This is a genomic window from Streptomyces sp. NPDC001450 (assembly GCF_053597295.1).
Window position 1 is genome coordinate 262,278 of sequence record NZ_JBSFHY010000002.1, and the last position, 81,066, is coordinate 343,343.

The 81,066-nt window shown below is 70.0% G+C and carries 74 protein-coding genes and 6 pseudogenes; 40 read left to right on the plus strand and 40 right to left on the minus strand.

Features of this window, described 5'->3' with window-relative positions; all coding sequences use genetic code 11:
• Positions 1–221, minus strand: a 221-nt coding sequence (locus tag ACWC5O_RS03120; RefSeq protein WP_450780902.1) for a PAS domain S-box protein, incomplete at its 3' end; no start/stop codon positions are given.
• A 225-nt stretch (positions 222–446) separates the two neighbouring features.
• Here ACWC5O_RS03120 and ACWC5O_RS03125 point away from each other — a divergent pair.
• Positions 447–623, plus strand: a pseudogene (locus ACWC5O_RS03125) (maleylpyruvate isomerase family mycothiol-dependent enzyme); the annotation flags it as partial.
• A gap of 64 nt (positions 624–687) precedes the next feature.
• On the opposite strand, the gene ACWC5O_RS03130 reads toward ACWC5O_RS03125, so the two are convergent.
• Positions 688–1,647 (minus strand): GlxA family transcriptional regulator, encoded by a 960-nt coding sequence (locus ACWC5O_RS03130; RefSeq protein ID WP_450581741.1) that lies wholly within the window; start codon positions 1,645–1,647, stop codon positions 688–690.
• A gap of 115 nt (positions 1,648–1,762) precedes the next feature.
• Between ACWC5O_RS03130 and ACWC5O_RS03135 the strand changes: the two genes are divergently transcribed.
• From ACWC5O_RS03135 to ACWC5O_RS03145, 3 genes are all read left to right on the plus strand, one after another.
• On the plus strand, positions 1,763–2,062 hold the full coding sequence (locus tag ACWC5O_RS03135) for a putative quinol monooxygenase (protein WP_450581740.1): 300 nt from the start codon (positions 1,763–1,765) through the stop codon (positions 2,060–2,062).
• 58 nt (positions 2,063–2,120) lie between these two features.
• A complete protein-coding gene (locus ACWC5O_RS03140; RefSeq protein ID WP_450581739.1) occupies positions 2,121–2,294 on the plus strand; it encodes a hypothetical protein in 174 nt (57 codons plus the stop codon).
• A 345-nt stretch (positions 2,295–2,639) separates the two neighbouring features.
• The gene (locus tag ACWC5O_RS03145; protein WP_450581737.1) at positions 2,640–3,851 is read left to right on the plus strand and encodes a S8 family serine peptidase; all 1,212 of its coding nucleotides are present in this window, start codon (positions 2,640–2,642) and stop codon (positions 3,849–3,851) included.
• 112 nt (positions 3,852–3,963) lie between these two features.
• Here the strand turns inward: ACWC5O_RS03145 and ACWC5O_RS03150 are convergent, their stop codons facing one another.
• Complete coding sequence (locus tag ACWC5O_RS03150) at positions 3,964–5,982, minus strand: discoidin domain-containing protein (RefSeq protein WP_450582218.1); 2,019 nt, start codon at positions 5,980–5,982, stop codon at positions 3,964–3,966.
• A gap of 325 nt (positions 5,983–6,307) precedes the next feature.
• A complete protein-coding gene (locus tag ACWC5O_RS03155) occupies positions 6,308–7,588 on the minus strand; it encodes a PP2C family protein-serine/threonine phosphatase (protein WP_450581736.1) in 1,281 nt (426 codons plus the stop codon).
• A gap of 154 nt (positions 7,589–7,742) precedes the next feature.
• On the opposite strand from ACWC5O_RS03155, the gene ACWC5O_RS03160 reads away from it, so the two are divergent.
• Positions 7,743–9,932: an FUSC family protein gene (locus tag ACWC5O_RS03160; protein ID WP_450581734.1), complete on the plus strand. Its 2,190-nt coding sequence runs from the start codon at positions 7,743–7,745 to the stop codon at positions 9,930–9,932.
• On the opposite strand, the gene ACWC5O_RS03165 is transcribed toward ACWC5O_RS03160, so the two are convergent.
• On the minus strand, positions 9,927–10,052 hold the full coding sequence (locus ACWC5O_RS03165) for a hypothetical protein (RefSeq protein ID WP_450581732.1): 126 nt from the start codon (positions 10,050–10,052) through the stop codon (positions 9,927–9,929). The two genes, ACWC5O_RS03160 and ACWC5O_RS03165, sit on opposite strands and share 6 nt — an antisense overlap.
• Positions 10,053–10,239: 187 nt before the next feature.
• Here ACWC5O_RS03165 and ACWC5O_RS03170 point away from each other — a divergent pair, with 187 nt between their 5' ends.
• The 3 genes from ACWC5O_RS03170 to argF all read left to right on the plus strand — a co-directional run bounded on the left by ACWC5O_RS03170 (position 10,240) and on the right by argF (position 13,314).
• Entirely contained in the window at positions 10,240–11,205 is a 966-nt protein-coding gene (locus ACWC5O_RS03170; RefSeq protein WP_450581730.1) for an NAD(P)H-dependent flavin oxidoreductase, read from the plus strand.
• 137 nt (positions 11,206–11,342) lie between these two features.
• Positions 11,343–11,864, plus strand: coding sequence for a peptide-methionine (S)-S-oxide reductase MsrA (msrA, locus tag ACWC5O_RS03175; RefSeq protein WP_450581729.1), 522 nt, complete (start codon positions 11,343–11,345; stop codon positions 11,862–11,864).
• Between the two features lie 451 nt (positions 11,865–12,315).
• Positions 12,316–13,314 (plus strand): ornithine carbamoyltransferase, encoded by a 999-nt coding sequence (gene argF / locus ACWC5O_RS03180; RefSeq protein ID WP_450581727.1) that lies wholly within the window; start codon positions 12,316–12,318, stop codon positions 13,312–13,314.
• Positions 13,315–13,364: 50 nt separating this feature from the next.
• Here the strand turns inward: argF and ACWC5O_RS03185 are convergent, their stop codons facing one another.
• Positions 13,365–13,682 (minus strand): tetratricopeptide repeat protein, encoded by a 318-nt coding sequence (locus ACWC5O_RS03185; protein WP_450581725.1) that lies wholly within the window; start codon positions 13,680–13,682, stop codon positions 13,365–13,367.
• 125 nt (positions 13,683–13,807) lie between these two features.
• Between ACWC5O_RS03185 and ACWC5O_RS03190 the strand changes: the two are divergent.
• Together ACWC5O_RS03190 and ACWC5O_RS03195 are read left to right on the plus strand one after the other, a co-directional pair.
• Positions 13,808–13,993 (plus strand): annotated as a pseudogene (locus ACWC5O_RS03190) (carboxymuconolactone decarboxylase family protein); the annotation flags it as partial.
• 217 nt (positions 13,994–14,210) lie between these two features.
• Complete coding sequence (locus ACWC5O_RS03195; RefSeq protein ID WP_450581724.1) at positions 14,211–14,606, plus strand: iron chaperone; 396 nt, start codon at positions 14,211–14,213, stop codon at positions 14,604–14,606.
• 82 nt (positions 14,607–14,688) lie between these two features.
• Here the strand turns inward: ACWC5O_RS03195 and ACWC5O_RS03200 are convergent, their stop codons facing one another.
• Positions 14,689–15,672 carry an asparaginase gene (locus ACWC5O_RS03200; protein WP_450581722.1) on the minus strand — a complete coding sequence of 328 codons (984 nt, stop codon included), beginning with the start codon at positions 15,670–15,672 and terminating at the stop codon, positions 14,689–14,691.
• A gap of 256 nt (positions 15,673–15,928) precedes the next feature.
• Positions 15,929–16,219, minus strand: coding sequence for a hypothetical protein (locus tag ACWC5O_RS03205; protein WP_450581720.1), 291 nt, complete (start codon positions 16,217–16,219; stop codon positions 15,929–15,931).
• A gap of 198 nt (positions 16,220–16,417) precedes the next feature.
• Between ACWC5O_RS03205 and denD the strand changes: the two genes are divergently transcribed.
• Positions 16,418–17,428, plus strand: a complete 1,011-nt coding sequence (gene denD / locus ACWC5O_RS03210) for a D-erythronate dehydrogenase (protein WP_450581718.1) — start codon at positions 16,418–16,420, stop codon at positions 17,426–17,428.
• A gap of 74 nt (positions 17,429–17,502) precedes the next feature.
• Here denD and ACWC5O_RS03215 read toward each other — a convergent pair whose 3' ends face one another.
• The gene (locus tag ACWC5O_RS03215; protein WP_450581716.1) at positions 17,503–17,697 is read right to left on the minus strand and encodes a hypothetical protein; all 195 of its coding nucleotides are present in this window, start codon (positions 17,695–17,697) and stop codon (positions 17,503–17,505) included.
• Between the two features lie 194 nt (positions 17,698–17,891).
• Here ACWC5O_RS03215 and ACWC5O_RS03220 point away from each other — a divergent pair, with 194 nt between their 5' ends.
• From ACWC5O_RS03220 to ACWC5O_RS03230, 3 genes are all read left to right on the plus strand, one after another.
• Positions 17,892–18,503 (plus strand): hypothetical protein, encoded by a 612-nt coding sequence (locus tag ACWC5O_RS03220; protein ID WP_450581714.1) that lies wholly within the window; start codon positions 17,892–17,894, stop codon positions 18,501–18,503.
• 1,061 nt (positions 18,504–19,564) lie between these two features.
• Positions 19,565–19,924, plus strand: a complete 360-nt coding sequence (locus ACWC5O_RS03225) for a hypothetical protein (RefSeq protein WP_450581712.1) — start codon at positions 19,565–19,567, stop codon at positions 19,922–19,924.
• Positions 19,925–20,517: 593 nt separating this feature from the next.
• On the plus strand, positions 20,518–21,426 hold the full coding sequence (locus ACWC5O_RS03230; RefSeq protein WP_450581710.1) for a hypothetical protein: 909 nt from the start codon (positions 20,518–20,520) through the stop codon (positions 21,424–21,426).
• Between the two features lie 578 nt (positions 21,427–22,004).
• Here the strand turns inward: ACWC5O_RS03230 and ACWC5O_RS03235 are convergent.
• The 4 genes from ACWC5O_RS03235 to ACWC5O_RS03250 form a co-directional block, all read right to left on the minus strand.
• Complete coding sequence (locus tag ACWC5O_RS03235; protein WP_450581708.1) at positions 22,005–23,114, minus strand: enolase C-terminal domain-like protein; 1,110 nt, start codon at positions 23,112–23,114, stop codon at positions 22,005–22,007.
• Positions 23,111–24,916 carry a thiamine pyrophosphate-requiring protein gene (locus ACWC5O_RS03240; protein WP_450581706.1) on the minus strand — a complete coding sequence of 602 codons (1,806 nt, stop codon included), beginning with the start codon at positions 24,914–24,916 and terminating at the stop codon, positions 23,111–23,113. The genes ACWC5O_RS03235 and ACWC5O_RS03240 overlap by 4 nt, the downstream gene beginning before the upstream one ends.
• A gap of 42 nt (positions 24,917–24,958) precedes the next feature.
• Positions 24,959–28,009 carry an FAD-binding and (Fe-S)-binding domain-containing protein gene (locus ACWC5O_RS03245; protein ID WP_450581704.1) on the minus strand — a complete coding sequence of 1,017 codons (3,051 nt, stop codon included), beginning with the start codon at positions 28,007–28,009 and terminating at the stop codon, positions 24,959–24,961.
• 228 nt (positions 28,010–28,237) lie between these two features.
• Positions 28,238–28,411: a CsbD family protein gene (locus tag ACWC5O_RS03250; protein WP_450581703.1), complete on the minus strand. Its 174-nt coding sequence runs from the start codon at positions 28,409–28,411 to the stop codon at positions 28,238–28,240.
• Between the two features lie 257 nt (positions 28,412–28,668).
• On the opposite strand from ACWC5O_RS03250, the gene ACWC5O_RS03255 reads away from it, so the two are divergent.
• Both ACWC5O_RS03255 and ACWC5O_RS03260 read left to right on the plus strand, forming a co-directional pair.
• Entirely contained in the window at positions 28,669–29,457 is a 789-nt protein-coding gene (locus ACWC5O_RS03255) for a SigB/SigF/SigG family RNA polymerase sigma factor (RefSeq protein ID WP_450581701.1), read from the plus strand.
• A gap of 1 nt (position 29,458) precedes the next feature.
• Positions 29,459–30,034, plus strand: coding sequence for a DUF6328 family protein (locus tag ACWC5O_RS03260; protein WP_450581699.1), 576 nt, complete (start codon positions 29,459–29,461; stop codon positions 30,032–30,034).
• Here ACWC5O_RS03260 and ACWC5O_RS03265 read toward each other — a convergent pair.
• Complete coding sequence (locus tag ACWC5O_RS03265; RefSeq protein WP_450581697.1) at positions 29,954–30,979, minus strand: cation diffusion facilitator family transporter; 1,026 nt, start codon at positions 30,977–30,979, stop codon at positions 29,954–29,956. The two genes, ACWC5O_RS03260 and ACWC5O_RS03265, sit on opposite strands and share 81 nt — an antisense overlap.
• A 272-nt stretch (positions 30,980–31,251) precedes the next feature.
• Between ACWC5O_RS03265 and ACWC5O_RS03270 the strand changes: the two genes are divergently transcribed.
• Entirely contained in the window at positions 31,252–33,528 is a 2,277-nt protein-coding gene (locus ACWC5O_RS03270; RefSeq protein ID WP_450581695.1) for a PP2C family protein-serine/threonine phosphatase, read from the plus strand.
• A 78-nt stretch (positions 33,529–33,606) separates the two neighbouring features.
• Here the strand turns inward: ACWC5O_RS03270 and ACWC5O_RS03275 are convergent, their stop codons facing one another.
• Both ACWC5O_RS03275 and ACWC5O_RS03280 read right to left on the minus strand, forming a co-directional pair.
• Positions 33,607–36,567, minus strand: a complete 2,961-nt coding sequence (locus ACWC5O_RS03275; RefSeq protein WP_450581693.1) for a HAMP domain-containing protein — start codon at positions 36,565–36,567, stop codon at positions 33,607–33,609.
• Positions 36,568–36,644: 77 nt separating this feature from the next.
• Positions 36,645–37,097 carry an ATP-binding protein gene (locus tag ACWC5O_RS03280; protein WP_450581691.1) on the minus strand — a complete coding sequence of 151 codons (453 nt, stop codon included), beginning with the start codon at positions 37,095–37,097 and terminating at the stop codon, positions 36,645–36,647.
• Positions 37,098–37,227: 130 nt separating this feature from the next.
• Here ACWC5O_RS03280 and ACWC5O_RS03285 point away from each other — a divergent pair, with 130 nt between their 5' ends.
• The gene (locus ACWC5O_RS03285) at positions 37,228–38,142 is read left to right on the plus strand and encodes a SigB/SigF/SigG family RNA polymerase sigma factor (RefSeq protein WP_450581689.1); all 915 of its coding nucleotides are present in this window, start codon (positions 37,228–37,230) and stop codon (positions 38,140–38,142) included.
• On the opposite strand, the gene ACWC5O_RS03290 is transcribed toward ACWC5O_RS03285, so the two are convergent.
• The 3 genes and pseudogenes from ACWC5O_RS03290 to ACWC5O_RS03300 form a co-directional block, all read right to left on the minus strand.
• Positions 38,075–38,560, minus strand: a complete 486-nt coding sequence (locus ACWC5O_RS03290) for an ATP-binding protein (RefSeq protein ID WP_450581687.1) — start codon at positions 38,558–38,560, stop codon at positions 38,075–38,077. The genes ACWC5O_RS03285 and ACWC5O_RS03290 overlap by 68 nt on opposite strands.
• A gap of 30 nt (positions 38,561–38,590) precedes the next feature.
• Positions 38,591–38,959 carry an STAS domain-containing protein gene (locus ACWC5O_RS03295; RefSeq protein WP_450581685.1) on the minus strand — a complete coding sequence of 123 codons (369 nt, stop codon included), beginning with the start codon at positions 38,957–38,959 and terminating at the stop codon, positions 38,591–38,593.
• A gap of 151 nt (positions 38,960–39,110) precedes the next feature.
• Positions 39,111–39,221: pseudogene (locus tag ACWC5O_RS03300) on the minus strand (LLM class F420-dependent oxidoreductase); the annotation flags it as partial.
• Positions 39,222–39,421: 200 nt separating this feature from the next.
• Between ACWC5O_RS03300 and ACWC5O_RS03305 the strand changes: the two are divergent.
• From ACWC5O_RS03305 to ACWC5O_RS03325, 5 genes are all read left to right on the plus strand, one after another.
• Positions 39,422–39,853: a CBS domain-containing protein gene (locus ACWC5O_RS03305; RefSeq protein ID WP_450581683.1), complete on the plus strand. Its 432-nt coding sequence runs from the start codon at positions 39,422–39,424 to the stop codon at positions 39,851–39,853.
• A 39-nt stretch (positions 39,854–39,892) separates the two neighbouring features.
• Positions 39,893–40,441, plus strand: a complete 549-nt coding sequence (locus ACWC5O_RS03310; protein ID WP_450581682.1) for a type 1 glutamine amidotransferase domain-containing protein — start codon at positions 39,893–39,895, stop codon at positions 40,439–40,441.
• Between the two features lie 320 nt (positions 40,442–40,761).
• The gene (locus ACWC5O_RS03315; protein WP_450581680.1) at positions 40,762–41,478 is read left to right on the plus strand and encodes a UdgX family uracil-DNA binding protein; all 717 of its coding nucleotides are present in this window, start codon (positions 40,762–40,764) and stop codon (positions 41,476–41,478) included.
• Positions 41,475–41,843, plus strand: coding sequence for a low affinity iron permease family protein (locus ACWC5O_RS03320; RefSeq protein WP_450581678.1), 369 nt, complete (start codon positions 41,475–41,477; stop codon positions 41,841–41,843). Before ACWC5O_RS03315 ends, ACWC5O_RS03320 begins: the two co-directional genes overlap by 4 nt.
• 17 nt (positions 41,844–41,860) lie before the next feature.
• A complete protein-coding gene (locus ACWC5O_RS03325; protein ID WP_450581676.1) occupies positions 41,861–42,682 on the plus strand; it encodes an Fpg/Nei family DNA glycosylase in 822 nt (273 codons plus the stop codon).
• An 89-nt stretch (positions 42,683–42,771) separates the two neighbouring features.
• Here ACWC5O_RS03325 and ACWC5O_RS03330 read toward each other — a convergent pair whose 3' ends face one another.
• The 4 genes from ACWC5O_RS03330 to ACWC5O_RS03345 all read right to left on the minus strand — a co-directional run bounded on the left by ACWC5O_RS03330 (position 42,772) and on the right by ACWC5O_RS03345 (position 45,684).
• A complete protein-coding gene (locus tag ACWC5O_RS03330) occupies positions 42,772–43,860 on the minus strand; it encodes a glutamate--cysteine ligase 2 (RefSeq protein ID WP_450581674.1) in 1,089 nt (362 codons plus the stop codon).
• A 21-nt stretch (positions 43,861–43,881) separates the two neighbouring features.
• Entirely contained in the window at positions 43,882–44,244 is a 363-nt protein-coding gene (locus ACWC5O_RS03335) for an ANTAR domain-containing protein (RefSeq protein ID WP_450581672.1), read from the minus strand.
• 331 nt (positions 44,245–44,575) lie between these two features.
• Entirely contained in the window at positions 44,576–45,436 is an 861-nt protein-coding gene (locus ACWC5O_RS03340) for a hypothetical protein (RefSeq protein ID WP_450581670.1), read from the minus strand.
• Positions 45,433–45,684 carry a hypothetical protein gene (locus ACWC5O_RS03345; protein WP_450581668.1) on the minus strand — a complete coding sequence of 84 codons (252 nt, stop codon included), beginning with the start codon at positions 45,682–45,684 and terminating at the stop codon, positions 45,433–45,435. The genes ACWC5O_RS03340 and ACWC5O_RS03345 overlap by 4 nt, the downstream gene beginning before the upstream one ends.
• Positions 45,685–45,891: 207 nt before the next feature.
• Here ACWC5O_RS03345 and ACWC5O_RS03350 point away from each other — a divergent pair, with 207 nt between their 5' ends.
• The gene (locus ACWC5O_RS03350) at positions 45,892–50,187 is read left to right on the plus strand and encodes a CHAT domain-containing protein (RefSeq protein ID WP_450581666.1); all 4,296 of its coding nucleotides are present in this window, start codon (positions 45,892–45,894) and stop codon (positions 50,185–50,187) included.
• 74 nt (positions 50,188–50,261) lie between these two features.
• Here the strand turns inward: ACWC5O_RS03350 and ACWC5O_RS03355 are convergent, their stop codons facing one another.
• Entirely contained in the window at positions 50,262–50,477 is a 216-nt protein-coding gene (locus ACWC5O_RS03355) for a hypothetical protein (RefSeq protein WP_450581664.1), read from the minus strand.
• A gap of 488 nt (positions 50,478–50,965) precedes the next feature.
• Positions 50,966–51,474 (minus strand): annotated as a pseudogene (locus ACWC5O_RS03360) (hypothetical protein); the annotation flags it as partial.
• Positions 51,475–51,583: 109 nt separating this feature from the next.
• Between ACWC5O_RS03360 and ACWC5O_RS03365 the strand changes: the two are divergent.
• Positions 51,584–51,838 (plus strand): DUF4331 family protein, encoded by a 255-nt coding sequence (locus ACWC5O_RS03365; RefSeq protein WP_450582216.1) that lies wholly within the window; start codon positions 51,584–51,586, stop codon positions 51,836–51,838.
• Positions 51,839–52,137: 299 nt separating this feature from the next.
• On the opposite strand, the gene ACWC5O_RS03370 is transcribed toward ACWC5O_RS03365, so the two are convergent.
• Positions 52,138–53,061, minus strand: a complete 924-nt coding sequence (locus ACWC5O_RS03370) for a DUF2867 domain-containing protein (RefSeq protein WP_450581662.1) — start codon at positions 53,059–53,061, stop codon at positions 52,138–52,140.
• A 47-nt stretch (positions 53,062–53,108) separates the two neighbouring features.
• On the opposite strand from ACWC5O_RS03370, the gene ACWC5O_RS03375 reads away from it, so the two are divergent.
• The gene (locus ACWC5O_RS03375; RefSeq protein WP_450581660.1) at positions 53,109–53,723 is read left to right on the plus strand and encodes a TetR/AcrR family transcriptional regulator; all 615 of its coding nucleotides are present in this window, start codon (positions 53,109–53,111) and stop codon (positions 53,721–53,723) included.
• A 219-nt stretch (positions 53,724–53,942) separates the two neighbouring features.
• On the opposite strand, the gene ACWC5O_RS03380 is transcribed toward ACWC5O_RS03375, so the two are convergent.
• Positions 53,943–54,518 carry a helix-turn-helix domain-containing protein gene (locus ACWC5O_RS03380; protein ID WP_450581658.1) on the minus strand — a complete coding sequence of 192 codons (576 nt, stop codon included), beginning with the start codon at positions 54,516–54,518 and terminating at the stop codon, positions 53,943–53,945.
• Positions 54,519–54,581: 63 nt separating this feature from the next.
• On the opposite strand from ACWC5O_RS03380, the gene ACWC5O_RS03385 reads away from it, so the two are divergent.
• The 3 genes from ACWC5O_RS03385 (at position 54,582) to ACWC5O_RS03395 (ending at position 57,794) form a co-directional block, all read left to right on the plus strand.
• Positions 54,582–55,490, plus strand: coding sequence for an ornithine cyclodeaminase family protein (locus ACWC5O_RS03385; RefSeq protein ID WP_450581657.1), 909 nt, complete (start codon positions 54,582–54,584; stop codon positions 55,488–55,490).
• On the plus strand, positions 55,490–56,617 hold the full coding sequence (locus ACWC5O_RS03390) for an aminotransferase (protein ID WP_450581655.1): 1,128 nt from the start codon (positions 55,490–55,492) through the stop codon (positions 56,615–56,617). Before ACWC5O_RS03385 ends, ACWC5O_RS03390 begins: the two co-directional genes overlap by 1 nt.
• A gap of 376 nt (positions 56,618–56,993) precedes the next feature.
• Positions 56,994–57,794, plus strand: coding sequence for a thioesterase family protein (locus ACWC5O_RS03395; RefSeq protein WP_450581653.1), 801 nt, complete (start codon positions 56,994–56,996; stop codon positions 57,792–57,794).
• A gap of 270 nt (positions 57,795–58,064) precedes the next feature.
• On the opposite strand, the gene ACWC5O_RS03400 is transcribed toward ACWC5O_RS03395, so the two are convergent.
• A complete protein-coding gene (locus ACWC5O_RS03400; RefSeq protein WP_450581651.1) occupies positions 58,065–58,223 on the minus strand; it encodes a hypothetical protein in 159 nt (52 codons plus the stop codon).
• 177 nt (positions 58,224–58,400) lie between these two features.
• Here ACWC5O_RS03400 and ACWC5O_RS03405 point away from each other — a divergent pair.
• A pseudogene (locus ACWC5O_RS03405) lies at positions 58,401–58,502 on the plus strand (hypothetical protein); the annotation flags it as partial.
• 20 nt (positions 58,503–58,522) lie between these two features.
• Here the strand turns inward: ACWC5O_RS03405 and ACWC5O_RS03410 are convergent.
• From ACWC5O_RS03410 to ACWC5O_RS03425, 4 genes and pseudogenes are all read right to left on the minus strand, one after another.
• On the minus strand, positions 58,523–59,902 hold the full coding sequence (locus tag ACWC5O_RS03410) for a sensor histidine kinase (protein WP_450581649.1): 1,380 nt from the start codon (positions 59,900–59,902) through the stop codon (positions 58,523–58,525).
• A complete protein-coding gene (locus ACWC5O_RS03415; protein WP_450581648.1) occupies positions 59,899–60,561 on the minus strand; it encodes a response regulator transcription factor in 663 nt (220 codons plus the stop codon). The genes ACWC5O_RS03410 and ACWC5O_RS03415 overlap by 4 nt, the downstream gene beginning before the upstream one ends.
• A 584-nt stretch (positions 60,562–61,145) precedes the next feature.
• Positions 61,146–61,472 (minus strand): annotated as a pseudogene (locus ACWC5O_RS03420) (VOC family protein).
• A gap of 258 nt (positions 61,473–61,730) precedes the next feature.
• On the minus strand, positions 61,731–61,853 hold the full coding sequence (locus ACWC5O_RS03425; protein ID WP_450581646.1) for a hypothetical protein: 123 nt from the start codon (positions 61,851–61,853) through the stop codon (positions 61,731–61,733).
• A gap of 202 nt (positions 61,854–62,055) precedes the next feature.
• On the opposite strand from ACWC5O_RS03425, the gene ACWC5O_RS03430 reads away from it, so the two are divergent.
• Positions 62,056–62,997, plus strand: coding sequence for a DUF6924 domain-containing protein (locus tag ACWC5O_RS03430; protein WP_450581644.1), 942 nt, complete (start codon positions 62,056–62,058; stop codon positions 62,995–62,997).
• A 114-nt stretch (positions 62,998–63,111) separates the two neighbouring features.
• Here the strand turns inward: ACWC5O_RS03430 and ACWC5O_RS03435 are convergent, their stop codons facing one another.
• Positions 63,112–65,283 (minus strand): trehalose-6-phosphate synthase, encoded by a 2,172-nt coding sequence (locus ACWC5O_RS03435; RefSeq protein WP_450581642.1) that lies wholly within the window; start codon positions 65,281–65,283, stop codon positions 63,112–63,114.
• Positions 65,284–65,453: 170 nt separating this feature from the next.
• On the opposite strand from ACWC5O_RS03435, the gene ACWC5O_RS03440 reads away from it, so the two are divergent.
• Positions 65,454–65,672, plus strand: a complete 219-nt coding sequence (locus tag ACWC5O_RS03440) for a hypothetical protein (RefSeq protein ID WP_450581640.1) — start codon at positions 65,454–65,456, stop codon at positions 65,670–65,672.
• A 169-nt stretch (positions 65,673–65,841) separates the two neighbouring features.
• Here the strand turns inward: ACWC5O_RS03440 and ACWC5O_RS03445 are convergent, their stop codons facing one another.
• On the minus strand, positions 65,842–66,444 hold the full coding sequence (locus tag ACWC5O_RS03445) for a hypothetical protein (RefSeq protein WP_450581638.1): 603 nt from the start codon (positions 66,442–66,444) through the stop codon (positions 65,842–65,844).
• A gap of 303 nt (positions 66,445–66,747) precedes the next feature.
• On the opposite strand from ACWC5O_RS03445, the gene ACWC5O_RS03450 reads away from it, so the two are divergent.
• Positions 66,748–67,782: a sulfotransferase family protein gene (locus ACWC5O_RS03450; RefSeq protein WP_450581636.1), complete on the plus strand. Its 1,035-nt coding sequence runs from the start codon at positions 66,748–66,750 to the stop codon at positions 67,780–67,782.
• 177 nt (positions 67,783–67,959) lie between these two features.
• Complete coding sequence (locus tag ACWC5O_RS03455) at positions 67,960–68,628, plus strand: HAD family hydrolase (protein WP_450581634.1); 669 nt, start codon at positions 67,960–67,962, stop codon at positions 68,626–68,628.
• Positions 68,629–68,734: 106 nt separating this feature from the next.
• On the opposite strand, the gene ACWC5O_RS03460 is transcribed toward ACWC5O_RS03455, so the two are convergent.
• A complete protein-coding gene (locus ACWC5O_RS03460; RefSeq protein ID WP_450581632.1) occupies positions 68,735–69,463 on the minus strand; it encodes a class I SAM-dependent methyltransferase in 729 nt (242 codons plus the stop codon).
• A gap of 91 nt (positions 69,464–69,554) precedes the next feature.
• Entirely contained in the window at positions 69,555–70,283 is a 729-nt protein-coding gene (locus tag ACWC5O_RS03465; protein ID WP_450581630.1) for an AraC family transcriptional regulator, read from the minus strand.
• Positions 70,284–70,583: 300 nt separating this feature from the next.
• On the opposite strand from ACWC5O_RS03465, the gene ACWC5O_RS03470 reads away from it, so the two are divergent.
• From ACWC5O_RS03470 to ACWC5O_RS03480, 3 genes are all read left to right on the plus strand, one after another.
• Positions 70,584–71,294, plus strand: coding sequence for an alpha/beta fold hydrolase (locus ACWC5O_RS03470; RefSeq protein WP_450581628.1), 711 nt, complete (start codon positions 70,584–70,586; stop codon positions 71,292–71,294).
• 331 nt (positions 71,295–71,625) lie between these two features.
• Positions 71,626–71,940 (plus strand): thioredoxin family protein, encoded by a 315-nt coding sequence (locus ACWC5O_RS03475; RefSeq protein WP_450581626.1) that lies wholly within the window; start codon positions 71,626–71,628, stop codon positions 71,938–71,940.
• Between the two features lie 254 nt (positions 71,941–72,194).
• Positions 72,195–72,356, plus strand: coding sequence for a hypothetical protein (locus tag ACWC5O_RS03480; protein ID WP_450780906.1), 162 nt, complete (start codon positions 72,195–72,197; stop codon positions 72,354–72,356).
• A 192-nt stretch (positions 72,357–72,548) separates the two neighbouring features.
• Here ACWC5O_RS03480 and ACWC5O_RS03485 read toward each other — a convergent pair whose 3' ends face one another.
• The 3 genes from ACWC5O_RS03485 to ACWC5O_RS03495 form a co-directional block, all read right to left on the minus strand.
• Positions 72,549–73,433, minus strand: a complete 885-nt coding sequence (locus ACWC5O_RS03485) for a histidine phosphatase family protein (RefSeq protein ID WP_450780908.1) — start codon at positions 73,431–73,433, stop codon at positions 72,549–72,551.
• 443 nt (positions 73,434–73,876) lie between these two features.
• Complete coding sequence (locus ACWC5O_RS03490) at positions 73,877–74,989, minus strand: sensor histidine kinase (protein WP_450581622.1); 1,113 nt, start codon at positions 74,987–74,989, stop codon at positions 73,877–73,879.
• On the minus strand, positions 74,986–75,654 hold the full coding sequence (locus tag ACWC5O_RS03495; protein WP_450581620.1) for a response regulator: 669 nt from the start codon (positions 75,652–75,654) through the stop codon (positions 74,986–74,988). The genes ACWC5O_RS03490 and ACWC5O_RS03495 overlap by 4 nt, the downstream gene beginning before the upstream one ends.
• Positions 75,655–76,011: 357 nt before the next feature.
• On the opposite strand from ACWC5O_RS03495, the gene ACWC5O_RS03500 reads away from it, so the two are divergent.
• On the plus strand, positions 76,012–77,133 hold the full coding sequence (locus tag ACWC5O_RS03500) for a DUF418 domain-containing protein (RefSeq protein WP_450582212.1): 1,122 nt from the start codon (positions 76,012–76,014) through the stop codon (positions 77,131–77,133).
• 189 nt (positions 77,134–77,322) lie between these two features.
• Here ACWC5O_RS03500 and ACWC5O_RS03505 read toward each other — a convergent pair whose 3' ends face one another.
• On the minus strand, positions 77,323–78,243 hold the full coding sequence (locus tag ACWC5O_RS03505; RefSeq protein ID WP_450581618.1) for a LysR substrate-binding domain-containing protein: 921 nt from the start codon (positions 78,241–78,243) through the stop codon (positions 77,323–77,325).
• A gap of 114 nt (positions 78,244–78,357) precedes the next feature.
• Between ACWC5O_RS03505 and ACWC5O_RS03510 the strand changes: the two genes are divergently transcribed.
• Together ACWC5O_RS03510 and ACWC5O_RS03515 are read left to right on the plus strand one after the other, a co-directional pair.
• Positions 78,358–79,494, plus strand: coding sequence for a diaminopropionate ammonia-lyase (locus ACWC5O_RS03510; RefSeq protein ID WP_450581616.1), 1,137 nt, complete (start codon positions 78,358–78,360; stop codon positions 79,492–79,494).
• A 590-nt stretch (positions 79,495–80,084) separates the two neighbouring features.
• Positions 80,085–80,810, plus strand: a complete 726-nt coding sequence (locus tag ACWC5O_RS03515; RefSeq protein WP_450581614.1) for a M20/M25/M40 family metallo-hydrolase — start codon at positions 80,085–80,087, stop codon at positions 80,808–80,810.
• Positions 80,811–81,066: the final 256 nt, after the last annotated feature.

An 81,066-nucleotide genomic window follows, 5' to 3' on the forward strand; every position in this document is an offset into this window, starting at 1 on the left:
CGTCCGTAGCCGAAGAGGGCTTCGGTCTGGGCGTTGACGAGCCTGATGGTGCCGGTGTCGTCGACGATGACCATCGCGTCCGGCGCCGCCTCCAGCAGCCCCCGGAACCGGTCCTCCTCGTCCCGGGGCCTGCCCACGGGTATGCCGTCACCGCATCCGCACGTCGCCTGCTCCGCCATGTGCGTGGAACCGGACGGCACCGCCTCGGCCAAGTCGCTCATGTCCATCCCCGATCCGCGGCTCACGATGAGTCGGCCATCCCAGCGCAATCCGGAGACATCCGTACGGACATGTCGCCAAGTGGCCCACAGCGGTTGAACATTGACGCCCGATTTTCCTCGGTGACTGATTGTGGTTCACGAGGCTCCGCCTGGGTGGACTGCTCCGGAAGGCGGTGAGCGGGTCAGGACACCTGGGCAGGGCCTTGCGGCGATGGTGGATCACGAGGCGGGAGCACGGACGGTGCCCGGCACTCATGCGGCGCGCGGTCGATGACGGTGCGGGCCCGGGCGGCCGACCTCCTGTTCCTGCTCTACGGACGTCGGTCGCACCAGGACGCCGCCTTCGACGTGACGGGAGAAGCCGAGACGCTGGACCGCTGGTTCGCGCACACGGCCTTCTGAGTCCGAGCTGCTTGCACCCGCGCGGCCCACCCCTGCGCCGGCGCCAGGGGACGTCCGGGACCGCTCAGCGCGTGCGCAGCCCCGTCGTGGTGGAGCCGGTACGATCGCGCAGCAGCGCGCGCAGGGTGGCGGCGTGCTCGTAGCCGACCTTGCGGGCGATGGTCTCCAGGGACAGACCGGTGGTCCGCAGCAGATGCGTCGCCTGCTCGACGCGCAGGTCCTGGACGAACCGCACCGGCGTGGTGTTCAGGATCCGGCGGACGGTGCGCTGGAGAGTGCGCTCACTGACACCCAGGGCGCGTGCCGCCTCGGCCAGGCTGTTCGGCGTGTCGAGGTGCCGGCGCGCCCACCGCTCGAACGCGGCGATCAGCGGATCGCTCTGCGCGAGGGCGCTCGGGATCGTGTACGCGGACTGCGAGGGGCGCTCGTCGACGACCAGGTAGCGGGCGACGAGGTCGGCCAGGGCCGGACTGGCCATCCGTACGACGGCGAGGGCGAGATCGACGTGCCCGAAGGCGGCCCCCGCCGTGGTCACCCCCTGCGATGTGGTGACCATGCTGGTCTCGTCGAGCGTGACGGCCGGATAGCGACGGCGGAAGACGGGCGCCAGCCACCATGTGGTCGTCGCCCGGTGGCCGTCCAGGATGCCCGACTCGGCCAGCAGGAAGGTGCCCGTACAGGCCGAGGCGACCGGTGCGCCCCGGCCCCGGTGGCCGGCGATCAGCTCCCGTACGTCGGCCAGGCCGGGGCCCGCGACCCGCTCCAGGAGGGCGTCGGGCCGGCGCTCGGCGAGTGCGGGAACGAGCAGTAGAGCCGCGGTACCCGCGCCGGCCGCGGGCTCGGTCGTGACGATGTGCCCGGCACCGGTGCGCACCTGCGGACTGAAGCCGATCGTCGTGACGTTCCAGGCCGGTGGCGGCTGGGGGAGTTCGCCGCGCATCGCGTTGGCCGCCTCCAGGACGTCCAGCGCCGCACAGAGCCCCGAGTCGAACACGCCGTCGTACACCAGCACCGAGACATCCATGTCGGAAACGCTACCAGGGAAGTCGTTTCCGACACTGGGGCCGGGCGGCTCACGGACCTAGCGTGAATGGTGTGCCCCGGTGAAGGGGCGCACGACCGAGCCGAAGGAGCCCACCATGAACAAGATCGGCCTGCTGGCCCGCATCGAGGCCAAGCCGGAGCACGCCGACGAGATCGCCCGGCTGCTGACCGAGGCCGTGAAGCTCGCCGAGGAGGAGCAGCGGACCCTCACCTGGTTCGCCTTCCGGGAGGACGCCACGACCTTCGGTGTCTTCGACACCTTCGAGAACGACGAGGACCGCGCCGAGCACCTGCGCGGACGGATCGCCGCCGCGCTCATGGGCGCCGCGGAGACCATGCTCGCCTCGGCGCCCGACATCCGGCCCGTCGACCTGCTCGCGGTCAAGCTGCCCTGAGCGGCCCCGCACGCCACACACCGCGCGCGCCAGACCCCGCACAGGAGATCCACCGACCATGACATCCATGCCCCCCGCGCCGGCGACGGACACCGAGGCCCGTCGCGGCGCGGGGGCCACCGTCCGCACCCGCACCCACACGTGGGCACCGCCCACCAGCTACACCGACGGCAGGCTCTACGCGCACGCCACCACCACCTGCGCGGTCTTCGCGCTGCCCGAGGGGGCCTGACCGGACCGGCGGAGGGCGGGCCCGCGCGTTTTTCACAGGCCGGGGCGACGGCGGATACCCATCGCTCCGGCCTCCTCCTGCCACCCCGCGTGAACGGCTGGTGAAGAGATCGGCACGGATAATTCTTGACCGGTCCTTGGTGATTCAACCAGCGCAAAGGGCTGCACGTTTGCATTCGGGTTGCTTCGAACCTGCGTAAGCCCTGTGAAGATCGACCGTTGGAGGACCTCGGAGCTGCGACCAGGGGATTGATCTGGCCGCGTCAAGTCGGCACGCTCGCTGAGCACGAGCAGAACTCTGCCGCCTGAACGCAAATCCCCCCACACGCAAACGAGGAGACCCCTCTTGACGGCGCATCACAAACGCATAGGCAAGGCCAAGACCGTCACCGCGATCGCGGCCGTTGCTACCGTCGTAGGCACGGCCCTGTACGTGTCCCCTGCAGCCCGGGCCGGACAGCCCGCGGAGGGCAAGGTCTACGGCCTGCACGCCGAGGGAGCCGTGGCCGGCAGCTATGTCGTCCTTCTGGACCAGAAGGCTTCTGCTGCCGAGAAGAAGGAGTTGGCCACGGAGTACGGCGGCCAGATCAGCCGCACCTTCGGCTCGGCGGTGAACGGTTTCTCCGCCGACAGCCTCACCGAGACGGAGGCCAAGCGCCTCGCCGCCGACCCCGCGGTCGCCACGGTGGTGCAGAACAAGAAGTTCCACATCGACGCCACCCAGGACAACCCGCCGTCCTGGGGCCTGGACCGCATCGACCAGACGGACACCGCCGGCGACCACAAGTACACCTACCCGGACAAGGCCGGGGAGGGTGTGACCGCGTACGTCATCGACACCGGCGTACGCATCAGCCACAAGGACTTCGGCGGCCGCGCCAGTTCCGGGTTCGACGCCGTCGACAACGACGACACCGCCGACGACGGCAACGGCCACGGCACTCACGTGGCCGGAACCATCGCCGGAACCGCCCACGGTGTCGCCAAGAAGGCCAAGATCGTCGCGGTCAGGGTGCTCGACAACAACGGCTCCGGAACCACCGAGCAGGTCGTCGCCGGCATCGACTGGGTGACCAAGAACCACCAGGGACCCTCGGTCGCCAACATGAGCCTCGGCGGAGGCGCCGACCCCGCACTCGACGAGGCGGTCAAGAAGGCCATCGCCTCGGGCGTCACGTTCGCCGTCGCCGCCGGCAACGAGTCGGCGGACGCGGGGCAGGGTTCACCCGCCCGGGTCCCCGAGGCCATCACGGTCGCCTCCAGCACGAAGGACGACGCCCAGTCGGACTTCTCGAACTTCGGCAAGGTCGTGGACCTGTACGCGCCGGGCTCGGACATCACCTCCGACTGGAACGACAGCGACGAGGGGACCAAGACGATCTCCGGCACCTCCATGGCCACCCCGCACGTCACCGGAGCCGCCGCTGTCTACCTGGCCGGACACCCCGACGCCACGCCGGCTCAGGTCGCCTCCGCACTGGTCGGCGCGGCGACCAGTGACAAGATCACCAACGCGGGCAGCGGAACGCCCAACAAGCTGCTGAAGGTGACCGAGTAGGAACTGCTGTGCTGCGTCCTCGTGGACGACACGAGGACGCAGCCGCCCGGCGGTCCGCCGGCTCGTACAGCGGCGGCACCGCCGGGCGGTGGTCGGACTGCCGGAGCCGTCGTCAGCCGCTGTGCACGCCGACCTCGTACAGCGAGTACCCCCAGCTGGTCCCGCGTTCCGTGCCCACGACGCGGACGTAGCGGGCCGGTGTGCCGGTGAAGCGTGCGGTGTCGAGGCCGCCGTCGCCGGAGGTGGTCGACCAGACGGTCTTCCAGTTCACGCCGTCCGTCGAGAGCTCGATCCGGTACGACTTCCCGTACGCGCGCTCCCAGTCGAGCGTGACCCGCCCGACCAGGTGGGTCGAACCCAGATCGATCCGCAGCCACTGGTCGTCGCTCCAGCCGCCGGCCCAGCGGGTGTCCCGTGTACCGTCCACGGCGCGGCTCGGCGCATAACTGGTGAACGGGTTCCACTCGGTCGAACTGGCCGTGGCCGAGGCCCCGTTGGCGAGGTTGACTCCCGCCTGGTGCCGCTCGGTCGCTCCCCAGGTGTCGAGGTAGGACTCGGCGCCCCGGAAGAGGTCGTTCACCACGCTCTGGCCGCCGACGAGCCTGATGTCCTCGATCCAGTCCGGGACGAGGCCGTAGTGCGCGGCCCCGTCGGTGTTCAGGTCCCAGGTGCGCTCACCGGTGGTCTGCCGGTCGATGAGGGAGCCGCCGTCGACGCTGCGGAAGGGGTACGTCACCTTGTTGGGCGCGTCGGCGCCCCGCGGTCCGGGCCAGCCGCCGACACCGTTCATGTCGGTGCCGTAGCCGTAGCCGACGCCGTACTTGTCCCGCAGCGCCTTGGTGCGGTTCGCCTCGGCCACGAATCCCTCGGAGCCGTGCATGTACTGGGCGATGAAGCCGCCGAGGCCGTAGACCCGTTCGGTCCAGTTCAGGTCCATCCAGCTGTGCGAGGAGATCACGCCGGGGTAGGACTCGGACTCGAAGATGTCGAGCGCGCGGCCGACGGCCTTGACGCTCATGTGGTCGATCTCCAGCATCATCTTGCGCTTCATCATGCCGCGTACGGCGTACTCACCGAGGTCGGTCAGTCCACGTGTGTTGCACTGTGCGTCCGAGGAGTACGAGGGGACACTCACGCCCGCCGGGAGTTTCGCCTCGGCCTCGGGCGCCGCGGCCGAGCCGATGGGGTTGTCGTGCTGCGGCCCCGTGCACTTCTCCGTCTTCCAGAAGGTGCCGGTCGACAGGAACTGCCCGACGTTGATGGCCGTTCCGAGCCCGCCCGAGTCGAACCGGACTCCGCACAGCGCGTTGTCGAACTTGTGGCACAGGAACATGCTGCGCACGCCGAGCGAGTACAGTTCGTCCAGGCCGGCGTCGATGTCCTTCTTGTCGCACTGCGGGACGTCCAGGATCTGCTTGCAGCCGAAGGGCTCGGAGGTCTCCACGCCCAGGATGACCGCCAACTTGCCCTGCTTGACGACGTCACGGGCCTGTGCGCTGTCGGTGACGATCCGGAACCAGCCCTTGCCCGGACCGCCGTACATCTTGTCGATGTACGCCTGCAGGTCGTACGTCATCTTCGCCTGCAGCCGGATCGACGTCATCTCGTCGCAGCTGCGGTCCTTGAAGAAGTACACCGAGCAGATCACGCCGTTGGTGACGAGGTCGTTCACCAGCACCCGCTGGCCGCCGCGCCAGGCCCGTTCCACCCACGCGTAGTAGTTCTGCTGGTGGGTCAGCGAGTCGTGCGCGGGCCAGTCCTTGAACGTGGGCCAGCCGACCGGGTCGTGTCGGCCGTCACCGCCCTTGGTGATGAAGTCGAAGACGGCCAGCGAGCCGTCGGGGTAGTGCTCGGGACAGTCCTTCAGCGCGTCCGCGATCCCGGCCTCGGAGAACGTCTTGCCGCAGATCAGGCGCCCGCCGAAGCCCTCGTTGGCGAACAGGTGGTCGTGGGCGTCGACGAAGCCGCGCACCTCGCCCTTGGCGTTGGTGCCGGTGAACGGCTCGCCGGTGACATTGATCTGGGAGTCCGGCGAAGGTCGTGCCGTCGGGACCCACCACTCGTTCCCGGCTGCCGAACTCGGGGTGGGGCCGAGGAGGACGGTCAGTACGAGAAGGAGCAGCGACGCCATGGTGACGTTCTTGCGTCTGTAGTACCGGCGTCTGGATATGGCCACGGCCCACGTCCCTCGGTAGGCGGGATGCGCGGTCGACGGACGAGGACGTCCGGGGTCCTGAGACCCTTGCGCACACCGATTTGTCATGTCCTATACAAGGTGCCGCCAAGAGGATCGCCAGTGCCGCCTGCGGAGTCAAGACTCAGCTACTGGGGAGTATTGTGCAGCCTTCAACGGCCCGCCGGATGCGGAATCGACTGAGTCGGGATTGCGGACCGAGGACGGGCCGAGGCTCACAACGCGACGACGGGCCGAGGCCCACAATGCGACGACGGGCCGCTCACAACGCGACGACGACCAGAGCGATGTCGTCCCGAGCGCCATGACTGACGCCAAGACGCGCGAGCAGGGTGTCGGCCAGACGCTCGGGGCCGAGCCCCAGGCACTGGGCCAGGCTGTCGGTCAGGCGTTGCAGCCCGGTGTCGATGTCCTCGTCGCGGCGTTCGATGAGGCCGTCGGTGTAGAGGACGAGAACGTCGCCGGGGTGATAGGCGGTACCGGCCTGGGGGCGTGGGACATGCGTCGGCCGGGTCCCCAGGGGCGGATCTGTCGCACGATCCAGCAGTTCGCAGGTCCCGTCGCGATGCATGAGCACGGGAGGCGGATGGCCCGCGCTGGAGTACACGATCAACTGTGAACGCGGGTCGACCAGGGCTGTCACGGCGGTGGCCGCCAGGGCACCGTCCACGGAGCGGGCGTACAGGCCCAGGATCTCCAGCGCCTGGGCGGGGCCCGCGACGGCCCGGCTGGCCGCGGACAGCGCGCTGCGCAGCATCCCCATGACCGTGGCGGCCTCCAGACCATGGCCGACCACGTCGCCGACGGCGACGCTGAAACGCCCGTCGGTCAGATCGGCGGTGTCGTACCAGTCGCCGCACACGTTCAGCGAGCCGATGGCGGGCAGGTAGCGCACCGCCACATTGGAGTGCCGGGCAAGGTCCGGCGAGTGCAGCATGGCCTCCTGCAGCGTGATCGCCACCTGCCGCTCGCGCGCGTGCGCACGCCGCAGTTCCCCGTTCAGCCGCTCCAGCTCCTTGGCCCGGGCGTACAGCTCGGCCTCCATGCCCTCCTCCCGTCGAGTGGGAGCGGCGGTGGTGTCCCGCTGCCGCTGCCGCTGCCGACGGTCACGGACGAAAGCGCTCACGTCCTCGACCCGGTGAATGATCCAGGCAACTTGTCCGTCCGGCCTGACAACCGGGGTGTTGACCGGCGACCACCAGCGTTCCTCGAAGGCACCCGGTTGCCCGGCGACGGGGATGTCGTACCGCTGAACAGCCATCGTGTCCGGCTCCCTCGTGGCCAACACCCGCTCCAGCGAGGCGGAGAGATTGCGGACCCCGTTGGCCTGAGGGTCGGCGGGGTTGTCGGGAAAGGCATCGAAGAGGAACTGCCCGAGCAGATCCTGGCTGGTGCGGCCGGTCGCCCGGCAGTAGGCCTGGTTGACGCCGACGATCATCAGAGAGGGGCTGAGCACCAGATACGGGCTCGGGGTGGCGGCGAACAGCGCGGCGTAGTCGACCTGATCCACGGTCGGCTGCCCGGTGATGGCAGTGACGCCCATTTGTCCAATGTACGAGGTCACCGCCGCGGCCGCCGCTCGCCAGGTGACCACGGCTCTGCGGAGTCGGCAGCGGCGGTCGTCAGCGGGTGCGGAGGCCGGGCGTCGCCTGGGTGCCGGGCGTCGCGTGGTGCGTGATCCTGTAGGGGTGTGTGGTGTGTCAGCCGGTCGGATCCCGGCGGCCTACGCCGCCTCGGGCCGCCGTGCGCTGCGCGTGACCGTGGTCGCCGCGGCCGGTTTCTACCTCTTCCGGTACGGCCTGGACAGCCCCGTAGCGGCCACCTACGCCCTCTTCGGCACCGTGGCGCTGGGCGGACTCGCCAAGATCCCCGGGACCGGGCGGCAGCGAGCCGCGGTGGTGCTGCACGTGCTGCCGGTGTGCTGGCTGCTGGTGGTGATCGGCACCTACCTGTCGGTGCGGACCTGGAGCGCCGTCGCCGGCATGTTCGTGGTCGGCTTCGCGCTGGCCTTCTCCGCCGTGGGCGGGCCGCGCATCGCGGGAGCGGCGCCGGGCCTGCAACTCCTCTACATCCTGCCGTCCTTCCCTCCGTACGATCCCGGCTCGCTGGGCGAGCGGCTGATCGGGACGACGACCGGGCTGGCCCTGTTCATCGCCGCCGAAGCGCTGATCCTCCCCGGGCCCGCCCCACCGTCGTATCAGGAGCGGGCGGCCCAGGCCGCGCACACCGCAGCACGCTGCGCGACGCTCCTCGCTGCTCCTCCGCATGCCCTGACCGGCGATGACATCCGCGCTGCCCATGAGGCCGGCCACGCACTGCGGCCCCTGTTCGTGCCGGAGGCGGAGCGCCCGGCGGGACCGGGGATGCGCGACCGCGCCCTCACCCACACCGGCCTGGCCACCCGCACCCTGCTCAACCGGCTGACGCAACTGCCCGCCACACCGGACGAACCCCCGGGCTCTGCCGTGATCGCCGTACTGCACGCGGTGGCGCGACTGGCCACGGCGACCGAAGGCTGCCTGAGGGCGGGGGCGTCGCCCGTGGCGCCGTACCAGGAGCTGGTCGCCGCCCGAGCACACCTCGCGGCCTCGTCGGCGGCCCCCGCCTCCACCGACGGCACCGGCCCCGCCCCCGCCTTCCCGCCCGCCGTACTTCGCCGGCACGCCGCCGTGCTGGAGGTCGCCGACGCCGCGCTGGCCATGGCCACGGCGGCCGATCTCGCCGTACGAGGACGGCAGGCCTCGGTGGAGGGGGCGCCAGGGCGATTCTGGTACGCCACGACCTGGGCCCCGTACCTGTGGTGGCACCGGATCCGAGGCCACGCCGAGCGCCGGTCGGTGTTCTTCCAGAACGCGGTGCGCATCGCCATGGCTCTGACGGCAGCCCGGCTGGTGGGCGGGGTGGACACGCTGCCCCACGGGTTCTGGGCCATGCTGGCGACCCTCACCCTCACCCGGACCACCATGGACGAGACCTGGAGCACGATCCGGACGGCTCTCGTCGGCACGCTGGCCGGCGCCCTGGTGACCGCCGGGACACTGGTCCTGGTGGGTGCCGACACCGCGGTGTACGCCGTCGTCCTGCCGGTGTGGATGCTGATCGCCTTCACGGTGGGGCCGGTCAAGGGCGTCGGTTGGGCGCAGGGGATGTTCACCGTGCTCGTGGCCCTCGTCTTCGCCCAGCTGGCGGCGCCGACGTGGCGGCTGGCGGAGGTCCGGATGCTGGACGTCCTGGTCGGCAGCGCCATCGGCGCGGTCTTCGGCCTGCTGGCCTGGCCCCGCGGCGCCCACGACGAACTGCGCCGCGCCGTGGCCGGGCTCCTGCGCAGGGCGGCCGAGATCGTGGTGGCGACCAGCGCCTCGGTGGCCGGAGGCGCGGCGACGGCCGCACCGCCAGCGGTGACCGGCACCCGGTCACTGCGGCACGCGGTCATCCTCGCGGAGTCCGCGTACGCGCAGTTCCAGAGCGAGCCGACACCCTTCGGAGGGCGGCGGCGCGGGGTGGCGTTGCCCGAAGTGGACTGGCAGGCGACGCTCATGGCCGGTCACCACACCCTGTGGGGCTCGGAGCGGCTGCTGGAGCCGCCGCTCGCCGGGCTGGGGCCGGCGGCGGCCGAGTCGGCCGGCGGGCTGGGCGAACGGGTGGCCGGGCGGATGCTGCTGGTCTCGGCGGCGCTGGATCCCGGGGGTGACACCCCGACCGCACCGCTGCCGCCGCTCGACCCGGCGCTCGCGGGGTTCGCCACGGAGCCGCCCGGCGCGCCGCGGCTGTACTACGCCACCGTGTCGTGGCTGGGCTCGCTGATGGTCGATCTGTCACGGATCGCACGAGGTGGGCCGGGACCGGAACACAGCGATGAACTGGATCACAACCATCGGATGTCATGAGTCAAGATCCGAGTGTGCGCCCGCGGGTGCGTACGACACCGCGTTGACCACCCGCAGCCGTGGTCCGGCGAGGGCATCCAGGCCCGCGGCGTTCCGGTCCAGGGCGACCACCTCCGCCACAGCTGCCTCCTCCAGCAACCAGCGCGCCACCGTCCCGGTCCCGGCCCCGACCTCCAGACTGCGGCTGACCGGGCCTCACTCCGGCACGGGCCCGTTACACCCCTCGACGCCATAGGAACTCCCTGATGACCTTTCCGTGAGTCGATTTCGCTGCGTCCCGCACGACAGGTGGGTGAGGATTGCCGTCATGGGGTTGTCGACGGCGTTCACGGAACTGTTCGGTGTGAAGCATCCGATTGCCCTGGCCCCGATGGGCGGGTCGGCCGGTGGTGCCCTGACCGGTGCGGTCTCCCGTGGCGGCGGGCTCGGGCTGCTGGGCAGCGGGAACGGGGACCGGGACTGGCTGACCCGCGAGCTGCCCCTCCTGGCCGACGAGAGCGCCGGGAGACCCTGGGGCATCGGCTTTCAGACGTGGGCGATCGACGACGGCGTGGTCGCGCGGGCACTGGAGCACGACCCGGCTGCGGTGATGTTGTCCTTCGGCGACCCCAGTCCGTTCGTGGAGCGCGTCCGCGGCGCGGGCACACCGCTGATCCTCCAGGTCACCGACCTCGAAGAGGCCCGCAGGGCGGTGGATCTGGGTGCCGATGTGATCGTGGCGCAGGGCACCGAAGCCGGTGGGCACGGGGCCCGGCACGGGCGGTCCACACTGCCGTTCGTGCCCGTCGTGGTGGACCTGGCGGCACCGGTGCCCGTGCTGGCGGCCGGCGGGATCGCCGACGGCCGTGGCGTGGCGGCAGCCCTGGCGCTGGGGGCTGCCGGAGCCCTGCTCGGCACTCGATTCCAAGCCACGACCGAGGCCTTGGTCGCCCCCGCGACGGCCAAGGCGATCGTCGAGGGACGCGGGGAGGACACCGAGCGCAACAGGGTGCTGGACATCGCCCGCGGCTCGCGGTGGCCGGCGCAGTACACCGCGCGCACGCTCGGCCACCCCTTCCTCGACGGATGGCGGGGCCGGGAGGAGGCGCTGGCAGCCGACCCGCATGCCCGGCAGGCGTACCAGGACGCGGTGGCAGCAGGGGAGATCCCCGCACTGCCGCAGTGGGCCGGCGAGGCCGTCGATCTCATCGACGATCTGCCGTCCGCAGCCGATCTCGTCCGGACCCTGGCCGCCCAGGCCGAGGACGCGCTGGCCCGAGCCGGCAGGCGCTGACCGCCATCGCGAGAGGGGTCGCAGGGCACCCGCCACTCCGGCAAGGCGTCAAGAAACCAGCCAGTAAGCTGGATGAACGTGAGAACCGGCACGTCAACGACCGTGCCGGAGCGCGGCTCGACACGAGGGAGCGAACGATGACAGTGGGAACCGAGCGAGCCGTACTGGCGGGCGGTTGTTTCTGGGGTATGCAGGACCTGATCCGCAAGCAGCCGGGCGTGAAGTCCACCCGCGTCGGATACAGCGGCGGTGACACGCCGAACGCCACGTACCGTAACCATGGCGACCACGCCGAGGCCATCGAGATCCTCTTCGATCCCACGGTCACGAGCTACCGCGACATCCTGGAGTTCTTCTTCCAGATCCACGACCCGACCACGAGGGACCGCCAGGGCAACGACATCGGGCGCAGCTACCGGTCCGCCATCTACTACACCGACGAGGACCAGCACCGCGTCGCCGTGGACACGATCGCGGACGTCGAGGCGAGCGGGCTGTGGCCGGGGAAGGTGGTCACGGAGGTCGAGCCCGTGGGCGACTTCTGGGAGGCCGAGCCCGAGCACCAGGACTACCTGGAGCGCTATCCGAACGGCTACACCTGCCACTTCCCGCGGCCGAACTGGAAGCTGCCGCGCCGATCCTCGTCCCAGACGAGCTGAGGCTCCGGCGCGTCGGCTGACCGGCGCCGCGGCGCGACCGCGTGGGTCATATGGGGGCGGCGGCGGGCTGACGTCGCCGTCACCCGGGCGAGTTCATCGGGCGCCGCGCAAGCGGAGTACGACCTGCCGTCACCTGCCGTACGCCCCGCTGCGGCAGTGTCGCCCCATGACGTAGGACCCCACATCCTCGACCACGGCCTCCAGGTCGCCGCCGTGCCGGCCGAGCACGCCGGGAAGACGGTCGGCCTGCGAGTGGCGGCTCTGGAGTCCTGGCGCCCCGTCGTGCAGCGCGCGTCGCCGGCTGAGCAACCGGCCCGCCGGTGTCTTCCTGGTTTCGACCGGGGCAGCTCCCCGTTCACCCGTTGGAAGGTGCCGGTGTGCGTCGGTGGCAGCCGCCGACCACACTGGCGACAAAGAGCCCCGACCGCGTGAACGGAGCGGGAGAACCGCGATGACCCAGCCGATCCCCACGTCCGAGGCCGACCGTCCGGCGGTGACTGGCAAGGTTCCCGACGATCTGCTGCGGGTGAGTGACCTGGACCCACAGACCCTGGTGGGGCTGCTGGATCTGGCCGAGGGCATGAAGCGGGAGCCGCTGGGGTGGGAGGGCGATCTGCGCGGGGGTGCCATCGGGTGCATCTTCGAGAAGCCGTCCACACGGACCCGCGCATCTCTGGCCACGGCCGCCCAACGCCTCGGCATGGCGGCCATCGTGCTGAACCGCGAGGACCTGCAGTTGGGCCACGGTGAGACGGCTGCCGACACCGCCCGTGTCCTGTCGTCCTACCTCGACGCGATCACGGTGCGCACCTTCGACCACGCCACGGTGGAGCAGATGGCCGACGCCTCGACGGTGCCGGTCATCAACGCCCTGTCCAACACCCACCACCCCTGCCAGTCCCTGGCCGACCTCCTCGCGCTGCGCGAGCACTTCGGCACCCTGGCCGGCATGACCGCTGCCTTCGTCGGGGACGGCACGAGCAATACGTGCAATTCGTTCCTCGCGGCGTGTGCGGCCTCCGGCATGCACCTCGTCGTCGCCACTCCGCCCGGCTACGAGACGGAGGAGGACATCCTCGGCGAGGCCCGGGAACTGATGGCGCAGACCGGCGGTTCCGTCACGCTCACCACCGAGCCGATCGAGGCGGTCCGCGCCGCGCAGGCCGTCTACGCCGAGGTGTGGGTGCCCATGGACAGACACCACGAACGCGCCGAACGGACCGAGCGACTGGCCGCCTACAGGGTCGACGACGCTCTGCTCTCCCACGCGCCCCGCGAGGCCGTGGCCATGCACTGCCTGCCGGCCGTCCGCGGGCAGGAGATCGCCTCCGAGGTGCTCGACGGCCCCCGGTCCCTGGTCTGGCGCCAGGCGGCCAACCGGCTTCCCACGGCCCAGGCGGTGCTGCACACCCTCATCAACACCGCCCGCCGACGCCGGCGTACAACCTGACAGAGCCGGTTCACCGGTCACCGCACAGGCGAAGGGTTTTTCTGAATCGATCAGTAAGTCCCGGGGCTGAGCTCCTGCAGGACGGTCTGCGCCGCCGCACGGTGGTCGGCGGCTTCGGCCGGAGCAGTCCTGTCGAGCACGACCGCGATGCCCTCGTGGGCCAGCGCTTCCTCGTACCGGCTTCCCAGCCTCGGCGCCAGCTCCAACGCCTGCCGGTGCAGCCGTAGGGCCTCTTGGGGGAGGCCCGCAAGCCGGCAGGTCTCGCCGTAGCCGTTGAGGAAGTGGACCTTCCAGTGCTCCTCGAACAGCTCGTCCAGCAGCGCGAACGCCTCCTGGTGGCTGGCCAGTGCCCCCTCGTACCGGCCCATCTGCCGCAGCGCGACGCCCAGGCAGTTGAGGCACCACGCCTGTTGTGCAGGTGCCCGTCCTCGCGGGCCGGCGCCAGCGCCTGGCCCGACGCGATGCAGCCCGTCCGAGCGATCCTCGAAACCGCGCCCTCGCCGAGGCCGCGACGCGACTGGCCGACCGTCCCGACCCGGTGACCGACGAGGTCTGGGACACGGCCGCCACCTAACTCGGCGAGAAGCAGCTCGCCGCGATCATCCTGATGATCGGGGTCACCAACCTGTTCAACCGGCTCAACGCCACGACCTGCCAGACCGCCGGCGCCCGGGGCTGACGGGCACAGCGGCGACTTCACGGGTGAACCCCGTGATCAGCAGCTTCGCAGAAGCCGCCCCTGCGACACCTCGCCGGCATGAAGATGTACCCATCATTCCGTAGCCCAGGAGGAACCCGCCGTGAAGGACGCACAGAAGCCCGCACGGTAGCCCGCCCAGAGCACCACCGCCACCGACAAGACGTCCGAGGGGTTCACCGACGAGGAGCGCGCCGCGATGAAGGAGCGCGCCCGGGAGCTGAAGGAGTTCGCACGCCGCGGATCGCGCGCCGACAAGGCGGCCGAGGACGAGGCCGCCGTACTCGCGAAGATCGCCGAGATGCAGGAGTCGGACCGCGTCATGGCCGAACGGATCCACGCCGTCATCAAGGCCGGCGCGCCGGAGCTCGCACCGAAGCTCTGGTACGGCATGCCCGCGTACGCCGAGGACGGCAAGGTCGTCTGCTTCTTCCAGAGCGCGCAGAAGTTCAACTCGAGGTACGCGACGCTCGGCTTCAGCGACAAGGCCAACCTCGACGAGGGCACCATGTGGCCGGCCGCCTACGCCCTGAAGGAGCTGACCGCCGCCGACGAGGCGAGGATCGCCGAGCTGGTGAAGCGCGCGGTGAACTGACCCCGTGGGGCACCGCCGCACCACGCGCCCGGAGCGGGCGCGTGGTGCGGGGCGATCAGGGGCTCATCCCTCACGCCCCTCCTCAGAACACGGCCCGAACCTCTCCCACCTCCCGCCCTCCGCCCAGCAACGGCATACGGCCCATACGCTCGATCACGGGCGCGCTCAGGCCCGCCAGGCGAAGCGCACGGGCCAGGACCGGCCCCAGGGCTCGAGCGCCACCGTCCTCGACCTTGAGGGCCAAGGCGCGGCCGTCGGGCAGGGCGACGGCCTGGACGGCCTCGGCGCCCACCTTCGACAGGGCGCCCGGTATCCCCTGCATGAGCCAGGTGTCGTGGCGGCGGGTTCCGGCGACGTACTCGGGGTGGGCGCGCATGGCGTCGGCGACCCGCCGCTCGGGCGTGCCGGGCGGCGCGAGGACGAAGGAGCGGAAGGCACGGGCAAGCCCGGTCAGGCTGATCGCCATCAGCGGTGCCCCGCAGCCGTCCGTGCCGACGGCGGCCACCGGCTCGCCGGCCGCCTCCCCCACCACTGTGCGGATGAGCAGCTGGAGCGGGTGCTCCGGGTCGAGGTACGACTCCAGCGGCCAGCCCCGCAGTGCGGCGGCCGCCAGCATCGCCGTGTGCTTCCCGGAGCAGTTCATGGCCACCCGGTCGCGGCGTGCGCCCGCTGCCAGGTAGGTCTCCTGCTCCTCCTGGTCCAGCGGGAGGGAGGGCGGGCACTGCAGGTGTTCAGGGCTCAGTCCGTGCTCGTCGAGCATCGTGCGCACCAGGTCGCGGTGGAAGGCCTCACCGGAGTGGCTCGCGGCCGCCAGCGCCAGCCGCTCGCCCGCCAGGTCCAGGCCGGCCCGCAGCACACCCGCCGCCTGCATCGGCTTGTTGGAGGAGCGCGGGAAGACGGGCGACGTCACGTCACCGAGTGCCAGTTCCACCGAGCCGTCCGCGGCGAGCAGCACCAGGCTGCCCCGGTGCCGCCCCTCGACGAATCCGGAACGGACGACCTCGGCGAGGACCGGGTTGGTGACGGCGACGGTGGCGGCTGTAGCGGCCAGGGCGGGCTGGGGCATCGGCGGTGACCTTCCGTACGCGGAGGGGGCCGACCTGTCCGACCGGAACCGGGATCGCCGGAGCCACCGGTCATATGAGCAGGTGGTCCACCTGGGTTTGCGCGTCACAGTACCGCCGGACGGACTCCGCGCCGCAGCCGTTCGCCGGACACTCGAGCCGCAGCCGTCCACCGTGCGCTGAGGCCGCTGCCGATGCCACGTGCGACTTGTCCGAGATCCCGGTTCCGTTCGACCACGGCGTCGGGCTGTCTGGTGGTCACCGCACCGGGAACGGGATGCCCCAGGATTCCTTCTCCAGGAGCAGCCCGTTGGCCAGGTGACCGATGGTTCGATACCAGCCCGCCAGCACCGGAGACTCGAGCAATCGGGCATCGTCGTAGTGCTCCCGCAAGGCATCCCGGACGGGTTGCGGGAGGTGCGCCCTGTCGTGCAGCTCGTCGACTGCGTCGAGCAGGGCCGCATGGCATGGCCGCCACGCGACGTCGGCCGGGGTGTCGACATCGGTGGTCGCCCGCAGCTGCTCCAGGCTGAGTCCGGCCGGGGACACGCTCAGTCGAAGCGGCGGCCGTGCCCGGCGGGCCGGGCGTTTGGTGGATGTGCCGGCGTGGGTAGTTCGCCGTCGCCGTCGGTGGCCCAGCCGTGGGGATCGACGGATGCCGTTGCGGCTGTTGGGAAGCGGACACACACAACGGAGACGTCGCACTGGACAGTGCCACGTCCCCGCACGGACGCGAGGAGAAGGTACGTGAGGGTCGTAGTCACGGGCGCGTTCGGCTTCCTGGGACGCAGGCTGACCGCCGCACTGCTGCAGACGCGCACGTTTCGTGGCGTACCGATCACGCGACTCGTGCTCGCCGACCGCATCGTGGACCCCGACTCCCCAGCGGCGACGGGCCCGCTCGTGGACATCGTGCGCGGCGACCTCGTCGACCGGCTCGACGACGTGTTCGCCGAGCCGGTCGATGTGCTGTTCCATCTCGCCGCCGCGGTGTCGGCCGAGTGCGAGGCCGACTTCGGCCTCGGCATGCGCGCCAACGTGGACACCACCCGCGCCCTGCTCGACGCAGCCCGCGCACAGTCGGCCGCCTCCGGGCCGACGCCCAGGGTGGTGTTCGCCAGCAGCCTCGCCGTCTATGGCTCGAGCCCTGAGCTGCCCCTGCCTCCGGTGGTCAGCGAGTCGTCCATCCCCATGCCGCGGTCGAGTTACGGAACACAGAAGCTCATCTGCGAGCATCTGATCGCGGACTACACGCGCCGCGGCTTCCTCGACGGACGCGTCGCCCGCCTGATGACCGTCGCGGTGCGGCCGGGCCGCCCGAACGCGGCCGCCTCCGGGTTCCTTTCCGGCATCGTCCGCGAGCCCCTCGCCGGACTCCCGACCACCTGCCCGGTACGGCCCGACCTGCGCGTGGCCCTGGCCTCACCGCGACGTACCGTCCAGGGCATCCTCCGCATTGCGGAGGCCGAGCGCGGCGTCGGGCCGGGGCGGCTCGAAGGCCGGGTGCCGGTCAACCTTCCCGCGCTCACGGTCTCGGTCGCCGAGATGCTCACCACGCTGCGGCAGGTGGCCGGCGATGCCGCCGCCGACCTGGTGACCATGAATCCAGACCCTGCGATCGAGGCCATCGTCGGTTCGTGGCCCGCCGTCTTCGACAACAGTCGCGCCGCCGCACTCGGCCTGGCCCCCGACCCGAGCTTTCTGTCAGTCGTGCAGGAGTACGTCGCCGATAACCCCGAGGCAGTCCAAGGCGGATGAACTCGGGCTGAGAGGTTCGCGTCCGCTCCGCAGGCACGGACCTCGGCGCCGACGCGCGTGATCCACGCGGGGGTTCACCGGGTGGTGGAGCGCAGGTCCCGGATGTACCGGTCGCGCCGGAAGCAGGCCTCGACGCCCTCGCGTGTGCCGGGACCGCCGTTGAGCCAGCGGACGAGCAGTTCGTCCTGTCCCGTGAGGTGCGCGTCTACGTCGTCGATACGCAGGGAAGACGGAGTGATGACCCCGTCGGACAGCTTCACTTCACGCATCAGGTGATTCTTGACGGCTGAGCTGTGTAATACCATCGGATTCCGCGGGACATCGCGCAGAGCCCCCACATCGTCACCGGCTCCGCGCAAGACCGAGGCCGGGAGGTATGACTCTGGTGGGGGACAGCAGATCGGCGTCGTCAACGCCTTCTGGCGCAACCAGCACACAACAAGCGTCCCGCATGGATGAACCGGTGACGGACCCCGAAGACCGAGAACAGCAAGCGGCCGTCACCCGCCTGCTGCTGTACTACCTGAACGCACCGATCGCCGAATACTGCCGCCTGCGAGGCGTCCTGCCCGCTCCCGGCGCCGTACGGATCGCCGTCCACGCCGGAGACGACGAGACCGGCATGAGGTTTCTGTACGAGATCCCCAACGACACAGTGGCGCCCGCCTATATCCCTGGCATCCTGCGCACTGTCCTGACAGGACTTCAGATCTACAGCAGCAGCGACGTCGGCGAGGCCATGGGGATGACGCTCATCCGACTCCGCCCGCAGGAGATCACCCTGGACCCGGAGCCCGAGCAGGGCGAGGCCCTCAGAGTTCTGCGCGCCCTGTACGACCCCGGCGACGACGAGAACCCCTTCCTGATCGGCTTCCTGATGCATGGTGACGGCCTGCTGCGCCTGTACGTGCAGCGCCCCGATCGCCCGGGCATCATCGGCGCCGACATCCGCCTGGCCCACGCGAGCACGGCTCTGATCGCCTCAATCCCCTCCCTGATCAGCGAAGAGCAGTACCAACAGCCGGATCCGGACGACCCGCACTGTGAGCTGGTCGTGGATCTGACCGGCTGGTAGGGCTGTTGCCCGCGTGAGGCTGCCGATCTGATTCGGTTTCTGCTGTGGCGGAAGCCGGTTCAGCCATGCCGCGGCTCCTTCACGGTCTCGTTCGTTGACCGACCGTTGCCCGGGAGGGGCACGACGCGGGAGGTCCCGAGGACCTTGCCCCGCGCATTCAGCGCTTGTACTTGGAAATACGGTCCGGGGGAGTTCGTGGTGACGGCTGTCTCGAATCCGGAGCGTGGGGCGTGTCTGACAACGACCGACAGGGAGTGGGGGTTGGATCCGGCGAGGACCCGCCATGCCCTCGTCTCCGTCGAGCCGTTCCAGGAGGCGTAGACGACGTTGCTCCCGGCAACGGCCCGTGCCGCGGCACTCGGGGGGTAGTACGGGGTGCCGGTCCATTGGTTTCGAAACGCTCGGTACGAGATGTCGGAGCCCGGCAGCTTCGCGTCGTAGAGCAGGTTCTGCGAGCCGTTGCCCTGGGTGTTTCCCTCACCCGCGTACTCCGAGTAGTACGGGCTCTGGCCCCATCCGATGAACTCGTTGCCGTTGGGCAGGGCCTGTGTGTTCCCCTGGGTGGGCGAAAAAGCGGTTCCGGAACACGTCATCCGCCAGCTTGACGCCCAACTCGCGTCGCTGGGAACCGGCGTCACCTACGAGGCCATGGACCCCGCACACGTCCGGGCTATGTTCCAGACCGCCTACGTCGTGCTGCGAGACTCCGGCCGCCGTCCCTTGGACGAGAAATGGCAGGCCCTTTCGCGACACTCTGCCTGACACCCCGAGCGTCAGCGAACCGTACCTGTTCCCGGCGATCACCTCGACCGGCGGGTCGGACCACCTGATGAGCAACAACTTCAGTGCTGGCATGCGGACTTGGGTGGACAACCTGGAAACGCCGAACAGTGACGCCATGGACGCCGAGGGCAATGTGATTCCCTGCGACCGGTCCCTGGTCTATCCGTACGCATTCCGGCACTCCTTCGCCCAGCGGCATGCCGCCGCCGGCAATCACCGACCGAAGCGGGGCAGCGACCCCTTGCTCCTCGACCGCCTACGAACAACGGTCGGTTGGAGTGCCGTTCGGCGGCTGCACCGAACCGACCAACGTCAAAGCCGGCGGACACGCCTGCCCGATCCGCTTCCAGTGCTCAGGCTGCGGATTCTCCCGTCCAGCCCCTTCCTGCCTACCCGCGATCGAGGACCATGCCAACAGCCTGCGGGCCGACCGCGAGAAGGCTCGCGCGATGGACGCAGCCAGCTTCGTCATTGACAACCTCACCGCCCAGATCACCTCCTACGAAGACGTCGCGACGAAGATGCGCGAACGTCGCAGAGCAGGGCCCGCCAGCCTCGCGCGGAACGCGATCAGCTCCGGGCCGCCATGCGGCAGCAGCTCGGACATCAGCTCGACCAGATCGGCCGAACGGTCCTGAAGGCCACGCTTGATCGTTTGAGCTCCACTGCAGCAGATGATTCGGTTGGAGCGGGACCGGCGTTCCCAGGCGCTGTTCTGGGCTGTGACGGGGCCGCTCGCGGTGGCCTGCGCGCACCCGAGGTCCGCGGGTGTGTGGTCGGGGCGCCGTCCATCGCCGGTTCGCTCTCCCTCGTACGCGGTGTTCCTGGCGGGACCTGACTGGGCCGGCAGAGCGACTGGCAGGTGCCCGTCGTCATGCTGGCGGCTCTGGGGCTGGTCTCTCTGGTGAAGATCGCCGTTCTGCTGCCGACCTCGCGTCCGGAAGAAGAACCCTCCGCCTACGCGACCGGTCCTGACGTTCCTGGGCGACGTGAGCGGGTTCTCGCCGAGCACGGTCAGCGTCCCGCTCGTGGTTTTCGGTGTCGCCTGTCTGGCCGGGGTGACCACGATCGGTCGGACAAGTCCTAGGGATGCTCACACTCGTTTGGCCTAGTTAAGAAGCAAGTTGGGAAGAGAAGCGTAATTATTTCACCATGAGCTGATCGCGCGGAATACAGGCAAGGATTTCCGTGCGGGAACCGGAGGAACCTTCCCCCCTTCTCGGGAGTAAATGTGGACCCGTCGCAGGGTGAAACGCAGCCGCCCCGACCCAATCCAGCCAATCCAGCCGAACGCCTCGGCGATGTTCGAAATCTCCTTGGATTGCTGCTTGCGGGTTTCGCAGGAGCAGTGAATTTGGTTGGCCTGCGCAACGCCGAGTTGACGACAATCCTTCGCAATCAAGGAATTATGGTCGGACTCGCGTCCGTTCAGCTGCTCGGTGCGCTAATCTGTGCCATTTCCAGCATTTTTGCAGAAAGGAGCTACCGAATACACCTCTGGATCGCTGGCTCCGCGATATCTTTCTTGATGGCCATCGCTGCATTTTCAATCTATGTAGTTAGGATACCGAAAGCGGCAGCTTGGGGGCGCGGCTGGAATTTAGGATGTGGCCTGCTCCTGGTAGTGCTCGCCATCACCGGGATAGTCGCATGGGTAATTCGCCGACCCGCGCAACCAGCAATCTCGCTGCAGTTCACGCTGTTGATCGCTTCTGCGATCTTGTTCTCCTCTGCGACCGCCACCGCAGTGCGAGTCGAAGCAAGGAACCAGGCCGTAACCTCCTTTCCTCAACTAGAAGCCAGCACGGATTTAAAAGGAGATATTGGCGAGGTGTCTGCGAAAGTATCCGCCACAAAGCTGCGCGACTACGAGCACATCACTCTTGAGGTCTGGGGAGTCCCGAGGGGAAGCTCCACGAAGAAAAGGTGGCCGTGTCCGGAAGAGTGTAAATTTATCGCGGATATAGACGTCAACCCTGACTCATTCGGAAATATCGAAAGGAGAACCTTCAAGTTCCCATTCTTGCGTTCCAGCTATCAACACCTCACGGTTGATACATACATCTGTGAAGCTGAACAGGCTAGAGAGGATTGCAAGTTTGGGGAGAAGGCCGTGGCTTTGGATCTCGTAATAGACTGAACGCTGGGCCCAACCCTGAATGCGAGGCAGTAAGAGCGGAAGGCAATGCTCGCCTTGCGAACCTAGCAGAGAGAAAGGTTAGCGGGGTGCTGACTCGTGCTTCGGTGTCTGAGCGCTTCCTCGTTCTGGTGTCCGTGGAAACGGACTCTGAGTGGTCCTTCCTCGGCACGCGGTGAGATGACTGGCATACGGCTCGTGAGAATGCCCGACGCAGCGAAGCGAGAGTCAGCACCAACTTCGGCGCCCCAACGCCGGCATTGCAGCTGGCGCCGCACTCGGGGCACTGGTGCTGCCGCTCGCCGAGGTGCGCTCCTGCGGCCGGTGATCGGTTGACGACCTGCGTTGACGAGACCGACCTTACGTTCCTTACCCAGTCACTCTCGTCTGACCTGGGAAGACAGGCGCGAGATCTGGATAAGCACCGTGACCGGCCCCAGCGTCATGACGCCGGTCCAGACAGGTCTGGCCATCACCTCGCCTCCTGTGTCGTGGCGCTCGCGTGAGCCCCCCCGACGAGGCCTCCGACCTGCTTGGTCCTTTCCTGCTGCCCGGCCCACCCGGTGGCGCTGCCGCTGCGGTCACCGTCTCCGGAAGCGTTGCCCGCGCTCGGCGTTGAACGTCAGCCCCAGTCCCGGTGGTCCGTCGGTGCTCGGGGTGATGACACCGCCGCCGGGATCGAGGGCGCCGTCGAAGAGGAGGCGCTCGATGCGGACGTGGTCGTGGAACCACTCCAGATGCCGCAGGTTGGGGACGGCGGCCGCAGCGTGGGCGTGGGCGTGCGGGGCGCAGTGTCCGGAGACGTCCAGCCCGTGCGCCTGGGCGAGGGCTGCCACGCGCAGCCATACGGTGATGCCACCACAGCGGGTGACGTCGGCCTGGAGACAGTCGACGGCGCCGGCGGCCAGCATGTGCTGGAAGTAGGGCAGGGTGTAGCCGTACTCCCCGGCGGTGACGTCGGCGGTGATCTGGCCGCGTATCGCGGCGAGCGAGCGCGGGTGGTCGGAGGAGACGGGCTCCTCGAACCACGTCACGCCGTGATCGGCGAGCCCTGCGGCCACCCGGACGGCCTGGTGGGCGCCGTAGCCGCCGTTGGCGTCCACGTACAGCTCGGCGGCCTCGCCGATGCTGGCGCGGGCCTGCGCCACCCGTCGCCGGTCGCGGGTTTCCTGCCGTCCCCAGGACTCCCCGATCTTGATCTTGACCCGGGGAATCCCCTCCTCCTCGACCCAGTCCCGCAGTTGCCTGTCCTGCTGCCGGTCGTCGTAGGTGGTGAAGCCACCGCTGCCGTAGACGGGCACGTCGACGCGGGCCGCGCCCAGAAGGCGGACGAGCGGGAGTCCGAGCAGGCGGGCCTTGGCGTCCCACAGGGCGATGTCGACGGCGGAGACGGCCTGTGCGCAGACGCCCGGCAGGCCGGCGTTGCGCACGGCGCGTTGCATGGCCTCGTTCAGACGCGGCACGTCGAAGGCCGTGGTGCCGGTGACCACGTCGGCGAGGAGGTCGTCGATGACGTGCGCCGCCGCCGCGGGAGCGTAGGTGTAGCCGAGCCCGGTGACGCCGCCGCAGTGGACGGTCGCCAGGACGAGAGTGGTGCTGTCCCAGGCAAGGGTGCCGTCCGCTTCGGGTGCGTCGGTCGCAACGGTGTAGACGGCGCTGTCCACGCGTTCCACGAGCGCCTCGTCGGTCACCGATGCTCCACGCGCTGACGGTGGCCGGGCAGGAGGTCCTGGACCTTGGCCTTGAATCCCTGCCGGACCATGGCGACGCGGTCGCTGTCGCCCTTGAGGACGCTCGCCGTGGCGGCCTCGATCTGGTCGAGGGTGGCGTGCGGCGGAATGGGGGGCACCGCCGGGTCGGTGAGGATGTCGAGCACGCAGGGCCGGTCGGCGCAGAGCGCGGTCGTCCAGGCGCCTTCCACCTCGCCGGGCTTCTCGATCCGCATACCGTGCAGACCGAGCGAGCGGGCGAAGTCGGCATAGGCGACATCGGGGATGGACTGGGAGGGCAGGAACTGCGGGGCGCCCTCCATGGCGCGCATCTCCCAGGTGACCTGGTTGAGGTCCTGGTTGTTGAAGACGGCGACCACCAGCCGCGGGTCCTCCCACTCCTGCCAGTACTTGGCGACCGTGATCAGCTCGGCCATGCCGTTCATCTGCATCGCCCCGTCGCCGACGAGCGCGATGGCCGGCCGGTCGCCATGGGCGAACTTGGCGCCGATGGCATACGGGACGCCCGGTTCCATGGTGGCGAGCGTGCCCGACAGCGAGCCGCGCATCGCGCCGCGCAGCCTGAGGTGGCGCGCGTACCAGTTGGCGGCCGAGCCGGAGTCCGAACTGAGGATCACGTTCTCGGGCAGCAGGGCGCTGAGCGTGTGGGTGACGTACTCCGGATTGATCGGGTCGGCCTCGACGGTGGCGCGTCGCTGCATGACCTCCCACCAGCGGGCGACGTTGCCCTCGATCGTCTTGCGCCAGCTGTTGTCGGTGGTCGGCTCCAGCAGCGGCAGCAGCCGGCGCAGCGTCCGGGCGGCGTCGCCGACGAGGTTGACCTCGAAGGGATAGCGCAGGCCGACCATGTGCGGGTCGACGTCGATCTGCACGGCCCGCGCCTTGCCGAACTCCGGCAGGAACTGGGTGTAGGGGAAGGACGACCCGATGACGAGGAGGGTGTCGCAGTCGCGCATCATCTCGTACGACGGCCGGGTCCCCAGCAGCCCGATGGCGCCGGTGACGTAGGGCAGGTCGTCGTCGAGCGCGTCCTTGCCCAGCAGTGCCTTGGCCACGCCGGCCCCCAGCCGGTCGGCCGTCTCCATGACCTCCGGCCGGGCCCCTCGCGCGCCCTGACCGATGAGTAGGGCGACCTTGTCCCCGGCGTTGAGGACGTCGGCCGCGCGCGCGAGGTCGTCGTCGTCCGGCACCGGCGCGTAGTGCGGCATGCCGAGGCTGGAGGGCACCATCTTGAAGGCGTGTCCGGGCGGGGAGTAGTCCAGCTCCTGGACGTCGGCGGGGATGATCACGGCGGTGACCGAGCGCCTTGCCACCGCGGTGCGCAGGGCCCGGTCGAGCACGTTCGGGAGCTGCTCGGGGACGGTGACCATCTCGCAGAAGTCCGAGGCGACGTCCTTGTACAGGCTGAGCAGGTCGACCTCTTGCTGGTAGGAGCCGCCCATGGCGCTGCGGTTGGTCTGGCCCACGATCGCCACCACGGGCACGTGGTCGAGCTTGGCGTCGTACAGCCCGTTGAGGAGGTGGATGGCGCCCGGTCCGGAGGTGGCGGCGCAGACGCCGACCCGGCCCGAGAACTTGGCGTAGCCGACCGCTTCGAAGGCGGACATCTCCTCATGGCGCGACTGGATGAACCGAGGGTCGTTCTCCGCACGGCCCCACGCGGCGAGCAGCCCGTTGATGCCATCGCCCGGGTAGGCGAAGACGTGCTCCACCTCCCACTCGCGCAGCCGCTGGAGGACGTAGTCGGAGACCTTCGTCGACATGTTCTTGGATCCTTTCCGGGTTGGCTGTCTGCCTGTGCCTGGTCAGGGATGGCGCAGGTGCCGTACGACGCCCAGGCCCGTGGCGGCCGTGAGCGCGGCGGTGCCCGCGGTGGCTGCCCATCGGGCCGTGCGGGACGGGGCTGCGGGCCGCTGGGCCAGGCGCTCGGGGTACTCGCTCGGCAGGGGGCCGTCGAGTCCGAGGGCCAGGGCTTCGGCGAGGTGCAGGGCGCGTCGTCCGGTGTCGCCCTGCTCGATCTGCGTGCGGCAGCTGAAGCCGTCGGCGAGCAGCAGGCTGTCGGGGGCGGCGGCGCGGACGGCGGGCAGGACACCTTGTTCGGCCACGGCCATGGAGACCTCGTGGTGACCGCGTTCGAAGCCGAAGTTGCCGGCGAGTCCGCAGCAGCCCTCGTCGAGGACGTTCGCGGTCAGGTGAGCGCGGCGCATGAGCTCGCGGTCCGCGTCGAACTTCATGATCGCGTGCTGGTGGCAGTGGGTCTGCACCGTCGCCTGCCGCGCCAGCTGGGGCGGCCACCAGTCGTCGGGGGCGTGATGGACGAGCTGTTCGGCGAAGGTACGCACCTGGCCGGCGAGCCGCCGCACATCCTCGTCGTCCGGAAGCAGTTCGGGTGCGTCGGCGCGGAACACGGCGGTGCAGGACGGTTCCAGGCCGACCACGGGGGTGCCCGCTTCCAAGTAGGGGCGCAGCACGCCGAGCGTATGGCGCAAGACCCGCTCGGCGATGGTCAGCTGGCCGGTGGAGATCCACGTCAGGCCGCAGCAGACCGGTGCGTCGGGTACGGCGACCCGGAAGCCGACGTCCTCCAGAACGCGCACGGCCGAGATGGCCACCGATGGGTGGAAGAAGGTGCTGAAGGTGTCCGGCCACAGCACCACCGCGGCCGGATCCACCGGGTCCGGCTGAGCGCTCCCGCGAGCGCGCCACCACTGGAGGAAGGACTCCCGGGCGAACACGGGTGCCGGCCGGGCGCCGTCCACGCCGGCCAGCCGCTTTCCCGCCTGAGCGAGTCCCGGTGCCTGCAGCACGCTGTTGACCAGCCACGGCGCCGTTCGCGACAACCGCGCCCATACCGGCAGCCAGCCCATCGAGTAGTGGGCCGCGGGCCGCAGCCGCCCCGCGTAGTGGTGGGCGAGGAACTCGGCCTTGTACGTGGCCATGTCCACCCCGGTCGGACAGTCCGACTTGCAGCCCTTGCACGCCAGGCACAGGTCGAGCGCGTCGCGCACCTCGGTCGACCGCCAGCCGTCGACGACGGTCGAGTCGGGGTGTCCGTCGAGCATCTCGAAGAGCAGCCGGGCGCGCCCGCGCGTGGAGTGCTCCTCCTCCCGCGTGGCCCGGTACGAGGGACACATCACGCCACCCCGGTGGGTGCGGCAGTTCCCGGTGCCCACACAGCGCAGCACCGCGCGCTTGAAGGAGCGGTCGTCCTCCGGGTAGCCGAAGTACGTGTCGGACGTGGTCGGCCGCCAGGCGGGGCCGAGCCGCAGTTGGCCGTCGACCGGATTCGGGTCGACGACCTTGCCGGGATTCATCCGGTCGCCCGGGTCGAACACGGCCTTCAGCTCTCCGAAGGCGGCCACGAGCCGCTCGCCGAACATACGGGTCAGCAGCTCGCCCCGGGCCTGGCCGTCCCCGTGCTCGCCCGACAGCGAACCGCCGTAGGAGGCGACGAGGTCAGCGGCCTGCTCCAGGAAGCGGCGGAAGTCCGCGAGCCCTTGCGCCGTCCTCATCTCGAACGGGATGCGCGTGTGCACACAGCCCTGACCGAAATGGCCGTACAGCGAAGGGTGGTCGTAGTCGAACTCCGCGAACAGCCGCTTCAGGTCGCGCAGATACTCGCCCAGACGCTCGGGCGGGACGGCGGAGTCCTCCCAGCCTTCCCAGGTCTCCCGGTCGTCCGGTGGACGCGCGGTCACACCCAGCCCGGCCTCGCGGGCCCTGAGCATCGTTTCCTCCCGCTCGGGATCGTCGGAGAAGGCGACCGAAGCGTCCTTCTCGCCACGGCCGATCGACTTCAGCAGCGCGTGCGCCTGCTCGTCGACGTCCTCCTGGCTGTCGCCGGCGAACTGGAGCAGCAGCCAGCTGTCGCCCTCGGGAAGGCTGTTGAGGGATTCGAGGTAGGCGTGCTCCTCGCGCATCAGCTGGGCCATCCGCCCGTCCAGAGCCTCCAACTGGCCGGGGGAGCAGTGTTCCAGCAGCCGGGGTACGTCGTCGGCGGCGCGGCAGATGTCGTCGTATCCGAGGACCAGCAGCGACTTGCTGGGCGGCACCGGAACGAGGTCGAGTTCGGCACGCAGGACCGTCACCAGGGTGCTCTCGCTGCCCACCAGGGCCTTGGCGACGTCGAGGCCGTTCTCCGGCAGCAGCGAGTCGAGATTGTAGCCGGACACCCTGCGCGGGATCCTGGGGTAGCCGCGCCGGATGTCCGCCAGATACTCGGTGACGATGCGATCCAGACCCGCGTAGATCCCGGCCCGGCGGCCGCCCTCGGCGGCGATCCTCGCACGCTCGGCCCGGGACGTCGGCCCCACCCACATGCGCAGGCCGTCATAGGTGAGGACCTCCAGTCGGCGCACGTTGTCCACCGTCTTGCCGTACGCCTGCGCGGAAGCCCCACACGAATTGTTGCCGATCATGCCGCCCAGGGCGCAGTGGCTGTGGGTCGAGGGTTTCGGACCGAACTGGAGACGGTGGTCGGACAGCCGGCGGTTGAGTTCGTCCAGGACGATGCCCGGCTCCACCACACAGGTGCGATTCTCGGGGGTGACGGAGACGAGGGCGTGGCAGTACTTGCTCCAGTCGACCACCACGGCCGCGTTCGTCGTCTGGCCGGCCAGGCTCGTGCCCCCTCCGCGGGACAGGACAGGGGCCTGGAACCGTGCACACACCTCCAGTGCGTGGGCACCGGCCTCGACATTGCGCGGAACGACGACGCCGAGCGGCACCTGCCGGTAGTTGGAGCCGTCCGTGGAGTAGGCGCCCCTCGTGCCCCGATCGAAGCGGACCTCGGCATCGGTCTCCTGTCGCAGAGCCGTGGCCAGACCAGCCGTGTCCACGCCGGCACGGTTCCTCATGATCGGTCTCCAGTCCTCTACTGGTACCCGTCCACACTCAACCCGTCCACACCCGTTCACCGGGTACCCCGGGCAGGGCGGAGGCAACGGCGATGAGTCGGTGCGCTCGAAGCGGGGCCGTGGGCAGGTCAGGACAACGGAAGTCCGCCGAAGAATTCGGTGCGTGATGGCATGCGAAGAGCGGGATCCCCATGGTTCAGAGAAGGACCCCGCTCCGAGCGCGGCACGTCAGTGCTTGAACGTGTCCTTCGCCTTCTCCTTCGCCTGGCGCGCGTCGCCCTTCGACTTCTCCATCTGTCCCTCGGCCGCCATCTGCTCATTGCCGAGCGCGCGGCCGACCGACGCCTTGGTCTTGCCCTTGATCTGCTCCGTCTTGGCCTTGGCCTTCTGGTTTCCGGCCATTGTCGTTCACTCTCCTAACCGAATGCGGCGCCTTGTTCGCCCACTCCGGGTACCCGTGTGCGGCGGGAAAACGCGCCAAGACCGTTGAGCGGCGGTCGACCGCTCCCTCCGTTTCTCCGGCGCATACGTGGGCAGTCGCCGGGTTGCCCTGCTGAGGCACCACCGCCACCTGCCCACAGCGGCCATCCGGAGGAGCTGGCCGAGGGCGCTCTCGCTTTTCGCCCGATGACGGTGTGTGACGACTACCGGAACAGGTGATGAGCGTGACCCGTGTACAGCACTCGCATGACGACACCCCCGACACCATGGCGGACTTCCGCCTACTGAGAACCCTGCCGGAGGGACCGCGACGGGACGGGCTGCGGGACGAGGTGGTGCGGGCCTGGCTGCCGATGGCTCACCGGATCGCCACGCGCTACCGCGACCGGGGCGAATCTCTCGAGGACCTGCGCCAGGTCGCCGCGCTCGCCCTGGTGAAGGCGGTGGACCGGTTCGACCCGGATCGGGGAGGGGCGTTCGCGAGCTACGCGGTACCGACGATCACGGGCGAGTTGCGCAGGCACTTCAGGGACCATACGTGGGTACTGCGAGTGCCGCGCCGCACCCAGGAACTGCGCCGCCGGGTCGCCATGGTCCACCAGGAGCTCGCCCGGTCGGACGGTGAGTTCCCGGCCGCCGAGATCGCCGCGCGTACCCACCTGGGGACGGACGAGGTACGCGAGGGGCTGTCGGCCCGGAACGCGTACGCCGTGCTGTCACTGGACGTCGAACTGACGGCGGTCGGAGCCGGTGGTGGAAAGACGCTGGCGGACACGCTCGGAGGCCCGGACCCCGGCCTCGAGACCGTGGTGGACCGTGAGACGGTGCGACCGTTGATCGGAGCGCTGCCCGAGCGGGACCGGCGCATCCTGTATCTGCGGTTCTTCCGGGGCATGACGCAGCAAGGTATCGCCGAGGAGTACGGAGTCTCGCAGATGCACATCTCCCGCGTCCTGAACCGCATCTGCTCACAGCTACGGGAGCAGGCACTGGCCGACGCCGCGTGACATGGGTGTACTACGCGGGGACTACGGAGGGAACGCGGTGGAGCAACATACGGATTCCTTTGCGCAGGGTCGCCATGAGACCGAGGAGGAGAGGGCGGACCGGCGGTGGAGCGAGCTGCTCCAGGAACTGCGAGTGGCTCAGACCGGCGTCCAGATTCTCTTCGGCTTCCTGCTCACTGTGGTCTTCCAGGCCCGTTTCACCACTCTGTCGGACACCGAACGGACCATCTACCTGGTGACGGTGGTCTTCGGAGCGGCCGCGACCGGCGCTCTGATCGGGCCGGTCGCGGTGCATCGCAGCCTGGCCGGTCGCCATCTCAAGCCGCAGACCGTGGACTGGGCCGCACGGCTGGCCATGACGGGTCTGCTCCTGCTGTTGTGCACGATGGCGAGTTCCCTCTGGCTGATCCTCCGGGTGGCACGCCTGGGCGCGGTGGCGGGCTGGATCGTCACCGCGATGGTCCTCTGGTTCGTGCTGTGCTGGTTCGCCATCCCGCTATGGGCCCGGTCTCGCGCCACCGTGACCGAGGACGCGGGAGAGCCGGCCGCCCGTGACAGGGGCGGTGACAGCCGATGAGGGTGGGCCCTGCTCGGGGCCGGGCGCCTCGGTGATGTCCAGGAACACATGCTCGGCCTGCGGCCACTCGCCGCTGATCCGCCGCTTGATCCGGACACAGACCAGTTCGACCTCCTCGCTGTCGAGCCCCGGTGCGAGATCGACGCGAGCGGCGACCAGTACGGAGTCCAGTCCCAGTCGCATCGTCAGCAGTGCCGCGACCCTGTCGATCTCGTCCTGGGACGCGAGGAAGTCACCGATCCGGTCGCGCAGTTCCGTGTCGACCGCCTCGCCGATCAGCTGGTCCCGAGTCTCCCGGGCCAACCGATAGGCCACGCATACCAGGAGGAAGCCGATCCCCATGGACGCGCCCGCCTCCCAAGCCACCTGGCCGGTAGCCAGGTGGAGGGCCATACCGCCCGCCGCGAGGAGCACACCGGCCACGGCTGTCGAGTCCTCCGCGATCACCGTGCGCAGCGCCGGGTCGGTCGCGCCCTCCCGGTGCCGACGCGCCTGGTACAGGGCGCGGACCAGGGAAGCACCTTCGGCCAGCAGCGCCACCCCGAGCACCGCCAGCCCCGCCAGGTAGCCCTTCAACGACTCCTGTTGGTCCGCTCGCAGAGCCTGGACGCCCTGGTACACCGAGAAGCATCCGCCCATGACGAAGATCCCCACCGCGGCCAGCAGCGCCCAGAAGTAACGCTCCTTGCCGTAGCCGAACGGATGACGGTCGTCGGCGGGGCGCCTGCTGCGGCGTACCGCGATGAGCAGGAACACCTCGTTCAGGCTGTCCGCGACCGAGTGCGCAGCCTCCGAGAGCAGCGCGGGGGACCCGGCGAAGAGCCCGGCGACCGCTTTGGCCGCGGCGATCACGAGGTTGGCTCCGAGGGCGACCAGGACGGTGACCCGAGTGCGTACGTCCCGGGCCGTGGAACCCCGATCGCGCTGCCCGTCCGTGCGCGTCACCAGCGTTGCCCTCCAGCCTTCCGTGCGGTCTTCACGTTCCGCGTCGCTCCAGGGACGTGACGGTGACCGTGCGGAGGTCTCGCCCTCCGCTCCGGCGAGGATCCGGCACCGGACGCCAGGGCCCCGGCGCCGGCCTCTCACCGGCGACTGCCCCGGTGAGCGGCGTTCATGCGGGGCAGCGGAAGGCCTCGGCGACATGACGGGCGGGTAAAATCCGGAGACGTACGAACGCATGTTCCGGGGCGCCGCGTGACGGCCGAACGGAGGTTGCCTTGACCATTTCTGCTTCTGCGCGGCCCGCCGGGGCGTCCGCCGACTGGGCCGATTCCGGATTCACCGGCCTGGCCGCGGAGATCGAGCGGCTCCGGGCCGACTACGCGCGCCGCCATCTGACCGATCTGGCCACGGGCGTTCTCTCCGCCCAGCTCGGGATCTCCGTCGCCGACGCGGCCGCGCACCTCGACGCCCTGGCCCAGGCGACCGGACTTTCGCCCGCGGATCTCGCCGCGGACGTCGTGAACTCGGTCTCGGCGCCGGGCGACCAGCCTGTCGTCCCCAGTCCGGTCCCGCCGCTCCAGGCTCGGCATCAGCGCCGCACCGCCGCGGCCGCCGAGGCCACGGACAGCGTCGGGGACGCGGCCCGGACGCTGCTCGAGGGCGCCCTCGGCCCGCTCGGGGCGGACAGCCTGTGGCTGTGGCGGTCGGGCGCCTCCGGCAGCCTGAGCCTCGCCGGGTACGCGGGGGTCGGAGCCTCGGAGGCCGCGGCCTGGCGCTGGATCTCGCCTGCCTGTCCCGAGCCGTTTCGCACCGCCCTTGCCGACAGCGTTCCCGTGTGGCTGGAGAGCGGTCCGGCCGAAGGCTGTCCGATGCCCGGAGTACGGGCGGACTCGGCCAGGGCACTGCTGCCCCTGCGGCGTCAGGGGGAAACGGTCGGCCTGGCGCTGATCGGCTGGCCGGGCCCCACACCGCTCGACGCCACGCTACGGCGCGCTGTCACAGACTTGATGGGTATGGCGATAACCATCCTGGACCGCCCGGACAGCCCCATGCCGGCCGTGCCCGTGATGGTCGACCTTCTCGACGCCCTCACCCAGCCGGCGGCACTGCTGCGGACGAGCGACGTGACCGGGGCCGTGATGGTCGAACACGCCAACGGGGAGGCCGTCGCCGCCCTCGGGGGAGCGCTCTCGGCAGGCGACAGGCACCTGTCACATGTCTTTCCGCTGACCCACCAGGCCCTCGGCCGGCTGCTCCGGCGGGCCCGTCACAGTCGCCGCCCGCAGCGGGCCGCCCGGCTGCCAGCGATCGCCCGCAAGGAGCCGCAAGGGGCGCCCGCCCCGCTGCTGGATGTCCGGGTCCTGCCGGCCGGGGGCGCTCGGTACGTACTCCTGTGGAACACCGTGACCGACTCCGGCCTCGCGACCGGTCGCGCCGTTTCCCGGCTGCAGAGCGTCGCCACCTTCCAGGACAGCCTGACCGGCGGCGAGACCGTGTGGTCCGAGCAGGCCTACAGCATCTTCGGGATGGGACGGGACGAAGCGCCGGTGCCCCTGCTGGCGCTGCGGGGACGGATCCACCGAGGGGACGACGGCGCCCTCACGGAACTGCTGCGATCGCTCATGGACGACAGGACGGGCGCGCAGTGCGTGCTGCGGATCGTGCGCCTGGACGGATCCGTGCGGCATGTGCGGGTGGTGGCGGAGCCGCTGCTCGACGGGGAGACGGTCACGGGATTCGTCGGGGTGTACCAGGACGAGTCGGTGATCCATCGCACGGAACTCGCGCTCAGCGCGACGTTCGACAGCCTGACCGTGGTTCGCGACCAGGCGGAGCTGCGGCATCGACTGGCTCTCCAGCTCCAGCAGGCCATCGTTCCCGAGGCCCCCGCCTCCCAGGAACTGCCCGGGGGCCTGGTGGTCGCCGCTCGATACCGTCCGGCGGCGGAGGAGTACCAGTTCGGCGGCGACTGGTACGACGTGCTGCCGCTGCCGGACGGCAAGCTGCTGGTGGCCGTCGGTGACATCGCCGGGCACGGAATCGACGCCGTCACCGGCATGGTCGCGCTGCGCAACGCCCAGCGGGCGCTCGCCTTCACCGGCGGGCCGCCCGGGCAGCTGATGGGCTGGCTCAACGAGGTCACGTTGCGCACCGGCGACGGGACCACGGCGACAGCTGTGTGCGCCCTGTACGACCCGGACGCGCGGGACCTCGTCTGGTCGAGCGCCGGGCACCTTCCCCTCCTGCTGCTCCGGGACGGCCGCGCGCGGCTGCTGGAGACCCCTGAGGACATCCTGCTCGGCGCGGTCCCGTCGTTCCGCTATCACGAGTGCCGCGCCGTGCTGCGGCCGGGGGACACGCTGCTGCTGTACACGGACGGCCTGATAGAGCGGCGGCACGACGGGCTGGGTCTGGGGCTCGCCCGCCTCGTCGCCGCGGTGGACGAACTCGCGACCGGCGGGCTTCTGGCGCCGCTGGTCGACGGACTGCTCGGCCTGGCCATGGGGGACACCGACGACGACACGTGCATCGTCGCCGTCGGGGTGCGGTGACCCGCGCACGGGAGCGAAGGCGCGACCGGTCCCGCTGATGAGCTTCGAGGGCCAGGGACCGGCCGGGCCCGGGAGCCGTCACTGCGCCAGTCGGTGATGGATCATGGCGAGCAGCTCCGCCTCGTCGATGGGCTTGGCCAGGTAGCCGTCGGCGCCGGCCGCCAGGGCCCGGACACGATCGCCGGGCATCGCCTTCGCGGTGACCACGATGACCGGGAGGTTCGCACGGCCCGGGAGCCTGCGGATCTTCTCGATCGCTTCGTACCCGTCCATCCCGGCCATCATGACGTCCATCAGCACGAGCTCGATGTCGTCGTGTTCGGTCAGCAGTTCTATGGCCCGGCGTCCGCCGTCGGCGGTGACGACCCGCAGCCCGTCGGTTTTGAGCACCTCCGTGAGAGCGAAGACGTTGCGTTGGTCGTCGTCCACGACCAGCACGGTCGCGCCGGACCCTGCCGCGAAGTCGCCGGGAGCGGCAGGCTCCGGGAGCATGCTCTCCCGGGGCTCAGGGGCCTCGCTCGTGGCAAGCGCGGCCGGTGCGGGCGGCTCCGTGTGCACGGGGAGGTACAACGTGAAGCGGCTGCCGCGACCCGGTGCGCTCTCCACCCCGATGGCGCCGCCGATGAGCGTGGCGACCTCCCGGCTGATGGAGAGCCCGAGTCCGGTGCCGCCGTAGCGGCGCGCGGTGGTGCCGTCGCCCTGCTGGAAGGCCTCGAAGATGTGCCGGAGGCGTTCCGTGGCGATGCCGATTCCGGTGTCGATGACGCGGAAGGCGAGTACCGGTGCGGCACCGCGCAGATCGGTGGGCGTCTCGGCGGGGTCGGCGGGTTCGACGCTCAGCGTGACGCTGCCTTCGTCGGTGAACTTCAGCGCGTTGGAGAGCAGGTTGCCCAGCACCTGACGCAGCCGCGCCTCGTCGGTGGTGAGGGACTCGGGCACCTCCCGCGCCACGGAGACGGTGAAGTCGAGCCCCCGTTCGTCCGCCACGGGACCGTACGCCGCCGTCAGGTGCTCCAGTAGATGCGACAGCAGGAAGGGCTCGCGCCGGACGTCCATCTTGCCCGCTTCCACCTTGGACAGATCCAGGATGTCGTTGATCAGCTGCAGCAGATCGGAACCCGCCGAGTGAATGACCTCCGCGTAGTCGACCTGCTTCTTCGTCAGGTTGCCCTCGGGGTTCTGGGCGAGGAGACGGGCCAGGGTGAGCAGACTGTTCAGCGGCGTCCGCAGTTCGTGGCTCATGTTGGCCAGGAACTCGGACTTGTACATCGAGGTACGGGACAACTGCTGGGCGCGCTCCTCCAGTTCCTGCCGGGCCTGCTCGATGACCCGGTTCTTCGACTCGATGTCCTTGTTGCGTTCGGCGAGGAGGGCGGCCTGCTCCTGCAGTTCCGCGTTGGACCGCTGGAGCTCCTGCTGCCGGGCCTGCAACTCCTCCGTCTTGGAACGGAGTTCGTCGGCGAGACTCCTCGACTGGGCGAGCAGTGCGTCGGTGCGCAGATTGGCCACCAGTGAGCTGAGCACGGCTCCGGCGCTCACGAGGAACCGGTCGAGGAAGTCGCGGTGCAGGGCGGTGAAGCTGTGGAGGGAGGCGAGTTCGACGGCGCCGAGCACCAGGTCCTCGACCACGATGGGCAGCACGATGAGCGCCGTGGGCTCCGCCGATCCGACGGCGGAGGAGATGGTGGCGTACCCCGGGGGCACCGGATCGACGAGGAGGGCTCGTCTGTCGCGGGCGGCCTGGCCCACGAGGCCCTGGCCGACGCGGAACCGGCGTGGCGTGCCGGACCCGGGCGGCTCCGCGAGCCCGTAGGCGGCTGCCATGACCAGCTCGGGGCCGTGCTCGCCCTCTTCGACGACGAAGAAGGCGCCGTACTGGGCCGAGACCAGCGGCGGCACTTCCGTCATGATCAGCTGGGCCATCTCGGGCACGCTGCGGGTGCCCTGGAGCAGCCCGGTGATCCGGGCCAGATTCGTCTGCAGCCAGTCCTGCTCCTGGTTGGCCCGTGTCGTCGCGCGCAGCGACTCGACCATCGCGTTGATGTTGTCGCGCAGTTCACCCACCTCGCCGGGGGCGTCGGCGGTGATGGAGCGGGTGAGATCGCCCTCGGCCACGGCACTCGTGACCTCTGCGATGGCCCGGACCTGCCGGGTCAGGTTACCCGCGAGTTCGTTGACGTTGTCGGTGAGGTCCTTCCAGGTCCCGGACACCCCGTGGACCGTGGCCTGGCCGCCGAGCTTCCCCTCCGTCCCCACTTCGCGTGCCACGCGTGTCACCTCGGCGGCGAACGACGACAGCCGGTCCACCATCGTGTTGATCGTGGTCTTGAGTTCGAGGATCTCGCCGCGTGCGGCGACATCGATACGGCTGGTCAGGTCGCCCTGTGCGACGGACGTGGTGACCTGGGCGATGTTACGAACCTGGTTGGTCAGGTTGTCGGCCATGAAGTTGACGTTGTCGGTGAGGTCCTTCCAGGTCCCCGACACCCCGCGGACCGTGGCCTGACCGCCCAGCTTGCCGTCCGTACCGACCTCGCGCGCCACGCGGGTGACCTCCTCCGCGAACGACGACAGCCGCTCGACCATGGTGTTGATCGTTTCCTTGAGCTCCAGGATCTCGCCGCGCGCGTCCACCCGGATCGTCTGGGTGAGATCGCCGCGGGCGACGGCTGTCGCCACATGAGCGATGGAACGCACCTGAAGAGTGAGGTTGTCGGCCATCGCGTCGACCCCGGTGGTGAGCTCCTGCCAGACCCCGCTCGCCCGCGGTTCGTGCACGCGGCTGCCGAGCAGCCCCTCGTCGCCCACTTGTCCGGCGACCCGCGTGACCTCGGAAGTGAGCAGGGAGAGCCGGTCGACCATGTCGTTGTAGACCACGGCGATGTCGCCGAGGGTTCCGGCGGCGTCCTCGGGGAGCTGGACGGAGAGATCCCCGTCCCGTACCGCGGTGAGGCCGGCGAGCAGCCGACGCAGGCCCTCCTCATCGGGGCCGGCGGCGGCCGGGGCCGCGCTGAGGCGTGCTGTGCTGCGCTTTGCCATGGGGGCACCTCGTACGAGCGGGCGACGCGTGGGCCGACAGACCAGATTCCGGGACGGCCACGCACCGCGTTTCCACTCTAGGACCGGTCCGGAGCTCCGGCTTCCGGGACGATGTCCACCTCGAACCAGACGGTCTTGCCGCCGTGCGCGCCGGGTACGCACCCCCAGCGCGCCGCGAGCCGCTGGACGAGATACAGCCCGTGCCCCGAGGTGCGAGCGGCGCTGTGCCGGCCGTGCGGATGAGGAACCACCGGGCTGGTGTCGCTGATCTGCACCCACAGTTCCCGATCGGTTGCGGTGAGTTGCAGCGCGGCCGGACCGCCCCCGTGCGTGCAGGCGTTCGTGACCACCTCCGACACCAGCAGCACGGCGTCGTCGGCGGCTTTCCGGCCGCGCTCGCCGGCGGATCCGAACCACGTGCGCAGCGCCTGCTGTGTGAGGGCACGGCAACGGGCGACCACTCCAGGTTCCGCCGGGAGTTCGTAGCGCAACGAGCGGTCGCCGGTCAGCTGCTCCGTGGTCCTGGCCACGCACTGCGGCTTTCCGGGGTGTACCGCATCAAACCATCTCAAAGGGGAAGAATGATTACAGGACGCTCGACCGGCGGACCCCGCCACGTTCACCGCGGCGCAGGCCCACCGCCACCGTCGAAGGAGCCTCATGTCCACCGTCCAGACTTCCGCAACCTCCGCCCATGACGCGGGTGCCGTCGTGCGCCGTGAGGCACTTGCCGGACTGCCCGAGATCACGCGGCCGACCGAGGTCTCGACGGATGACGCGCGGTCCCTCTCCGCGGCCCTCTTCGTCCGCCTGCGTGCACTCGAGGAGGGCACGCCCGAGTACTCCTACGTGCGCAACACCCTGGTCGAACTGAATCTCAGTCTCGTCAGGTTCGCCGCCCGGCGGTTCAGAGACCATGCCGAATCGGCCGAGGACATCATCCAGGTCGGCACGATCGGCCTGATCAAGGCGATCAACCGTTTCGACGTCGACCGCGACGTCGAGTTCTCGGCGTTCGCCCTGCCGACGATCGTCGGCGAGATGAAGCGGTTCTTCCGTGACACGACCTGGGCTGTGAGGGTTCCCCGACGGCTCCAGGAGCTGCGGATCGAGATGGCGAAGTCCGCCGACCGTCTGGAGCAGCGCCTCGGGCGCCGGCCCAGCCGCGGCGAACTCGCCGCCCAGATGAACGTCACCGAGGAGTGTGTGGCCGAGGGCGAACGCGCTGCCAACGGCTATGCCGCCCGCTCCCTCGACGCGCCGGTCGAGGACGACGACGCCGACGCGTTGCGTCTTGTGACGCGCCATCTGGCCATGTCGGAGCCGTCGTACGAACTCGTCGAGGACTTCGAGTCGCTGAAGCCGCTGCTCGCGCGACTGGGTGAAAGGGATCGCCTCGTCCTGTCGTTGCGCTTCGGCGAGGAGCTCACCCAGGCGGAGATCGGTGAGCGTCTCGGACTGTCGCAGATGCACATCTCGCGTCTGCTGAAGCGGATCCTGGGCGAGCTCAGAGCGGGCTTGGTCGACGACGGGCCGACCGCGCCCGAAGAGACTTCCGCTCGGGCGGGCGGGTGACCTCCACCCATACGACCTTTCCGCGGGCGCGATCGGGCTTGGCCGAGGATCCCCACGTGCGGGCCAGCCGGTCGTAGATCATGAGGCCGTGTCCGCCGGGAAGTGCGGGCGAGCGCTGTGCCTGAGCATGCGGATGCTCGGAGCTGGCGTCGGACACCTCGATGCGCAGCCGTCCGCCGAGGTGCCGCAGGACCAGTTCCTCCGGGCCTCCGGCGTGCAGACAGGCGTTGGTCACCACCTCCGACACCAGCAGCAGCACATCCTCGACCTGTTCGCGTGCCTCCGGAGTGGCGGCCGGCAGCCACCCCCAGTCGGCCAACGCCGTCGTGGTGAAGTCACGGCAGCGTGTCACCGCTCCGCTTGTGCCGCGCAGGACAAGTCGTCTGACCTGCTCGTGGTCGGCGCCTTGCGTCGTCATGATCCCTCCGTCGGCTCCGACCGCCGCGCGTCACGTGCCTGCCTGGCTGTCCGTGAGTGCTGTCTCGACGTCCTGGTACACCCGGAAGACGTTGTGAGCACCGGTGATCTCGAACATGCGGTCCACCGGCGGGCGCAGCCCGGCGATATCCAGGCGCCCTCCGTGGTCGAGCATGCGCAGCCGGGCCTTGAGCAGGACGTTCAGCCCGGTCGAGTCGCAGAACCGCAGCCCGGAGCAGTCGGCGATGATCCTCTGGGCTCCGATTCCCTCTTCCAGGGCCTCCTTCAGGGGCCTTGCCGAGTCGTGGTCCACCTCTCCGGTCATGACCAGTACAACCGTGCCCGCCCGGGCTTCGGGCCGTATCTCCACGACGAGTCGATCGTCCTGGCCTGCGCCCATTGCGTGATGGTTCGTTGCCCGCTCTTGAGCGTCCACGGCAACGCACGCCTCCTCCCTGCACCCGGGAACGGGCAGGATTCCCTACAGCAGGATGCCCTTCAAGGAGCATATGCCCTGATTGCTACGCGATATCCTCCTCGCCGTGTGCCCATCAGCCGCGCAGCAGCGGGAGGACCTTGGTGCGGTAGCAGTCGAAGAAGCCCTGTTGGTCCTTGCCGATCTGGTTGACGTAGACGGTGTCGAATCCGGCGTCCATGAAGGCGGCGGCAGGATCTGTGCGAGTTCCCCGGGCAGCGGGCAGGTCACCGCCGAAGCCTGCCTGTTCGGCTTGTGCCTGGTGTCTTCGGCGTTCGCCGCTACATGAGCGCGGGGTGTGCACACGCGGTGAGGCGCACGGTGCGGGGTACCCGGCAGCCGAGCGCGCGGTGACTGCGCCCCACCGGAGTGTGGAAGGGGGCCGAAATGGTCAGGACAGTGCGCGACATCATGACCGATGCTCCGACGGCCGTGGATGCGCGGGAGTCGGTGACGTCGGTGGCTCGGGTTATGCGCGACCAGGACATCGGTCTCGTCCTGGTGACGGACGACGGCGACCCGATGGGGCTGGTCAGCGATCGCGATCTGGTGGTCGGCGCTGTCGCGGACGGAGCCGACCCTCGGCAGCTGCCCGTGGCCGAAGCGGTGTGCCGTGATCTGGTCACGGTCCATGCGGACGAAGACATCGATCAGGCCGCGCGGACGATGCGTGAGCGGTCGGCTCGGCACGTCGCGGTGATCGACGACGGTGGCCCTGTGGGTCTCGTCTGCCTCGACGATCCGGCCATCGAGGCGACCTCGGCGCCCATCGTGGCGCCGACGCCGGATTTCCACGGTGGCGACGAACCCGCCGAATGACAGGAAACGACGACAACGGGGAAGGAGAGTCGACCGATCATGCGTATCGCGTTTCTGACAGCGCCCGAGGGCGTCGAACAGGTGGAGCTCACCCAGCCCTGGCAGGCGGCATTGGAAGCCGGGCACGAACCGGTACTGATGTCGACCGAGTCCGGTCAGGTCCAGGCCTTCCACCATCTCGACAAGGCGGACAGGTTCACGGTGGACGAGGTCGTCGGTGATGTGTCCGCGGCGTCCTTCGGCGGCCTGGTGCTGCCGGGTGGGGTCGCCAATCCGGACTTCCTGCGGATGAACGACAAGGCCGTCGCCTTCGTGAAGGAGTTCTTCGAGCTGGGGCGCCCGGTCGCCGCGATCTGCCACGCGCCCTGGACCCTCGTCGAGGCGGACGTGGTGCGGGGGCGTGAGCTGACCTCGTGGCCGAGCCTGCGGACGGACATCCGCAACGCGGGCGGCACCTGGGTCGACGAGCAGGTGAAAATCTGCGACCACGGGCCCAACAAGCTGGTCACCAGCCGCAAGCCGGGCGATCTGAAGGCCTTCTGTGCAGCGCTTCTGGACGTGTTCGCCGAGGAGACGACTGCACGATGAGCGTGGCCCCGACCCCAAGGACGAACAGCTCGAGACATTCCGAGCCGTGGACCCGGCCTCGGGGCCGCTCACCACCGACCAGGCCGTCGAGGTCGACCACACCGACGACTCCCTGGCCGCCGGCGAGCGCGGGCCGACGCTGATGGAGGACGTTCACCGGCGCCGCCTTTCTCCAGGACGGCATCGAGTTCCCGGACTTCGTGCGCGAGGGTGGTTTCCCACCGTGTCGCGAGTACCCCGCCTCGCAGGGGTACTCGGACGGGGGAGTCCGTAGCCCCACCCGGTGACGAGCGCGGGCTCGCACGGAAGGAGCAACGACCATGAGCGGCGGCCAGGGGCATGACGCGACGCCCTTCCTCCCGGGCCGGCGCGCGGGACTGCCCGGGCTGCGCAAGGCGGCCGCGGGATGCCGGGGCTGCCCGCTGTACCGGGAGGCGACCCAGACCGTGTTCGGCGAAGGCGACACGGACGCACACGTCCTGCTCCTCGGCGAGCAGCCCGGGGACCAGGAGGACCGGCAGGGCAGACCATTCGTCGGTCCCGCGGGCAAGGTGCTGCGGCGAGCCCTCGCGGACGCGGGCGTCGATCCGGAGCGGGCCTATGTCACGAACGCGGTCAAGCACTTCAAGTTCACCGTCCCCGAAGGCCGTAAACGCCGTATCCACAAGGCACCTACCCTGCGCGAGATGACCGCCTGCCGGCCCTGGCTCGTGGCGGAGCTGCGGGTCGTGTCACCGAAAGTGGTCGTCGCGCTCGGCGGGACGGCGGGCAAAGCCCTGCTCGGCCCGGGATTCCGGGTGACCGAGCAGCGTGGCGCCCTGCTGCCCTGGCCCGGCCTCGGCGAGAACGACGACGCAGACGGTACGGGCGGGGCGGACGAGGGGATCAGCGGGCTGGTGGCGACGATCCACCCGTCCGCCGTCCTGCGCGCCGACGACCGCGCGGCGGTCTACGACGGCCTCGTCGCCGATCTGCGACTGGTCGCGGACGTCCTCACTGGCGGCCATGCTCGCGCCCGGAGAGGCGAGGACCGATGACCTTCCCGCATCCCGCCGACCGGGGCGGCGGCCGGCGCCGGAAGTTCGAACGGTTCGCGGAGGGCGCGTCCTTGTTCACCAGCTCCCCTCTGTTCTTCCTGCTGTGCCTGGTGCTGGTCACATGGATGGTGCTCGTCCATGCCGTCGGGATGGGCACGGAGTGGCAGGTGCTCGCCGGTGACGTCATGACTGCCGTGACGCTGCTCCTGCTCGCCCTGCTGAAGAACTCGGAGCTACGGGCCGAGCGTGCCATTCAGCGCAAGCTGGACGCCATCGCCGCCGCCCTGCTCGAAGCTCAGGAGGGCTCGCCGGGCAAGGCGCACGAGGACCTCAGGGCCGCCATCCGTATGGAAGAGGAGATCTGACGAGAGCGCGTGGCGAAGTGGTTGGAGCGCGCCCTTCCTCCCTCCGGGAGGCAGACACGCCGGAGTTGCCCGATGTCGAGGGCTTTCGCGACGTACTGAACACCTGTGGCCGTGGCCGGCGTGTCCGACGCGTCGACGTGTGCGACACGGGCGTGCTGCGCGGGGTCACCGCGAAACGGCTGCGACGGGAGGTGGAGGGGCGGCGGCTCGGCCGGCCACGGCGCCACGGGAAGCTACTGGTCGTCCCGGTGGGCGACGGCCCGGCCCTCGTCTGGCACTTCGGCATGACCGGCGCGCTGGTCTGCGCCCGCAAGGAAGATCCACTGGACACCCATGACCGGGTCGTCCTGACCCTGGACGACGAACGGCAGCTGCGCTACCGCGACCAGCGCAAGCTCCAGGGCATGCGGCTCACCCCGAATCCGCGGGCGCTGGAGCGGCTTCTGGCCCGGCTGGGCCCCGACGCCTTCGAGATGACACGCCCGGACTTCCTGGAGTTGCTCGCCGGGCGGCGGAGAGCCGTCAAGAGTGTGCTGATGGACCAGTCCCTCATCACCGGCCTCGGGAACCTTCTCAGCGACGAGATCCTCTGGCGGGCGCACGTGACCCCCGGGCGCCCGGCGCGGGATCTCGCAGACGCCGAAGCGCGTCACGTGTTCACGGCGACGCGACGGGTACTCGCCACCGCCACCCGCGCCGGACGTGTGCCGCCGCGTCGTACCTGGCTCACCGGCCATCGCGATGATGCCGAACCGGTGTGCCCGCGTTGTGGTGGACGGCTGCGCTCACACCGCGTCTTTGGCCGCCGCACCGTCTGGTGCGAGCACTGCCAGCACTGACCGGGGCACGGCGCTGGTCGGAAGGCTCGTTGGACACGGGGTCGTGCGGGAGTACGTGCCCATGACGGGGCCACCCGGTCGCGGTCTTCTCACTCCAGGGTGCGCTGGACGCACTCGGTGACGACGTCCCGCAGGCTGCCCGTGCGTTCCATGAGCACCCGCTGTTCGCGCGCGCCGTTCCCCCGGCTCAGCAGTTCGGCTACGGCCCCTTCGGCGCGGGCCGCGTCGCCGCTCTCGATCAGCGCATCCCCGGTGTGCTCCAGCAACGAGCGCACCACGTCCGCGGCGGGCCGGGGCCGCATGGTCGCGGGATCCAGCAGATCCTGGTCCAGGCCGGACCGGGCGGCCTGCCACGCGGCCAGCCGCAGCAGGCTGACGCCGTGGTCGAGCGGTGGCTCGCCCGCCCGCCAGTCGCGCGCGGCGGTCTCCACCAAGGCTCGGGCGAGGGTGGCGACGAGCATGGCGGTGTCCGCGCACAGGCACACATCCGCCACCCGGATCTCCACCGTCGGATAGTGCGCGCACAGACGAGCGTCGAAGTACGCCATCGCCTCGTCCAGGATGACGCCGGTGGCCACCATGTCCGCCACCTGCCGGTGGTACCGCTCGGCGGACCCGAACAGCTCGGCCGGCCCGGCCGACGGCCAGCGCCCCCAGACCCGCGTGCGGTAGCTGGCGTAGCCGGTGTCGCGGCCCTGCCAGAACGGCGAGTTGGCACTGACCGCGCAGAGCACGGGCAGCCAGGGCCGAATCCGGTCGAGAACGGCGACGCCCTCCTCGTCGGACTTCACCGACACATGCACATGACAGCCGCAGGTCAGTTGGCCCAGGGTACCGATCTCGTACCGCTCGGCCATCCACTGGTAGCGCTCGTTCACAGTGATCGACGGACTGACCGGCAGCGGGGAGGTGGCAAGCGCGGCGACCGCGCACCCGATCTCGCCGGCGCGCCGTGCCGCCTCCTTGCGGCAGCGCACGATCTCGGCTCCGAGCTCCACCATGTCCGCCTGCGGGCGCGTGGCGAACTCCAGCATCTGCCCGAACAGCTCCTTCTCGAAGACGTCCTGTCCGGGATCGTCCTGGGCGGCACGTGCAAGGATGGCGGCCGACACCGCCCTCGGCTCCCCGCTGTCGGCGTCGACCAGGAGGAGTTCCTCCTCCACTCCCACGGTACGCACCTGACACCGCCCTCCTCCTGCTCACGCCACCGCAAGCTTGCTGTGCCATGGGACCGCGGCTCCGCCGCCGACCGGCGAGGTGTGCTCGGTTCCCCCGGCTCCTGCGCCTGCCAGTGCGGTGTCCAGTGCCTGACGGAGGTCGTCGGGCAGCCGACCGGTCGCCGCCCAGTCGACGAGCAGCCCGGCGACCGTACGCAGTCCCATGTCGGTGCGCTGGGAGACTGCCGTGAGGACCTCGATGCCCTGGTCGGGACGGAGCCCGCCGACGGCCATGACCACGCCGATCGCCTGGTCGATCACAGCGTGTGATACGACGGTCTCTTGCAGATGGTGGATCTCCCATCGCAAACAGCTGATCTTGATGTTGAGATCTTCGCAGGTCATGAGCGCGCCCACTTCGGTGCGCTCCCTGTGGCCATGGTACGAGTAGCCCACCGTGATCACGTCCTGGGAACTGGCCCTCCGCCCGGACTGCCGCCACCGACGCGCCCGATGACGGGGAGGACAACCTCGCGAGTACCCACAGAACGCGCGCGTGCATCCCGGGCCGATGCCGAGGCCGTGAATCCGTCCGCCGTTCCCGCGGTTACGAGGCGTCCCGTTGCCGTACCTCACAGTGCGACGATCCGCGACCGCCGACGGTGGGCTTTCGCGCCTGTCTGCCCGTCGCCGCCGGCCGACGCCGCCACCGTCTGGTGCCGCACGGAGCCGCCCGTCACGCTCCCTTGCGTACCACCCGAGTCACCTCGCGCCCGATCTCCGGTGTGACGCGACCGTCCGGCACGGGTATGCCGAGCGAGGTGGCGAGGCTCGCTCCATGGAGGTCGACCGCCGACTCCATCAGTTGAGCGAGGTTCGTGACGGCCGACCGGCCTCGGACAACGGCCGTGAGGAGCGTTCCCAGGCCGGCCAGTCCGAGCGGCCACGAGACGGCTCCGGCGAGGGTGTAGAGAAGGCCCCACCCAGCCACCGCAGCCGACCTGTTGAACGCATCCCTGCTCTCGTCCAGTACCGCACGGGTCTCCTCGGGCAGCACCAACCACAGCCGTGACCAGCCGTGTTCGAGGTCGAGGCCGTACTCGATCCCGACGCGGATACTGAGCGCCGCGATGCTGTCACCGATGTGTGTCGGCCTCGTCGGTGGTGCCAGCGCGATGCGGTTGCGCCGGTACGCCAGCTGAGCCAGGGTCTCGTCCGACTGCCGCTGACGGTAAGCCTGTTCATAGCGCTCCTGGGCACGAGCCCAGCGGCGACGGCGCCGACCGGCCAGTGCCTCGCCGGTACGTCCGGGCCACTGACCGAGCCACAGCCAGTGAACGGCCCTCCCCGCGCCCTGCGCCAGCAGCCCCGCCCAGGCCGACAGCAGCACGGCACCCAGAGCGGCGGCGGCCAGCTGGCCGCCCGAGGCCCTGCCCTGCTGGAGCGCGGTCGCGAATCGTTCGTCGCCGGGCCACGACCCGAAGTGCATCCGCCAGCCCACCACAACGGAGGCGACGAAGAGCGCCCCGGGCGCGACGAGGAGGGAGACCCACTTGCCGGCCAGCTGCCTGGCGAGCTCGTTGATGAAGGAGTTCACCGAGTGCGCCGCTCCGATGCCGCGCGTGCCAACGGCTCCTCGAACAGGTGGCATTCGGGCGTCGTCACACCCGGCGCCCGTACCCAGTCCCGGTCGCACCGGCCCGCGGGGCAGACGAACAGTCCGTCGACCGGCACCCCCGGAGCCACGCCGGGCACCCCGACCACCGATCTGGAGCCAACGGCCGGGATCCCGAACTCCCGGCCCAACTCGTCGAGTTGCGCCAGCGCGCCGGTATCCGTCCGCATACGATGCACCAGCTCCGTGACTTCGTCCGCGCGGCCCTCCGCCGCGGCGAGACGACGCAGGAGAGGGAGGGCCTCACACCATGCCGCGACGTCCCCACGACGTTCCATGCTGCCCCTTGTCGCTTCTGGAGAAGACGCGTCAGCGTCGCTGCATGATGGTACGGGCGCCACACGCCGATCGGCCACCACGGGGGAGTGATGGAGCAGATGAGGAACTCGCCACTGACCACTTTGCAGGCACGGCTCGGACGTTTCGCGTCCACCGCCGATCCGCAGCAGGTGCTCGGACCCGAGGCCGACACGGCGGCCAGGCTCCTCGCCGAGTCCCTGCACACGTCCTGGAGTGACGAGGCCGCCCACGCCCTGGGCTGGTTCCACTGGTTCCGCTGTGTGGCCCAACAGGCGTACGACGGAGTGGACTTCCACCACGCCCTGGAGCTCTTCCGGCCCCTGTGGGTGCGGACGCCGGATGCGGTGCCGGATGCGATCGGCGCCGTACTCGCGCGGGAGTCCGCCACGCCGCGACGGATCGAAGAGGCCCTGCGGCTCGGCGACGAGGCAGCCGACCGCGCCGCCGCCTACCGAACCACCGGTGACCTGGCGCAGTTGAGCGAGGCGATCGGTCTGCTCCGACGTGGCATCGGCATGCTGCGGGAGATCGGAGCCCTGCCGGAGGTGCTGCAGATCAACCTGGTGGAAGTCCTACTGCAGCGCTATGCGCGCGGCGAGGATCCCGGCTCGCTGGAGGAGGCTGTCGGCTGGGCCTCGCGCACGATCGACTCCCTCGCGTCGGTCCCCGACGAACAGGCCGTACCGCTGCTCGGCCCGTTGGGGGGAAACCTGCTGAACGCCTACCGCGACGGTGCGGCCGGCCCCACGGGCCCCGATCCGCGGCTGCTCTCCCTGGCCGTGGCGGCATGGGGCCGTGTCCAGGAGAAGGCCACGGACCAGGAGACGCGGGCGCAGGTCGGGCTCCGGCTGGCGGCAGCTCTCATCGAGGGCCACCTGCGCACCCCGTCCCCGGAGTGGGTCCAACAGGCCGGCGCCTGCATCGAGCGTGTGCCCGAGGAATACGATCCGGCCGACCCCCGCGCGCGTCGCATCCTCGACACCCTCACGGCCGTCGTACCGCTGCACCTCGCCCAGGGAGAGCCCGCCCTGCTGCGCGTACGAGCCCTCGTGCTGCGCCGGCTCGTCGCGCACCCGGGGGTGACGGACGGCCAGCGGCGCGTGTACCAGACGGACCTCGGTATGTGTCTGCGGATGACGCACGCCGCCGCGGGCGAGGTCGCCGCGCTGGACGAGGCGGTGGAGGTCCTGGAGGCTGCGGTCTCCGGTTCGGACGGTTCGGCGCCGGATGCCGTGAGCCGGATGGTCAGTCTCGCCAACGCCCTCAAGTCGCGTGCGCACGAAGGCCGGAGAGAGGACGCCGGCACCAGCGCCGGTGCAGGCGCACGGCGCGACATCTCGGTGGCCGAACTGTGGGCGCGCCGTGCCCATCAGGCAGCTTTGGAGGAAGCCGGTACTCTGTCCTGTCTCGGCAATGTGCTGCGGGTGAAGGCGCTCCTGCTGCGCGACGTGGACACCATGCGGGAATCGGCACGCCTGAACCACGCGGCCGCACGGGCGCTGGATCCGGCCGATCCGGCCTACGTGGCGCAGCTGATGAACGCCGGACTGTCCCACCAGGAATCGGCCCAGGCCACCGGCGACCTCTCCGACGCGGACAACGCGGTGGCCGTGCTGCGGACGGCGGCCGAACACCTGGATGCTCGACACCCCCAACAGGTTCCCGTGCGAGTCGAGTTGGGCCACTCGCTGACTCTGCGAGGCGAACTGGGCAGCGACAGGCAGGCCGTTGCGGAGGGCAGGCGTCTGCTCGAATCGGTGGCAGCCGAACTCCCCGCCGAACACGCCGAGGCGCACCGCGCGAAGTGCAACCTCATCGACTCGTACCGCGTCGAGTTCCAGCTCACCGGGGAAGAAGCGGCGCTGGACGAGTCCCTCAGGCTGGCCCGAAGCTACCTGGAGGACCCCACGCTGGACGACGAGGAGCGCGGCCTCCTCCTCGGCAGATGCGCGATTGCCCTCACCGCCGCCTATGACAGCACGCAGGACAGAAGGCTCCTCGACGAGCTCGTTCCCGTCTGCCGGGCTGCTGTACGTTTCGCCCGGGAAGGGTCCTTCGACCGGGCCCGGTCCCTGCTGGAGTTGGGTGTCTGCCTGGTCTCGCTCTACGAGGTCTCGCGGGACAGCTCGGCGCTGCTGGAGGCCCTGGACGTACTCGAGGAGGCGGCGTCGGGCCCCGAGGCCTGGCGTACGACGCCGCAGGCCATGGCGAGGCTGGCGGAAGCGAGGCTGCACCACACCCGGCAGTTCGCCCCCTTCATCGCCATGGCCCGCGAGGCCCGCGAGAGCAGCCCCCGCATCTTCGCGGAGCTCTTCGCCCAGCCCTTCGCCGCGTACGAGCGCGAACTCGACGCGATCGTCGACCTCTGCCGGAAGTCCCTGGCACTGCGCGCCCCGGGCGGTCCAGAGCGCTCCGTTTCACTGTCGTACCTGGCCGTGGTGCTGCTGGGCCGCGCGCGGGACCGTACGTCGGCGCAGGACGCCCGCGAAGCCGCCGAACTGCTGCGGGAGGCGATCCGGACAGGGCCGGCAGACCACCCGGACCGGCCGATCTGGGGCACCAACCTGGCCGGCGCTCTGCTCGACGTCCACCGGTACGACGCGGACGCGTCGCTGCTGGACGAGGCCGAAGCCGCGACGCGCGAAGCCATGGCCGCGACGAGCCCGGACGACGTACGGCACGTGCGAGCGCTGCTGGTGCTGTCCCACGTCCTGGCGCGACACGACGGCGGGACGGGGCACTCGGCCGCGGACGTGCTCGAACTGAGGCGCCAGGTCTACCGAACGCCCCACTTCTCCCTTCCGGACCGCATCGAGGCCGCGAAGGCGGCTGGCGGCCTGGCCGCCGGTGTCGGCGACTGGGACGGCGCGGCCGCACACTACGACGCCGCGGTGGACCTCTTGCCGCTGCTGGTCGGGCACCGGCTCGCACGCTCCGACCGCGAGCTGCTGCTCGCCGACGCGTTCCTGCCGGCCTCCGAGGCCGCGGCCTGCGCCCTGCAGCTGGGGGATCCCGAGAAGGCGCTGGACCTGCTCGAACGCGGGCGGGGCATCCTGCTCGGACAACTCACCGAGACTCGTCGCGACCTGACGGACCTGCGTCGGCAAGCACCTGAGCTGGCCGAGGAGTTCAGCCGGCTCAGCGAGGCCATGACGTCCCTCGGCGCGAGCACCGACCGTGCCGCGACCCATGGGCCCGGTCCCACCAGGGACGAGCACCGGCTGACGGTCCGCTCCTGGGAGCGCGTCCGCGACAAGATCCGTGACCTGCCCGGCTTCGAGAGCTTTCTACGGCCGGGAGTACCCGACCTCGGCGCACTGACCGAGGCCGGCCCGGTCGTGGTCGTCAACCTCGCGACCCTGCGCAGCGACGCGATCGTCCTCTCCGACGGCACGGCGAGGTGTGTGCCGTTGCCCCGGGCCGACCTGAGGTCCGCGGCGGACCGCTTCATGGCCTTCACCTCGGCGGTCCGCACGCTGCACGACCCGCACGAGCCGGCGGAGCAGCGCTGGGAGGCAGGCACCGTCGTCCTCGACACGCTCGCCTGGCTGTGGGAGGCGATCGCCGAGCCAGTCGTCCGGAACCTGGGTCTGGAACGCAGCGGTGGATCTCTTCCGCAGCTGTGGTGGTGCCCCACCGGCATCCTGAGCTTTCTTCCTCTGCACGCGGCCGGCCGGTACACCGGCGGTGGCGCACAGGGAATCGCCGACTACGTGATGTCGTCGTACACGACCACACTCAACGCACTGCGCCCGAAGGCGCCCGCGCGTGACAGCTCCAGCCGCTCCCGCGTCGCCCGTGATCCGCGCCTGCTCGTGGTCGCCACCCCGGAAGCGCCCGGAGCCGCACCCCTGCGTCACGCCGCCGCGGACGCGCGGGCACTGGCCGAGCTGTTTCCCCGGACCACCGTCCTGACCGGCGAGACCGCCACGAAGCAGGCCGTGCTCCGCGAGCTCACGCAGCACTCCTGGGCCCACTTCGCCTGCCACACACAGGCCGACATTCTCGGCAGGGCGGCCAACAAGCTCGTACTGCAGGACGGTTCACTGTCACTCCCGGACTTGACGACGCTCTCCCTCGACGCCGAGCTGGTCTTCCTCGCCTCGTGCGGATCCGCTGCCGGCTCCTACCACCTCGCCGACGAAGCCCACCATGTCGCCTCGTCGTTCCAGCTGGCGGGCTTCACCCATGTGATCGCCACCCTCTGGGAGGTCGCCGACGGCGACGCCACCGAGTTCACCACGGCCTTGTACGGCCTCCTGGCGGAGGGCGTCCCGCCGGCCGAGGCGATACACCGTGTGACCCACGACCTGCGCGAGCGCTATCCACGCAGCCCATGGCTGTGGGCCCCCTATGTGCACATGGGGCCCTGACCGGGCGAGAAGCTCATGTGCAGAGGGGACCCCGACCGGGCGAGAAGACAGTCAGATGAACCGCCCGACCGGACTCAGTCGGTTTCGCGTTCCAGGACGCGGCGGGCCGCCTCGGCTTCCGCCGCCGGCGGGGAGAGTTCGTCGAGGGTGTCGAGCTCGTCGTCCGACTCCAGTTCCCGTTCCCAGGCCGCCGCGAGCTGCTCCTGCTCCGCTCGCGGTTTGGCGCCGACGGCCTCCCGGTGCTGCGGGTCCAGGGCCGCCAGGAATCGTTCGACCGGGTCCGTCGGCATACCGTGCTCCTTGTCGCCGGGAAGGGGGTGGACACCCGGCCCAGCATGGCCAACGAGGCTCATGCCTGCCGCCCGACACGGCCTGGGACCACCCTGATGGCCCCGTGGGCGAACGCGAGCATCTGCGCGCATCGCCGGCAGCCGTGCTGCGGCAGTTCAACGAGTCGAGCGACCTCCATTCGACGCCCTCGGGCACGCCTTCGAAGAGGCCGAGGACGTCGCCTCCTTCCTCACCAGCGCGCACGTAGCCTCCTCGTACTCAGCGACTACGACACCCCCCCTCGCCGTGGCCGCACGGGCGACGGCGCCCACCTGCGGGACACCGACCGTGCCGCGACGCCAGCACTCCACGGGGCGACGCGCGCCCTGCGGGACGGCCGTCCGGCGACTTCCTATCTCCGGGCGTCGCACTTGCACTTAGGTCGCTGACCGAGCCGGAACCCCGAGACGCCGCAGCACCGGACAGCGCCACGCCCCGGCTCGCACTGATCGACGTTCCAGTCGAACGGCAGGCTCTCATCGCAGAAGACGCAGGTGAAGTCGTCCTCACGCACGATGTTGACCTGCTGACATGCCACGCAGCGACGGAACACTACCCCGTGGGTGAACCCGCCGGGGTGAGCAAACCCGGCTCGGTCCAGGGCATCCGCGACGGCCGACCACGAGCCGACGTCCGGGCAGTATCCGGTCGATTGGTTGCTGACCTCGTCGACCATCCAGCGCCCGGATTCCTCGCGGAAGCTCATCTCACCAGCGCTCAGCACTGTTCCTCCGCCCGCGCAGACCACATGCTCACTGCGGCGCGGCGCCAACCTGAGTACGCCCTCGCATCGACCACGAAGGTGAATGGCTCAGCCAACTCCGCCGCGCTGCGGGCCGACACCCACAGGGCGAAGTCCGCTGCCGCGCGGATGCTCGCGCCCTCTCCGCCCGGCCGGACAAGACCCTTCAGATCGCTGGGTCCGACATAGCGATATCCCCGTACCGGCACTCCCATGCCGGCCAACTTAGACCGGCACCGCGACCGGGACAGGGGAATTGCGTCTCGCTGACGGGCTTCACGATCCGGACGCCGACGGAGCGTTGGGGACGCCGGCCGCCCGGACCTGACAGATGGGTTCGTCTTCCCCGCCGCAGAGAGCGGGCGCACCGTCCTGATCACGAACGTGAACCCGTTCGCGCCGGCCCAGGGTGATGCGTTCCACCCGGACGCCGTGTACCGGATCAACGTCGACACCGACGGAGTCGACATCGCGGACCTGGCCTGCAGCTTCGTCTTCTCGGCGCCCTCGGACGGCCGCCAGAGGGTCACCGTCCACCAGGCGGTCGACGCCGAGGCCCGGAACCACACCCGACGGTGAGGCCGTCATCCCCGATGCCGAGGTCGCCTTCGGTGCGAGGCCCAACACCGTGGGGAGCGGTGGCTACCGCTTCTCCGCCGGCCTGCGCGGCGATCCCTGCTTCGCCGACCTGGACGGCATCGTCGACAACTTCCAGTGGACCTGGAGCCGTGCAGTGCCGTACTCGGCCGCACCGGCGGCTGCAGCGCGGAGGAGGCCGGGAAGAAGCTGCGCACCGTCCTGCCGGACGTGCTCCGATACGACCGCACCGACCCGGTCGCCCGACCACCTCCGTGGGGGAGAAGGATGTCGATCCGGGCTCAACTCCCTTGCGGCACGGGAGAAGCGTCCCTGAGCGCGCGTTCGGCGGCGTTGGGAGCCGTCAGGGCGAGTCGGCGGTGGATGCGGCGGAGCATCATGCGGGCCATGAAGGGATGGACGCGTTTGACCACGGCCCAGTACAGCCTGCCACGCCAGTTGTGGATCCTCACGACCGTACTGAGCGTGACCTGATGGTCGTCGACGTGGATCGAGGCGCGGAAGTCGAGGTGGCCGGCGTCCTCGCCCAGTAGCACTTCGCCGCCCTCGCGGCCCACCACCGGGAACGAGGCTCCGCGCAGGACGCCCCGCCAGGACTCGGGGTCCCGCGGCATGCCCGGACGCATCCTGACGCGCCAAGCGTCGCTGTAGTCGGTCTGCTCGAAGGCGGCACGAACCAGGCGGGCGTCGGCCGGGAGCGGGCCGGCGGTTGCCCTGTCCCACATCAGTCGGTGGAGCAGCCGGACCCACGGAGACCAGCGGACGCGGTTGGGCACCGACCCGGTGGCGGCCCGCTCGATGTTGTCGAAGAGTTCCTCGATCACCGTGTCGTGCATCCAGCGCACCGCCAGGGCCCAACCCAGCAGCATCGGGCCACGGCGTTGCAGCTCCAGGGTGTGCCGCACGCGGCAGCGGTCCTGCCCCATCGGCTCGATGACGAACTCATGGTGGCCGCTCATGGGCGGGTTGAAGTCGAAGCGGGCGCGGCGGCCGGGCTCGTACGCGCAGACGCGGTAGCGGACGAAGCCGTGGCCGCCGTCCGCGCCGACACCCAGGGGGCGGTCGAAGCGCATCGGGGGCCAGGCCGGCGCGGGCCAGACCGGGTCGTTGGGCGAGGAAAGCCGGCCGAGGAGGGTCCCGACGGTCTGGGCGAGTGCCTCGATGGTGCGCTCATGGACATTGCGGATCGTGCGGAACCTGCGCATAACGCGCCTCCATACGCTGCCGTATGTTGTCGACCATACGGTAGCGTATGGACATGGTGCAGCGACATGCGGAGGGGCCCCGCGGGGGCGGGCGGAAGCGACTGACCACGCAGGACTGGGCGGACGCGGCTCTTTCGGCCATGGGCGAAGGCGGTCTTGCGGCGGTCGCCATCGAGCCGCTCGCCGCTCGCCTCGGCACCACCAAGGGCAGTTTCTACTGGCACTTCGCCAACCGTGAGGCGCTGATCGAGGCCGCGCTCGACCGCTGGGAACAGAAGTCCACCGAGAGCGTCATCGCCGGGCTGCGGTCCGAGCCGGATCCGGCCGTGCGGCTGCGCAGGCTCTTCGTGGAGGCGTCCGAACTCGCCGCCGAAGACCCGCTGGAGGTCTCACTGCCGGCCTCGGCCGGACACCCGCGAGTCGCCGCCGTACTGCGCCGGGTGACGGAGCGTCGGGTCGGCTACCTGGCGGAGCTCTTCGCCGAATTGGGCTTCCCTCCGGACGAGGCACACCGCCGCGCGCTGCTGGCGTACACCGGCTACCTCGGCCACACCCAGCTGACGCACGCGGTACCGGAGACGCTTCCGGCCGGTGAGGAGGGCAGGCGCTACGTGGACTCGGTGCTCGACACGCTGATGGCGACGGCCACCCCGGAGTCCTGAAGCGTGTTGCGTCAGGACCGTCAGTAAGCGTCCTGAGCTGGGCTGTTGGCGTGTCTGGCCTTGCGCGGGCGGCGAGGTTGCGTTTGCCGGCGACGGCCTGGACGGCATGACGCAGGCCGGCACCGCGCCGTCGGCAGTCCCGCAGGATCTCGTCGTTCTATTACGGCGGCGGCCGGCATCCGGGGTGCCGCGCGTATGTGGTCTCGTGCTGCCGAGGGATCAGGCGCCGGTGACGACCCGCATGAAGACGACCGGTTCGGTGCCGTCATTGCGGTAGGCGTATTCCTGGTCGCTGGCGATGACGGCACTCTGCCCGGGCGCCAGCACGTGGGGTCCGGTCTCCAGCGTCAGGGTCAGGCGGCCGGCCAGGACGTGGTGGATCTCCTGCGCACCGGGTCGGTCGGGTTCGGTGTCGTAGTGGCCCCCGGGAGCCAGCGTCCAGCGCCACAGTTCGGCCCGCGGGTCCTGTGTCGCCGCGAGGAGCAGCGCCTGGCTGCCGTCGGCGTCCTGCCAGACGAGCGTTCCCTCGACCTGCTCGTCCGCCGCGTCACGCTCGGGCAGGGTCAGGGCGGCGAAGTCGGTGTCCAGGGCGCGTGCGACGCGGTCGACGGTGGCGAGGCTCGGATTGGCCTGACCCAGCTCGATATCGGTGAGCATCCTCCGGCTGAGCCCGCCGGCCTCGGCCAGTTGCTGCACGCTCCAGCCACGCTGCTTGCGCAGCGCCCGGATGCGCCCGCCGATGCGTGCGGCGAACTCCTGCGTGGCGTTGCTGCCGGCGGCGACCTCACTGCTCATGGTGAGCACTATAGTGCACAAAAAACTTGCCTGGATCGTCGAATGGGCAATATATTGCTCATCATGCGAGTGATCACCACTCCCCATGTCTCCGAGCAGGCCGTGCTGGCCGCGCTGCGCGAGGCATTCGGGGATCCTTCCCACAGCGAGGTGACCGGCCCCGGCCAGTTCGTCGTCGACCTGCCCGACGGCGGTGACGTCATCCACTACCCGGCCGTGTTGCCCGGCGCCGGGGTCTACGCGGTCAAGGTCTCCCCGTACCTGCCGCAGGCGGCCGGCCCCGCCGTGGTCACCGCCTGGACGATGCTGGTGAGCCTGTCCTCCGGGCTGCCGGTCGCACTGCTCGACGCCTCGGATCTGACCGTGGAGCGCACCGCGGCCACGACCGTGCTCGCCGCCGACCACCTGCTTCCACCGGGCGCCCGCACCGCGGCCGTCATCGGGTACGGCCGCATCGGCCGCGCGCACGCCCGCTACCTGCGCCAGCTCCGGCCCGGCATGACCGTTCGCGTGTACCCACCGCCGCGGCCCGAGCGCGTGGGCGACGGCGTCGAGGCCGTCTCCAGCGTCCGGGAGGCTCTGGCGGGCGCGGACCTGGTGATGCTGTGCACCTCGGCAGCCGACGACGTGGTGGACCCCCGGACCCTGGACGCGGGCGTCGTCGTCACCTCGATCTCGGCCAACGCTCCCGGAGCGCGCGAGATCCCGCCCGCGGCGGTATCGGAGCTCGAGGTGTACGTGGACGCGCGCACCACCCTCGACGTCGCCACCGAGCTGGTGCAGGCCGCCGCGTCCGGCTGGAACCCGTCCACGGTACGCGGCGACCTGGCCGACCTGGTCGCGGACAGGGCCCAACGCCCCAGCGGACAGCGCCCGGTGTACTTCCGGTCCGTGGGACTGGGCATCGAGGACGCGGCCGTTGCCTGGGCCGCATGCGAGTACGACGACGAGACCACCGAGGGACGGCCCTGATGAAGATCCGCGAGTTCGAGGTCGAGCGCTGGATGAACGACCACGAGGAGACCTGCCGGTACAACCTGGCCGAGACCTGCGTTCGTTCGCTCACCACCGGCGAGCTGCTGGCACTGTCCGGCCGACGCGAAGACGTACTGGCCGAGCTGGACACCACCCCACTCACCTACGGGCCGATCCCGGGCAGCCCGCGCCTGCGCGGCCTGGTCGCCGGCCTGTACACGGCCCAGGGCCCGGACAACGTCCTGATCACCCACGGGGCGATCGGCGCCAACGCCCTTGTGCACGCCACCCTCGTCGAGCCGGGCGACCACGTCGTGGCCGTGGTCCCCACCTACCAGCAGCACCACTCCATCCCGGACAGTTACGGCGCCCGCGTCGACCACCTGCCGCTGCGCGAGGAGAACGGATGGCTGCCCGATCTCGACGAACTCGACCGCCTGGTCACCTCCGACACCAAGCTCATCGCCGTCAACAACCCCAACAACCCCACCGGCGCCCTCATCGACGAGGCCGGCCTGACCCGCATCGCCGAGATCGCCGACCGAGCCGGGGCGTGGGTGCTGTGCGACGAGGTCTACCGGGGCGTGGACCAGGCCGGCGACGGATTCACCAGCTCGATCGCCGACCTGTACGAGCGCGCCATCTCCACCGGCAGCATGTCCAAGCCGTTCTCCCTGGCCGGCCTGCGCCTGGGCTGGATCGTCGGCCCCACCGGACTGCTGGCCGACGTCGCCACACACCGGGACTACACCACTATCAGCGTCGGACGCATCGACGACCTGCTGGCCTGCGTGGCCCTGGAGAACAAGGACGCGATCCTGGCCCGCTCCCACCACATCACCCGAACCAACCTGGCCATCCTGGACGAGTGGATCTCCAGCCGCGACGACATGACCTACGTCCGGCCCGCCTCGGGCACCACCGCACTCCTGCGCTACGACGCCCTGATCGGCTCCTACGACTTCTGCACCCGCCTGCTGGAGCAGACCGGCGTCATGTTCACCCCCGGCGCCGCGTTCGGTATCGAACACACCGTGCGCGTCGGCTTCGCCGACGACACCCAGACCCTGCGCACCGGCCTGCACCTGGTCGGCCAGTTCCTGGATCACCTCGCCCAGGCATAACCACTCCCACTCCGAGGGCATGACCCGTGGGCGGTGGTTGACGAATCCGACCGAGCGCAGTGGGACTGTGCGCCATGGTCTTCGGGAGGCTCAACGACTGGGTCAACACCGTGTACGACTGCATTCCGGCCGTCGAACGGCGGGTGCACTGAGCTTGTCCGTGCTGCTCCGGCCGCATCTCGAACGCCTTTCGCAGGTCCCCGGGGTCCCACCGCAGCCGCAAGATGTTGCGACTTGTGCGACGGCCGGCGCAGCCTGCAGCGGGGAGCAGAACCCGAACACGCGAAAGCGCCCGGTCGATGACGGTCACCGTCGCTTATGAGCAAGCGCTTAGTAGTATGGCGACGGGTAGAACGCGCGATCTGAAGGGACAGCCATGCCGACGTCGCAAGCCGAGGCCTTCTACGAGCGGGAGGCCCACGACCGGTTCCTCCCCACCGCGTACACCCGGGGGCCCTGGGACGTCGATTCCCAGCACGCCGGTCCGCCTGCCGGGCTGCTCGGTCTGGCCGTCGAGCAACGACCGGATGGCCGGCCGGACATGCGGGTCGCCCGGCTCACGTACGAGATCATGCGGCCTGTCCCGATACGCCCGCTGACCGTGGCCACGCGCGTGCTGCGTGCCGGGCGCAGCGTCGAGCTCGTGGAGGTCGGTCTGACACCCGACGGTGGCGAGGAAGTGATGCGGGCGACGGCCTTGCTGATGAAGACGGCACCGGACTCGGTACCGGAGGTGTCGCCGGGGCGGCAGGTGCCCGGGCCCGAGGCCGCGCCCTCGAAGGCGTTCTTCCCCGTCCCGTGGGACCAGGGCTACCACACCGCCATGGAACTGCGCTTCGCCGCCGGTTCGTTCCTCGAGTCCGGCCCGGCGACGGCGTGGATGCGCATGCGGGTCCCCCTGGTCGCGGGTGAGGAGATCACACCGCTCAGCCGGGTGCTGACGGCAGCCGACTCGGGCAACGGAGTCAGCGCCGAGCTGGACTTCCACCGTTACGTCTTCATCAACGCCGACCTCACCGTCAGCCTGCACCGCCACCCCGAGGGTGAGTGGGTCTGCCTGGACGCCCGGACGATGGTGGACGGCGCGGGCATCGGCCTCGCCGAGTCCGCCCTGCACGACGAGAAGGGCCCGCTCGGCCGCAGTACCCAGACCCTGTACGTGGCGGCGCGCGGCTGAGGCGGTGGGCACGGCCCAGACGATGACGACAGGGTGGCGTGCTGTTGGTGGCCGCCGGGCGACGTCGTCCGGCGGCCGCTACGGTCGCCCCCGCCTCGTGCCTCGCCCGCAGACGTCGCCCTGGCAGTCCATGATCGCGTTCACCCGCGGAAACGCTGATCGGGTGTCTGTGGACCTGCTGCGCAACCCTGCGCCAGCGCCCGCACAGGGGCCAGGCCGTTTCTTTCAGATCATCGGATCGGTCCTCGTCTTCGTGCTCAGAGGCGCAACCTAGATCACGTCGCACACCAGACTTTCGGACCAGCGGTCACGGTGGGCGTCCTCAGTTCCTTCCAGCGCCCGCACGCTTCCCCGGCCATCGCCGCAGTTGCCGTCGCGCACCGCGCGCTCGGTCTCGATGCGGTTCGGAGTCCTCTGGATCGCGTACATCCTCACCCGGCCGCTCGGGCGCTTCGATCGGCGACCACCTCTCCCAGCCGACCGGAGACGGCGGCCTGGGCCTGTCCGTGTTCGGGATGCGTTCAGGATCGAGAAGCTCAGTTGGAGAAGACCTAGGTCCTCACCGACCTCGGCGTGGCGAGCACGTCGGGTACGACCAAGCCGGTGATGAAGAATCTGCCTGAAGTCACGCCGGCCTTCTGGATCACGAAGATCGCCGCGACGACCTTGGGTGAGACGGCGGGCGACCTCTTCGCGCGGACTCTCAAGCTGGGTTGCTCGGGAGCCGGTCACCCCGCAGGGAGACTGACCGTGAATCTGGCACCGGGCGTGTGCCCGGGGTCGTGGGAGACCTCACCACCGACGGCGCGGGCCAGGCGTCGCGCGAGCGGCAGCCCGAGGCCCGCGCCGTCGTGCCCGTCGCCGGTGTCGGCGCGTCGGCCCGGCTGGAACAGCTCGTCCACGAACGTCTCAGGCACACCGGGGCCGTCGTCCACGACTTCGATCCGCACGGAACCGGGCAGGTGCCGCGCGGAGACGATCACGCTGGAGCGGGCGTAGCGGACGGCGTTGGCGATCAGAGGGCTGAGGATGCGTTCGAGGAGAGCGGGTGCGACCGCCGCCTCCAGCACCTGGGTGCCTGTTTCCACCGTGGCTTTGAGCCGATCCGGTGGGCCGACCTGCTGGAGCAGGCGGTCCAGGACGGGCCCGACGTCCGCCGTCGCGGGGGCTGTCGCCAGGTTCAGCGCGTTCTCGCGGGCGTCGTCGAGGAGCGTGTCGCAGATCGTGCGCATGGACTGCGCGGCCTCGGCGATCACCTCATGGGTGGCGCGGGTCTGGGCGTCCGTGCGCGGGCGGGTCCGCCACCAGTCGAGTTCCATGATGATGCGGGTGAGCGGCGTGCGCAGTTCGTGGGACAGCTCTCCCGTCAGCTGCTGTTCGTGGCGCAGTACGGTGCGTATGCGATCAAGAAGCGCGTCCAATGAGCCACCCAGACGGGCGAGTTCGGCCGGGTGATCGTCCGTGCTGAAGCGGTCGTCGGAGCCCACGGCGCTCCACTGCGTGGCCTGGTCGGTCATCGTCCGTACCGGTCGCAGCGCCCGGCCGACGGACAGGCGCGTGAGCACGTACGTGAAGCCGAGCATCACAGCGTCCAGGACGAGCGACCCCAGCAGCAGGGTCTCGGCGGAACTTCGATACGGAGCCAGGTCCAGAGCGGTGACGACAGAGGCCACGGCGTTGCGGCCGTGGGTCGGCTGGGAGCACATCCGGACGGGCCGGTGACCGTCGACCGTCGCGCACACGTGTTTCGGCTGTGCGGCCAGCCGGCCGGCGGCCCGGGTCAGCGGGCTCCCGGCGGTGGCAGTCGGCGGCTTTTCCAGCAGACGAGTGCCGGCGTAGATCCACACGTTCGCGTCGAGGAGATGGTCGTTGACGGTTTCCAGGATGCGCACCCGGGGACCGCTGGTGTCCACCGTCGTGGTCACCGCGGCCGCTCTGCTGCGCAGTTCGTCGTCCGCCTGGTGTTGCAGGTGCTCGTCCATCACGGCGTTGAACGCCACGGTCAGGACCGTCATCAACAGGGCGGCCGTGGCCAGCGCGACGAGGGACAGCCGACCTCGCAGGGTATGGGGAACCAGGCGACGAAAGCAGCGGAGGACACGGTTCATGACAGGCGGTGTCCGACCCCGCGCGCCGTGTCGATCGTCAGTCGGCTGCTCGCCTCGCGCAGCTTGCGACGCAACCGGCTCAGGTACTGGTCCAGGGTGTTGTCGCTGACTTGCGCGCCTTCGGGCCAGCCGGCCCGCACCAGGTCGCGGCGGCGCACGAGGCTCCCGTCCGCGGCAACGAGCGTGGCCAGCAGCCGGAACTCCGTCGGGGAGAGGCCGACGCGCGTACCGTGCACGAACGCACTGAGATCCACCGCGTCCAGGACCAGATCACCGGTGGCGGCGCAGGAGCGTGGGGCGGCCCGCCTGACCCCGGCACGCAGCCTGGCGGCGAGTTCGGCGAGATGGAAGGGCTTGGACAGGTAGTCGTCGCCCCCGGCGGAGAAGCCGGACAGGCGGTCGGCGAGCTGGTGCCGGGCGGTCAGGAAGATCACGGGAGCGAGGAACCCGTTGGCACGCATCGCCTGGCACACGTCCCGCCCGTCCGAGTCGGGCAGACCGACATCCAGTACGGCCGCCGCGATGTCGGCGGTCGCCAACCGCAGGGCGGTGGCGCCGTCGGCGGCGAGCACCGGCTCGAACTCCTCTTCCTGCAGGCCTCGCCGTAGCACGTCCCGCAGGGCGTGATCGTCCTCAACAACCAGGATCTTGGGTCGCATGATCCTCCGTCGGCCCTCCGGCCAAGCTCGTACTTGCGATGACGGACTCGGGCAGCCGCGGGGTCGTGGCTCCCGAGCACCGGGCTGCCTGGCGGTGAGCCACGGCGCCCGGGCGACCGACTGCTGCCAGTTGGTGCGCGGCCGGGTGCAACGAAGAGGTCATGCGGGACGAGCCCTTTCCGAGTGGCCCGGCTGGCGTGAGCACACAGATGACAGCGGATGACTACAGAAGAGTAGACGGTCTACGTAACTGTAGACGAACCTCGGTCACGGAAGGTTCCCGACCGGAAGATGCCGCGCGAAGGCCCTCCGCGGTCACACAGTCGGCCGACCTCGAAGCCGCCACCGGCCCCAGTCAGTCAGGGACGCCGATGAGCACGCGGCCACGCACACCGGCGTCGACCCGCTCGTGAGCCTCGGTGATTCTCCAGGCGGTAGCGGTAAGAGACTTCGGTGGTGAGGGCGCCGACGGCGGCCGCAGCAGTGAGGTCGCGGGCGGCCTGCCGCTCGGCCCCGGCGGGAAAGCCGTCGCCGCCCAGCAGGCGCAGGGTGACGTTGTTGAACAGCAGCGGCCAGAAAGGGAGTCAACTCCGTCCGTCTGCACCGTCATCCAGCACCGTGGCGCCCTGGGCCAACACCTGTTCTTGAGCGCGGTCCAGGTCGGCGACACCGAAATCCAGGTGGAACTGTTGTGGCCGACTCGGGTCCGGCCACAACGGCGGCTGGTACTCCGCCACCCGTTGGAAGGCCAGGATGAGGCCGGACCCCGTGTGCAGCGTGAACCAGTCCTCGCTGAGCGCCCATCGCCGATCCGGCTGGTTGACCGTGCCGCCAAGGATTTACTGGTAGAACTCAACGAGCTCACCAGGGTCGGAGCAGTCCAGCACCACGCACTGCAGATCAGCGATCACGGGGGTAGATCCTGGGTGGCTACTGAGGGCTCGACCACTCATCACCGAGTCGCCGCGACAGGCCCTGGATGGACACGTGCCTGTCACCGGGTGAGCCCGTCAGTACTCCTCGACAGGCCGGGGAATTGAGCCGCCCACCGCCGGATGCGAGATCTGCCAAGCGACCTGTGGCGCCTGTTCAGAGGTCAACTCTTCGATCGTCGGGACCCACTTGCCTTGGGGCGCCGCCCATCTGCTGCTCCGCCACGCCGGGCGCTGTCAGCCCAGAACAGGGTTGTCCCGAAGATCCGTGTCCCGCACGGCGTACAGCGGACCGCACGGATCGGACGCGGCCACCGACCAGGCCTGGCCCGACATGGCGGAACGAGAGGAGAGGCTCATGCGTCCGCATCCTGCCGCATGCCACCACTCGTGTCAGCGGAGTGATCAAAGCTTGGAGGCAGGCCCTCCGGGGGCCGTTTGGAACACTCAGCCGGCCAGGCAGAGCACTCGCTTGAGTTGGCACTGTCCGCCAAATGAAGTGCTCCAGCCCGGGACTGGTGGGCTAGTGTCCTGGTCCCCGCCGGTCCTTCGAAGGAGAGCCATGTCCTTTCCCGGGCTTCCCCAGCCCGCGCCTGGTGAAGCGCTGCTGGTCTGCACGTGCTACGAGGACGGCAAGGCCCTGTGGGGCGGATTGCTCAACGAGATCGGGGGCCGCAGAGAAGGCGACGTGGTCGTGCTCGGGGGCAGCGGGGTGCGGCTCCACCTGGTCGAGGACCGCGGATGGGACCACCTGCACGGCGGTAACGTACCGGCGCTTGTCCCGAACGGCTGCCTCGTACCGCCGGTCGTCGTCCTGGCGGACGTCCCTGTGGTGTACGGCGGGGATGGGCCGTTGCTGGTGGACCTGGCAGCGATACCGGGGCGCGGCGTCCGGGCACCGTCGGCCCGGCTCGGCGACATCCTGGCCGCTCTGCTGGGCGGCGCGCTCGCCTTCGACGACCTGGTGCGCGACATGGACAAGTACGGCATGTACCAGGGTGACGGTGGCCGGCCGGCCTTTCCCGCGCCGACGACGCCGCCACGCCGGTCCTTCCCGGCTCTGCCCTCCACCGCCGCGGCTCTGCTGGTCCGAACCTCCTTCGACGACGAGGACGGCTGGCGCGCCCTGCTCGACGAGTTGGGCGGGGCCGACGAGGACGGCTGGGTCGGCGTGGACCTGGACCCGGACGAGATCGACGTGGAGCACTACCCGCTGGGGGCACTGGTCGTCGACGACCGGGCCTTCGAGGGCCTCCTGCCGGGCCAGGTCCCGGCGCTGATCCCGCCCGAGGAGCACACGACGCTTGTCGCGCTCGCCGACGCCAGGACCTTTGCCGAGCGCGGCCGACCGCTGACCGTCGTCGATCTGTACGACACCCCGGGGCAGACCGCCGTGCTGCCATGCCGCATGGTCGGATCGATGGCCTGCAACCTGGAGATCAGCAACATGGACTTCCACGAGTTCGTCGCCGAGGAGGGCAGGGAGTCGTGGTGGGAGGGGTGATCGGCTGATCTCCGCCTGGATCTGTTTCGGTTGGGGATGTGGTGGGAACCGGACGCCGTGCGGGTCAGCAGGACGAGCGGCCTGCTCGAAGACGTCATGCCCCGCACGCAGCAGTCACCTGTTGCCGGGAATCGCTTTCAGGATGGTGCGCGTCCAGCCGGCAGGAGTGGGGGTGGTCAGACAGGCGGCGAGGCGGGCGGTATGGAGGCGACGCTGCGCGGGGCTCATCGTGAGGGCCTGGTGCAGGGTGTCGACCAGGTTCTGCAGTATGCCCGGGTCGGTGAGAAGTGCGGCCCTGCCGAGGTGTTCGGCGGCGCCGGCGCGTCGGGACAGCACGAGGACGCCGTTGCGTCCGGCCGCTGCCAGGCATGCGACATATTCCTGTGCCGTGAGGTTCATTCCGTCGGCCAGGGACGTCACCCAGAACACATCTGCCGCAAGGTAGTTGTCCACGATGTGCGGGAAGGGCAGGGACCTGGGCACGTATTCAACGGGTTGCCAGGCAGGGGACCCCCAGCGGGAGTTGATGCTGCTGATCGCCTCCTCCAGTTCGATCCGGGTCCTCTCGTAGGCCTGGATGCCCGGCTCGGGAGGTGGGCAGATCAGCCGGAAGCGCACGTGACCGTGAAGTGCCGGCGCCTGATCCAGCAGAGCCGCCAAGGCGCGAATCTTGAGCACGGGCGCCTTCGCGTAGTCCAGTCGCTCGACGGAGAGGACCAGTTGCCCACCGCTTCGCGGAGGACACCGTGCTGAGCGTGTCCGGGCGTGGGCTTCCACCGCCTGCCGGTCGATGCCCAACGGATGCACCCCGGTACGTGGCGGGCACGGGGTGTCCTCCAGCAGCCGTTCGAAGTTGTCGGCAAAGGCGGCGGTGTGGAAGCCGGCCCAGTCCAGGTGCGCCAGCGAGGCTCGGAGTTGATCGGCCGTGGGCAGTCGATGGAAGGTGTCCGGGGCGGGGAACGGGGTGTGGTGGAAGATGCCGATGTTCACGTCGGGGCGGCGCGGTTTGAGCAGGCCGGGCACGAGCCACAGGTTGTAGTCGTGCAGCCAGATGGTTGCCCCGTGGGCGGCGTGGGCGTCGATGTGGTCGGTGAAGGCGGCGTTGACTTCCTCGAAGTCAGCCCAGTGACCGGCATCGTGCCGGATCAGCTGGGGTTTGGACACCAGAGCCGGCCACAGTGTCTCCTTGCACGCGCCGTGGAAGTAGCCCGCCCAGGTGTCCGACCTCAAGGGAAGCAGAGCCAGTGGGAGCGGGGTGGGCGGTGCCGGACATACGCAGTGTGTGCAGGGGGCGTTCGTGCTGGGGGCCGGGGCGGTGTCCTGGTCGGTGACGAGGGCGGCCGCCCACACGGCGTCCTGGTCGCAGGAGCGGGGGTCCAGGGCGGAGGTGAGCGTGGGAAGGATGCCGTTGGGGCTGGCCGGGGTCTGCCATCTGCCATCGCTCCATTGCAGGGGCGGGCGGTGGTAGCCGACCACCACCCGCGAGGGTCGGTCGATCCAGCCGAGGTGTTCCATGGCCGACAGGATGGCCGCCGCACCGTTGAGTGCCGGGCGCTGCACGCGTGCGTCGAGTGGCACGCGGGTGGCCAGGCCGGGTTCGGCGTTCCCCATGATCACGCCGTGTGCACCGAGGTCGAACATCGAGAGGTCATTCAGAGAGTCGCCCGCAACGAGCAGGGCGGAGACGGACCAGCCGAGCATGTGGGCGAGTTCCCGCACAGCTGCTCCTTTGCCCGCGTTCGCGGGCAGGACATCGAAGTAGCGTCCTGCGGAGTACGTCCACGAGCAGCCCAGCCCGGCCACCGCCGCCTCGAGGTCTGCGGTCAGGTGCTCAGGCGCCAGGTAGAACGAGCATCGTCCCTCCTGGACGACTCCGTCCTGATGGACCAGTCCGGCAAATTTCCCCAACGCGGACAACACCCGGTCCGCGCCGGGCCATCCGGCGCGCAGCCGAGCCTCCAGAGCGTCGACATGGCTCAGGTCGGCGGCGTCGATGACGCTGGCCCCGACATCGGCAACGATCCACCGTGGCGCCGGCACGAGCGGATCGCTCTGCAGCATCGAGCGGACGGAGTGCAGTGAGCGGCCGGTGGCGAAGACCACGGTGATGCACGGGTGCAGGCCCAGGAGGTGACGCAGCCTTCGGCGTGCGCGGTCGTCGCCCCCCAGGAGAGTTCCGTCGAGATCGGTGACCAGCACACGGCCGGCGCCGGGTGGCGGGTGCGGGGCGGCAGGACGGCCGGTGCGGTGATGTGTGGTGTACCGGGCGTACGGGGTGTGGCCCATCACTCCTCCTGGGTGGTGACGCAGAGTATGTGATCAACAACACATAGTGTTACCTTCTCCCGGGAGCCGCCCGCCCGGACCGCCCCGCCGAAGGCCAGAGGAGATGAGGTTTGCGCCTCCGGCACACCGATGCGCCGAAACTCACCCGGTCGATCAGTCCCGGAGGTGCCATGGACGAAACCGATCCCGCAGTCGCAGAGCTGGTGTCCTCCGCACGCAACGCGCGCGCGGAACTGGTCACCCATCTGCTGCACAGCGACGATCCGCGCACGGCCCGGCTCGGACGAGCGATCCAGGAAATCCAGAGGAACAGCTCGCGCTCCTCGCCTGCGGAACCGTCCGACGGGGGCTGCGTCATCGACCCGATCACCCACGACCCAGCCTGGTGAAGCCCCCCCGACACCGGCTGTCACATGATCCGCACGCTCTCTGCGGCCATGCGGTTTGCCCAGGAGGAGCCGAGTGCGGAGCCGGTCAGGGTACGGACGCCGGACTCGGTGGGGCGGGGGCGGAGGCCGGTCCCGCGCATCGGGTGGAGGGCCCGGTTCCAAGAGGTCCCTAGTAGGCGCCGCCGCGGAAGAGGATGCTGCTGTGGTGGCGCGGGCGGTCGCCGCGTTCGTGAGCCGCGTCGGAGCGGTCGGCGGGCGCCGAGCGCTGGGCGAGGGCCCGGAGAGCGGACAGGCCGGCGAGCACCCGGTCACGGTGGCGAGCGGACTTCATCCAGACAGGCAGCCGGGCGAACATCGCCATCGTGGGGGAGGCGTGACGCTCACGCAGCCGGGCAGCCGTATAGGCGGCGAGAGCGTCGACGTGCTCCTCGTTGTAGGCCCACAGGATCCGTCCCGCGCAGTGGGTCTGAAGCCAGAGCGGCCGCCGGAAGAACGGGTCCTCGGTGCCTCCGACCACAGCGCCGACCAGGCCGGCGCCCCGCTGCTCGGCAGTCCAGTCCGCCACCGCGCCGCAGCCGGCGCAGCTCAGACGGCGGGGCTGGAAGAGCAGTTCACTGAAGTACTTCGGCGGTGTGAGACCGGGCAGGGGTACGACGAGCGCGCGGCCACCGCACCTCGGACAGACCACGAGCACCCGACTGGTGAACCGGACGAGCCACGTGCCGTGGTCGTGGTGGCGGACCTGTTCGGGGCGCGCGGGCTGGGAGCTCATGAAGGTCACCCTGCCAGGCCCGACCCACCCCGGACGACTGGTTAACCGCGGACCGGGCAAGGTGTTCTCGGAGTGGGACCCGCCAGGGTGGCCGCACCCAGGGCAACTGCCACTTGTTCCGGCGCCACTGGCCCATTGCAGGCGAACACGATGCTGCCCACGCTCCCCGTCCGCCACGCGCGCCTGCTCGCCCCGCGCCGCAGCCGCCGGAGCCAGCGGTAACAGCCCGCGCCTCTTCCCATGGGATAGTCGTGCGGTAACTGGGGCTTGGTCCTGAGCGTCGCGAAGCCACGGAGGCTGACCATGCATTCCTTGACCTTCGTCATTGGTACGGGGCGCAGCGGCTCGACTGCGCTGTCACGCATCCTCAACAGCCACCCGGACGTACTGAGCCTCAACGAGTTCATGGCCTCTGTGGGCGACGCCGCCTTCCCCGAAGGGAGGGTGACCGGTGAAGAGTTCTGGCAGTCGCTCTTCCGGCCCGCCCCGCACTTCGACCGGATGATCCGTAGCGGGCTGCCGCTGCCGGAATTCCTCTACACACGCCGCCCCGGGCGGTACGCGGCACACACCACCGGCATTCCTGCGATCGCCCTGATGGTGCTGCCTCACCTCACCGACGATCCGGACGGGCTCCTCGACGAGCTCAACGCAGCGGTGGCCCAGTGGCCCGGGGGCACCGCAGCCGAGCACCACCGAGCCCTGTTCGGCCTGCTTTGCGCGCGGTTCGGACGGACCGCCGTTGTGGAGCGCTCCGGATACTCGACAGGCTGGGCACCCGGGCTGCGGGCCACGTTCCCGGACGCGAGGTTCGTGCACATGTTCAGAGACGGACCGGACTGCGCCCTGTCCATGAGCCGTCATCCCGGATTCCGCACGATCTCCCTGCTCCGCGAGATCAAGACACGAGCAGGCGTCGGCAGCCTCGCCGACCTGAAAGACGAACACATGCGCGCGCTGCCCGCGGACCTGTCACCGCTGCTCGACGAGCGCTTCGATCCCGCCCTGGTACGCGACCGGGACATCCCCCTGCGGACGTTCTGCACCCTGTGGTCCGAACTCGTCACCGAAGGAACGGAGTTCCTCAGCCACCTTCCCACCGACCAGGGCACCACACTTGCCTACGAGGACCTCCTCGACGATCCCGCCGAAGAGCTGACCCGCCTGGCCGAGTTCGTCGGCGTCGTGCCCCTCCCAGAGTGGCTGCTCACCGCATCCGCACTACTCGACCACAGCCGACGCGGATCCGCCCGCAAGCTGCCGGACGCTGAACTCGACGAACTGAGGGAGAGCTGCGCCCCGGGCACTCGCGTATTGGAGGGGCGACCGCGCCGGTGAGAGCGGTGGCACGCAGCCCGGTGGAGGGGCCCTGCCCGGCGTGCAGCCGGGCGAGGACGATCCTGCGGACCGGAGCCCGCACCTCGCACCCCACCGCTTCTGCCCATACCGTAGCCCACCACCCTGGACACGCTCAGTCCCGCTCGTTGCCGGTTCGGCGCCTGGCATGATCAACGGGTGATCAGTGAACCTGCGCCGCCCGGCCGCATGAAGTACGTCTTGTTCGATGTCGACGGCACGTTGATCGACGCGCTGAGCAACCAGCGCCGGGTCTGGGCAGCCTGGGCGGAGCGCTACGGGCTGGATGCGGACGAGGTCTACCAGGTGGCTCTGCGGACGCGGCCGTTGGAGACGTTCGCCCAGGTCGCTGCGGACCGAGATCCGCACGAGTGCCTTGCCGCGCTGCACGATCTGGAGGACGAGGACGTCCGGTCCGGCGTCTATACGGCATTCGACGGCGCGTCGGAGCTGCTGCACGGCCTGCCACCGGGGTCCTGGGCACTGGTGACCTCGAACTACGAGCACCGGGTGCGCGGCCGATTCCTGCGGACGGGCTTGCCGGTGCCGGGTGTGATCGTGGACGCGGCCGCCGTCGAGGAGGGCAAGCCCTCTCCCGAGCCGTATCTGCAGGCCGCTGCGCAGCTCGGTGCCGAGCCCGGAGACTGCCTGGTCATCGAGGATGCCCCGTCCGGAGCGCGGTCCGGACTGCGTGCCGGGATGACGGTGTGGGGCGTGAACGCCGCCATCGCCTTGGAGGGCGTGCATCGCCACTTCGTCAGTCTGCGCGAGGCAGTTCCGCACATTCTGGCCTTCTCGTCCGGCCCTCACGGGAATGTCGCAGCCTGATCCCGTCCGCGGGCTGCGGACGCCGTTGTGGCGTCCGGTCACTGCAGACGAGGCACCAGGACCTCGGACTCGGTGTCCTCGCCGGCGATGCGACGCGGCAGCAGGTTCACCGCTCGGCGGCCCGTTCGGCCATGGGGGAGTGGACGCTGGTGAGCGGTACAGGAAGTTCCCCCCCAGAGGCGCATGCCGAGGGGGGCTTACGGGCGAGGATCTGGATCCCGGTTACCTCGTGACCGTTCATCGTGGGCACCGTGATGGTCCGGGTGTCGATGGGCTGGAACCCGGCGAGCAGGGAGGAGAACCACTCGCGGGGGTGATGGCGACAGACCGCACCGTCGCCGGTTTCGAACACGCCGTAGCGGCCGTAGTGATCGGCATGGCGGCTGTAGCGGTTGCGGTTGCGTTCGTCGTCTTGCAGCAGAAGGTCGCTGACGTAGAGGATCCCGCCGGGCTTGAGGACACGGTTCAATTCGGCGATCAGTTGTTGTTGGGCCTCATCACCGGGGACACAGGTCAGCACGGCAAAGAGCAGAACGACGTCGAAGTCTGCGTCTGGGCAGGGCGAGGTCGGTGGTTCATCCAGGGCGGCAAAGCGCAGAGTGGGGTGCAGGCGGCGTGCCCGACTGATCATTTCCGGTGAGGCGTCGACACCCGTGAGGTTGCCGAAACCTGCCTGTTCGAGCTCCTTCATGATGCGGCCGTATCCGCATCCGTAGTCGAGGACCGCGGCGTCTTTGCCGATCCCGCCGAGCCAGGGCAGATGCAGTGGGTGAGTGAACGTCTTCGTGGCCGCCGCGGCATCCCAGTAGGGAACCTGGCTGTCGAGGTCGGACATGGCAGATGCCTCCCTGGGCGCTCGGGTCTGAAGCAGATCATGCTGCCACGGCGGCGGGGCGCCTCCTCGACGCGCCTGTCGGCCAACTCGCCTATGTAGGAATTGACTTCCGCCTTCGATGCGGTGGCCGGCCTCCGCCTGAGTGGCAGGCGTGTCCGTCTGCCGCCGCACCGATCACACTGGTTCGGTAGCGGCCCGGGGTCGTTCCGATGATGTTGGTGAACGCTGCGATGAAGCTGCTGGGGTTGGCCCATCCGCAGGCATGGGCGGTTTGGATGGTGTCGTGGCCGTCGGCGAGGAGCACGAGCGCGTGGTAGATGCGTAGCTGCGTGCGCCACTCATAGAAGGTCATGCCGAGTTCGTTGCGGAACAGTCGGCTGAGGGTGCGGGTGCTGGCTCCGATCGTCCTTCCGAGTTCGGCCAGCGTGGCGTTGTCTGCCGGCGTCTCGTACAGCATCCGGGCAATGGCTTGCAGTCGGTCGTCCCGTGGCTCCGGCAGGTGCAGTGGCTGTTCGTGTGCTTCGCGGAGTTCATCGACGAGGACGCGAAGGAGGCGAGCGCGCGCGGAGCGGCTGTAGTCAGGCGCGGTGTCGTCGTAGTTGCGGGGGCCGGTCAGGGCGAGCAGGACCTCGCGGGCGAGGTCGGAGGCCAGGAACACGGCGGGATGGTCTGGTATGAGCCGGGCGAGGTGTGGCGCGAGAAAGACGATCCGCATATCGGTGTCGCCGTGGGCGCGGTGGTAGTGCGTGAACTCGGCGGGGGTCCAGGCGACCCGGTTGGAGGGAACGATCGACGTGCCGCGCTGGGTGTGAACTGCCAAGACGCCGCTGGCTGCGTATACCAGGTGTCCCCGTGCGTGCGACTGCACTGCGCTTGTTCCGCCGGATGGCCAAAGGTGGCGCCCGCCAGACGGCCACATATGTGACGTCACACCGGCGATCCGGCGAGATTGGCCGCGAACAGGCATCAGTTGGCATCCTATCGGTAACAAGCCACACCTTGATCTGGTGACACTACCTCCATGCGGAGCGGCCTTCAGCCGCGCAGAGCGCCCGACCGAACCACATGTCATCGAGGCAGCGTGCCTCGATGCCGCGGCTTGAGACAGAAGGAGAAACGCATGGCGACGTTCGTCCTCGTGCCTGGCGGTTGGCACGGCTCCTGGTCGTTTGAGGCGGTGGTTCCGCTGCTGGAGCGTGCCGGTCATGCCGTTCACGCCCTGACCTTGACCGGCCTGCGGCCAGACGACGACAACGCGACGGTCGCGACCGCCAACCTCGACACGCACGCCGACGACGTATTGCGGCTCCTCGATCGCGCCCACATCACCAGCGCGACGCTGGTCGGCCACAGCTACGGCGGGATGGTGATCGCCGCCGCGGCCGATCGCGCTGACGGCCGGATCTCACGACTGGTGCATCTCGACGCCTACGTACCGCGCGATGGCGAGTCGTGCTGGTCGTCAACGACCGAGCGCTACCGGGAAGCGTTCGCTGCCGGCGCTGCGACCACCGGCTATGCCGTCCGACCGCCGGACGGTGGCGATCCCCGCCGCCGCCCCCATCCCCTCGCCTCGTTCCTGCAAACGATCCGGCTCGCAGGCACGCTCGCCCAGGTCCCCCGTCGGGAGTTCATCTACTGCTCGGGATGGGAAGACCGGACGCCGTTCGCTGAACTCCGCACCCGACTCCAAGCCGATCCCGAGTGGCAGGTCCACGACCTCCCAACCGGCCACGACGCTATGCATGAGGCCCCGGAGGCGGTCACTGCACTACTGCTCGGCGAATGCGTCGCGGATGCGTCGACGCGCAGACGACAGGCTTGCCATTGAGGGCCACACAAGCCCAGTTCATCCGGCCCCCAATCATTCATGCCGTCGTCCGAGGCCACGGCGCCCCCCGGGGGGGCCACCTACTCCGCGCGCGTGGCTGAGATCGGGAGGCCGAGTAGGGGTGGAGAGGACCCACCGCCGACGCTGCTGCATCGCGTTTCTCTACGAGCCGACCACGCCAATCAGACGATCTACACCGCAGACTGCCGCCCACGACCAGCGTGAGTACCCCGGCACGCCGTCACACCAGCCCTTTGACCTGCGACTTCAAGTTGGTGGAGGCTCAATGTCCACAGCCGGTCCAAAAGGCGTGACCTGGGAGGACGATGCCATGCGGATCACCGTGCTGACCGTGCCGGACTGCCCCCACGCGCCGGTGGTGGCCGAACGGCTCACCCAGGCGCTCGACGGCCGTGGCGCGGAGGTGCAACGGATCGAGGTCGAAGATCCGGAGCAGGCTGCGCAGCTGGGGATGACCGGATCACCGACCGTGCTGATCGACGGGGTGGACCCCTTCGCCGTGTCGGGAGCTCCCGCGTCCCTGTCCTGCCGCCTCTACCGTGGGCCGGAGGGTCGCGTCGAAGGGGCTCCGAGCATCGCTGACCTGCGTCGCGCACTCGGTGATATGGATGCCGCGGACGACTGAGGCTGTCCGCCGATCGACGCGGACGCCCGGCGGGCCGTGGACGTCTCGCCCCGGCGGCCGGCGGCCGGCGCAGCATGCAGCAAGCCGTGCTCCGGGTACTGCGCGAACAGCGGATGCGCTCCCTCGATCGAGGGCCTGGACGCCGTGCCCGTCGCTGCTGGGCGTACCGCCGCCGAGGTCGTGGCCGAGCTGGCGGCCGAGGACTTCCTTGTCGTCGATGATCAGGCCGTATCACCGATGTCGCCTGCGAGGCTCTGAACTTCTTCACCAGCCGCTGCACCGCCCGGAGTTGGGCCCAGGCGCACCCCGACTACACCGGCAAGGCCATCGACCAGGCGCGCGCCGAAGTCCTGGGACGGTTCATCTTCGGCCGCCTGCTCGCCACTCCCCAGCCTGCCGTCGGGCGAGCACGATGACTGGCATGCGTATCCGCATCGAAGCCGATGCCCCTCGCCCCGCCTCCCCCGTCCACCCGGGGCGAACGGACGGCACTCTGCCTCTGATGTGAGAGCCGCCCCCGCCGCCCCCGCCGGTCGCAGGCCTCTCACAGGGCGGCTCTCACTGTGCGCCCCGGCCCTTGACCATGGGAGGCGAGGGAAATCAGCTGGTCAGGGCCTACTCGCAGCTGCGAAGATCGTTTCCCGGAAGGGGTCCGATCGCTTCCAGGTGCCCAGGTGGGCCGTCGCGGACGTACCAGCCCCGCTGGATCGTGAGCGGAACCATCGCTGGCCCTCTTGGGGGGCGATGTAGGCGAGCCGGATGTCCCAGCAGCCACCTTGCCGGGTGAGAGAGACCGTGGACAGGGGTGGCACAGCGAGATGCCAGAAGGCCCTTGCCGGTGCGGCGAGAGCATGAACGAGCGCGGCCCGGACTACGGCTGCCTCGGTGATGGCCACTACGCGGCCCGTGTCGGGCGCCACGCTGTTCAGCCAGTCCGCTGTTCGGCGGCAGAGCTGACGTACGGACTCACCTCCGTGTGGCGCGGCATCCGGGTCCGTGAGCCAGGAGGTGAACCCGTCGGGTTCGGTCGCGGCGACGTCGCCCACGGTGCGACCGGACCACCTACCGAGGTCGAGATCGCGCAGTGCAGGTTCGGGCACTGCCACCAGGCCGAAGGCGTCAGCGATCTGCGAGCAACGAACCGAGGGCGCCCGGACGGCCAGCCCGTGGGCAGGGAGAGCCGGGCCCGCGGCGCCTGCCATACGCAGGCTGCGCTCACTCAGGGGAGCGTCGCCGAGGAACGGATCCCGGGTGGCGTCACCGCCGGGCACACACAGAAACGTCAGGTGGATCGTCATAGGACCGACCTCCTTCTGACCCGGCATGGCTCCGGATGGTGCGGGACCACGCGACGGATGCTTGATCAGTTGCGCTGGAAACCCGGCCGACAGGGCGAACAGGGCAGTGGAGCGACCCCGAGCCACCTCCATCGCCCAGCCCCGAGGGCCACCCTCATGTGCTCCAGAGTCAGCGAAAGCCTCCCGCCGCACCATCTGCCAGGTGTCCGGAAGTACCCCGCCGACCGGCTGGCGCGGCCCAGCCACACGGCCGAACTCGGCATCGTCCACCCGTGGGCGGTGGCCGGTTCCGCCATGGCGGAGTCGGCCGTGGGGCGGGACCCAGCCGGTGCCTGGCGGCCGCCCATCAGGGCGATAGCCGCGGGGATCCGCCGCCGTACGGCTGCGACCGCCGCCGTCAGTCCACCCGCCAGGGACCAGCGCACGGTGTCCGCACGGTGCAACAGCCCACCGACCAGGACGGCGACGACCGCGTGTACCGCCGTCATCGCAGGCGAGGCGTGCCGTCGCCCGTGCCGGGCCTCGTGAGCGTCGGTCGCATGATGCAGGTGCGCGGGTATCGCCATCGCCGGCGTCGACGAGCCGTCGGCGTGCTCGGCCATGAGCCACGAGTGCGGTTTCCCTGTCGGCAGGGCCGTTCACCCGTTCCCCTCGACGGGCAGTTCGAGGCAGAGCTCATAGCCCCCTTGGGCAGTCGGGCCGGATGTGATCGTGCCGCCGAGGAGCTCGGCTCGCTGGGCCAGGCCGACCAAGCCGTGGTGGGCGCTCGGCAGGGCGAGCGTGCGTCGGGTGGGGGCGGTGTTGGTGATGGTGGTGTGGAGGGCGCCGTCCTTGTGGCGGATGCGGACGGTTGCTGTCGCGCCGGGGGCGTGTTTGCGGACGTTGGTCAACGCTTCCTGGACGGTGCGGTAGACGGCGCGCTGGACCGTGGGTGGAAGCTCGTGCGGCAGGTCGGTCTCCAGTACCGCTTCGATGCCGCTGGCGTCGACCAGGCGCTGCAGGTCGGCGAGGGAAGGCTGGGGGGTGAGCTCCGTGGGACTGCTGCCGGAGGCCCGCAGGACACTGACCATGTGCCGCAGTTCGTCCAGGGTCTGCACGCTGAGGCGGCGGATCGTGGCCGCGGCCTGTCTCGTCTCGGCGTCCTGGCTGCCCACCTGGAGCGCTCCGGCCTGTACGGCGATGAGGCTGACCTGGTGGGAGACCACGTCGTGCATCTCCCTGGCGAGCTGGGCGCGTTCCTTCGCCAGAACGCTCTGGGCGGTCAGCAGCCGTTCCTGCTCGCGGGCCTCGGAGATGTCGGCGAGCCGCAGCGAGAGTTCGCGCCGGGCCTGGACGAGTTGGCCCAGGAAGACCGGAGCCGCAGCGGTGGCCAGCGTGTAGCTGAGGTGGAACAGGTTGTTCGTCTGGCCCAGCTCCGCGGCGTCCATGGACGACCATGGCCAGGGCAGGAAGTCGATGACCGCGTACGTCAGCGCACAGCCGACCAGCAGGAGACGGTCGCGGCTGAGCGAGGAGAGCGTGTACAGCGCGGCCATGGGGGCGACCACGGCATCGGTGACCAGGGCGGTGGGGAGCGTGAGGACGAAGGTCGTCAAGGGCAGGCGGCGACGCAGAGCAAGGGCGAGAGCGCCGAGCAGAGCGCAGGCAGTCGCCGGTTGATCCCCGACGCCGACGTTGACCCATGCGTCCGCCAGCGCGAACCCGACGATGGCGATGTCGAGCAGCAGATCCGGCGGCCGTCGGGGGCTCACCGAGCGCCCTCGTCCCGCTCTGTGGTGAGCAGGCCCGCGCGCTCGGCGATCAGAGCCGCCTGGACGCGGCTGCTGACCTCCAGTTTGCCGAGCACGTTGGTGACATGGCCTTTCACAGTGCCGGTGCTCAGATGCAGTCTTTCGCCGATGTCGGTGTTGGCGAGTCCCTCTGCCATGAGGACGAGCACGGCACGCTCACGCTCGGTCAGTCGGCCGGCGAGGCGGACGGCGTTGGGCTCGCGCACGTCGTGGTCGAGGTAGCCGTCCACGACCCGGCGGGTGACCTGGGACGACAGGACGGTCCCGCCCCCGGCCAGCGTGCGCACGAGGCGGGGAAGCTCCTCGGGGTCGGTGTCCTTGAGCAGGAATCCGGCGGCGCCCGAGCGCAGCGCCGTCGCCACGTACTCGTCGGCGTCGAACGTGGTGAGCATGGCGACCACCGGAGCCTGCGGCATGCGGCGCAGCTCGGCCAGAATCGTGAGCCCGTCCACGTCCGGCATCCGGATGTCGAGCAGGACGAGGTCGGGCTGCAGCTCCCGCACCGTGCGCACGGCCTGCCCACCGGGTACCGCCGCGACGACCTCGATGTCGTTCGTGGCGCTGAGAATGTGTGTGAAACCCGTACGGATCAAGGCTTCGTCATCGACCACCAGTACCCGGATCACGTGCGCTCCGCTCGTCGCATGCCCCCGTTCGATCCATGCCCCAGCGGGCGCCCCCACCAGCGACCGGCACGGAATACCCGTCGGTTGGCGGCATGATCCCAGCCGATCGGCCGGAGGCACCCCGGCCGACCGGCTGGGGTGGTTTCGGCCGGGCAGCGGGGTGCCTTCGGAAGGCCGCGGGGGTGGCTTGGGCAAGTCACTGGGAACCCATCAGGTATGGCGCCGAAAGCACTCTCGGCCGAGCCTGCGGACGTGTCACCGCCGCTGGGGCTCGACCGCCTCCCTGTCCTCGCCGACAGGCCCTCGACGGGGCGGCTGATCGGTATCGACCTGGCCCGCGGACTCGCGGTCGTCGGCATGTACTCCGCCCACGTCGGGCCCGATGTGACGGTCGGCGGCCCGGTGGGATTCCTGCTGGAGACGGCGCGCGGTCGCTCCTCCGCCCTCTTCGCACTGCTCGCCGGCTTCTCGCTCGTCATCATCACCGGCCGCCCGCACCCCCGTACCGGGCGTGCGGGCCGTCAAGCAGTGGCCAGGGTCGTGATCCGCGCCGTCGTCCTGCTGGCGCTCGGCTACGTACTGAACGCCCTGGGCACCGACGTCGACGTGATCCTCAGCTTCTACGGACTGCTCTTCCTGACCGTCCTCCCGCTGCACCGACTGCGGGCAGGGACGCTCGCCCTCATCGCCGCCGCGAGTGCGCTGATCCTTCCCCAGGTCCTGTACGTGATCAGAACGTCCATCGAGGACGGGAACTGGGCGGACGCCATCACCGCCCATGACCCCTTGGCCCAGATCAGCGGCACGGACGGCATCATCGAGCTCTTGTTCACCGGCGCGTATCCGGTGCTCACCTGGATCCCGTTCCTGATCGCGGGCATGGCAGCGGCCCGGCTGGACCTCACTCGCCCAGGCATCAGAGCCCGGCTCGCACTCGTAGGCGGGGCACTCGCGCTGCTGGGTTACGGCGGCTCCTGGCTCGCCCTGCGCCTGGTCCCCGGCGCCCTGTCCGCCGTCGCCTCCGCCACGGGCGGCGGCTCGGCAGCGTCCGCCTGGTGGTCCGACACCGTCGGCGAGCCCGAAGGGCACACCCCGCTCGCCTGGCTGCTGGTGGCCGCACCGCACAGCCAGACGACCTTTTCCATCGTCGGCAACACCGGAGTCGCTCTTGCGGTGGTCGCCGCGTGCCTGACCGTCGCCGAACGGATGCCGCGCCTCACACGCCTGGCCACGCCCGTTGCCGCGGTCGGCATGACAGCGCTGACCATGTACGTCCTGCACATCGTCGCGCTGTGGTTCTTCAGCGACGTCTGGTACGTGGCGGCGGTCGAAGGGGATACCTTGTCCGCGCTGACCGCGCTGCTCGGCTTCATCGCAGCCGCCATGCTCCTGGCGACCGTGTGGACCCGACTGTTTCGGCGTGGTCCCCTGGAAGAGCTTCTCCATGTCGCCACCCAGCCGGCACGGAACGTCAAGTAGATCGGCCGGCTGCCGAGAACAAGCGCCCCCACGAGGGACCTCTTCAACGGGCACCTTGCCCTTCCGTCTCGGCTGACCACCCCAACCAGTCCAGCCGCCGAACAGACTTCCGCAGCACCGCGGCCACACGAAGTGCTGCGCCCTGTCACTGCGTTGGCGGTGTGGCGGAGGAACGGGTTCTGTGCTGCTTCATGCCTGCTGGGAGCGGAGGGCGGCGGCCCGTTGGAGGGCATCCCGGCATGCCCGGATAGCGGGGTGTTGGATTCGGCCGCGGCGTACGACCGTGAAGACGCGGCGTGTGCGCTGGCCGCGAGGCAGCAGCCGCAGCAGGACGGTCGGGGGCCGGCCGCTCCAGACCAGACCGGGGAGGAAGGCTGCGGCGTGCTTCTGCTCGACGAGGCGGAGGTGGAGCAGGAGGTCGGTGGTCTCGAACCGTACGTCGGGTTCGAAGCCGGCGTTGCGGCACAGGGACATGGCCCAGTGCCGGACGGCTGTGCCTTCGGGTTCCATCACCCAGGGGTGGTCCACCAGTGAGCGCAGCGCCGCCATCGGGTTGTCCGTCCTCGGGCTGTCGGCCGGCATCGGCAGTGCGAGGTGCAGGGTGTCGTCGAGCAGGTCCTGCTGTTCGAGTTCGGCCGGCCGCGGGTTGGGGTTGCCGGGGTATTCCTCGGCGATGATCAGGTCGAAGTCGCGGGCCTGCAGGGCGGGCAGGGCCTTTTCCGGCTCCATCTGGGTGACGTGGACGCGTAGGTGGGGGTGGAGATCGCGCAGCAGGCCGAGTGCGGTCGGCACCAGAGTGAGTGCGGCGGTCTGGAACGAGGCGATGCGCAGGGTGCCGTCCAGATCGGTCAGGGAGGCGGCGATGTCGGCCTCCGCTCGCTCGAGGCGCTGGAGGATCGCTTCGGTGTGGGCGACGAGGATCTCGGCCTGCTCGGTCAGCCGTACCCGCCTGCCGACCGGTTCCAGCAGCGGCACGCCGACCTCGGTTTCCAGCTGGGAGAGCTGCTGGGAGACGGAGGAGGGGGCGTAGGAGAGGGCCTGGGCGACGGCCGCCAGGGTGCCGCGGTGCTTGAGCTCGCGCAGCAGGCGCAGTCGGTGCAGGTCGAACACGGGCAGCCGCTCTCTTCGCCGTCGCGGGCCCGACGGAATGGTCGGTTTCTCCGACGAGTATAGGTTGAAAACATTCGCTGGACCGATCATAGGAGGGCGTCGGACCCTGGTCGTGTGTCTGAGAACGCTCCCTCCCGCCGTACGCTGCCGTGGTTTGTACGGCCCGGTGCCCGTGCCTGGCGGTGTGCCCCCGCGCCCGCCGAGGTCCGCGGCTTCCACTCTTCGCTGCCCGACTACGAGCCCACCCCGTTGACCGAACTCCCGTCGCTGGCATCGGAGTTGAAAGTCGGCCGAGTCTTCGTCAAGGACGAGTCGTGCCGTCTGGGGCTGCCCGCGTTCAAGGCGCTGGGCGCGTCCTGGGCGGTCCACCGCACCCTTGCCGAGCGGGCCGCGAGCGGAAGGGCGCCGGGCCCGGTCACCCTGGTGACCGCCACCGACGGCAACCACGGCCGCGCCGTGGCCCGCATGGCACACCGCCTCGGGCAGCACGCCCACGTTTTCGTACCGCAGGGCGTGCATCCGCAGGCCGTGGCAGCCATCGTCGCCGAGCAGGCGAAGGTCACCGAGGTCCCGGGGCCGTACGACGAGGCGGTACGCCTGGCGGCCGAGGAGGCCGCCGCGCCGGACGCGGTCCTGGTCCAGGACACCGCCTGGCCGGGTTATGAGCAGATCCCCGGGTGGATCGTCGAGGGTTACTCCACCCTCTGCGCCGAGATCGACGAGCAGCTGGCGGCCGAAGGGGTCGCCGAGGGGCCCGACTTCGTCTCCATACCGGTGGGCGTGGGGTCCCTGGCCCAGGCCGTGGTCACGCACTACCGCAGCCGCCCGTCCGAGCGTGCTTCGGCGCTGCTGTCGGTGGAACCGGAGGCCGCGCCCTGCATCCTGGAGAGCCTCGCCCTCGACGCACCCGTCAGCGTGACGACAGGGGACACCACCATGGCCGGGCTGAACTGCGGCACCCCGTCCAGCATCGCCTGGCCCTACCTGCGCGGCGGGCTGGACGCGGCCGTCGCCGTCGCCGATGCCGACAGCGCCCGCGCGGCCGGTGATCTCGCCGCTCTCGGCATCTCCTCAGGTCCGTGCGGGGCCGCGTCGCTCGCCGGGCTGCGTGCGGCGCTCACCGGCGTGGACGCCGAGGCACGCCGTGCGGCCCTGGGGCTCGGGCCGTCCTCGGTGGTCGTGCTGCTGAGCACCGAAGGCACCGCTGCCAACCCGCACTCCACCACCCGTCACCGAGCCCGCAACAGCTGAAAGACCCCTGCGTTGAGCCACCACCTGTTCACCACCCCACCGCCGACCGGTTCGATCAGTTCGACAAGGAGGAGGTCGGCCGCGTGCTGACCCACCTCGTGGCCGCGCTCGGTGTCCTCGGCTTGCTGACCATCGTGCCCGGCCCGGACGCGGCGGTGGCGACCCGACGGGCCCGCGTGGCCGGCCCCGGGGACGCGCTGCGGACCGTGGGCGGAATCGCGACCGGAGTCCTGCTCTGGGGCGCGCCGACCGTGGCCGGACTCGCGGCCGTGCGAAGATCCCCGTCTTCTGCACCGGGCTGCTCCCCACGCCGGCCCCGCCCTCAACTGCCCACCACCTGGGCCATGAAAGCTCCTCGTCCTCCTCCACACCACCCTCACCCTCGCCTGGCTGGGCGGACGTCACGCTCATCGGCATCGGCCTCGCGCGGGGTGGCCACCACTTCCGGCTGACCCGTACCTGCCCGCACCCGCCCGCCGTCCCGCCCCCCACCGAATCCGATGAATCCGACACATCTGGGAGACAGGTCATGACGAATCCCGCCCCCCCACGCGATCACTGTCAACGCAGACCGGCTGTGGCAGTCCCTGATGGACCTCGCCGAGATCGGTGCGTACGACGACGAACGCACCGGCCTGCGCGGCGTCAACCGCCTCGCCCTCACCGATGCGGACGCGGCCGGCCGCCGCCAGGTCATCGCCTGGGCGGAACAGGCCGGACCGGCCGTCCGTGTCGACCGGATGGGCAACGTCTACGGCCGCCGCGCGGGCACCGACCCCACCGCGGCCCCGGCCCTGACGGGCTCGCACATCGACAGCGTCGCCACCGCCGGCGCCTTCGACGGCTGCCTGGGCGTCCTGGGCGGCATCGAAGTCGTCCGTACCCTGAACGAACGCGGCATCACCACCCGCCGCCCGATCGAGGTCGGCGTCTTCACCGAGGAGGAAGGCGTCCGCTGCGGCACCGACATGCTCGGCAGTGCAGTCGCCGCCGGGCGCCTCACCCTGGAGTACGCCCACGCCCTGACCGACCGCGACGGCCGCACCCTCGGCGGAGAACTCGCCCGCACCGGCTTCGACGGTCCCACCGGCGTACGCCTCGCCCCGCCGCACGCCTACGTCGAGTGCCACATCGAACAGGGCCCCGTCCTCGCCGAGAACGACGTCGAGATCGGCGTCGTCACCGGCGTACGGGGCATCTCCTGGCAGGAGATCACCATCCCCGGCGAGAGCGCCGACACCGTCCAGGCGGAGCTGACCGCCGTGCTCGACCACCTGGCCGCCGCAGTCCCCGACTTCCGCTACCGGGCTGACTAGCGGCCTGCACCGCGAACCCTTTGAAGCCGACCCCGAGGCCCCGATCGTGCGCACCCTCGCCCACCACGCCGAGCAAGCGCTCAGCGGGCCCCGGTCCCGGTCACGGCAAGCAGCCTGCCGGCTTTCCCACGGGCCACGTTCGGCGCCCGCCTGGGCCAACCTGGCTATGTGCACGAGTTGCGACAGCGGTTGTTCACCGTCTCGGGAGGCGGCCGGATCAGTCCTGGGGCGGTGTTCACGAGAACGGGAGGCACCC

Coding starts and splice junctions, on each gene's coding strand:
- argF (WP_450581727.1), top strand. CDS start 12,316: ATGACCCAGCCGATCCCCACGTCCGAGGCCGACCGTCCGGCGGTGACT.
- ACWC5O_RS03350 (WP_450581666.1), top strand. CDS start 45,892: ATGAGGAACTCGCCACTGACCACTTTGCAGGCACGGCTCGGACGTTTC.
- ACWC5O_RS03390 (WP_450581655.1), top strand. CDS start 55,490: ATGAAGATCCGCGAGTTCGAGGTCGAGCGCTGGATGAACGACCACGAG.
- ACWC5O_RS03425 (WP_450581646.1), bottom strand. CDS start 61,853: ATGAGCCTCTCCTCTCGTTCCGCCATGTCGGGCCAGGCCTGGTCGGTG.
- ACWC5O_RS03140 (WP_450581739.1), top strand. CDS start 2,121: ATGACATCCATGCCCCCCGCGCCGGCGACGGACACCGAGGCCCGTCGC.
- ACWC5O_RS03395 (WP_450581653.1), top strand. CDS start 56,994: ATGCCGACGTCGCAAGCCGAGGCCTTCTACGAGCGGGAGGCCCACGAC.
- ACWC5O_RS03385 (WP_450581657.1), top strand. CDS start 54,582: ATGCGAGTGATCACCACTCCCCATGTCTCCGAGCAGGCCGTGCTGGCC.
- ACWC5O_RS03130 (WP_450581741.1), bottom strand. CDS start 1,647: ATGGATGTCTCGGTGCTGGTGTACGACGGCGTGTTCGACTCGGGGCTC.
- ACWC5O_RS03485 (WP_450780908.1), bottom strand. CDS start 73,433: ATGGTGCGGCGGGAGGCTTTCGCTGACTCTGGAGCACATGAGGGTGGC.
- ACWC5O_RS03335 (WP_450581672.1), bottom strand. CDS start 44,244: ATGACCTGCGAAGATCTCAACATCAAGATCAGCTGTTTGCGATGGGAG.
- ACWC5O_RS03135 (WP_450581740.1), top strand. CDS start 1,763: ATGAACAAGATCGGCCTGCTGGCCCGCATCGAGGCCAAGCCGGAGCAC.
- ACWC5O_RS03375 (WP_450581660.1), top strand. CDS start 53,109: ATGGACATGGTGCAGCGACATGCGGAGGGGCCCCGCGGGGGCGGGCGG.
- ACWC5O_RS03285 (WP_450581689.1), top strand. CDS start 37,228: ATGTCCACCGTCCAGACTTCCGCAACCTCCGCCCATGACGCGGGTGCC.
- ACWC5O_RS03310 (WP_450581682.1), top strand. CDS start 39,893: ATGCGTATCGCGTTTCTGACAGCGCCCGAGGGCGTCGAACAGGTGGAG.
- ACWC5O_RS03185 (WP_450581725.1), bottom strand. CDS start 13,682: ATGGGCCGGTACGAGGGGGCACTGGCCAGCCACCAGGAGGCGTTCGCG.
- ACWC5O_RS03150 (WP_450582218.1), bottom strand. CDS start 5,982: ATGGCGTCGCTGCTCCTTCTCGTACTGACCGTCCTCCTCGGCCCCACC.
- ACWC5O_RS03380 (WP_450581658.1), bottom strand. CDS start 54,518: ATGAGCAGTGAGGTCGCCGCCGGCAGCAACGCCACGCAGGAGTTCGCC.
- ACWC5O_RS03255 (WP_450581701.1), top strand. CDS start 28,669: ATGAGCGTGACCCGTGTACAGCACTCGCATGACGACACCCCCGACACC.
- ACWC5O_RS03170 (WP_450581730.1), top strand. CDS start 10,240: ATGGGGTTGTCGACGGCGTTCACGGAACTGTTCGGTGTGAAGCATCCG.
- ACWC5O_RS03320 (WP_450581678.1), top strand. CDS start 41,475: ATGACCTTCCCGCATCCCGCCGACCGGGGCGGCGGCCGGCGCCGGAAG.
- ACWC5O_RS03400 (WP_450581651.1), bottom strand. CDS start 58,223: ATGTACGCGATCCAGAGGACTCCGAACCGCATCGAGACCGAGCGCGCG.
- ACWC5O_RS03345 (WP_450581668.1), bottom strand. CDS start 45,684: ATGCGGACGGATACCGGCGCGCTGGCGCAACTCGACGAGTTGGGCCGG.
- ACWC5O_RS03260 (WP_450581699.1), top strand. CDS start 29,459: ATGGGTGTACTACGCGGGGACTACGGAGGGAACGCGGTGGAGCAACAT.
- ACWC5O_RS03475 (WP_450581626.1), top strand. CDS start 71,626: ATGCGGATCACCGTGCTGACCGTGCCGGACTGCCCCCACGCGCCGGTG.
- ACWC5O_RS03500 (WP_450582212.1), top strand. CDS start 76,012: ATGTACTCCGCCCACGTCGGGCCCGATGTGACGGTCGGCGGCCCGGTG.
- ACWC5O_RS03450 (WP_450581636.1), top strand. CDS start 66,748: ATGCATTCCTTGACCTTCGTCATTGGTACGGGGCGCAGCGGCTCGACT.
- ACWC5O_RS03315 (WP_450581680.1), top strand. CDS start 40,762: ATGAGCGGCGGCCAGGGGCATGACGCGACGCCCTTCCTCCCGGGCCGG.
- ACWC5O_RS03155 (WP_450581736.1), bottom strand. CDS start 7,588: ATGGGCGTCACTGCCATCACCGGGCAGCCGACCGTGGATCAGGTCGAC.
- ACWC5O_RS03275 (WP_450581693.1), bottom strand. CDS start 36,567: ATGGCAAAGCGCAGCACAGCACGCCTCAGCGCGGCCCCGGCCGCCGCC.
- ACWC5O_RS03410 (WP_450581649.1), bottom strand. CDS start 59,902: ATGAACCGTGTCCTCCGCTGCTTTCGTCGCCTGGTTCCCCATACCCTG.
- ACWC5O_RS03370 (WP_450581662.1), bottom strand. CDS start 53,061: ATGCGCAGGTTCCGCACGATCCGCAATGTCCATGAGCGCACCATCGAG.
- ACWC5O_RS03195 (WP_450581724.1), top strand. CDS start 14,211: ATGAAGGAGCGCGCCCGGGAGCTGAAGGAGTTCGCACGCCGCGGATCG.
- ACWC5O_RS03460 (WP_450581632.1), bottom strand. CDS start 69,463: ATGTCCGACCTCGACAGCCAGGTTCCCTACTGGGATGCCGCGGCGGCC.
- ACWC5O_RS03290 (WP_450581687.1), bottom strand. CDS start 38,560: ATGACGACGCAAGGCGCCGACCACGAGCAGGTCAGACGACTTGTCCTG.
- ACWC5O_RS03440 (WP_450581640.1), top strand. CDS start 65,454: ATGGACGAAACCGATCCCGCAGTCGCAGAGCTGGTGTCCTCCGCACGC.
- ACWC5O_RS03415 (WP_450581648.1), bottom strand. CDS start 60,561: ATGCGACCCAAGATCCTGGTTGTTGAGGACGATCACGCCCTGCGGGAC.
- ACWC5O_RS03245 (WP_450581704.1), bottom strand. CDS start 28,009: ATGAGGAACCGTGCCGGCGTGGACACGGCTGGTCTGGCCACGGCTCTG.
- ACWC5O_RS03240 (WP_450581706.1), bottom strand. CDS start 24,916: ATGTCGACGAAGGTCTCCGACTACGTCCTCCAGCGGCTGCGCGAGTGG.
- ACWC5O_RS03435 (WP_450581642.1), bottom strand. CDS start 65,283: ATGGGCCACACCCCGTACGCCCGGTACACCACACATCACCGCACCGGC.
- ACWC5O_RS03430 (WP_450581644.1), top strand. CDS start 62,056: ATGTCCTTTCCCGGGCTTCCCCAGCCCGCGCCTGGTGAAGCGCTGCTG.
- ACWC5O_RS03355 (WP_450581664.1), bottom strand. CDS start 50,477: ATGCCGACGGACCCGGTCGAACGATTCCTGGCGGCCCTGGACCCGCAG.
- ACWC5O_RS03515 (WP_450581614.1), top strand. CDS start 80,085: ATGGACCTCGCCGAGATCGGTGCGTACGACGACGAACGCACCGGCCTG.
- ACWC5O_RS03445 (WP_450581638.1), bottom strand. CDS start 66,444: ATGAGCTCCCAGCCCGCGCGCCCCGAACAGGTCCGCCACCACGACCAC.
- ACWC5O_RS03295 (WP_450581685.1), bottom strand. CDS start 38,959: ATGGGCGCAGGCCAGGACGATCGACTCGTCGTGGAGATACGGCCCGAA.
- ACWC5O_RS03305 (WP_450581683.1), top strand. CDS start 39,422: ATGGTCAGGACAGTGCGCGACATCATGACCGATGCTCCGACGGCCGTG.
- ACWC5O_RS03470 (WP_450581628.1), top strand. CDS start 70,584: ATGGCGACGTTCGTCCTCGTGCCTGGCGGTTGGCACGGCTCCTGGTCG.
- msrA (WP_450581729.1), top strand. CDS start 11,343: ATGACAGTGGGAACCGAGCGAGCCGTACTGGCGGGCGGTTGTTTCTGG.
- ACWC5O_RS03250 (WP_450581703.1), bottom strand. CDS start 28,411: ATGGCCGGAAACCAGAAGGCCAAGGCCAAGACGGAGCAGATCAAGGGC.
- ACWC5O_RS03215 (WP_450581716.1), bottom strand. CDS start 17,697: ATGCGTGAAGTGAAGCTGTCCGACGGGGTCATCACTCCGTCTTCCCTG.
- ACWC5O_RS03200 (WP_450581722.1), bottom strand. CDS start 15,672: ATGCCCCAGCCCGCCCTGGCCGCTACAGCCGCCACCGTCGCCGTCACC.